The 114,715-nt window shown below is 63.0% G+C and carries 110 protein-coding genes and 5 pseudogenes (1 of these 115 cut by a window edge); 50 read left to right on the top strand and 65 right to left on the bottom strand.

Annotation, left to right across the window (positions count from 1 at the left end; genetic code table 11):
• From SB822_RS26760 to SB822_RS26745, 4 genes are all read left to right on the top strand, one after another.
• Positions 1-120, top strand: the end of a protein-coding gene (locus SB822_RS26760) for an anti-sigma factor (RefSeq protein WP_114223348.1). 804 nt of this gene lie to the left of the window's left edge; 120 of the gene's 924 nt are visible here — the last part of the coding sequence; the start codon falls outside the window, past its left edge; it ends in the stop codon at positions 118-120.
• Positions 121-276: 156 nt separating this feature from the next.
• Positions 277-1,251, top strand: coding sequence for an anti-sigma factor (locus SB822_RS26755; RefSeq protein WP_410856031.1), 975 nt, complete (start codon positions 277-279; stop codon positions 1,249-1,251).
• A gap of 42 nt (positions 1,252-1,293) precedes the next feature.
• Positions 1,294-2,346, top strand: a complete 1,053-nt coding sequence (locus SB822_RS26750) for a catalase family peroxidase (protein ID WP_410856030.1) — start codon at positions 1,294-1,296, stop codon at positions 2,344-2,346.
• 332 nt (positions 2,347-2,678) lie between these two features.
• Positions 2,679-3,398 carry a response regulator transcription factor gene (locus tag SB822_RS26745; protein WP_410856029.1) on the top strand — a complete coding sequence of 240 codons (720 nt, stop codon included), beginning with the start codon at positions 2,679-2,681 and terminating at the stop codon, positions 3,396-3,398.
• A gap of 180 nt (positions 3,399-3,578) precedes the next feature.
• On the opposite strand, the gene SB822_RS26740 is transcribed toward SB822_RS26745, so the two are convergent.
• Together SB822_RS26740 and SB822_RS26735 are read right to left on the bottom strand one after the other, a co-directional pair.
• A complete protein-coding gene (locus tag SB822_RS26740) occupies positions 3,579-5,483 on the bottom strand; it encodes a hypothetical protein (RefSeq protein ID WP_410856028.1) in 1,905 nt (634 codons plus the stop codon).
• A 48-nt stretch (positions 5,484-5,531) separates the two neighbouring features.
• Positions 5,532-6,536, bottom strand: coding sequence for a phage tail tip lysozyme (locus SB822_RS26735; RefSeq protein ID WP_410856027.1), 1,005 nt, complete (start codon positions 6,534-6,536; stop codon positions 5,532-5,534).
• Between the two features lie 378 nt (positions 6,537-6,914).
• On the opposite strand from SB822_RS26735, the gene SB822_RS26730 reads away from it, so the two are divergent.
• Together SB822_RS26730 and SB822_RS26725 are read left to right on the top strand one after the other, a co-directional pair.
• Positions 6,915-7,133 carry a hypothetical protein gene (locus tag SB822_RS26730; protein ID WP_131542622.1) on the top strand — a complete coding sequence of 73 codons (219 nt, stop codon included), beginning with the start codon at positions 6,915-6,917 and terminating at the stop codon, positions 7,131-7,133.
• Positions 7,130-7,636, top strand: coding sequence for a lytic transglycosylase domain-containing protein (locus tag SB822_RS26725; RefSeq protein WP_410856026.1), 507 nt, complete (start codon positions 7,130-7,132; stop codon positions 7,634-7,636). The genes SB822_RS26730 and SB822_RS26725 overlap by 4 nt, the downstream gene beginning before the upstream one ends.
• 70 nt (positions 7,637-7,706) lie before the next feature.
• Here the strand turns inward: SB822_RS26725 and SB822_RS26720 are convergent, their stop codons facing one another.
• The gene (locus SB822_RS26720; protein WP_410856025.1) at positions 7,707-8,420 is read right to left on the bottom strand and encodes a hypothetical protein; all 714 of its coding nucleotides are present in this window, start codon (positions 8,418-8,420) and stop codon (positions 7,707-7,709) included.
• Between the two features lie 312 nt (positions 8,421-8,732).
• On the opposite strand from SB822_RS26720, the gene SB822_RS26715 reads away from it, so the two are divergent.
• A complete protein-coding gene (locus tag SB822_RS26715) occupies positions 8,733-9,191 on the top strand; it encodes an HrpB1 family type III secretion system apparatus protein (RefSeq protein ID WP_410856024.1) in 459 nt (152 codons plus the stop codon).
• Between the two features lie 247 nt (positions 9,192-9,438).
• Here SB822_RS26715 and SB822_RS26710 read toward each other — a convergent pair whose 3' ends face one another.
• From SB822_RS26710 to SB822_RS26700, 3 genes are all read right to left on the bottom strand, one after another.
• A complete protein-coding gene (locus SB822_RS26710; RefSeq protein WP_410856023.1) occupies positions 9,439-11,736 on the bottom strand; it encodes an NADP-dependent malic enzyme in 2,298 nt (765 codons plus the stop codon).
• A 35-nt stretch (positions 11,737-11,771) separates the two neighbouring features.
• Complete coding sequence (gene dctA, locus SB822_RS26705; protein ID WP_079502822.1) at positions 11,772-13,127, bottom strand: C4-dicarboxylate transporter DctA; 1,356 nt, start codon at positions 13,125-13,127, stop codon at positions 11,772-11,774.
• Positions 13,128-13,320: 193 nt separating this feature from the next.
• Positions 13,321-14,487, bottom strand: coding sequence for a mandelate racemase/muconate lactonizing enzyme family protein (locus SB822_RS26700; protein WP_079502821.1), 1,167 nt, complete (start codon positions 14,485-14,487; stop codon positions 13,321-13,323).
• Positions 14,488-14,618: 131 nt separating this feature from the next.
• Between SB822_RS26700 and SB822_RS26695 the strand changes: the two genes are divergently transcribed.
• From SB822_RS26695 to SB822_RS26675, 5 genes are all read left to right on the top strand, one after another.
• Positions 14,619-15,578 carry a LysR family transcriptional regulator gene (locus tag SB822_RS26695; protein ID WP_007736591.1) on the top strand — a complete coding sequence of 320 codons (960 nt, stop codon included), beginning with the start codon at positions 14,619-14,621 and terminating at the stop codon, positions 15,576-15,578.
• A 346-nt stretch (positions 15,579-15,924) separates the two neighbouring features.
• On the top strand, positions 15,925-16,494 hold the full coding sequence (locus tag SB822_RS26690; RefSeq protein ID WP_079493413.1) for a hypothetical protein: 570 nt from the start codon (positions 15,925-15,927) through the stop codon (positions 16,492-16,494).
• Between the two features lie 354 nt (positions 16,495-16,848).
• Positions 16,849-17,463 (top strand): hypothetical protein, encoded by a 615-nt coding sequence (locus SB822_RS26685; protein WP_410856022.1) that lies wholly within the window; start codon positions 16,849-16,851, stop codon positions 17,461-17,463.
• 209 nt (positions 17,464-17,672) lie between these two features.
• On the top strand, positions 17,673-17,831 hold the full coding sequence (locus SB822_RS26680; RefSeq protein ID WP_410856021.1) for a hypothetical protein: 159 nt from the start codon (positions 17,673-17,675) through the stop codon (positions 17,829-17,831).
• A 117-nt stretch (positions 17,832-17,948) separates the two neighbouring features.
• On the top strand, positions 17,949-18,875 hold the full coding sequence (locus tag SB822_RS26675) for a DUF4231 domain-containing protein (RefSeq protein WP_410856020.1): 927 nt from the start codon (positions 17,949-17,951) through the stop codon (positions 18,873-18,875).
• 206 nt (positions 18,876-19,081) lie between these two features.
• On the opposite strand, the gene SB822_RS26670 is transcribed toward SB822_RS26675, so the two are convergent.
• The 3 genes from SB822_RS26670 to SB822_RS26660 all read right to left on the bottom strand — a co-directional run bounded on the left by SB822_RS26670 (position 19,082) and on the right by SB822_RS26660 (position 21,945).
• Positions 19,082-19,927 (bottom strand): hypothetical protein, encoded by an 846-nt coding sequence (locus tag SB822_RS26670; protein ID WP_410856019.1) that lies wholly within the window; start codon positions 19,925-19,927, stop codon positions 19,082-19,084.
• Positions 19,928-20,005: 78 nt separating this feature from the next.
• Complete coding sequence (locus SB822_RS26665; RefSeq protein WP_007583767.1) at positions 20,006-20,635, bottom strand: glycoside hydrolase family 19 protein; 630 nt, start codon at positions 20,633-20,635, stop codon at positions 20,006-20,008.
• Between the two features lie 311 nt (positions 20,636-20,946).
• On the bottom strand, positions 20,947-21,945 hold the full coding sequence (locus tag SB822_RS26660) for an NAD(P)H-quinone oxidoreductase (protein ID WP_410856053.1): 999 nt from the start codon (positions 21,943-21,945) through the stop codon (positions 20,947-20,949).
• Positions 21,946-22,133: 188 nt separating this feature from the next.
• Here SB822_RS26660 and SB822_RS26655 point away from each other — a divergent pair, with 188 nt between their 5' ends.
• Positions 22,134-23,000 (top strand): LysR family transcriptional regulator, encoded by an 867-nt coding sequence (locus SB822_RS26655; protein ID WP_410856018.1) that lies wholly within the window; start codon positions 22,134-22,136, stop codon positions 22,998-23,000.
• A 32-nt stretch (positions 23,001-23,032) separates the two neighbouring features.
• Here SB822_RS26655 and SB822_RS26650 read toward each other — a convergent pair whose 3' ends face one another.
• A complete protein-coding gene (locus tag SB822_RS26650; RefSeq protein WP_114223362.1) occupies positions 23,033-23,782 on the bottom strand; it encodes a glutathione S-transferase family protein in 750 nt (249 codons plus the stop codon).
• Positions 23,783-24,113: 331 nt separating this feature from the next.
• On the opposite strand from SB822_RS26650, the gene SB822_RS26645 reads away from it, so the two are divergent.
• The gene (locus SB822_RS26645; protein ID WP_007736576.1) at positions 24,114-24,581 is read left to right on the top strand and encodes a CBS domain-containing protein; all 468 of its coding nucleotides are present in this window, start codon (positions 24,114-24,116) and stop codon (positions 24,579-24,581) included.
• Between the two features lie 78 nt (positions 24,582-24,659).
• Here SB822_RS26645 and SB822_RS26640 read toward each other — a convergent pair whose 3' ends face one another.
• The gene (locus tag SB822_RS26640; RefSeq protein ID WP_079482384.1) at positions 24,660-25,715 is read right to left on the bottom strand and encodes an acyltransferase family protein; all 1,056 of its coding nucleotides are present in this window, start codon (positions 25,713-25,715) and stop codon (positions 24,660-24,662) included.
• A gap of 835 nt (positions 25,716-26,550) precedes the next feature.
• Here SB822_RS26640 and SB822_RS26635 point away from each other — a divergent pair.
• Complete coding sequence (locus SB822_RS26635; RefSeq protein ID WP_410856017.1) at positions 26,551-27,795, top strand: NAD(P)/FAD-dependent oxidoreductase; 1,245 nt, start codon at positions 26,551-26,553, stop codon at positions 27,793-27,795.
• Positions 27,796-27,803: 8 nt separating this feature from the next.
• Here SB822_RS26635 and sctC read toward each other — a convergent pair whose 3' ends face one another.
• The 10 genes from sctC to SB822_RS26585 all read right to left on the bottom strand — a co-directional run bounded on the left by sctC (position 27,804) and on the right by SB822_RS26585 (position 37,383).
• Positions 27,804-29,582 carry a type III secretion system outer membrane ring subunit SctC gene (gene sctC / locus SB822_RS26630; RefSeq protein ID WP_410856016.1) on the bottom strand — a complete coding sequence of 593 codons (1,779 nt, stop codon included), beginning with the start codon at positions 29,580-29,582 and terminating at the stop codon, positions 27,804-27,806.
• A gap of 51 nt (positions 29,583-29,633) precedes the next feature.
• Entirely contained in the window at positions 29,634-31,088 is a 1,455-nt protein-coding gene (locus SB822_RS26625) for a helix-turn-helix transcriptional regulator (protein ID WP_410856015.1), read from the bottom strand.
• Between the two features lie 250 nt (positions 31,089-31,338).
• Entirely contained in the window at positions 31,339-32,196 is an 858-nt protein-coding gene (sctT, locus tag SB822_RS26620) for a type III secretion system export apparatus subunit SctT (RefSeq protein WP_007579496.1), read from the bottom strand.
• Positions 32,193-32,690, bottom strand: a complete 498-nt coding sequence (locus tag SB822_RS26615) for a type III secretion protein (protein ID WP_007579494.1) — start codon at positions 32,688-32,690, stop codon at positions 32,193-32,195. Before SB822_RS26615 ends, sctT begins: the two co-directional genes overlap by 4 nt.
• A complete protein-coding gene (sctN, locus tag SB822_RS26610) occupies positions 32,687-34,084 on the bottom strand; it encodes a type III secretion system ATPase SctN (protein WP_410856014.1) in 1,398 nt (465 codons plus the stop codon). Before sctN ends, SB822_RS26615 begins: the two co-directional genes overlap by 4 nt.
• Positions 34,084-34,848 (bottom strand): type III secretion system stator protein SctL, encoded by a 765-nt coding sequence (sctL, locus tag SB822_RS26605; protein WP_410856013.1) that lies wholly within the window; start codon positions 34,846-34,848, stop codon positions 34,084-34,086. Before sctL ends, sctN begins: the two co-directional genes overlap by 1 nt.
• Positions 34,833-35,561 (bottom strand): type III secretion protein HrpB4, encoded by a 729-nt coding sequence (locus SB822_RS26600; RefSeq protein WP_410856012.1) that lies wholly within the window; start codon positions 35,559-35,561, stop codon positions 34,833-34,835. The genes sctL and SB822_RS26600 overlap by 16 nt, the downstream gene beginning before the upstream one ends.
• Positions 35,562-35,569: 8 nt before the next feature.
• Positions 35,570-36,364, bottom strand: coding sequence for a type III secretion system inner membrane ring lipoprotein SctJ (sctJ, locus tag SB822_RS26595; protein WP_410856052.1), 795 nt, complete (start codon positions 36,362-36,364; stop codon positions 35,570-35,572).
• A gap of 5 nt (positions 36,365-36,369) precedes the next feature.
• Positions 36,370-36,762, bottom strand: coding sequence for a hypothetical protein (locus tag SB822_RS26590; protein ID WP_007579487.1), 393 nt, complete (start codon positions 36,760-36,762; stop codon positions 36,370-36,372).
• A 15-nt stretch (positions 36,763-36,777) separates the two neighbouring features.
• Complete coding sequence (locus SB822_RS26585) at positions 36,778-37,383, bottom strand: HrpB1 family type III secretion system apparatus protein (protein ID WP_063717325.1); 606 nt, start codon at positions 37,381-37,383, stop codon at positions 36,778-36,780.
• Between the two features lie 232 nt (positions 37,384-37,615).
• On the opposite strand from SB822_RS26585, the gene sctU reads away from it, so the two are divergent.
• The 17 genes from sctU to SB822_RS26500 all read left to right on the top strand — a co-directional run bounded on the left by sctU (position 37,616) and on the right by SB822_RS26500 (position 53,827).
• The gene (sctU, locus tag SB822_RS26580) at positions 37,616-38,689 is read left to right on the top strand and encodes a type III secretion system export apparatus subunit SctU (protein ID WP_410856011.1); all 1,074 of its coding nucleotides are present in this window, start codon (positions 37,616-37,618) and stop codon (positions 38,687-38,689) included.
• Between the two features lie 44 nt (positions 38,690-38,733).
• Positions 38,734-40,818 (top strand): type III secretion system export apparatus subunit SctV, encoded by a 2,085-nt coding sequence (sctV, locus tag SB822_RS26575; RefSeq protein WP_079493463.1) that lies wholly within the window; start codon positions 38,734-38,736, stop codon positions 40,816-40,818.
• 8 nt (positions 40,819-40,826) lie between these two features.
• A complete protein-coding gene (sctP, locus tag SB822_RS26570; RefSeq protein ID WP_079493466.1) occupies positions 40,827-41,387 on the top strand; it encodes a type III secretion system protein SctP in 561 nt (186 codons plus the stop codon).
• A gap of 18 nt (positions 41,388-41,405) precedes the next feature.
• Entirely contained in the window at positions 41,406-42,590 is a 1,185-nt protein-coding gene (gene sctQ, locus SB822_RS26565; RefSeq protein ID WP_410856010.1) for a type III secretion system cytoplasmic ring protein SctQ, read from the top strand.
• A complete protein-coding gene (gene sctR / locus SB822_RS26560) occupies positions 42,568-43,224 on the top strand; it encodes a type III secretion system export apparatus subunit SctR (RefSeq protein ID WP_007579477.1) in 657 nt (218 codons plus the stop codon). The genes sctQ and sctR overlap by 23 nt, the downstream gene beginning before the upstream one ends.
• A 30-nt stretch (positions 43,225-43,254) precedes the next feature.
• Positions 43,255-43,518, top strand: a complete 264-nt coding sequence (sctS, locus tag SB822_RS26555) for a type III secretion system export apparatus subunit SctS (RefSeq protein WP_007579472.1) — start codon at positions 43,255-43,257, stop codon at positions 43,516-43,518.
• Positions 43,515-44,465 (top strand): hypothetical protein, encoded by a 951-nt coding sequence (locus SB822_RS26550; protein WP_410856009.1) that lies wholly within the window; start codon positions 43,515-43,517, stop codon positions 44,463-44,465. Before sctS ends, SB822_RS26550 begins: the two co-directional genes overlap by 4 nt.
• Positions 44,466-44,614: 149 nt before the next feature.
• Positions 44,615-45,865, top strand: a complete 1,251-nt coding sequence (locus SB822_RS26545) for a type III secretion protein (RefSeq protein WP_410856008.1) — start codon at positions 44,615-44,617, stop codon at positions 45,863-45,865.
• A 2-nt stretch (positions 45,866-45,867) separates the two neighbouring features.
• Positions 45,868-46,110 (top strand): type III secretion protein, encoded by a 243-nt coding sequence (locus SB822_RS26540; protein WP_007579466.1) that lies wholly within the window; start codon positions 45,868-45,870, stop codon positions 46,108-46,110.
• Positions 46,111-46,189: 79 nt separating this feature from the next.
• Positions 46,190-46,411, top strand: coding sequence for a hypothetical protein (locus SB822_RS26535; RefSeq protein WP_007579464.1), 222 nt, complete (start codon positions 46,190-46,192; stop codon positions 46,409-46,411).
• A gap of 83 nt (positions 46,412-46,494) precedes the next feature.
• Positions 46,495-46,950: a CesT family type III secretion system chaperone gene (locus tag SB822_RS26530; RefSeq protein ID WP_079502799.1), complete on the top strand. Its 456-nt coding sequence runs from the start codon at positions 46,495-46,497 to the stop codon at positions 46,948-46,950.
• Positions 46,951-47,014: 64 nt separating this feature from the next.
• Positions 47,015-47,476: an MEKHLA domain-containing protein gene (locus SB822_RS26525; RefSeq protein WP_086914730.1), complete on the top strand. Its 462-nt coding sequence runs from the start codon at positions 47,015-47,017 to the stop codon at positions 47,474-47,476.
• Positions 47,477-47,710: 234 nt separating this feature from the next.
• On the top strand, positions 47,711-49,501 hold the full coding sequence (locus tag SB822_RS26520; RefSeq protein WP_114223374.1) for a nitrite/sulfite reductase: 1,791 nt from the start codon (positions 47,711-47,713) through the stop codon (positions 49,499-49,501).
• Positions 49,498-49,893 carry a DUF934 domain-containing protein gene (locus SB822_RS26515; protein ID WP_086914732.1) on the top strand — a complete coding sequence of 132 codons (396 nt, stop codon included), beginning with the start codon at positions 49,498-49,500 and terminating at the stop codon, positions 49,891-49,893. The genes SB822_RS26520 and SB822_RS26515 overlap by 4 nt, the downstream gene beginning before the upstream one ends.
• Positions 49,894-50,400: 507 nt before the next feature.
• Positions 50,401-51,363 (top strand): 3-hydroxyacyl-CoA dehydrogenase NAD-binding domain-containing protein, encoded by a 963-nt coding sequence (locus SB822_RS26510; protein WP_410856007.1) that lies wholly within the window; start codon positions 50,401-50,403, stop codon positions 51,361-51,363.
• A gap of 18 nt (positions 51,364-51,381) precedes the next feature.
• The gene (locus tag SB822_RS26505; protein ID WP_410856006.1) at positions 51,382-52,281 is read left to right on the top strand and encodes a hypothetical protein; all 900 of its coding nucleotides are present in this window, start codon (positions 51,382-51,384) and stop codon (positions 52,279-52,281) included.
• Between the two features lie 28 nt (positions 52,282-52,309).
• Positions 52,310-53,827 carry a CoA transferase gene (locus SB822_RS26500; RefSeq protein WP_410856005.1) on the top strand — a complete coding sequence of 506 codons (1,518 nt, stop codon included), beginning with the start codon at positions 52,310-52,312 and terminating at the stop codon, positions 53,825-53,827.
• Between the two features lie 92 nt (positions 53,828-53,919).
• Here SB822_RS26500 and cyoD read toward each other — a convergent pair whose 3' ends face one another.
• Genes cyoD through cyoA form a run of 4 tightly spaced genes read right to left on the bottom strand, consistent with a single transcriptional unit; the run spans position 53,920 to position 57,795 of the window.
• Positions 53,920-54,303, bottom strand: coding sequence for a cytochrome o ubiquinol oxidase subunit IV (gene cyoD / locus SB822_RS26495; protein WP_410856004.1), 384 nt, complete (start codon positions 54,301-54,303; stop codon positions 53,920-53,922).
• Positions 54,300-54,923, bottom strand: coding sequence for a cytochrome o ubiquinol oxidase subunit III (gene cyoC, locus SB822_RS26490; protein WP_007579453.1), 624 nt, complete (start codon positions 54,921-54,923; stop codon positions 54,300-54,302). The genes cyoD and cyoC overlap by 4 nt, the downstream gene beginning before the upstream one ends.
• A gap of 2 nt (positions 54,924-54,925) precedes the next feature.
• Positions 54,926-56,929, bottom strand: coding sequence for a cytochrome o ubiquinol oxidase subunit I (gene cyoB / locus SB822_RS26485; RefSeq protein WP_086914735.1), 2,004 nt, complete (start codon positions 56,927-56,929; stop codon positions 54,926-54,928).
• 5 nt (positions 56,930-56,934) lie between these two features.
• Positions 56,935-57,795, bottom strand: coding sequence for a ubiquinol oxidase subunit II (cyoA, locus tag SB822_RS26480; RefSeq protein WP_097218690.1), 861 nt, complete (start codon positions 57,793-57,795; stop codon positions 56,935-56,937).
• A 307-nt stretch (positions 57,796-58,102) separates the two neighbouring features.
• On the opposite strand from cyoA, the gene SB822_RS26475 reads away from it, so the two are divergent.
• On the top strand, positions 58,103-59,506 hold the full coding sequence (locus SB822_RS26475) for a PLP-dependent aminotransferase family protein (RefSeq protein WP_410856003.1): 1,404 nt from the start codon (positions 58,103-58,105) through the stop codon (positions 59,504-59,506).
• A gap of 331 nt (positions 59,507-59,837) precedes the next feature.
• Here the strand turns inward: SB822_RS26475 and SB822_RS26470 are convergent, their stop codons facing one another.
• Together SB822_RS26470 and SB822_RS26465 are read right to left on the bottom strand one after the other, a co-directional pair.
• Positions 59,838-60,815, bottom strand: coding sequence for a 2-keto-3-deoxygluconate permease (locus SB822_RS26470; protein ID WP_079493508.1), 978 nt, complete (start codon positions 60,813-60,815; stop codon positions 59,838-59,840).
• Positions 60,816-60,951: 136 nt separating this feature from the next.
• Positions 60,952-62,478, bottom strand: a complete 1,527-nt coding sequence (locus tag SB822_RS26465) for a UxaA family hydrolase (RefSeq protein ID WP_007579445.1) — start codon at positions 62,476-62,478, stop codon at positions 60,952-60,954.
• Between the two features lie 178 nt (positions 62,479-62,656).
• Between SB822_RS26465 and SB822_RS26460 the strand changes: the two genes are divergently transcribed.
• On the top strand, positions 62,657-63,370 hold the full coding sequence (locus SB822_RS26460) for a FadR/GntR family transcriptional regulator (RefSeq protein ID WP_007731599.1): 714 nt from the start codon (positions 62,657-62,659) through the stop codon (positions 63,368-63,370).
• A gap of 142 nt (positions 63,371-63,512) precedes the next feature.
• Positions 63,513-63,869 (top strand): hypothetical protein, encoded by a 357-nt coding sequence (locus SB822_RS26455; protein ID WP_410856002.1) that lies wholly within the window; start codon positions 63,513-63,515, stop codon positions 63,867-63,869.
• 126 nt (positions 63,870-63,995) lie between these two features.
• Here SB822_RS26455 and scpA read toward each other — a convergent pair whose 3' ends face one another.
• Genes scpA through SB822_RS26405 form a run of 10 tightly spaced genes read right to left on the bottom strand, consistent with a single transcriptional unit; the run spans position 63,996 to position 73,859 of the window.
• The gene (gene scpA, locus SB822_RS26450) at positions 63,996-66,077 is read right to left on the bottom strand and encodes a methylmalonyl-CoA mutase (protein WP_410856001.1); all 2,082 of its coding nucleotides are present in this window, start codon (positions 66,075-66,077) and stop codon (positions 63,996-63,998) included.
• On the bottom strand, positions 66,074-66,889 hold the full coding sequence (locus SB822_RS26445; RefSeq protein ID WP_410856051.1) for a Pnap_2097 family protein: 816 nt from the start codon (positions 66,887-66,889) through the stop codon (positions 66,074-66,076). Before SB822_RS26445 ends, scpA begins: the two co-directional genes overlap by 4 nt.
• Positions 66,890-66,891: 2 nt before the next feature.
• Positions 66,892-68,184 carry an MSMEG_0569 family flavin-dependent oxidoreductase gene (locus tag SB822_RS26440; protein WP_410856000.1) on the bottom strand — a complete coding sequence of 431 codons (1,293 nt, stop codon included), beginning with the start codon at positions 68,182-68,184 and terminating at the stop codon, positions 66,892-66,894.
• Between the two features lie 20 nt (positions 68,185-68,204).
• A complete protein-coding gene (locus SB822_RS26435; RefSeq protein ID WP_007731610.1) occupies positions 68,205-68,489 on the bottom strand; it encodes an MSMEG_0570 family nitrogen starvation response protein in 285 nt (94 codons plus the stop codon).
• A 23-nt stretch (positions 68,490-68,512) separates the two neighbouring features.
• On the bottom strand, positions 68,513-69,685 hold the full coding sequence (locus SB822_RS26430) for an MSMEG_0565 family glycosyltransferase (protein ID WP_410855999.1): 1,173 nt from the start codon (positions 69,683-69,685) through the stop codon (positions 68,513-68,515).
• Complete coding sequence (locus SB822_RS26425) at positions 69,682-70,668, bottom strand: sll0787 family AIR synthase-like protein (protein ID WP_410855998.1); 987 nt, start codon at positions 70,666-70,668, stop codon at positions 69,682-69,684. Before SB822_RS26425 ends, SB822_RS26430 begins: the two co-directional genes overlap by 4 nt.
• Positions 70,665-71,228, bottom strand: coding sequence for an MSMEG_0567/Sll0786 family nitrogen starvation N-acetyltransferase (locus tag SB822_RS26420; RefSeq protein WP_410855997.1), 564 nt, complete (start codon positions 71,226-71,228; stop codon positions 70,665-70,667). The genes SB822_RS26425 and SB822_RS26420 overlap by 4 nt, the downstream gene beginning before the upstream one ends.
• A gap of 2 nt (positions 71,229-71,230) precedes the next feature.
• Positions 71,231-72,364, bottom strand: coding sequence for an MSMEG_0568 family radical SAM protein (locus SB822_RS26415; protein ID WP_410855996.1), 1,134 nt, complete (start codon positions 72,362-72,364; stop codon positions 71,231-71,233).
• Positions 72,333-73,358 carry a Nit6803 family nitrilase gene (locus SB822_RS26410; RefSeq protein WP_410855995.1) on the bottom strand — a complete coding sequence of 342 codons (1,026 nt, stop codon included), beginning with the start codon at positions 73,356-73,358 and terminating at the stop codon, positions 72,333-72,335. The genes SB822_RS26415 and SB822_RS26410 overlap by 32 nt, the downstream gene beginning before the upstream one ends.
• A gap of 18 nt (positions 73,359-73,376) precedes the next feature.
• On the bottom strand, positions 73,377-73,859 hold the full coding sequence (locus SB822_RS26405; protein WP_007579428.1) for an MSMEG_0572/Sll0783 family nitrogen starvation response protein: 483 nt from the start codon (positions 73,857-73,859) through the stop codon (positions 73,377-73,379).
• Between the two features lie 394 nt (positions 73,860-74,253).
• Between SB822_RS26405 and SB822_RS26400 the strand changes: the two genes are divergently transcribed.
• Positions 74,254-75,645: a PLP-dependent aminotransferase family protein gene (locus SB822_RS26400; RefSeq protein ID WP_410855994.1), complete on the top strand. Its 1,392-nt coding sequence runs from the start codon at positions 74,254-74,256 to the stop codon at positions 75,643-75,645.
• Positions 75,646-75,663: 18 nt separating this feature from the next.
• Here SB822_RS26400 and SB822_RS26395 read toward each other — a convergent pair whose 3' ends face one another.
• Positions 75,664-76,410 (bottom strand): glucose 1-dehydrogenase, encoded by a 747-nt coding sequence (locus SB822_RS26395; protein WP_042308615.1) that lies wholly within the window; start codon positions 76,408-76,410, stop codon positions 75,664-75,666.
• Positions 76,411-76,692: 282 nt separating this feature from the next.
• On the bottom strand, positions 76,693-77,388 hold the full coding sequence (locus SB822_RS26390; protein ID WP_079493532.1) for a CBS domain-containing protein: 696 nt from the start codon (positions 77,386-77,388) through the stop codon (positions 76,693-76,695).
• 154 nt (positions 77,389-77,542) lie between these two features.
• Here SB822_RS26390 and SB822_RS26385 point away from each other — a divergent pair, with 154 nt between their 5' ends.
• Positions 77,543-78,241, top strand: a complete 699-nt coding sequence (locus SB822_RS26385; protein WP_051058154.1) for a SagB/ThcOx family dehydrogenase — start codon at positions 77,543-77,545, stop codon at positions 78,239-78,241.
• A gap of 66 nt (positions 78,242-78,307) precedes the next feature.
• Here the strand turns inward: SB822_RS26385 and SB822_RS26380 are convergent.
• Positions 78,308-78,780 (bottom strand): annotated as a pseudogene (locus SB822_RS26380) (universal stress protein).
• A 69-nt stretch (positions 78,781-78,849) separates the two neighbouring features.
• On the bottom strand, positions 78,850-79,890 hold the full coding sequence (locus SB822_RS26375) for a zinc-dependent alcohol dehydrogenase family protein (RefSeq protein WP_410855993.1): 1,041 nt from the start codon (positions 79,888-79,890) through the stop codon (positions 78,850-78,852).
• A 234-nt stretch (positions 79,891-80,124) separates the two neighbouring features.
• On the opposite strand from SB822_RS26375, the gene SB822_RS26370 reads away from it, so the two are divergent.
• The 8 genes and pseudogenes from SB822_RS26370 to SB822_RS26335 all read left to right on the top strand — a co-directional run bounded on the left by SB822_RS26370 (position 80,125) and on the right by SB822_RS26335 (position 86,937).
• Complete coding sequence (locus SB822_RS26370; protein WP_410855992.1) at positions 80,125-80,964, top strand: universal stress protein; 840 nt, start codon at positions 80,125-80,127, stop codon at positions 80,962-80,964.
• Positions 80,965-80,989: 25 nt separating this feature from the next.
• Entirely contained in the window at positions 80,990-81,823 is an 834-nt protein-coding gene (locus tag SB822_RS26365; RefSeq protein ID WP_007579417.1) for a universal stress protein, read from the top strand.
• Positions 81,824-82,197: 374 nt separating this feature from the next.
• Positions 82,198-83,412 (top strand): annotated as a pseudogene (locus SB822_RS26360) (PAS domain S-box protein); the annotation flags it as partial.
• Positions 83,409-84,056: a response regulator transcription factor gene (locus SB822_RS26355; RefSeq protein ID WP_007732661.1), complete on the top strand. Its 648-nt coding sequence runs from the start codon at positions 83,409-83,411 to the stop codon at positions 84,054-84,056. The pseudogene SB822_RS26360 and the gene SB822_RS26355, both read left to right, overlap by 4 nt.
• Before the next feature lie 123 nt (positions 84,057-84,179).
• Entirely contained in the window at positions 84,180-84,584 is a 405-nt protein-coding gene (locus tag SB822_RS26350; protein WP_007732659.1) for a response regulator, read from the top strand.
• Positions 84,585-84,601: 17 nt separating this feature from the next.
• Positions 84,602-85,402, top strand: a complete 801-nt coding sequence (fnr, locus tag SB822_RS26345) for a fumarate/nitrate reduction transcriptional regulator Fnr (RefSeq protein ID WP_410855991.1) — start codon at positions 84,602-84,604, stop codon at positions 85,400-85,402.
• A 15-nt stretch (positions 85,403-85,417) separates the two neighbouring features.
• Positions 85,418-86,449 carry an Acg family FMN-binding oxidoreductase gene (locus SB822_RS26340; RefSeq protein ID WP_114223392.1) on the top strand — a complete coding sequence of 344 codons (1,032 nt, stop codon included), beginning with the start codon at positions 85,418-85,420 and terminating at the stop codon, positions 86,447-86,449.
• A gap of 119 nt (positions 86,450-86,568) precedes the next feature.
• The gene (locus SB822_RS26335; RefSeq protein ID WP_410855990.1) at positions 86,569-86,937 is read left to right on the top strand and encodes a DUF3564 domain-containing protein; all 369 of its coding nucleotides are present in this window, start codon (positions 86,569-86,571) and stop codon (positions 86,935-86,937) included.
• Positions 86,938-86,963: 26 nt separating this feature from the next.
• Here the strand turns inward: SB822_RS26335 and SB822_RS26330 are convergent, their stop codons facing one another.
• A complete protein-coding gene (locus SB822_RS26330; RefSeq protein ID WP_039900119.1) occupies positions 86,964-87,281 on the bottom strand; it encodes a hypothetical protein in 318 nt (105 codons plus the stop codon).
• A 224-nt stretch (positions 87,282-87,505) separates the two neighbouring features.
• Between SB822_RS26330 and SB822_RS26325 the strand changes: the two genes are divergently transcribed.
• On the top strand, positions 87,506-88,618 hold the full coding sequence (locus SB822_RS26325; protein ID WP_410855989.1) for a PAS domain S-box protein: 1,113 nt from the start codon (positions 87,506-87,508) through the stop codon (positions 88,616-88,618).
• A 16-nt stretch (positions 88,619-88,634) separates the two neighbouring features.
• On the opposite strand, the gene SB822_RS26320 is transcribed toward SB822_RS26325, so the two are convergent.
• Together SB822_RS26320 and SB822_RS26315 are read right to left on the bottom strand one after the other, a co-directional pair.
• Complete coding sequence (locus SB822_RS26320; RefSeq protein WP_007579401.1) at positions 88,635-90,422, bottom strand: SulP family inorganic anion transporter; 1,788 nt, start codon at positions 90,420-90,422, stop codon at positions 88,635-88,637.
• Between the two features lie 129 nt (positions 90,423-90,551).
• A complete protein-coding gene (locus SB822_RS26315) occupies positions 90,552-92,210 on the bottom strand; it encodes an AMP-binding protein (RefSeq protein WP_410855988.1) in 1,659 nt (552 codons plus the stop codon).
• Here SB822_RS26315 and SB822_RS26310 point away from each other — a divergent pair.
• The 3 genes from SB822_RS26310 to SB822_RS26300 all read left to right on the top strand — a co-directional run bounded on the left by SB822_RS26310 (position 92,209) and on the right by SB822_RS26300 (position 94,704).
• The gene (locus SB822_RS26310; protein WP_114223395.1) at positions 92,209-92,415 is read left to right on the top strand and encodes a hypothetical protein; all 207 of its coding nucleotides are present in this window, start codon (positions 92,209-92,211) and stop codon (positions 92,413-92,415) included. The two genes, SB822_RS26315 and SB822_RS26310, sit on opposite strands and share 2 nt — an antisense overlap.
• Positions 92,416-92,503: 88 nt before the next feature.
• Positions 92,504-93,601, top strand: a complete 1,098-nt coding sequence (locus tag SB822_RS26305; protein ID WP_079493564.1) for an AraC family transcriptional regulator — start codon at positions 92,504-92,506, stop codon at positions 93,599-93,601.
• Between the two features lie 167 nt (positions 93,602-93,768).
• Positions 93,769-94,704 (top strand): histone deacetylase family protein, encoded by a 936-nt coding sequence (locus SB822_RS26300; protein ID WP_086914755.1) that lies wholly within the window; start codon positions 93,769-93,771, stop codon positions 94,702-94,704.
• A 70-nt stretch (positions 94,705-94,774) separates the two neighbouring features.
• Here the strand turns inward: SB822_RS26300 and SB822_RS26295 are convergent, their stop codons facing one another.
• The 20 genes and pseudogenes from SB822_RS26295 to SB822_RS26200 form a co-directional block, all read right to left on the bottom strand.
• Positions 94,775-95,170, bottom strand: a complete 396-nt coding sequence (locus SB822_RS26295) for a 2-oxoglutarate dehydrogenase (protein WP_079493570.1) — start codon at positions 95,168-95,170, stop codon at positions 94,775-94,777.
• Between the two features lie 75 nt (positions 95,171-95,245).
• The gene (locus SB822_RS26290) at positions 95,246-97,069 is read right to left on the bottom strand and encodes a S10 family serine carboxypeptidase-like protein (RefSeq protein WP_410855987.1); all 1,824 of its coding nucleotides are present in this window, start codon (positions 97,067-97,069) and stop codon (positions 95,246-95,248) included.
• A gap of 499 nt (positions 97,070-97,568) precedes the next feature.
• Positions 97,569-98,240, bottom strand: a complete 672-nt coding sequence (locus SB822_RS26285; protein ID WP_410855986.1) for an ankyrin repeat domain-containing protein — start codon at positions 98,238-98,240, stop codon at positions 97,569-97,571.
• A 16-nt stretch (positions 98,241-98,256) separates the two neighbouring features.
• A complete protein-coding gene (locus SB822_RS26280; protein WP_410855985.1) occupies positions 98,257-98,796 on the bottom strand; it encodes a c-type cytochrome in 540 nt (179 codons plus the stop codon).
• A gap of 104 nt (positions 98,797-98,900) precedes the next feature.
• Positions 98,901-99,851: pseudogene (locus tag SB822_RS26275) on the bottom strand (PQQ-binding-like beta-propeller repeat protein); the annotation flags it as partial.
• 599 nt (positions 99,852-100,450) lie between these two features.
• Positions 100,451-101,131 carry a GntR family transcriptional regulator gene (locus tag SB822_RS26270; protein ID WP_007579388.1) on the bottom strand — a complete coding sequence of 227 codons (681 nt, stop codon included), beginning with the start codon at positions 101,129-101,131 and terminating at the stop codon, positions 100,451-100,453.
• Positions 101,132-101,268: 137 nt separating this feature from the next.
• Positions 101,269-101,472, bottom strand: coding sequence for a hypothetical protein (locus SB822_RS26265; RefSeq protein WP_007579386.1), 204 nt, complete (start codon positions 101,470-101,472; stop codon positions 101,269-101,271).
• Positions 101,465-102,256, bottom strand: a complete 792-nt coding sequence (locus SB822_RS26260; RefSeq protein ID WP_410855984.1) for a carboxymuconolactone decarboxylase family protein — start codon at positions 102,254-102,256, stop codon at positions 101,465-101,467. The genes SB822_RS26265 and SB822_RS26260 overlap by 8 nt, the downstream gene beginning before the upstream one ends.
• Before the next feature lie 46 nt (positions 102,257-102,302).
• The gene (locus tag SB822_RS26255; RefSeq protein ID WP_007579381.1) at positions 102,303-102,698 is read right to left on the bottom strand and encodes a cupin domain-containing protein; all 396 of its coding nucleotides are present in this window, start codon (positions 102,696-102,698) and stop codon (positions 102,303-102,305) included.
• Entirely contained in the window at positions 102,695-103,624 is a 930-nt protein-coding gene (locus SB822_RS26250; RefSeq protein ID WP_256211295.1) for an NAD(P)-dependent oxidoreductase, read from the bottom strand. Before SB822_RS26250 ends, SB822_RS26255 begins: the two co-directional genes overlap by 4 nt.
• A gap of 22 nt (positions 103,625-103,646) precedes the next feature.
• Complete coding sequence (locus SB822_RS26245; protein ID WP_410855983.1) at positions 103,647-104,996, bottom strand: MFS transporter; 1,350 nt, start codon at positions 104,994-104,996, stop codon at positions 103,647-103,649.
• Positions 104,997-105,049: 53 nt separating this feature from the next.
• A complete protein-coding gene (locus tag SB822_RS26240) occupies positions 105,050-105,445 on the bottom strand; it encodes a carboxymuconolactone decarboxylase family protein (protein ID WP_007579377.1) in 396 nt (131 codons plus the stop codon).
• A gap of 124 nt (positions 105,446-105,569) precedes the next feature.
• Positions 105,570-106,997 carry an aldehyde dehydrogenase family protein gene (locus SB822_RS26235; protein WP_410855982.1) on the bottom strand — a complete coding sequence of 476 codons (1,428 nt, stop codon included), beginning with the start codon at positions 106,995-106,997 and terminating at the stop codon, positions 105,570-105,572.
• Positions 106,998-107,016: 19 nt separating this feature from the next.
• Positions 107,017-107,904, bottom strand: a complete 888-nt coding sequence (locus SB822_RS26230) for an NAD(P)-dependent oxidoreductase (protein ID WP_410855981.1) — start codon at positions 107,902-107,904, stop codon at positions 107,017-107,019.
• 12 nt (positions 107,905-107,916) lie between these two features.
• A complete protein-coding gene (locus SB822_RS26225) occupies positions 107,917-108,243 on the bottom strand; it encodes an NIPSNAP family protein (RefSeq protein ID WP_079502765.1) in 327 nt (108 codons plus the stop codon).
• Positions 108,244-108,287: 44 nt separating this feature from the next.
• Positions 108,288-109,211 (bottom strand): NAD(P)-dependent oxidoreductase, encoded by a 924-nt coding sequence (locus SB822_RS26220; RefSeq protein WP_410855980.1) that lies wholly within the window; start codon positions 109,209-109,211, stop codon positions 108,288-108,290.
• A gap of 30 nt (positions 109,212-109,241) precedes the next feature.
• Complete coding sequence (locus SB822_RS26215; protein WP_410855979.1) at positions 109,242-110,627, bottom strand: MmgE/PrpD family protein; 1,386 nt, start codon at positions 110,625-110,627, stop codon at positions 109,242-109,244.
• Positions 110,617-111,402 (bottom strand): SDR family oxidoreductase, encoded by a 786-nt coding sequence (locus SB822_RS26210; protein ID WP_410855978.1) that lies wholly within the window; start codon positions 111,400-111,402, stop codon positions 110,617-110,619. Before SB822_RS26210 ends, SB822_RS26215 begins: the two co-directional genes overlap by 11 nt.
• Before the next feature lie 14 nt (positions 111,403-111,416).
• Entirely contained in the window at positions 111,417-112,217 is an 801-nt protein-coding gene (locus tag SB822_RS26205) for an N-acyl homoserine lactonase family protein (RefSeq protein WP_007579368.1), read from the bottom strand.
• A 56-nt stretch (positions 112,218-112,273) separates the two neighbouring features.
• Positions 112,274-113,677, bottom strand: a complete 1,404-nt coding sequence (locus SB822_RS26200) for an MFS transporter (protein ID WP_079502761.1) — start codon at positions 113,675-113,677, stop codon at positions 112,274-112,276.
• A gap of 513 nt (positions 113,678-114,190) precedes the next feature.
• Between SB822_RS26200 and SB822_RS26195 the strand changes: the two are divergent.
• Positions 114,191-114,541 (top strand): annotated as a pseudogene (locus SB822_RS26195) (porin); the annotation flags it as partial.
• A 54-nt stretch (positions 114,542-114,595) separates the two neighbouring features.
• On the opposite strand, the pseudogene SB822_RS26190 reads toward SB822_RS26195, so the two are convergent.
• A pseudogene (locus tag SB822_RS26190) lies at positions 114,596-114,715 on the bottom strand (IS5/IS1182 family transposase); the annotation flags it as partial.

Genomic DNA, 114,715 nt, shown 5'->3' with positions numbered 1-114,715 from the left:
GCGCTGATCGGCACGGCCGGCCAGGTCGATCTCGACAAGCTCGGCAAGCTGATCGCGAAGCGCGATGTCGATGCGATGTTCAGCCTGGCGCCGTTGCCCGTGCGGCCCGTAGAAAGTTGACAGCGCATGCAAGGTTCTTCGCGCGGAAGCACGTCAAATCGGAGCATTGCCCGCATGCGCGGACAGGACGTTATACTTAAGAGTCAGATAGCTGTGACAGCGCTGTGACATGAATGATTTCGAGTGTTGCGGCACTCCCGACCAAGGCCCGAGCGTATGAAAGTCGACGATACCGTGCTGATGGCGTATGTCGACGACGAACTATCGCCGCAGGAACGCCAGCAGATCGAAGACGAACTTCGCGCACACGCGGAGCTCGCGGATAAGGTCGCCCTTTTCCAGGCGTCGCGCCTGCCGTATCGCGAAGCGTTCGCCGCGCAGACACTGCCGCCCGTTCCGGCGAGCCTTGTCAAGCGGGTCGACGATCTGATCCGCGCGCATACGGAAGCCGCGAAGCTGAGCGCCGCCGCGCAAGCCCAGCAGGCCGAACAGTCAGTGGCACCCGCCGCTGCGCAAGGCGACAACGCGCAAAGCGCGAACGACCCCGCGATCGAACACGACGCGCACATGCCGCCCTCCGCGCCCGTGCGCTCGCGCCTGCGCATCGCGCCGGCATGGCTTGCCGTCGCGTTCGTCGGCGGCGCGTTCTGCTGCGGAGTCGTGTTGCGGCTCGCGCCCGGCGTCGGCTTTGGCGAGTCGGGCAAGCCGTCCGGCAGCACCGCTACAGTCGCGGCCGCGACGATGGGTTCGCTGCCGTGGGTACAGGTCGCAGCCAGCTATCAGCAACTCTATTCGCGCGACACCGTCGCGCATTTGTGGCCCGATTCATCGGACGCGCAAAGCACCGTCAACGAGATCCGCAGCGAGGACGGCATTGCGCTGAACGTGCCCGATCTCAGCAAGGCGGGCTTGCGCTTCATCCGCGTGCAGCGCCTGAAGTTCCATGGGCGCCCTCTCGTGCAGATCATCTATCTGCCGCAGAAAGGCGATCCCGTCGCGCTGTGCGTGATCAAGGAAAACAAGGCGAATCAGTCCGTCGCGTCGCAACGCATCGACACGATGAACGTCGTCACGTGGCGTGAATCCAATCTCGGCTATGCGCTGATCGGCGCAACCAGCAATGGCGATCTTGCGCCAATTGGCAAAGAGATCGCTGAACGCCATTTCGATCCACTGTTTGGTTCCGTTTGATGCCGCGCGCGCAGTGGCGCGTGTTGCACCCGCTGTCGATTCATGTCCAGACTTTCTTTTCGCATTGTCGCGGGCGGCGCGCTCACCGTCGTCACGCTTGGCTCGATAGCTGGCGCTTATGCGTACTCGCATGGCCTCGGCAGCCTGCTCGGCGCGCAGCCTTCGGCGAACCAGATCGTCGACGGCTTCGAAGCCGTATCCGGCAAGCACCCGGGCTTTCGGCGCAATCACGCTAAAGGCGTGTGCGTGACCGGCTATTTCGACAGCAACGGCAATGCCGCGCCGCTCTCGCGCGCAGGCGTGTTCGCGGCCGGCAAGTCGCAAGTAGTGGGACGCCTGTCGATCGGCGGCGGCAATCCCGCGCAGGCCGATGGCGCGTCGAACGTGCGCAGCCTCGCGCTGCGCATCGTGACGCCTGGCGGCGGCGAATGGCGCACCGCGATGAACTCCGCGCCGATCTTCCCCGTGCGCAGCCCCGAAGCGTTGGTCGAGATGCTCGCGGCCTCGCGGCAAGCGCACGACGCAACCACGTACGGCGACAACCCCGGCATGGATGCGTTCATGAAGACGCATCCCGAAACCGCGCGCTTCGATCAATGGCTGCGCGATCATCCACCTTCATCGGGCTTCGATAATGCCGCGTACTACAGCGTTTCGGCGTTCCGGCTGATCGACCGCGACGGGCATGCGCAGGATGTGCGCTGGCGCGTCGAACCCGACGATACCTATACGCCGCTCGCCGATGCACAAACGCATGACACCGATTTCCTGGAGCGCGGTCTTGCCGAGCGCCTGCGGCAAGGTCCCGTGCGGTGGCACATGGTCATCACGCTCGCGCAACCCGGCGACGTCACCAACGATTCGACACGCCAATGGCCCGCGAACCGCACGCAGATCGACGTGGGTACGCTCGTCGTGCAGCGTGAAGAGCCGCAGATCGACGGCCCATGCCGCGACATCAGCTTCGATCCGCTGAAGCTGCCCGATGGCATCGCGCCGTCCGACGATCCGTTGCTCAAGGCACGTTCCGCCGCGTATGCGGAATCGCACGAACGTCGCGTGCATGAAGAGCAACGCTACGCGGCAGGCAAGTAAGCACGCGGCTCACCCAGATAGTGGGCGCGTACGCGATGAAGCTTCGTTGCTGCTTCGCTTGATCGAACGGTTCTTCGCTGCGTTGAAGCACAAAAATTTTTTTACGCGGCGTCTTTCGATGCAGCGCATGTGGCGCTGCAAACCTTTGTCCCACAAGCATTTTTCGCGTGTTCATTCGCATTCCCAGCCGATTGAGAAACGGATGGAATAGCCCCTTGCTATCAGGTGTTCTGTATGACAAGAGCGCTGCAAAAACATAGACGGCGCCTCAGACCAGAACGACGGGGGATATCGGCGCGCCTGGGTCGCGCCGCGATGGTAATGGAGTACACATGCGAATTGCCTTTTTCACTTTCAGCGACGTGCTGTTCAAACAGATCAGTGAAGCGTTCGAACAGAACGGCACATCCTGCACGCGTTTCACCGACGAGCTTTCGCTGATCCGCTTCCTGCAACGCAATTCGGCGGCGCTCGTCATCTTCGATGCGACGCAGAGCCAGATTCCCGCGCTCGCGACGCTCAAGTGGCGCACCTGCCATTTCCGCACCGATCTGCCCGTGATGATGATCGGCCGTTCGTGGGACAGCGAAGCCGTGATCGAGGCGCTCGATGCGGGCGTCGATGAAGTCGTGATCGGCACCGCGAGCGTCGACGAGATCATGGCGCGCGCACGGCGCTCGATTGCGCGCTGCCGCGGCTCGCGCGTGGTCGACCGGCTGACGGTGGCGGGCTATACGGTGGACCGGACGGCGCGCACGGTGAGCTTCGGCGAGCGTTGCGTGGCGCTGACCGCGCGCGAGCTGAGCCTGGCATGGCTGCTGTTGATGAACGCAGGCTCGCTGATGAGCCGCGAGCAGCTCGCGAACGCCGTGTGGGGCAAGGACGCCGACCTCGCGGGACGCTCGCTCGAACAACATATCTACAAGCTGCGCTCGAAGCTCGCGCTCGATGGCCGCGATGGGTCGCAACTGAAAACGGTCTACTCGCTCGGCTATGTGTTCATCGCGCGGCATGGCGAGGCGGCCGACAGTCGACAGCCGCTGGCCGCGTGAGCGGGCTTTCGAGCACCACCGCGTCGATTGAGAAGATGCAAAAGTACTGGACGAATGCGGCCCGCGCGGCACACGATGCACGCGCCCAACGATGCGGCAACCCGCCCGCAACCGATGCCCTTTCGCCGTGCTCTTTGTCACGCGCCCGTTCACGCATGCGAGCCACCCTTCGCGCATGCGTCAACGGCGTGCGAACGCTGACGTCAAACGGCTCGTCGTCGCCTTTTGCGCGGCGTCGTCCTTCGCGAAGTCGGCATTGCCGCCGAACGCGGCCATCTCCGGGTCTTTCGCCAGCTTCGATTCGATCGACATCTCGACCATCCGCTGCATCGTGTAGATCGATTCGCTGCGCCCCATGCCCGTATCGCGCAACAGCTGATACGCGTTCTTCATGCCGGGATCGGCGTCGATCAGCGTGGCGAACTGACGCGAGCGCGTCTGCCGCGTGCCGCCACTTTGCATGATCGTGTTCCACTGGTTCGCGAGCGTCTTCTGTTTAGCCGGATCACCAAGTCCCATCTGATACTCGACAACGGCATGCGCATGCTTGCCCACGAGATCGCGCGTTTCCTTCTTCGCGGCGGTCGACTTCCGCTCGTCAATCATCGTGCCGGGGAATATCTTGCCGTAGCGCTCCTGCCCGGCCTGCGTATGCGCCTGCTGGCGGAACGCGAGGTGTGTGTCCTTGATGAGCTTGCCGCGCGCATCGCCGAGATCGTCGAAGGCCTGCTTCATCTGCGGGTCCGCGCCTTCGCCGACAACGGAATCGGCGAACGCCTTGCGCTTGTGCAACTCGTAGCTGCCCGCCACTTCCGCCTTCTCGTCGCGCATGCGCTGCTTGAGCCCGCGGATGCCCTTGCCGACGTCGAGCGCGCCGGCGCCCGCGAGCGCGCTGCCCGCGATGCGTTCGCTCGCTGCTGTCGCCGCCGCATGCGAGCCCGCAGCCGCCACCGACGCGCCATGCGTGCCCACGGCCGTCGCCGTCGCTGCGCCGATCGCGACCGTGTTGCGGATGAATTCGTAGGCCGCGCGGTTGCCCTGTTTGGCGGCGACGTCGTCCTTGAGGAAGGCGGTGAGCAGCACGTTCTTCGCGTGCGCGGCTTCCTGCTTCAGTTCGGGATCGTCCGATCCGGCTAGCTTGCGTACCGCGTCCATGTCGTAATCGAGTTCGGCGTTGGGCTTCGTCTTCGCTCCTGCATTTGCTTGTGCATTCTGCGGCGCCTTCCCTGCCGCGTTGCTCGCCGGCTTCGTGAAGAGGTCGCTGGTTTTCTGAATGCCGTTCTTGCGCTTGAGAATCATCGTCTCGGGCCGTAACGGCACGCCGTTGTCGATGTCGCTTTGGAATTTCTTCAGATCGTCCTGCAGCATGCTGTCGAGTTGTTCGCCATAGCGCTGCTTGCGCTCCCGCGCGGCGAAGAACGCGTGGCCGTTGACGAGCGCGCCGACGGCTTCGTGCGCGGCAGTCAGACTGCCGCCGACCACGGCGCCCGTCGCCGCGCCCGCTGTCGTGTGCGTGCCGATGCCGATCGCACCCGCCACCGACGCCTCGGGACGCAGCTTGTTGGTCTCCAGAAGCGAGAAGCCGGGCTTGTCGCGATAGACGGGCTGGCCTAAACGCTGCGAACGTGCGGGCAGTCTGAAGCCGGGATCTTGCGGGGAATCGTTGGGCGCGGTGTCGGTGGCCTCCGCGATGGATGGCGTGCGTGACGGCGGTTGCGAAGGAGCGTTTATCTTTGATGCACCCGATGACGACGCCGCATGCAACGGCCCCGCTTCGTCCGATGAGGGCGGCAACGCGTGCAACGGCTTGTCGGGTGCTTTTGCCGCAATGCGTGGCCGCTGCTCATCGTGTGCGCTGGCCGTGCTGGCTGAGAACGTCGCGCCATTGCGGCCCACGCGCGCGTCGCCGTTTGCCGACGAAGACGCGTGCGATCTCAGCTGCGCGAGCGGCGCGGGCATCGGACGCGGACCCGCTGGCGGCGGAGGCGAGTTCGCGGTTCGCTGTCGCGGACGTGTGCTATCGGCGGCAGTATCCGTCGTGGTGCGGGTCGTGACATGCGGGGAGAGGTTCGTCGTTTTCAGCATGGCAAAGCTCGTCGGCAATGGATTTGAACGCGAACGCGGCGTGAAGCCTTACGCAAGAATCTGGTTCAGATACCCAAGACGCGATGCCATCTGCGGATCGGACGGCTGCTCGAAGGCGTTGCAGAACGCTTGCGTCGCGGCCTGTGCGCTATTCGTGCCCTTCACGGCCGCGATTGCGCCCGCCTGCGAGGTCTGCAATTCCTGTTTCAGATAGCCGTAGTTAGCGGCTTCGCTCGACGGATCGAGGTTGTGCTGGCGCGCGTAGTCGAGCAGACCTTGCTTGCGCGTGCCGCCCCATTGCGCGATGCCGTAGCCGTTCGCGTTGTCGTCGGCCATGTTCGAACTCGGCGCGCCGATCTTGCCGCCCTGGTTGATGCCAGAGTTCATGCCGCCGCTCTCGTGCCACAGGTTCGCGACGATGCCCGCCGCCTGATCCTTCGTGAGCCCGAAGTCCTTTTGCAGATTGCTGACGTAGGCGTCGGCGGTTTGCTTGCTCTGCGCAGGCGACAAGGCTTGTGTTTGCGGCGCGGTGCTGAGTCTTTCGGGTGCTGCGCCGAAGGATGCGCTTGGCGTTGAAGATGGCGAGGACACGGAAGCGGCTGCGCCGTTAGTGCTCGCGCCATTGCCTGCGGCGTTATTGATTGCGCCACTATTGCCGACGCCAGCCGCTCCACCGCCACCGCCTGCGCCATAGCCGCCGACAGGCGTCCCGCTGCCGGGCATCGCTGCAAAATTATCGTAACCGCCAGACGGCGCGCCCGCCGGCGCACCACCCGCGCCGCCTTGCGCACCCGTGCCGTCCGGGTCGCGCAGCATGGCGGCGAGATCGGCGAAGAACTGCGACAGACCGTTATTGCTGCCCGCCGATGCACCCGCGGTTCCCGCGCTCTGCCCCGTGCCTTGTGCGGCCCCGCCGCCGTCGATCAGCTTCGCAATATCGCTCAGCAGATTCGCAACCGACGCGTCCTGAGACGAGCCATTGCCCTGCACGCCCGCGACGGGCGACGGCCCCGACACACCGCCTACGCCGTTGAGAAGTGAAAGAGTGTTCATCCGAGTCCTCTGAGGAGAAGGCCGACGATGCGCCGTATCGATTGCGTCGACCTGGTGCCGTCAGGATAAAAGCCGTCCAGCCGTCGCACCGCGTGGCGCGCGAAGCCAGATGCGCAAACACGAAAGCGCAGCGTGCCGCCGTGTGCTTCGTTTGTCCGTATCGATACTTCGCGTCGCGCGGGCGTTGCATGCGGCGTGGCTCGTATCCTCGTTCGCATCGCATCCCGCCCGCTTATTTCGCACGCTCATTGCACACAATCAAGGAGCAAGTCAATGCGCCTCTCTGGACGCGCCGCTATTGCGTTATCCATGTCGCTAGCAGTCGCGTTCTGCGCTCACGCGTCCGCTCAGAACGCACAGCGCGACGGATTGCTTCACGTGAACGCTGACGACGACAGGATCGAAGCGCGACATCTGGAAGCAGCGCGCGCGGAGCAAAGGCGCCTCGACGCACATCGCGAGGAAGCGCATCGCGAAGACGCGCGTCTCGAACAGGAACGGCTCGCTGAAGCACGCCGCGAAGCGCGCATCGATGCGTACAACGCATGGCTCGCGCACTGGCACGAAATGCGGTCGCGCGATGGAATGACGCCATGAGCCCAGGCCGCCGCACGAACTGCCGCGCGTTGCGCATCGCCGGCACGCTGCTGTGCGCGTCGACTGCGCTTGTGACGTCCGCGGCCCACGCCGACTGCTTCGACGATGCCGCCGCATGGCAACGTCTGAATCCGCTGATCCTGCGCGCGATCGCGTGGCAGGAATCGCACAACAACGCCGACGCGACGCATGCGAACGCCAACGGTTCGACCGACTACGGCGTGATGCAGATCAACTCGATCCATCTGCCGGAACTCGAGCGATACGGCATCCGGCGCGACGCGCTGATGGTGCCGTGCAAGAACGTCTATATCGCCGCGTGGCATCTGCGCAAACAGGTGGTCCGCTACGGCAACACGTGGACAGCCGTGGGCGCCTATCATTCGTCGACGCCTGCGCTGCGCGACGATTACGCGCGCCGCATCGCCGCGATCATCGAACGCTGGCGGCGCGACCCTGCACATGCGATACCGGTGACGGCTGCATCGCTGGCCGCGCGTTGAGCGTACTGCGAAGTCGTTAGTCAAACAGCGGCGCGTCCGACGAATCTCGCGCGCCGCATCCCGACCTCGATCAGACGTCGTTCTTCTGATTCAGATCGCCCGACGACACCGACACCTGCGACGAATCGAACACCTTGTTGCCGCCATCGCCCGTTTCCGGATTCGTCAGGCCGTTGCCCGCGAACCCGAACCTCTGCGCCATGTCCATCTTGCCGTTCGAATGACCCGTTTCGAGAATCGCGGCTTCCTTCGTCGCGCCCGAGTTCAGCGTGACCGAGCCGTCCGCGCCCATATGGCCGACGTTGTTGCCGCTCGCGTTGTACAGGTTGCCCTGCGAGTCTTCCTGCAGATGCAGCGCGTCGCCGCCCGCCTTGCTGTTGATCTTGATGTTGTGCATGCCCTGGCCGGCCGTGCCCAGGCCGTTGCTGGCCGACGCGCCCGTCGGCGAACCCGTCGCCGAACCAGCGGGCGTTCCCGTGGCCGAGCCCATCGGCGGCATCGAGCCGGGTTGGCCGCCCATCGGCGAAGCGGGATTCTGCGCACCCTGTGCACCTTGCGCGCCTTGCTGACCGCCGAGCACGCCCGCCAGATCCTGCAGGAACTGGCTGACGTTGTTTCCGCCGCCCGCGTTGTTCTGCTGGCCGTCGATGAGTTGTGACAGATCCTGCAGCAGCTTGCCGACGTCGCCGCCCTGACCCGGCACGGCTTGCGACGCGCCGCCCGTCATGCCGCCGACGGGCGTGTAGTTCACGGGGTTGAGAAAGGATTGGGTAATGGAGTTCATCGAATTCTCTCTGGTTAAAAAGAAGACGAACCGGCGATCTTTGCCCGATCCCGATTCAGCCTCGACGATAGATTCATGCGGGCACTCCACACCCATGCGGCGCGAAGCCGCGTGACGCGTCGCGAATGACGCATGCCGTTGGCTCGCTGCAGCGTGCTGAAACGTTGTCCACTCTTCACACGCGTCGAGGATGCGCTTCGGCACGCGGCACGACGCTTCGCGCACGCGGAAGATCGAAAGCGGCGGCGCACACAGAATGCAGTGTCGGGCGAGTGCCCGCTTTCGATCGTCAACCGTTCATGCGAGACCGCCATGTCGAATCTTCAATGCAGTCCATCCGTGCTCAACGCGATGATGTCGGTGTTTTCAGGCGGCATGCGCATCGGCGCCATGCCGGAGTTGCATGACGTGCTCGGCGCGTTGCGCGCGTGGCAGCCGGACAGCCCGCTTGCCGACGTGTGCGAGGCCCGTTTGCTGATCAACCAGACGGAATGGCGAGAAGCGGCGAGCCTGCTGCGCCACGTGACGAGCCGTCACGCGAATCTGCCCGTCGTGTCGGCGCTGTATGCGTTGTGCCTTTTCATGCAGCACGACGACGAGTGGCGCCGCGCCGCGACGGACGCCGTCGATACGAACAACGACACGGCTATCGCGATCGTCGCGCGGTTCCTGAATGTGCCCAATGACGAGGCGGCGAGCGTTCATGGTCCGGAACTGTCGATGCGCGTGCTTGCTGCAATCGAGACGAATCGCGCGCTGGAGCATAGTTGATGGCGATGGCAGCGTTGCGCGTGGCAGCGAGTGTTAGTGCGAACGCGTCGACCTTGGCGGGCACGGGTTGCGCGTCTGCTGCAGAGGAACAGAATTCGTGAGACTGGGGCGCTTGTCGTGAGGCTGGAAAGACGGAAATTGCCAGACTTCCCCTCAGGCGGAAGGGGAACATCGCCCTTCTCTTTCTGCCAACAGGGAGATTGGCAGAAAGCATATAAAAAGCGATTCTGGTGTTTGAACGTCGCGGCTAGTTCTGCGCAATCACATCCGCCACCAGCACCGCCGTCATATTGACGATGCGGCGCACCGTCGCCGATGCGGGCAACACATGGACCGGCTGCGCTGCGCCCAACAGAATCGAGCCAATCGCGACGTTGTTCCCCGCCGCCGTCTTCAGCAGGTTGTACGAGATATTGGCTGCGTCGATGTTCGGCAACACCAGCAGATTCGCGTCGCCTTCGAGCGTCGAATCCGGCATCGCTTCGCTGCGCAGCGTGTGGTCGAGCGCGAGGCTGCCATGCATTTCCCCGTCCACCTGCAAGTGTGGCGCGCGTTGACGCAGGATCGCCAGCACATCGCGCATCTTCTGCGCAGAAGGCGCGTTGCTCGTGCCGAAGTTCGAATGCGACAGCAGCGCGATCTTCGGCTCGATGCCGAAGCGCAGCACTTCCTGGGCCGCCATGATCGTGATGTCGGCGAGTTCTTCTGCTGTCGGATCGACGTTCACGTGCGTATCAACGAGGAAAATCTGCCGGCCCGGCAGCACCAGCGCATTCATTGCTGCGTAGACGTTGCAGCCTTTCTTCTTGCCGATCACCTGATCGATGAAGTGCAGATGCCGGTGCGTCGTGCTCACCATGCCACAGATCATGCCGTCCGCCTCACCGCGCTTCACCAGCATCGCGCCGATCAGCGTGGTGCGGCGGCGCATTTCGAGCTTCGCCATCTGCTCGGTAAAGCCCTTGCGCGACATCATCTTGTGATAGGTCTGCCAGAAGTCGCGGTAGCGCTCGTCGTGATCGGTGTCGACGATCATGTAGTCCTGGCCGTTCACCAGACGCAGGCCGTACTTCGCAATACGTTGCTCGATCACAGCCGGACGACCGATCAGGATGGGCTTCGCCAGCCTTTCGTCGACGGCGATCTGCACCGCGCGCAGCACGCGCTCTTCCTCGCCTTCCGCGAACACGATGCGCTTCTTCTCCGGCTCGACGCGACGCGCCAGCTGAAAGATCGGCTTCATCGTCGTGCCGCTTTGATAGACGAACTGCTGCAGATGCTGCCTGTACGCCTCCATGTCCTCGATCGGACGCGTGGCGACGCCCGAATCCATCGCGGCCTGCGCGACAGCGGGCGCGAGCTTGACGATCAGACGCGGATCGAACGGCTTCGGAATCAGATAGTCAGGACCAAACGACAGATCACGAATGCCGTAAGCCGTTGCGACGATGTCGCTCTGTTCCTGACGCGCCAGTTCAGCAAGCGCATGGACAGCCGCAATTTCCATCTCGCGCGTGACCGTCGTCGCGCCCGCATCCAGTGCGCCGCGGAACAGGAACGGGAACACCAGCACGTTGTTGACCTGGTTCGGAAAGTCAGCTCTGCCCGTCGCCAGAATGGCATCCGGCCGTGCTTCGAGGGCGAGTTCCGGCAGAATCTCCGGCGTCGGATTGGCGAGCGCAAGAATCAGCGGCTTCGCGGCCATCTGCCTGACCATGTCCTGCTTGAGCACGCCCCCGGCCGAGAGGCCGAGAAACACGTCCGCATCGCCGATCGCTTCGGCGAGCGTGCGCGCGTTCGTTTCGCGCGCAAAACGCGCCTTGTCCAGATCCATCAGTTCGACACGGCCCTTGTAGACCACACCCGCCAGATCCGTGACCAAAATGTTTTCGAGTGGCAAACCCAGATCGACAAGCAGATCGAGACACGCAAGCGCTGCGGCTCCCGCGCCCGATGCCACCAGCTTCACCTCCTTGATGTGCTTGCCCACCACTTTCAGACCGTTGATGACCGCGGCCGCGACGACGATTGCCGTGCCGTGCTGGTCGTCGTGGAAGACGGGAATCTTCATCCGCTTGCGGCATTCCCGTTCGACGACGAAACAGTCCGGCGCCTTGATGTCTTCGAGGTTGATACCGCCGAAAGTCGGTTCGAGTGCCGCGATCACGTCCACCAGCTTGTGCGGGTCTGACTCGTTCAACTCGATATCGAACACGTCGATACCCGCGAACTTCTTGAACAGCACCGCCTTGCCTTCCATCACCGGCTTCGATGCAAGCGGCCCGATGTTGCCCAGGCCGAGCACTGCCGTGCCGTTCGTCACGACACCGACCAGGTTGCTGCGCGCGGTGAAGCGCGCGGCGTTCATCGGGTTCTCGACGATTGCCTCGCACGCGAACGCAACCCCGGGTGAGTAGGCCAGCGAGAGGTCGCGCTGGTTGATCATCTGCTTCGTCGGTGCGATGGTCAGCTTGCCCGGCGTTGGGAACTCGTGATAGTCGAGGGCTGCCTGGCGGAAGCTGGTTGTCTCGGATGGTTTTGTCATGGCGGCGGTGCTCAGGATAGGGTTGGCTCGACAGCTCAGTGCGTGTGGGACCGAATAATGGTGTCGTTCGGATGCGGCAGGTCCATCGATGCGTCTTCGACCGACTCCAGGGCTTCGAGGCTCGTGTCAGAACGGTTGAGCATCGCGCGGGCCTGGTTCATGTCGAGCGCGCCCTCCCAGCGAGCAACCACAATGGTCGCCACCCCGTTACCGATCAGATTCGTCACCGCACGCGCCTCGTTGAGGAAACGGTCGACGCCAAGCAGCAGCACCAGCCCGGATACAGGAATTTTGTGCATGGTGGCGAGCGTGGCCGCCAGTGCCACGAATCCCGCTCCGGCGACACCCGCCGACCCTTTGGACGTCAGCAACAGCACGCCAAGCAACAACAACTGATCCCAGATCGTCAGGTGGATGTTCATCGCCTGCGCAACGAACATCGAGGCCATCGTCAGATAGATCGCCGTGCCATCGGCATTGAACGTATAGCCCGTTGGCAACACCATCCCGACCACGGGACGTGAGCACCCCAGCTTTTCCATCTTGATGAGCATTTGCGGGAGGACCGCTTCAGTCGAGGCTGTCCCGAGCGTGATGAAAATCTCGTCCTTGATGTAGCGGAGGTACTTCCACAACGACAGTCCACTCACGCGCATGACGAGGCCGAGCACGACGACCACGAAGAAGATCGAGGTCAGGTACAGACACAGCATCAGCTGACCAAACGAAGCCAGCGTGCCAATCCCGTACTTCGCGATGGTGAATGCCATGCCGCCAAACGCACCGACAGGCGCGACATACATCACGATTCGTACGACCCCGAACATGCCCTGAAGGAACATATCGAGCATGTCGACAAACGGTGCGGTGCGGGGACCGAGCTTCGCGAGCGCGATGGCGAGCAGCAACGAGAAAAAGATGATGGGCAGGATCTCTCCATTCGCAAACGCTCCAACAATGCTGTTGGGAACGATGCTCATGAAGAACTCGAGCATGCCGTGCTGTTGTGCCGCGTGGGTGTAGGTGGTAATTGCCGAGCTGTCGATATGCGCGGGGTCGATGTTCATGCCGCTGCCCGGCTTGATGACGTTCACCACCACGAGGCCGACCGCAAGCGCGATCGTCGACGCAATTTCGAAGTAGACGACCGCCTTGACGCCAACCCGACCGGCTTCATGAAGGTCATTCATGCGGGCAATACCCACCACGACGGATGCAAAAATGATCGGAGCGAGCAGCATCCGGATCAATTTGATGAACAGGTCACCGAGGGGTTTGAGTTGAGACCCGATATCAGGGTAAAAATGTCCGACGAGGACACCGGCAACAATGCCAATCAAAACCTGGACGTAAAGCTTCGAAAGTGATTTTCCGATCTTTGAAACCCGCATGACTGTCTCCTATGCGTGGCATCTTTTAATGAAAGTAAGGCTGAGCACCGCAGCGGCATTTAGCGCTGCGGCGAGCACGGCCTCATTTCGCCTGCGTTCCGTTTATCTGTTTTTATGAACGCTGCGCCGACGCGCTTTTCGGCGCGCTTGTCGGCTTGTCGGTACATTTGCCGCGAGTGTGTTGATCAGCGGCTTATGCGGAGAGCTTTTGCATCTCGGCGAAGAGATCGGCTTTTCCTTCGAAGCCGATGCCGGGCAGATCGGGCATGGTGATATAGCCGCCGTCCACCTTCACGCCATCGGGGAAGCCGCCATACGGCTGGAACAGGTCCGGATAGGATTCGTTGCCACCGAGACCAAGGCCCGCCGCGATGTTCAACGACATCTGATGCCCGCCGTGCGGAATGCAGCGGCTCGGCGACCAGCCGTGCTGATGCAGCATGTCGAGCGTACGCAGGTATTCGACGAGGCCATAGCTGAGCGCGCAGTCGAACTGCAGCCAGTCACGATCGGGCCGCATGCCGCCGTAACGGATCAGGTTGCGGGCGTCCTGCATCGAGAACAGGTCTTCGCCCGTCGCCATCGGCTTGTCGTAGTAGTTGCGCAGCGTGGCTTGCAATTCGAAGTCGAGCGGATCGCCGGGTTCTTCGTACCAGAACAGGTCGTATTGCGACAGCGCCTTCGCGTACTGGATAGCGGTGTCGAGATCGAAGCGGCCGTTGGCATCGACGGCGAGTTTCTGGCCGTCCTGCAGCACGCTCAGGATCGAGTCGATGCGGCGCAAATCTTCATCGAGCGAAGCGCCACCGATCTTCTTCTTCACGACCGTATAACCCCGGTCGATGTAGCTGCGCATTTCGTCTTTCAGCTTCCCGTGGTCCTGGCCCGGGTAGTAGTAACCGCCCGCGGCGTACACGAAGATCTTGCGATTGGGCTGGCCATTACCATAACGGTCTGCCAGCAACTGGAACAACGGCTTGCCTTCGATCTTGGCCACCGCATCCCAGATCGCCATGTCGATCGTGCCGATGGCCACCGAGCGCTCGCCGTGGCCGCCCGGCTTTTCGTTCGTGAACATCGTCGCCCAGATCTTGTGCGGATCGAGGTTGTCGCCGGCATCGTTGACGAGCGTGGCGGGATCGGCTTCGAGGATGCGCGGAATGAACCGCTCGCGCATCAGCTTGCCCTGACCGTAGCGACCATTGGAATTGAAGCCGTAACCCACAACCGGCTTTCCGTCCCGGATGACATCCGTCACCACGGCGACGAGACTCAGCGTCATCTTGCTGAAGTCAATGTAGGCATTCCGGATCGGGGAGCTGATCGGAACGGTCTTTTCGCGGATTTCAACGATTCTCATGATGGCGTCTCCTGAGTTTTGGGCACGTTTTGCATGCGTCTGGCTGCAATGGAAACTAGCTTATCCGCGGAATGAGGCGTTAGAATTCACCTGGATTCATTTCATTTTTTACTTTTGGTGAACAAACCGAAGTGACGACCGACTCTGCATCCGATTTCGAGTTTTTCATCCTCATCGCCAGGCTGAAAAGCCTGTCGGGAGCGGCGCGTGCGCTCGATCTCACCCCGCCGGCGGCGACCAAGCGGCTGGGGCTGATCGAGCAGAGACTGGGGGCGCGCCTGGTCAACAGGACGACACGGAGTGTCAGCCTCACGCCGGAAGGCGAGACCTATCTGCGCTATGCGACGCAGATCGTCGGGCAAGTCCGGCAGATGGAAGACGAGATATCCGGGTCCAGGTCCGATCCGCATGGGCTATTACGGATCAATGCGACGCTCGGCTTCGGGCGCACGACCATCGCGCCGCTCGTGTCTGACTTCGCGAAACGGTTTCCTAACGTCGAAATCCAGTTTGAGGTGACCGACCGGCCCATCGATCTGGTCGAGGAGGCATTCGACATGGCGATCCGTTTTGGCGAGCTTCCCGACAGCCGGCTTAGCGCACGGCGCATCATGAGCAATCGCCGGTTTCTCTGTGCCTCACCCAAATACCTCGAGCGTTTCGGGACACCGGAGCGCGTGGAGGACCTGGTTCGGCACCGTTGCATCATTCATCGCCAGAACGATGATGCGTATGGCGTCTGGCGGTACATGCAGGGCGATCACACGGAAGCGCTGAAAGTCAAAGGCGCGCTTTCAAGCAATGACGGCGATATCGTGCTGCGGTGGGCGCTCGACGGACATGGGATATTGATTCGTTCCGAATGGGATCTGGCGAAGTACGTTCAGAGCGGCAGGTTGAAACTGGTCCTGCCGGATACGGTACTACCGTCGGCCGATCTGTTTGTCTACTATCCCAGCCAGCGGAACCAGACGGCGCGCGCACGGACATTTATCGATTTTCTGATCGATCATTTTCAGGCACCGTTCATTCCGGTCGAAACGGGGGCTGCGATTTATGCTCAGAAGAAGAGAGGCGGACGGAAGGCTTGAGGCTTGCGTCCTGGGCACGTTGACCTCTATGTGCAGAGCTTGCGGCCTTTCGCGTCGTATTCTCGAAAAACGCTTTGTGGTGGAGTCAGGGCTGATCCGATGGGTATGTACCGGCCCCTCAACGGCCCTTCCGCTCTACCGGGAGGAAACGTTTAACCTCGCGTGCTGGACGTACTCAGACTCACGATCCAAGCAGCAATGACGCCCTTCCCGGCCTCATTCTGACCAGCGGAGTGACCCACACGCGCTAGTCGTTCACGGTCGGTCATTTGACCGATGCCACGTAGGCAAGCCCAGTGCGATCCTTCCCTTCGGCACGTTCATTAAAATCCGTTAGGGAGTTGCAATGGTTGATCGCCATGAAGATATTACTCGAGCTCAGGACGAACGCTGGCTCACGCGCTACTATTTTGTCCGTACCGCGTTTTCCGCTGTCTGGGTCGTACTAGCTTTCTCCGTCGGCCAGCACTTCCCGGCCAGCGCAGTTGCACTGCTGGTCGTGTATCCCGCATGGGATGCGCTGGCCAATTACATCGACGCGTCGCATAGCGGCGGATTGGCTGAAAATCCTACCCAGGCCATCAACGTCATCATCAGTGCCATTACTACGGTTGCTGTGATTGTCGCATTGAGATCGGACTGGGTGCTGGGCGTATTCGGCGTTTGGGCCATACTTTCCGGACTGCTTCAGCTCGCCACCGCCGTCCGTCGTTGGAGGCGCCTGGGCGCGCAATGGGCGATGGTCTTGAGTGGCGGACAGTCGGCATTGGCAGGGGCATTTTTTCTGATGCAAAGCCGCGCGCCAATCCATCCCGCAATTGGCAAAGTGGCCGGCTACGCGGCGGTAGGCGCTGTCTACTTTCTCGTTTCTTCGGTGTGGCTATCGGTCGGCCAGTTGCGCCGCAAGGCTGTCTGAACGCCTTGAAGCATCGGCGCAATTGATTCCGGCGCAGTCTCGACGGGCAGAACGGAACATAAAACTGCTGCGGTTTTGGAGCAAGGGCATCCGCGGCGCGGTGCGGAACTTGCCGATCAACGCGGTTTCGAGGCCGATGCGGGAAAAGTTACTGGATTCACCGTGGGCCGCCAGCAAGCTTCACGTGCAGGCGTATGCAGTTCCTGTCCCAGTCGCGTTGCCACTTGTCGAAGCGGATGGACCAGAATGTAGTCCATCCGGTCGGACCAGGATGGCGGAGCGGCAAGATCTCCCATCGGCACCGACGACAAAACTGAGCCAATACCCAGGATCCCAGTCCACGAGCGATAACACATGACTGATCATAGCGAAACACACATCCATCACATGAGCGATATCGACGAAGCCCTGTGTGAGATCCGAGGTCTGAATCGCCGGGTCGTGACGTTTTCGGGTTTTTCTTCGGCAGGCTACGAGGACCAACATGCCGTCGAGCAAATGTTGTCGGGCTGGCTCGACACACTGGACCCGCTCGCCGACATCGTCTGCTCCGGCGCGACGCCGATGGGTATCGGCGCCTCGTACGCGCTTGCATCGTCACGCGGATTCCAGACTATCGGTATCGTGTCCTCGAACGCGGTGAAGGAGCAGGTGAGGTTTGCGGAAGACGTCAAGACCGTATTCGTCATTGAAGACGATCGCTGGGGCGGTTACATCGAAAATACCCATACGCCTTCACCGACCTCGAGAGTGATGGTCGAAGCCTCGGACGTATTGATCTTTATCGGAGGCGGAGACATCGCGCGGGACGAATACGATTACGCGAAACGGCTCGGCAAACAGTTGCACTTCGAGGCCGCCGACATGAATCACAACTTGTCGATGGACAAGGCGCGACGCAAGGGAGAACCCGCGCCATCGAACTTCAAAGGCTCGCTGTACCAGTATCTGGAAGCACGCAAAAAATGACTCAGGTGTTTTCGGCTTGGCCTTCGCGCAGGCGACGACACTCGACGCGCCGTTGTAGTCCGACGCAAGAAGCGCCAGTGATGCGTTACTGCGCCGGGCCCCTTGCAACCACGTTGGTCATGCTGTTTCACTTCGAATAAAGTACCGGTTCCTGCTGCCAGACGAATCGCCATGTGACTTAAGAGTAGAAAGACCACGTATTTGCACGTTTGTCGACATTGCCTGATGCGAAACGCGTGACACTGCTCGCGATGTGGGATGGAATGGACACGGGCGAGTCGTCCGCCGGCACGGCGTACATGGTGAAACTGGCGCGGGATTCGGGCGTATTCGCTTTGGAGTCCATCGACACGAAACAGTTGATCTGAGAGCCGGTGGGGTCTCGCACCCTTGCGTCTCTTCGAGTGATCCACTAAACGTAGTTGCCATGGTGCCGCCGCGGACTGTGCACATTCCTGTCCGGGCAACGACTTCAGGAGTATGAGATGGACGACGCAGCCCTCGAACTGGTTTGGAGCAAATACCGTGGCTGGGCTTCACGTGCGCGGGCCATCCGGATTCAGCTTGACCGGTGGAGATTGTACGCACTGGCGTTTACCGTGACGGGCGCCGTGCTGGCGACGCTGGCCGCACAGCTTCCCAACTGGTTTGCGGATCTCACTATCGTCACGCGCATCCTGAGCGCCGCGAGTGCGGTCGCCATGGCACTCGCTGCCTGGACTGCCCGCTCGATGCTCGACTCGACGTACGAGAAAGACTGGATTCGCACACGTGCGCTCGCCGAGCGGGCCAAGTCAGAAGGATATCGCTATGCCACGCGCGTGCCGCCGTACGACAGTGGCGACAAGAGTGAGAAGCTGCTCGAAAAGATAAAGGAACTCATGACCGAGGGCGAAGACTTGCCCCCATTGGAGGTCAAGGCCGAAGACGCCAGCAAGGGTTGCCCTGGGCATCCGCTGACCGTGCAGGAGTATGCAACGGTGCGAATCGGCGACCAGGTCAAGTTCTACTCCGATAAGGCCGATGCGAATGAAAGAAACGCGCACCGCTGCACGCTGGCAATACAAGTGCTGAGCGGCATTGCGGCCGCGCTGGCCGCTCTGGGTGCCATCTATGCGGGAGCGCAAATCGAAGCCTGGGTGGCCACGCTCAGTGCGATTACCACTGCGATAGGTGCTTATGCGATGGCTCAGCGCTACCAGCGGCTTGCTGCGACTTATCGTCTCGCCGCTGACAGACTGAAATTGCGCCTTGCGATGTGGAAGATCACCACGCAGGCACGGCCCGATCCGGAAGCGGATAACGCACTGATACTCGACGCAGAAGGAATCATGAACGGCGAAAACGACGCATGGGTCACAGATTTCCTGAAGCGCCCGGCGACATCGTCGACGGAGACACTGAACTCCTGAGCTCATACGGAAGTGTTTGTCGCAACGAAAACGTCTCGGAGATTGGGCGACCAACTATTCGGGATTAGTTAAACAGAAATCACGCAAAGAAAAGATCCGGCCTCGCAGCGCACGGTCAACCGGAATGTTGCTCGTGCGCCGTGAGGTGCGGCTCCGTAGCGCTCGCCTTCTCCAATCGGACTGACTGGCCGAATCACCGGACGCGCTCAGCCCGCAACACCGACGGAACAATAAGAGCCGAGATGGCTGGCGACAGCACGCTCCTTCGCCGAGTAGCTCGACGGCTCAGAATACAGCGGCGACTCAATACCGAACACTGTCGCGCAAGCCTTCAGCTGGATCATCAAATAGCGGTCGAGCGCTGCGTCCGACACCACTTCCCGTCGTTCCGCGAGGCGCCGCGGCAGGCACCACCTGTCCCAGAACACCGCCCTTCCCTGTTCCAGCAGCGCCTTTGACTTTAAAAAGGCATGTTTCGTCCCGTCGCAAATGCGGTAGCTCACGAAACTCAAAGGACGCCTGGCAAGCTTCTTCTCCCATGCGATAAGGGGCGCTGCGGACTCCAGTTCTCGCATGGACTGAAGGTAGTGACCAATCCGATGCCCAAGCTCTTCATGCGGCCACAGTGGCGTGCTGGTCCGCCCCTGTGCGCTGAGAGTACGAAGGTCTGCGAGAACAGACCTCGCATCGGCGAGCGGCAACCATACCGAGCGCGAGCTTGCCTCGAAACGGATTTCTTTAGCGTCGCCGTCTCTTTCGATATGACGCACGCACAGGCGTGCATCAATGCCAGGCGGCAGCCGTCCCCACGGGGAATCCAGCTGACTCACTATCCAGATCACATCTCCTTTGCGCACTCTCGTAGCGGCACCCGTCTGCGAGCGCGTCTTGTGGAATACGGGTCTTCGGAAACCTGCGGACGCATGTTGCGCATCAGCGAACCATAGTGCGCGAGGGTCACGAGGAAAATGCACGACCACCCGCCGCGGAACGTAGTGGATAAAGTGCCGTGGTTCTTTCACGTTCGATTCCCCAACGTACATGCGTTGCATGTCGACACGCCGCCTTTCTCTCCGAGATGCAAGAACAAAGAAAAGCAAAAGGCCGGAATGGGACCAAAAGTCATTCCCTTAATGAAGCACAGAGAGAACTTGCTTGAACAACGCAAATCTATCATTGAGCCCGATGATGCCCCCGTTGATGCGACGGGTAATTTCCGTGAAATCTTCGAGGTCGTTGTCGTCGGTGCGATCGTCCGCGAGTTCATTCAGACCGCGACTTTGCCAATACCAGGCGGCTGCCGCGCACGCATTTTCCGGCTTCATGAGCAAGTCGGGTTGCTTATCGAGTTCCACGGCAATGGCTTTTCCGGCCGCCGCGTAGTTGCTGCGCCCGGTAAGCTGGATAATGCCTCGTCCGCGAAAAAGATAACCGTCTCCGCTTTGAACATTGCCGTTGCCCATGCGGTTGGCGTAGACGAAGTTCGCGAGTTTAATCGGATTCCCCGCATAGAGCGCTGCGGTAGCTTCATCAGGAAACCGTTTTGGCCAGACCTTCATGAGACGCGCGGCCGTATAGCCGAGTGCCTCCTCGAGTCTGTTGAACTGTCCCGATTCGTAGCCCGTTTGCGCAAGAAAACTTGCAATGCGATCCGGCGTATCGATGCCGAACTTCGGCAGTGAAGCATTCAGGCCGGCCGCCCAGCCAGCAGGATCGCCGCAGCGCGGGAAGGCACGCTTGAGGGAATTGGCATCCAACATGATTCCTCCGATACGCAAATGATTGCACGGTGAGTGCCGGTGAGTGCTTCAGTTAAGGAAGCGTCATTGCCGGCAATGCAGAGTCCCACCTTTCATTGTGAAATCGAAGATAGTTTGTGAGTCAATTGAAAGCAAGAATGGTTGTGTGCGACCTCTAACATATGAACGCAGAAGTCAGCGGCTCAATGCGGGTTCCCGGCTGCCGGGGCGACTTATCTGTTCAGTGTGGAGCATACGCGGGCTGGGATGACCGTTATCGCCTGGACGCTGACCTAGCGTGCAGCGCGCCGATTGCGCGCCGCCGCCGCGTATCAGACCGGACTTGCCGCCCGCGTCATCAGCACGATCTTCCCGATATGCACCCCCGAGTCCATCAGCGCATGCGCCCCGCGCGCATCGTCGAGATCGAAGGTTTGATAGATCACGGGCTTCACCGCGCCGCTTCGAATCTGCGGCCACACCTTTCGCTCGAGATCCTCGATCAACGCCGCTTTTTCCTCATGCGTGCGCGAGCGCAGCGTCGAGCCGATGTGCGTAAGGCGTTTCGCCAGCATCGGGAACAGGTCGAGTGCTGGCGCCGGGCCCTTGATGATGCCGATTTGCACGATGCGGCCGTTCATCGCGGACGCCGCGTAGTTCCGCGCGACGTAGTCGCCAGCAATGATATCGACGACCACGTCCACGCCGCGCCCGCCCGTCTCGCGCATGACGGCCTCGACGAAATCCTCGTTCCGGTAATCAACCGCGACATCGGCGCCGAGCGCCATGCTCGCGTCACGCTGCGCGTCCGAGCTGACCGTCGTGATGATCTTCGATGCGCCGAATGCCTTCGCGAGCATCGTCGCGGTGGTGCCGATGCCGGATGCGCCGCCGTGGATCAGCACGCTTTCGCCCGCCGCGAAATTGCCGCGCTGGAACAGGTTCAGCCATACCGTCAGAAAGGTCTCGGGCATCGCCGCCGCTTCGATCACCGAGAGACCGTAGGGAATCGCCAGTGTGTTGCTCTCGTGCGCGGCCGCATACTCCGCATAGCCGCCGCCCGGGACCAGCGCGCAGACGAGATCGCCGACCGCGAACCGCGTCACGGAGCGCCCGACGGACACGACCTCGCCCGCGACTTCGAGCCCGGGAATGTCCGACGCGCCCGGCGGCGGATCGTACAAGCCCTTGCGCTGCATCACGTCAGGACCGTTTACGCCGGCGGCATGAACGCGGATCAGCACCTCGTCGTCGGCGGGTGCGGGAACCGGCCGCTCGACGGGCACGAGCACATCCGGGCCGCCCGGTTGCGTAATGTCGATCGCGGTCATCGCCGCGGGAATCGCTTTGGTTTCGTGTGACACGACTTCATCCTTTTCAAAATGCCAGATGCGCCGCGGATTCGGTCAACCTGCTGAATCGCTGCATCGGTTGAAAAAAGTGTAGCGGCGCAGCCGGGTTTTGACCCGCAGCGAATTGCCGATCGTATGATGCAAATTTGCATCACGCCGGAGGCGATATGAACTGGGACGACGCGCGCATCTTCGTCGCGCTCCATCGGGAAAGGACCTTGCGCGCCGCCGCCCGCGCGCTCGACATCGATCAGGCAACGGTGGGCCGCAGACTTGCCGCGCTCGAGCACACGCTCGGCGCGACGCTATTCCTGCGCACGTCGAACGGCTATGAGCTCACGCCCGTCGGCAAGATCGCGATCCGCGCCGCCGAGGCGATGGAACAGTCCGCGCACGACCTCGTCCGCCACACACAAGGCGTGGACAAGCGCCTTGCCGGCGAGGTGAAGCTCTCGACGACGGATGCGCTTGCCCAGGAGTTCGTCATGCCGGCGATCGAGCGCCTGCATATGAAGCATCCGGATGTATCGGTGATGCTCGACACGACGACCCAGGTGCTCAATCTCGCGAAGCGCGAAGCCGACATCGCGATCCGGACCGTCAAGCCGCGCAATCCGGATCTGCTTGCCCGCCGCGTGGCGAGTTGGGAAGTGGGGCTGTTTGCGTCGCCCGACTATCTGCGGCGCCATGGCGAACCGGTGCCGGGTGAGCGATTCGCGGGGCACGATCTGGTGGTCTACCAGCCGTATTTTGCCAAGGCGCGCGTGCCGGAATTCCTCGGGGAACCACTGACGGACGGCCGGATCGTCGCGCGCCTGAACACGAACCTGACGCTGCGCGCGGCGCTCAGGGCCGGGCTCGGCATCAGCCCTCTACCCATGCCGATGGCCGAACGCGACGGCCTCGTGCGAATCTGGCCGAACCGCTCGAACGACGCGCCGTATGAAATCTGGCTCGTCACGCATCATGATCTGCGACACACCGCGCGCATCCGCGTGACGATCGACGAAATCGTCTCAGCGTTCGATCGATAGCAGCGAATGCGCTGCACGTGTCACCCATTACCTCAGCTTGCAGACCCCGACGCCCATTCGCTGAAGCCGGGCCCCTCATGAATGGTTTTATGTCTTGCCCATTCCACCTCGGCGGCAGTGGCATACGTCACGCCGGGCTCCCACCAAAGTGCGGGTTCCTGCTGGAAAGAGGGGCGTCTTTGCATTCGAGCGACCAGCGACGCGAGCCCGGGTCGGCCAGCAGCACGCCAGGACAATCGCAACGGGCGCGTTTCAATGAACTGACAGATGCAGGTGAGCAAGATGTCCTGAGCCGACATCACGCCGGGGACGAAAGCGCCGTCAGCGCCGACAAGCTGAGTCTCGAACCAGTCGAGAAGATACTGGTTGCGCATGGCACATCGCGCCGCGTGAACATTTTCTTCATGCCTGACCCCAGACCATTGCAGTTGCGACACCATCGTCGTCGACACGCCGAACGTCTGTAACGTCGCGAGAACGAGTTTGTCGTGCCAGCTTTGCGTGGCGCGCACATAGTCGCTTGCCAGCGGATCCATCCCCTCCGGCGCAGGCACGCCTGGATAGCTGGACATAAGGTAGTCGATGATCACCGAGGAATCCCAAAGCGTCAGGTCACCGTCTACCAGGGTAGGAACCTGAAGGGTCGGCGCGACCTTCGCCCGCTCTTCGACGCTGGGCGTCGTAAAGGTCTCCTCACGCTCGAAATCGAGTCCCTTCTCGACCAGCACGATACGGACGGCACGAGCGAAAGGCGATCCTGTCGTGAAGAACAGCTTGCGCATCCTGGCCCCCTTGATTGACGGACCGCGTTGACCGATATGGACGGATGTTTTTGCTTGTCCAGACGTGCAGCGCCGACCAATTAGCCTTTCAGGCCGTTCAGAACCATCATCAGTCTGAACCTCGCGACAACGTCGCATCAGCGGCAATTTACGTAGACTGGACAGAAAACGAACGGTTGAAGAACGCGAACGAGTCGCCCGAACCGCACCGAATCCGCGCGCCCACGAAGCGGACTACACTTCAATCAACCATAGTTGAAAAATGGGCAGGCACGTAAGCAGATTGATGGCACCGGCGTGCGCAAATGTCCGTCCTCTAGTGGAGACGATCATGAAAAAGGAGAGAAAGACCGCTCGGCAAATTCTGTCCGAAAACCCTCGGAACGTGATTTCGGTCGGCCCAGCGGATGCCGTGCTAACGGCGCTGCATCTGATGGCCGACGAGGATGTCACCACCGTGCTGGTGTTGCAGGGCAGCAATCTTGTCGGCATCCTGTCGCAGCGCGACTACGCCCGCAAGGTCGAACTGGCCGGCCGCAGTGCCGCCGGGACAACCGTGGCCGACATCATGACTACCCAGGTGTATTACGTCACCCCCGAGCACACCTGTGAACAGTGTCTGGCGTTGATGCATATAAGAAGGATCCGGCATCTGCCCGTGATCGATTCCGGAAAGGTCATCGGCGTGCTATCCAACAGTGACGTGCTCGAGGAACTGATTCAGGAAGACGAACATTTCATCAGCATTCTCGAACATGACATGCTCTACCTGACCGTCGATACGGGCGGTGCCTATTAAGCATCCGCGTGCGACCAGGGATGGGCGTGGTGTCTCGACAGGGACAACCAACCCACGCTCACCCCGCACGCCTCCCCCTCAAGTCACACGACAAGACGCGTCCTCACCCGCAGGCGTGCTGACGACACGCTTGACTTTCATCAGGCGCCCGATCGCGCGGTGCAAGGGCTTGTCAATGTAGCGATAGACGACGCAACCCACCACTGAAGCCACCACGACCGCGAGAATCACCCCAGCTGGCGAGCGCACATCGAAACCATGCACGACTTTTGGAACGAGCTTGCGCATCGCCTCGATGACGAACGGGTGGCTGAGATAGGTCGCATAGCTCGCATCGCCGAGATACAGCAATCCGCGCGTGAGCGCGCTGTCTACCACGAGGCCTTCGAGACTCAGCGTGCTGATCAGCAGCAGACAGGTCGGCACGCCATTTCCCACAACCGGGGAGACGTCCGGCCATACCCGTTCGATACAGGTCATCAGCGCATACATCGCGATGGCCACGAACGCAGCCAGCGCGACCGGAATTCGTAGCCCTTTCCTCCATACGAACCATACGGCGATGCCTAACGGGAATTCGAGCAACCGGTCGTAGGCGAGGAATTCGACGATCGCCCGGTTCGAATGCGCGAGGCTCGCAATCAGGAACGCCGCTGCGAGCATCAGCGTGATCGCCGCGAATACCAACGAGGCATTCCGCCGGAACCGCCACAGCGCAAGCGCCGACGTCGCGTAGAACAGCATCTCGTAGTTCAGCGTCCAGCCGACGAACAGCATCGGGAACATGTGGCCGCTCTCTTTCCTGTATGGAATGAAAAAGAGCGACTTCAGCAGCTCAGGGACATTGGCGGTCGTCGAATTGAAGAGATCGGGCCTAAGCAGCGCGCCGAAGAACACCAGCAACGTCGCGAGCCAATAGAGCGGCACGATCCGCACGAGGCGGCTTGCGATGAAGTCGCGCACGCTGGTCGTGCCGGCTTCGAGCGCGAGTGCGATCACAAAGCCACTCAGTACGAAGAATACGTCAACGCGGAATTCACCGAACACCCGACCGTCCTGTATCAAGACGTGGTGCACGACGACAGTTGTCGCTGTCACTGCGCGAAGGATTCTTATTGAATTCAGCCTGCGCATCGCTCACCCATTGATGAGTAAACCATACCTGGCTGTGCTCCAGGCGTGAGGAGGCAGGCGATACGTCGCAGCGGTCACAAGATCGCCAGGGGTATCGTGCCTTTGCCGGTGTTCTTTACGAAGTCGTGCATCGTCAAATCGTGCATCGCCGCCTCCGCGTATCTCCGTCGAGAGAAACATCTGCGCAAAACGAAACGCTCGCGCGATCCGGATGCGCGATCGTTTCATCGCTTGAACAGGAGTTTGTAAATGAAGACGGCGGTATTCCACCCGAAGCGTCGAATTCTGTCTTGCGATCGCGGTACCAACGAACCCGAACATGGAGCGTATCGAAGTCGAATCAGCGCGAGGTCCAACACATAATGCGGCAAACGGGCCGCAAATAATGGTGCGCGACCGTCCACTCCCAGCGATGGTAATGTTTGCGCGAAGACACTACTGTTAGGCGCCGCACAGAAGCTCGACGGGAAACGCAAAAATTACCGGATGCCGGAGCTCGCAGGCAGATAGATTCATACGCAACCAATGACATCATTGTCCGACGACGCGACGGAAAGATCGGTTGGGAGTGTCCGTTACCTGGATAACGCGGACGATTCGATTGCGGATTCAACCGGTCGCGTGCGCGCATACGATTGATGGACTCGCGCCAGCCGAGGCTTACGATCGGAAAGGCGCGAGCCTCACCGTGTTTCGCGAGCTATCTGAGCTGTCGGCGTGCCGACGCAACCAGCACCATCCACAAGAAAATTCCAGCGGCCATCCCCCGAGCCAACTACACTCGAATTCGCGCCACCTTACAACGTCTCATCCTAATCCAAGGAGCACGCCCGACATGGATACGGACACGAAGCGGATCGTAGTGATCGGCGCCGGCTTTGCCGGGCTGTGGAGCGCGCTGGGCGCGGCGCGCAAGCTCGACGAACTGCACGTGCCAACGGATCAGGTCGAGGTCGTGGTGATCAACGGCACGCCGTATCACAGCATTCGCGTGCGCAACTACGAGCAGCCGCTCGACGACACGCTCGTGCCGCTCGCCGACGTGCTCGATCCAGCAGGCGTCCGACGGATTCAGGGCATAGTCCGCTCGATCGATCTGCCAAACCATCGCGTCGGATTCGAATCCGGCGATTCATCTACTCAATGGATCGGCTACGACCGCCTGATCCTGGCGGCGGGAAGCGAGTTGGCGCGTCCGGCAATTCCCGGGCTACACGAGTTCACATTCGACGTCGATACGTTCGAAGGCGCCGCGAAGCTCCACGCACATCTGCTCGCCTTGCCGGAAAGGCCCGAAACGCCGGGACGCTACACCGTGGTCGTAGTTGGTGCAGGCCTGACGGGCGTCGAACTCGCCGCCGAATTACCCGCGCGGCTGCGCGGCATCGTCGGCGACAACGCAAGCGCCGAGGCGCGCGTGATTCTCGCCGACCGCTCTGCGAAGATCGGTCAGGCGATGGGCGGCGCGCAACCGGTCATCGAAGAAGCGCTACGCGCGCAAGGCGTCGAGCTTAGGCCGGGCGTGTCGCTCGAAACCGTCACACGCGACGGCGTGCAACTGACGGGCGGCGAGCACATCGACGCCGCGACCGTGGTCTGGTGCGGCGGCATGCGCGCCAGTCCGCTGACCGCGCAATTCCCCGTGTCGCTCGACGCATTCGGACGCATTCCCGTCGATTCGTTCCTGCGCGTCACCGACGTGCCCGGCGTGTTTGCAGCGGGCGATTGCGCGCGCATCCTGATCGACGGCGAACGGCCCTCCGTGATGTCCTGCCAGCACAGCCGCCCGATGGGGCGCCACGGGGGCCACAATGTCGTCTGCGACCTGCTGGGCCTCGCGATGCTGCCGCTTTGCATCGACTGGTACACGACCATCCTCGATCTCGGCCCGTGGGGCGCCGTCTACACGGAAGGCTGGGAGCGCCGCCTCGCGTCGCAAGGCGAAGCCGCAAAACAGACCAAGCGCACGATCAACTGCGAGCGCATCTATCCGCCCAGCACGAAGCTGCGCGAAGACATCCTGCAAGCCGCGGCGCCCGTCGTGCAGGCGCCGCCCTACACCGTCCGTGGCGCGGACTGAACCCACGCTTAGAATTCGATCACGCGCGGCGTCAGCAACACGAGCCGTTCCATATGGCTGCTCTGATGCGTGCGCGAGCGGAACAGCGCGCCGAGTACGGGAATCTTCGACAGCACGGGCACGCCCGTATTCAGATTCGAGTCGCTGTCGATCCGGTAACCGGCGATCAGCAGACTCTGCCCTTCGGCGACGACGGCTTCCGTATCGATCTCGCTGGTGCGGATTTCGGGAATATCTTTCACGCTGGCGCCCGTTGGCTGGCCGTCTTCGACGTGCACCTGCAGCTTGATCTGCTGCGTGCCGTTCGTATCGACCACCATCGGCAGCACGCGCAGCGTATTGCCGACCTGCACGCTGAACAGGTTGCTCGACGTAAAGCCCGAGACGGGAATGAAGAACTGCGTCTTGTTGTTCATCACGGCTTCGACGTTGTCGAGCGTCGCAACCTTCGGGCTCGCATCGATGCGCGCAAGATTGTTTTGCTCCAGCGCATCGATGCGCGTCAGCAGATAACGGCTCGCGTCGCCGATCACGGCCGTGAGCGACCCGCCCGTCGGCGTCGCCGTGGCGACGAGATTGCCGGCTGTGTCGAGCGAAGAAAACGTCGGGCTCACATTGCCGTTGAAGTTGTTCGCGTTGGCACTGCCGCTGCCCGTCTGGAAATCGACGTGACTCGAATGCGCGTGCCAGTCGACGCCCAGTTGCTTCAACGCGCCGTCGTCGATCTCGATGATGTGCGCTTCGATCTCGACCATCCGGCGCTTCACGTCGAGCCGGTCGATCAGTTGCTGATACTGGCCGACGCGGTCGGGCAGATCGCGGATCAACACCGAGTTGGTCCGCGCGTCGGCCTGGATGACGGGCAGCGAGCCCGCGCCGTCCGGCACGGCCGCCGTCGCCGCGCGTCCCGCACTCTGCGGCCCGCTGCCCGATGCGCCGCCCGCGCCGGGCATCCCAACCGGCCCGCCGCCCGCCGCCGCCACGCCCGCGAACACATCGGGCAGCGGCGGATTCACGCCGCCGTTGTTGTACGGCGAGCCGCCATTGGTGCCGCCCTGCACGTCCGCATACGGGCTGACCTGTTGCAGGTTCGCGGTGCCGTCGGCGGATGCGCGCGACGTGCCTTGCTGATCGCTGTCCCGATCCGGGTGATAGAGACTGGCGATCACATGCGCGACGCCGGGCACGACCTGGGTCTTGCCGTTCACGGTGATCGTATGATCCGCCGCCCAGCCGTAGCGCAGCGGGAACTCGCGCACTTCGCTGCCCGTGCGGCGGTTCGCGTTCTGGTCCAGGCGCGCGGCCACCTCGTCGACGAGCTGGATCAGCCGGTGCGGCCCGGTGATCAGCGCGACGCCCTGCTCCGGGTCGTAGACGATCGGGAAGCGGTCGGTGTCGAGCCCGATCTGCTTGAGCGTCGAACGCAGGCTCTGCGTGCCGGCGAAGTCGAGCTTGATGACCTTGGTCGTCACGTCGTCGGCGGTGCTGATGGACAGCACGCTGCCGTCGTAAAACCACACGAAGCCGAATGTCGCCGCCATCGTGTCGATGAACTTGCGCGGCGGCAGATCGAAGCGTCCCGACACGGTGCCCTGCACGTTCGGCGCAATCGTCGCGATGATGCCCTGGCTCGCCGCGAAGTCGCGCAGCACGTCCTTCAGGTCGCGGCTTTCCACCGAAATATGCACTTCGCCGGGCCGCCACGTGATCGGTGCGGCGTGGCCCGCGTTCAAGCCTATCATCAGCAGGGCGGCCGCGATCGCGCGGTGACGGAATGTGAGTTTCATGATCGACGCTCGGTATAGGTGTGGTTTTGGCGGAATTGTCTCGAAAGGATCTCAGCGGTTCAGCGTGTCCGAAGGCGATTCGTTGAATTCGCGGCGGTAGCTGTTGACGAGCGTCGAGCGGTTGCTGACGCCCCACTTGACGGCTGTCGCGAGAATGCCTTGCTCGTGCGCGCTGTCGTCGGCTTCGAGTTCCGCGCGGATGCGCTCCATGCGCAGGCGGCGGATGATCTCGGTCGGTGTGGAGCCGAGGCTCGTCTTGAACGCGCTTTGCAACGCACGGTCCGTCACGCCGACTTGCGCGGCGATTTCGCGGATCGACAGGTCCTTGCGCTCCAGGTTGTCGAGCAGATAGCGATAGGCGCGCCGATAACGCGCAGGCAGCCGCGTGCCGATGTCGTCGAGCTGTTCCGGCGCGCGCGCGATGCGCTGGCCGTAGCGCGCGAGCGCGCCGGCTTCGTCGCGGATGCAATTGACGGCGGCCAGCGCATAGCGCGTGTACACCTCCAGCGACTCGCCGCTGCGCCCCTGCAGATGGCGCAGCTTCGCGAGGCAATACAGATACTCCAGTTGCCGATGGCTCTGCGGCATACGCACCTCGGCCGTCAGCAACACGAGCACCGACTCGGCCAGCGACGACACGCCGCCAGCGAGACTCGCGAGCACGATCTCGATACGCACCGCGCTCTGATAGTTCTGGATGCCCTGCTTGCCCGCCCACTCCGCATGCGCAACGATCTGCTGCTGCGCGTCGCGCTCGCCGCCCGCCAGTCGCGCCAGCCCATCGAGGAATTCGACGCGCCCACGCAGCAACTGGTCTTCGATCACGCCCGTCAACAGTCGCAGCGCGGCGGGCCGTTGCGGCGCGACGCGCGGCGCGGCGTCGCCCGTCAAGCCGACTTGCCAGTAGATGTGATCGGACAGCGCGGAACGCGAGCGCAGCGTGCTCTGCGCTTCGACGTCGAACCGCACGGTGCTCAAGAGACGCTGCCAGCCGTCTGCATGATGAAACGCGCCATTCGATGTCACTTCGTCGAGCAGGTCTTCGAGCGTATCGAGCACGGCATCCGCATCGCGCAGACGGCCCACGCTGAACAGCACGCCGAACGCGCCGAACAGCGCGTCGAGCCGCAGCGCGACGCTCGCCAGCGGATGATCGGCGATCTGCATGAAGCACGACATCGCGGTGCCGTAGCGGTAACGGAACAGCGCTTGCCAGCCCGCGTTGCGGCACGACGCGAAGCGCATGCCGTCCTTGTCGTCGCGCATGCGCTTTTGCGCTTCGCGGTACGAGTCGTCGGCATCGACCTCCATGCCGAGCGACAGTTGCAGATCGCCCTGCAATTGCAGCAGCGCGGCAGGCGGCGCATCGTCGTGGCTATCGACGAGCCGCTGCACGTTTGCCGCCGCGGCATGCACATGGCCGTTGCGAATCAGTTCGACGACGCTGGAAGGCACCGACGCTGCGTTGAGCATCGACACGTACGGGAAGTAGTAGGTAACGAGCATGGCTGTGGCTGATTCCGTCGTAAGGCTCGCGCAGGCGTCGGGCCGATGCTGCGTGAGCGCGTTGAAACGATTGCGACGTTTTTGCTACGGACGTCGCGGTGACGGAATGCACTGTAGCCAGGCAGAAATGTGAAAAGCTCAATAATCAGAGGAAACAGTTGAGGCTTGAGTAAAGTTGAGATTTGACGCGCGCGGCAGACAAGAACCCTCAACAAAGCTCACTTCTTTGCTTGTACGCGGACCGCTGACATCACGGCGACACATCGTTGCGAAGCGGCTGCGCGCCCGGCTTCAGATCGGTGTCGCGGTCGCTCATCTGCGCGATCGCGCGAACCTGCTCCTTGAAGAGCCGCAAGTCGAGCTGGTCCTGCACCTGGTGCACGAAAAGACCCGCGAAGACGGCCAGCATCAGCACCGTCACTGCGCCCTTGATCGGTTGACTCAACGCGCTCAGATCGAGTTTCTGCGCGGCCTTCGACGCGAGATTCGCACCGAGGTCGATCAGCAGCAACACGAGCAGCATCGGCGCGGCGAGCTTCGCGATGGTCTGCATCAGCGTGTCCGTCTGATGCATCGCGAACACGGCGAGGAAATCCGTCGACATCGGCTTCGTCGATGCGACCGGCCACCATCGATACGACTCGTACAGCGCCTCCAGCAAAAACTGCATGCCTCCCAGCGACCAGAACGCAACGGTCGCGATCTGGCCGAGCAGCGTCGCGGACGGTGTGGATTGTTGCGACAGCATCGGGTTGCTCAACTGCGCGTTGTTGTAGCCCGTCAGATTATCCAGATAGATGCCCGCGCCTTCCGCGACCCAGAACACCGTCGCCGCCGCGAACCCCATCACGACGCCGATCAGCGTTTCACGCAAGCTTGTGATCACCAGCGCGAAGCCCGTCAGCGAATCGGCGAACGACTCCGGCTGCGCAAGCGCGACGAACAGCGAGAAGCTCAACGCGACGCCATTGCGCAAGCGGCCTTGCAGCACGCCGTCGGCGGTGGGCGGAAACAGCGTCATGATCGCGTAGAGCCGCAGCGAGCAGACGCCGAGCACGGCAAGGTGCTTGAGCAGCCAGGGGCCGTAAAATTGCAGAAGCTCGTTCATCCGCGTGCAAGGCGCGCGAGCGCCGTCTCCTCGATGTCCTCGTCTTCCGCGTCGGCAGCGATGCCATCGAGCACGCGCTGCAATATGCCGATGCGCTTTTCGCACAAGTCGATGCGTCCACGGTTCTTCGCGATCTCGCGGCGCGTGTTTGCGATTCCGGCGTCGTGCTCGATGAGCGCGTGTTGCGCGGCTTTCACGGCTTCACATGCCGTCGCGTGGTGCCGGTTGACTTCTTCCGCGTACAGGCGGATCGCCGTCAACGTATCGATCGAAAATGGCTCCGCGCCCGCCATCATCGCGCTGATGCGCTGGCGGTACGAACGCGCCTGCGCTTCGAGTTCCGCTGCATGCCCACGCGCCTGCGCTTCGTTTTCGACCAATGGCAAGCGCGCCGCAACGAATTGCGCGAGCCTCGCGCGCAAGTCCTGCTCGGAGCGCTGACGGCGCGATACGGCGCGCGACAACGCAGCAATCTGCCGTTTCGGCGCGCTCATTGCGCGTTGCCCTGCGCAAGCTCGTGCAACGCGGCCTCGGTTTCAGCCGGGTCCGCGTAGGCATCCGTCGGCTGTGACAGGAAAGCCTTGAGCGCGTCGATCTTCGCGATCGCTTCGTCCGCCAGCGCATTGGTGCCCGGCTGGTATTCGCCGATCTGCAGCAGCATGTCCACCTCACGATGCTTCGCGAGCAGCTTGCGCAGCCGCGCGGACGACGCCATGAACTCGCGCGGCATCACCTGCGACATCACGCGCGACAGGCTGCCGAGCACGTCGATGGCCGGATAGCGGTTTTGTGCGGCGATTTCGCGCGATAGGATCAGGTGACCGTCGAGCACGCCGCGCACTTCTTCGGCAATCGGATCGCTGCCCGATTCGTCTTCGGCGAGTACCGTGTAGAGGGCCGTGATCGAGCCGCGCTCGCCCATCCCCGCGCGTTCCAGCAGACGCGGCAACTCCGCGAACACCGAAGGCGGAAAGCCGCGCCGAGCGGGCGGCTCGCCCGCTGCAAGCCCAATCTCGCGGCCCGCGCGCGCGAAGCGCGTCAGCGAATCCATCATCAGCAGCACGCGTTTGCCTTCGTCGCGGAAGTGCTCGGCAATCGCGGTGGCGACGTAGGCCGCTTTCGCGCGCTCGCTCGACGAGCGGTCCGACGTCGCGCACACGACGACGGAGCGCGCCATGCCCTGCTCGCCGAGGATCAGCTCGACGAATTCGCGCACTTCGCGCCCGCGTTCTCCGATCAGCGCGATCACGTTGATGTCGCATTGCGCGCCGCGCGCCAGCATGCCGAGCAAGGTGCTCTTGCCGACGCCCGCTGGCGCGAAGATGCCCATGCGCTGGCCTTCCGCGAGCGTCGTCATGGCGTCGATCACGCGCACACCCGTCACCATCGGATGCTCGATCATGCGGCGTGTCATCGGGTTCGGCGGGTCGGCGAAAATGGGCCGGCTATCATCCGCTTCGATCGGGCCGCGGCCGTCCATCGGCTGGCCGAGTGCATCGATCACGCGGCCAAGCAGCGCGTCGCCGACAGGCACAGACAAGGGCCGCTGCAAGCCGATCACATGCGTCGCGCGCGACACTTCGGTTAACTGCGCGAACGGCGACACGACGGCATGCTCGCGCGTGAAGCCGATCACTTCGCCGTGCTGCAACAGCTTGCCTTGCGGAGTGCGCAGCTCGCACAACTCTCCGAGCTTCAGGTCGATGCCCGCCACCTTGATCAGCGTGCCGACCACTTCGGCGATCTTGCCCGTCTGACGCACGGGCAACAGTGCGCGGATCTCGCGTTCGATCGCGCCGCCCAGTTCGCGCAGGCCGTGCTCGTGCAGGCCGAATACATCGGCCTGCACCGGGTCTTGCAGTTGATTCTTCGAGGCCGTGGTGCTCATCAGTGTGTCTCTGCTTGCGCGCTGTGCGTTTTCAGCGAAGTGTTGAGCGCCCGCACGATTGCCGCGCGCATCGAATCGAGTTGTGTCGACAGGCTTGCGTCGACGATGCCAAGGTCGGACTCGCACACGCACGCGCCCGGTTCCAGACGAGGGTCTGCTGTTACGGCAAGCGGCACGGGCCGCCCCAGCATGCGCAGACGCGCGTCGAATTCGCCGAATGCGGCGCGCGCCGCGTCGAGATCGGCGGGATGCACGCTCACGCGCAAGTTCGCCGAGCCTTCGACGATGCGGTCGATCGTGTCCGTCGCCCGCGCGAACAACGCCTGTGCGCTTTCGGCGCGCACCAGTTGCTCGACGGCGAGCATCACGAGTTCGGCCATCCGGTTGCGCATGCCTTTTTGCAGGCGCTGCGCATCGGCGCTCAACGCGGCAACGCGTTCGATCCACTGCGCCTCGCCACGCGCGACGCCTTCCGCGTAGCCCTGTTCCGACGCCGCTTCACGCTCGCGCGCCGCCGATGCGACGAGGGCCTTTACTTCATCCCTCGCGGCTCGAAGAATCTGCTCGCGCTCGATCTGCGCGGCGGCGAGAATCGCCTGGCGTTCGGCCTCGACGCGGCCGTAGACATCGTCGATCGTCGCGAGCATGCCGAAGGTTTCGCGCGGTACGATATCGCCCACGAGGCCGACGCGCGGTTCGTTCTTGTCCTTTCGCGTGTTGCTGGTCGCGTGCGCTTCGCGTGGACGGCTCAGCCAGATAACCATGCATACTCCGGCAAAAGAGGGCCGATGCGCTCGCGCAGCAATGCGAACGCGTCTTCGCATTCGTCGTCTGAAGGCTTTGCGTTCGTCGCGTCCTGCTCGTCGTCTTCACGTGGCAGCGAGAGTCGCAGCATCATTGGGTGCGTGTCCATAAGCGGCAGCAGTGCCAACCCTTCGAGCGCGAGCGCATCGGCATCGAGCGAACCGAGCGCGCGTGTTCCGGCGCGCTCGCGCTTCGCATCGGCAAGCGACGGCGCTTCAGGCACTGTCTTGCCGAGCAGATCGTCAAGCGGGCAGCCAATCCACTCCGCGAGGCGTTTGCGCGTGGTTCGATCGACCAGACGCCGCACTTCCGCGCGACGCGCCAGCAGCGCCTGCATCCGCAACACGCGCAAACCGGTCTCGACAGGCAGCGCGTCGAGCCGCGTGGCGGGCGTGGCGCTGAATGCTTCGAGCGTCGGCGGCGCGGGCAGCAGCACGCGCAACACGGCGAGCGAGCATGCTTCGTCGCACCGTTCGCGCAACGCGGCTAGCGCTTCTTCGCTGCTTGGCCCTGGATCGATGCCCAGTGCAAGCGCGAGCCAGTCCCGATGCAGCCACGTCAAAGTGCTGCGCGCATTGCGTTGCCAGCCGAGCAGAATCTGCGTGGCGTCGGCGGGTGTGAGACGCGGCTCGTTCGTCGACCGTTGCCGTGGCATCGCGGCGGATACAGCCATCGCCATGCTCATGCCGACTTCTGCCTGCGACCCGGCAGGCGCTGCGCGAGCGACGCGACGCCCGCCTTGAGCGGCGCGACGATTCCGCCCAGCCGCACGCGATACGCATAGCCCACGCCAATGCCCGCCACCATCAACGCGAACAGTCCGCTCAGCACGAACGGCCAGACAGGCGCATGCGCGGGCACGCGGCTATCGATATCCAACTGATCCGCCGCCACGCCCGTCACGCTGACCTGGTCGTACGACAGCCCTTCGACGCTATGCACGACGAGGTTCTTGATCTGCGGCACGAGCGCATCGAGTTCGAGTCCCGGCCGGTACTTGATGAACACGGCGGCGGACGACGGCTTGATGGTCTGCGCAAGCGGGTCATTGTTCGGAATCACGATCTGCACGCGCGCGACCAGCACGCCATCAATATGCGACAGCGTGCCCGACAGTTCCTGCGATAGCCCGTAAATGAAGCGCACGCGCTCTTCCGTTGGCGTCGAGACGAGACCGTCCTTCTTGAACAGGCTGCCGAGATCGTCGAACTTGCTGTGCGGCAGGCCTTTTTCGCGCAGCACCTGCATCGCGCGCACCATGTCGCCGTCGTCGACCTGAAGCGTATAGGTCTTGCCGCCGTCCGGCGAGCTCTTGTCGGCGGATACACCGCGCTCCAGCAACGCGACCGTCATCTCGTTGACGTCCTCTTCGGCAAGGCCCGTGTAGAGCTCTTTCTTGCAGCCCGCGAGCAGCGCGCATGCCACCAGCAGGCTGCCCATCAGCATGCGTTTGGTGAGCGGAGACAGGGTTCTCATGCTCATCACTGATTCTTCATCAGCGTTTCCGCCGACGACTTCGACGCCGACACCACGGCCATCTTGGTCTGGAAATCGAACTGCGCGAGCGACAGGTTCAGCGACACCTGCGCTGCCGCCCCGATCTGCTGCGTCGGCGTGAGCACCCCGGCGTTCGCGCTCAGTGTTTCGACCTGTTCGAGCGCGGCCTCCATCTGGCCGTCCTGCTTGCGGATCGCGTCGACAAAATGACTACCCGCGTGCTGCGTCGCGTCGTTGCCGGGCACGGCGAGCGGCTGTTGCATCAGGTCTTCGAAACGGCTGACGGATTCGGGCGCAGGCATCTGCGGCAAGGGTTCGGGTCTCGCGGCATCGGCGGCGGCGTGCACGGCGGTTTCGGCAATCGTTGAGATCGACATGAACGGCTCCTCTTATCAGGCGCGCAAGAAAGCGTGCGACGCGAACGCGGGCGCATCGCCCGACGGCAGCCGCGCGGCCTTCGTCTGGGCGTTCTCCTGCTCTTCGGCGAGATCGCGATACGACTCCGGCAACACGAACTCGCCGCCGCGATGGTTCGTGCGCGCGGCTTCGAGATCGGCACGCACGGTGAGCGCACGGACCAGCGCGCGCGTCTCCAGGCCCGCCTCGCCTTCGAGCGCTTGGTCGGCCCATTGACGCCAGCCGGCGTCCTTCTGCGCGGCGAGGCAGTACGCGTACATCGCCTTTGCATAGGCAAACGAAGGCGCTGCGTCGATCACGTCGCGCAGCGTGCGCGACGCCTCTTCCCAGCGGCCGTTGACGATGTGCAGCACGCCCGCCAGCGTGTCGATCTCGGCCACCTTCGGACGGAACGCGCGCAACGCGTCGAGCACCAGCTCGATGTCGGTCGTGTCGGCGCTGGCTTGCGGGAAATGCCGGAACAGACCCGCCGATGCAATCTCGATCAGCGCGTTCAAGGTTGCATCGCCGCATTGCAGATAGTTCGGCGCTGCGTGAGAGGAAGCAGGTTGTGACCCAGGTTGTGATGATTTCGCGAGCATGGCGTGGACCCTCTTGATGAAAACAGGACGCGGGGCGTCATCGCTTCGCAAGGTATCAAGCAGGTGCCGCAATGCTCGCACTGCAACCGAAGCAAGTCGTGCGAAAGCGAACCTGGCGGCGCATCACGCGTGCTGTTTTGCCCTGCTTCGCGTTCGAGCCCGGGGCTTCGCCTCGCCTGGACGGCCGCTATGAGGAGCGCCCTACACTGCGCCAGCACGTAAAGGAGCGCCCATGAGCGACGACAAAACCGAACAGCCAACCGAGAAACGCCTGCGCAAGGCGCGCGAGGACGGCGAGGTCGCGAAGAGCACGGACCTCGTCGACGGCGCGCTGCTGGCCGTGGGCGTCGGCATGCTGATGGCGACGGGCGACAAGATGGTCGATGGCTTGCGCTCGTGCATTTCGATTGCGCTGAAGTTCGTCGCCGGGCCGCACGACATGACGACGACGCTGCTCGCGGTGAACCAGATCGGCTCGCGCATGGCAGGCTCACTCCTGCCGATGATCGGCGCCGCGATTCTCGCCGCCGTCGCCGCGCTCGCCGGACAGACGGGCATCATGATTTCGATGAAGGCAGTCAGCCTGAAGTTCGAGAACATCAGCCCGATGGCGGGCATCAAGCGCATCTTCTCGCTCAAGTCGCTGCTCGAACTCGCGAAGATGGCCATCAAAGGCGTCGTGCTCGCCATCGTGATGTGGAAGACGATCACGGGGCTGCTGCCGCTCGTCACGGGCTCGATGTTTCAGTCGCTGCCCGAGCTGTCGAAGCTCGCGAGCTTCGTCGTGATCCGGCTGCTCGCGGTCGCGGCCGCGCTGTATGTCGTGTTCGGCGGCGTCGATTTCAAGCTGCAGAAATACCTCTTCATTCGCGGCAAGAAAATGAGCAAGGACGAGATCAAACGCGAATTCAAGCAGGACGAGGGCGATCCCATCATCAAGGGCGAGCGGCGGCGGCTCGCGCGCGAGCTTGCGACATCCGTGCCGCGAAAGATCGCGACCGCGAGCATGGTGGTCGTGAACCCGACGCACTACGCGGTGGCCGTGCGCTACGCGCCCGATGAATATCCACTGCCAGTGGTGATCGCTAAGGGCATGGACGAAGCAGCGCTGCAGATGCGCCGCGACGCGCAGTTCGCGGGCGTGCCGATCGTCGGCCATCCGCCCGTCGCGCGCGCGCTCTACAAGGTCGAACTCGACGAGCCGATTCCGGACGAACTGTTCGAGGCCGTCGCCGCGATTTTGCGCTGGGTCGATTCGCTGGCCCTGTCGCGTGAACCCGATGCGGCGCCCCCGCTGTCCGGCTGAACGCACGCCCTACTCCACACTCCCGCATCGCTCCACACACGCTCATGCTCAAGACACTCAAACTACCCGCTGGCGGCGAGATCGGCATCCTCGTGATGATCGTCGCGATCGTCTCGCTGATGATCCTGCCGCTGCCGTTCTTCATGATCGACATACTCGTCGGCCTGAACATCGCCGCAGCCGTCACGCTGCTGATGATCACGCTCTATGTGCCGAGCGTCGTCTCGCTGTCCGCATTCCCGTCGATCCTGTTGTTCACCACGCTCTACCGTCTGTCGCTCAGCATCGCGTCGACCAAGTCGATCCTGCTGCATGCGGAAGCGGGCGACATCATCGACAGCTTCGGCAAGCTCGTGGTGGGCGGCAATCTGGTGGTCGGCATGGTGGTGTTCATCATCATCACACTGGTGCAGTTCATCGTGATCGCGAAAGGCTCCGAGCGGGTCGCCGAAGTCGGCGCGCGCTTCACGCTTGACGCAATGCCCGGCAAGCAGATGAGCATCGACGCGGACCTGCGCGCCAATCTGCTGACCGCCGACGAAGCGCGCCACAAGCGCGCGACCCTCGCGCTCGAAAGCGCGCTGCACGGCGGCATGGACGGCGCGATGAAGTTCGTCAAGGGCGATGCCGTCGCGGGCCTCATCATCACGATGATCAACATCGTTGCGGGCCTTGCCGTCGGCGTGCTGTATCACGGCATGACGGCGGGCGAAGCGGCGAACCGTTTCTCGATCCTCTCGGTCGGCGACGCGATGGTCGCGCAATTGCCCGCGTTGCTCTTGTCCGTTGCGGCAGGCGTGATGATCACGCGGGTCGCCGACGATCGTGACGAGAAGCCGCGCTCGCTCGGCGCGGAGATCGGCAAGCAACTGATGGGCAGCGCGCCCGCGCTCGGCTTCGCGGCGCTGCTGCTGGTTGCGTTCGCCGCCGTGCCTGGCTTTCCGTGGCCGCTCTTTCTGGTGTTGAGCGGCATCCTCGGCTTCACCGCATGGAAGCTGAAAAAGCGCGGTTCATCGCGCGCATTCGAAGACCTCGAAGCCGTGCGCTCGATGCAGCGCGCGGGCGCGAAGAGCGAAACACCCGCTATTTCCAGCGTGCCGCCCGCGTTTTCCTGCCCGCTCGGCGTACGCCTTGCGCCCGACTTGCGGGGACGGCTCGCCGTCGACCGGCTCAATCACGCATTCGAAATCGAGCGCACTTCACTGCAAGAAGAACTCGGTTTGCCGTTTCCCGGCATTCACATGTGGATCAGCGAGAAGCTCGCGCCGTCCACCTGCGAGTTCCTGATGCACGACGTGCCGTCGTTCACACTCGAATTGCCGCAAGGCAAGGTCCTGCTCGCCGACCTGTCGCAACGGCTCGCAACACAGCCCGACGACATGCAGGCGCAGGCGCTCGCCGAACGCTGCGACCAACGCGAACCGATCGACGGCACAACGCAGCCGAGCTACTGGCACGACGAGGCCACGCTAGCCGACAAGACCTCCGGCTGGCGCGCCGAACAGGTGATCGCGCATGTGTGCGTGCAGTTGCTCCGGCGTAATGCGTCGCTCTTTCTCGGCGTCAACGAAGTGCAGTGGATTCAGGAACAGCTTGGCATCGAGTATCCGGGTCTGCTCGCCGAAGTGCAAAAAGTGCTGCCGCCGCAGCGCATCGCCGACGTGCTGCGGCGTCTTCTCGAAGAACAGATCCCCATCCGCAATATCCGCAACATCATGGAAAGCCTGATCGCGTGGGGACCGAAAGAGAAAGACGTGCTGATGCTGACCGAGTACGTGCGCGGCGATCTCGCGCGCTTTCTCGCGCATCGGGCCGCACTCGGCGCGCGCATCCTGCCCGCGATCCTGCTCGACGCGCCCGTCGAACAGCATATCCGCCAGGCGATCAAGCAGACGCCGACGGGCAATTACCTCGCGCTGCCGCCGGATCAGATCAACTTTCTGGTCGACAGCATTGAGTCGTTCGCGGGGCTTGCGCCGCGTCCCGGCATCGCGCTCGTCACGTCGATGGATATCCGGCGCTACGTGCGACGTATGATCGAAGGACGGCTCGGCTGGCTCTCCGTCTATTCGTATCAGGAACTGGGCGGGCATCTGGAACTGCAGCCGATCGGCCACGTGACGGCCTGAGGCAACGCATGTCGAGAACCACATCGCGTCCCGTGCGCGTGATCGCGGCGCCCACGCAGACGTCGCCCGCTTCGGCGGGCGCGCGCATGCGGCGCGCACGGCACGCGGATTTCGCCGCGCTCTTGCGACGCGACGACAAGCCGTCGCCCGACGATCTTCTCGCCGCATCGCTCGATGACGAGGCTCCGCAGGAACATCATGCGGAAGAGTCGCTTGCGCAACGCATCGGCAGCGCGAGTCAGCGCGTGGTCGCGGCTGTGCTGCGCCGCGAGCAACAAATGCTCGAACTCGCGCACGTGCTCGCGCGGCATGTCGTCGAGTTCGCGTCGAACCCCGCGATCCGCCAGGCAGGACATTGGGAAGTGACTTTGCGTATCGATCCGCAGCGGCTGCCCGGCACGCAATTGCATCTGACGCTTTCGCCCGCGGTTCTCTTGCTTCGCTTCGACGTCGAGTCCGCCGACACGCGCGAACTACTCTTGCATCATGCCGGCCTGCTCGAACGCGAGCTGCGCCAGTTGCTCGCGTCGCAAGGCGAAGCGCGCACGCTCGAACTGACTATCCACTAGCTCACGCCTTTGTCCACTGTGTCCACCGAACGTCCGTATGCAGATAAGCTGCGCCGCGTCACACCCGATGCAGCGCGAGCCGCCCGCATTCTGTGCGATGCGCGTCATCTCGATGCATTGCCCCAGCTTGGCGCAATCGATGCGCTTGAAATCGCGCCGACTGTCACGGCCGATACGGCTTTCGACGAAGCGGGCCGCATCGTGCTCGCGCATCTCGAAGGCACGCTCGATATCGATCTCGATCTCGCGCGCTATCCCGCGTTGCAGATCGTCGCGGCCAGCGCGGGTGACCGCGCACGGCACGCATTGCGCAGCACGCTCGTCAACGCGCTGCTCGCGCCGCTCGTGCAGCGCTTTCAGGCAGCGGGCCTTGGGCGCTGGCGTGTGGCGTCGGTGGAACGCGGGTCCGCTGGCACTACCAGTGGCGAACGCTTCGACGTCGCGTTGCTGCATGAAGGCGTCGTGCATCGGCTGTCGATCGGCGCATCCGGCGCGACGCTCGATGTGCTGCATAAACGGCTCGCCGCATTGCCGTCGCGTCATGCAACGGAAACGTTCGCTTCAGCATCGGCGATCTGCATTGCGGGATCGATCGCGCTCGGCGCGAGGCGGGTACCGCTTGCCGCATTGCAGTCGCTGCGTCCCGGCGACGTCGTGCTGCGCGCTTTCGCGCCTTCCGTCGCGCAAGCGCTGAACAGCGGCGCCGCGTTCACCGCGTACGCATCGTGGGGCGCGACGGCAACGGGCTTGCGGCGCATTCATGCGCGTGTCGTGATCGACGGCACGCAGGTCACTGTAGAAGAGAAACCCATCATGAACGAAGAACCCTTGCAGGCCGAATGGCCCGATACGCTGCCAGGAGACGGTGAAGCGCTGCACGAAACTGAAGCGGCGACACTCGACGAAACGGCCGAAACCGACGCGCACAGCAACTGGCAGCACGACACAGAAGACGCACCACTCGATATCGGCCTGCTCGATCTGCCCGTGCAATTCGAAATCGACAGCGTGGCGCTGCCGCTCGCGCAGCTCGCCGCGCTGCGCCCCGGCTACGTAATCGAACTGGCCGCGCCCGTGCTCGATACGCCCGTGCGTCTCGTCACACATGGGCAAACGGTCGGCTATGGCGAGATCGTCTGTGTCGGCGAACATCTGGGCGTACGAATCACGAGGATGGCATATGCCGGCGATTCAGACAGGTGACATCACCGGGCTGCTGATCGTCGTGCTGGCGATCAGCGTGATCCCGTTCATCGCGATGGTGGTCACGTCGTACATGAAGATCGTCGTCGTGCTCGGGCTGCTGCGCAACGCGCTGGGCGTCCAGCAGGTGCCGCCGAACATGGTGCTCAACGGCATCGCGATCATCGTCTCGGTGTACATCATGGCGCCCGTCGCGTTCTCCGCGATGCAGGGCATGCAGGCCAACCAGGCGCCCGGCAACGTGACGCAGAACGTCACGGCGGGCATCGCCGCCGCGCGCGAGCCGTTCCGCACCTTCCTCGAAGCGCATGCGCAATCTCGCGAGCGGCAGTTCTTCCTGCGTTCGGCGACGGCCTTGTGGCCCGCGCAGCAGGCGAAGGCGCTGAAGGACACCGACCTGATCGTGCTCGCGCCCGCGTTCACGCTGACGGAACTCACGGACGCCTTCAAAATCGGCTTTCTGCTTTACATCGGCTTTATCGTCGTCGATCTCGTGATCGCGAACGTGCTGATGGCGATGGGTCTGAACCAGGTGCAGCCGACCAACGTCGCGATTCCTTTCAAGCTGCTGCTGTTCGTCGCGATGGACGGCTGGTCCACGCTGATGCATGGCCTCATTCTCGGCTACCGGTAGGCGCCGCGCCTTTTCAACTACGGACTTGCCATGACTCTCGATACGCTCGTCGGCCTCGCGACGCAAGGGCTGCTGCTGTGCCTGTACGTGTCACTGCCCGTCGTCGTCGTCGCGGCCGGCGTCGGCCTGCTGGTGTCGTTCCTGCAGGCGATCACGTCACTGCAGGATCAGACACTGTCGTTCGGCATCAAACTGATTGCCGTGGTGGTGGCGCTCATCGTGGTTGCGCCGCTCGGTGCGTCGGCGATCCTGCGCTTTGCGAACCAGTTGCTACTGACGGCTGTGCAGCGATGAACCCACTTCACGCTCGCCCGGCCACGGGGACTTCAGGTACGTCGGCCACCCAGGAGGCCGCGCAGACGCAACGAGGCGTGACCGAACCGGCGCGACAACACACGCGCGCGCGCTTTGCGACGTCGCTGCGCAATAACGTGCGCTTCGCCCACGCGCATCACGCGCATTTGCAGGGACAGGCGCGCTCGGCGAATGCGCGGCGTCTTGCGAAAGCGCTTTTAAAGAAGCGCCAGGGCAAGGCGGCCGCGACGCGCTTTGCCGCGACACGCCGGCCGACGACGGGGCGCTCCGGCACCAACACGAGAGCGGCTCAGAATGCGAGAAACACCGACCGTCAGCGAAACGCCGCACTGCGCGTGTCCCGCGACGGCGGCAACGGAGGCTCGCGCGGCGGTGGGCAGCAGCAAGACGAACAGCAACAGCAACGGCAGCAGCATCAACACGGCAAGCACGATGGCGATCTCATGCTCGATGGCGCGGACGGTACGAAGCGCGCAGCAGGCGTCGTGCCCGAATTTGCCGCGCATGCGTTGACACTTGCCGGTTCATCGCGCCGTGAAGCGCTGGCGAGTGCCTGGTGCGACGCGTTGCTAATGCCCGGGCGCTCGCTGCACGATGCGCTATCGCAATTGCGCGCGCTGCGGCGGCAGGAAGGCGCGTTGCCGCTCGCATCGCTCGCCCAAGTCCGCCAGTCGCTGATGGACGCCACGGCGCGTGCCGCCGCGCGTCGGCAGGCGGGCGAAGCGTTGCCGAAGACGCCAGCCACGGCAACCCGTACGAATACGTCGAAAGAGGGCTCGCAACGTCCTTGCGCCGCTGCTCGCGCTCATCGCAGGCGGCCCAATGTCGCCAGGCCGCGAAGGACGCGCATCGAGCGCGAACGCCGCGCTCGACGGCATTGCACGCGCGCGCAGCACGCGTCCAGCCGATGCCACCGGTCCCGCTAAATCCGCTAGCTGAAGTCACTTCGCGTGCGCGCGAGTGCCTTCGCAAACGACGCGTATCGCCGCCCATGCGTCCATTAATCTGCGACTCATCGAAGGAAGCGGAACAGCGTGATAGCTGCCCCCGCTTCTCCGCCTGACCGACCGAACTCATGAAACAACTGCGCATCCTGACGGGTATTCATGCTGGCGCGACCGCACCGCTCGGCCCCGGTCTTTACCGGATCGACGCGGATGACGACGCCGACATTCGCATCACCGACTGGACGGGGCCGTCCGCGATCGTCGAAGTCGGCGAAAGCGACGTCGTGACCGTACGGCGGCTCGCTGCGCAAGACGCTGGCGTTGACGCAAGCAATGAAGCGGCGCACGACGAAACCGACAGGCAAGACGTAAAGGCCGAACGCGTCGAAGACACCGCGCCCGTCTTCATGCTCGACTTTCTGCCGATGCAATTCGACCAGAGCGTAATCTGCATCGGGCCTGACGATATCGAATGGCCAAGCGATCTCGCGCTGCTGTCGACGCTATTAAAGCCCGGCCAGCCCGAGGACGACCAACGCGGCCAGCAACGCTCGCGACGCCGCACGTTCGTCGCGCTCGGCGCGGCATGTGTGGCGTTGGTTGTGATCGCGAGTGTCAGCGCCTTGTCGATGACGACGCGCGCGAAGGCATCGATGCTGCCCAACGACGTCGCCGCGATGGAAAACGTAAACCGCGAGTTCGCGGCTGCGCATCTGAACGAACTGCGCGCATCGCTGGATGGTCACGGCGGCGTGCTCGTGCGTGGGCTCGTCGCGAACGAATCGGAGAATCTCGCCGCGCGGCGCCTGCTTGCCGCGATTACGTCGCCGCGCGTGCAGGCGCAGTACGGCATCGCCGAAGTGATCCGGCGCAGCATCGGCGAGAGCTTGCCCGTTTCAGGCATCAGCGTGCACTACGACGGCGGCGGCGTGTTTGCGATCGCGGGCAAGGACGTCGACATGGACGCGTTACAGCAAGGCGTGAAGCGCATCCGTCCCGACCTGCCGACCAACGTGAAAGATATCCGCATCGACGCAACGGGCGCCGAGCAGGCTGACGCACCGGCGGGCGCGAGCTATATCGCGATCGTGTCGTCGGATACGGTGCGCTATGCACAAACGCCCGATGGCGTGAAGCACATCTTCATCCTCGACAACGACGCGAATGCAAGCGCACCCGCCGCGGCCAGCGACGCCGCAGCGCCCGCCGCAGCCGACACCCAGCAACCCGCAAGCGATGCCGCGCCGCCCGCTTCAAAAGCCGCAAACGAACCGCCCTCACCGCTTGCAAAACAGCTCGCCGGGCCTGCCGCCTCGCGGCATGTGCTCGACCCACCCCAGACGTCCGTCGCGCAGACGGCCGACACGTTACGGAGATGACCATGTACGAAGCCATTGAACGCCACGCGCAACACTTCATGGCGTTGCAGAACGTCGTCACAGCCACCGACGCCGATGCGCGCGTCGCCGAGCTGCGCAAGGCGCTCGAAGAGAGCGCCGAGCAGCTCAATCACGCCGCCGATGGCACGGCCGCCGACCGCGATGCGCGCGCCCGCATCTATCGCGGCCTCGTCGCCGCAAGCCGCATCGTAGGCCAGTTGCGCGAGGACGCGTTGCGCGGCTGACGCGTCGAACGTCATTGATTCGCTTTTTTCAACCACCGGTTGGACATACCGTCTGCCGGAACTTTCCAGGAGAGCCAACATGCCCGGTATTGCAACGGCAGCAACATCCGCACTGAGCACTGTCACGAACGGCATCAATTCGAGCAGCGCGACGCAAAGCGCGGAAAACACCATCAACAGCAACGCTCAACAGCAGCTCGAAATCGCGCAAGCGCAATCGAATGCGAGCCTGCTGCAAGCGCTCGGCGAAGCCATGAAGTCGGGTGCGTCGAGCATCCAGAAGGCCGCGCAGGCATCGTAAAGCAGGCTGGCTGGCCGTTCGCGCAGCGGCCAGCCGTTTTGTGCCTGACAGGATTCTCCCTTGTTTGAACGGGTATTCGCACCGTGAATGAAGATCGTTATGCAGAACTCGTCGCATCGCTGTGCGAGGCAGTCGGCTTGCCCGACGTCGAGCACGTGTTGCAGACACATTCGATCGAAGTGGGCGGGCTCGATGTGCGGCTCGACTGCTTCGACGAAGACCCGGACGCGATCTACCTGAGTTTCGACTTCGGCGCGGTGACGGCGGGACGCATCACGACCGTCTACCGGCTCATGCTCGAAGCCAATCTGCTCGTGTATGCGCAAGACCAGGCGCAACTCGGGCTCGATTCCGACTACGGCAATGTCGTGCTGCTGGTGCGCGTGCCATTCGCCGATGCACCGACGGGCGAAACGCTTGCCGATCTCCTCGCCCACTATTCGGAGCATGGCGCGTACTGGAAACAGAGCATTCTCGAAGCCAGCGACGAGCGTTTCGAAGCGATCGTCTCGGGTAACTTCTCATGGATCCGGGCATGACAACTACGCGAAAAACAGCATCACGCTAGAATGTCTTTCGACACGGCCCGGACATGGACAAGCAATGGATTTACGCACCGACCTGAATTTCTTCAATCTGCTCACAGGCAGCTATGCGCGTCTGCTGGGCACCGAACTCGTTCCAAAGCATGAGCGCGCCGAAGATGCCGTCGCGTGGCTGTATCACGATGCGCCCTTCGGGCTGCTCGCGCACAATACGGCTGAAGACCCTGTGTTCGTCTACGGAAACCGCCGCGTGCAGACGCTGTTCGGCTACGACTGGGATGAAATCACTGCGCTCCCGTCACGCCTTTCCGCCGAAGCGCCGGAGCGCAGCGAACGCCAGGCGTTTCTCGACCAGGTGACGCGCGACGGCTTCGTCACGGGCTATCGCGGCGTACGCATTGCGAAGACGGGCCGCCGCTTCTGGATCGAGCGCGCAACCGTGTGGCAACTCATCGACGAGCACGGCAAACTGCATGGCCAGGCCGCGATGATTCCGCATACCACAGCGCTGCCTGAATAAGTCCGCACCCAAAGCAAGCCCCAACTCCCCTCTTCTCTCTAACCGGGCAGCCCGCGTCCTGGCGCGCGCTGCCCGGTTTTCTCATCTGCTGCGGTCATTTTCGCGTCATCTGCGTCTTGTCGGCGGATGCGTGCGCCAGTAGATTCAAGTGAACATGCCGATGGTATCGGCCGTCGTTCCGCGTCCCCAGGCGAAAGCTGGAAATGCATGCTTTCGCCGCCCTCCAGGTTAGCCATGTATCAGTACAACGAGTTTGACAAAGCCTTTCTGCTCAATCGCGCCGCGCAGTTCCGCGACCAGATCGAACGCTGGCAGGACGGCAGATTGAGCGAAGACGCCTTTCGTCCGCTGCGCCTGCAAAACGGCTGGTATGTGCAACGGCATGCGCCAATGCTGCGCGTCGCGGTGCCGTATGGCGAGCTGTCGAGCGCGCAGCTTCGCGTGCTCGCGTGCGTGGCGCGGGAATACGACGCGCCCGAAGCGGATGTCTATCGGCAGGCGCTGGATGCGCAGCGCAAGCTCGGCACCGTTCGGCTGCCGACGCATCACGCGCACTTCACGACGCGCACCAACGTGCAGTTCAACTGGATTCCGCTCGCGAAGGCTGCCGATGTAATGGACCTGCTGGCGACCGTCAACATGCACGGCATCCAGACGAGCGGCAACTGCATCCGCAACATTTCCTGCGACGAGCGCGCGGGCGTGGCGCCCGACGAAATCGCGGACCCTCGCCCGTTCGCTGAAATCATGCGCCAGTGGACCACGCTGCATCCCGAGTTCGCGTTTTTGCCGCGCAAGTTCAAGATCGCGATCACAGGTGCTCACGACGACCGCGCGGCAACCGACTGGCACGATGTCGGCCTGCGGCTGCGTTACGGCGAGAACGGCGAACTCGGGTTTCGCGTGACGGTCGGTGGCGGCATGGGACGCACGCCTGTCATCGGCACGGTGCTGCGCGAGTTCTTGCCATGGCAGCACATCATGAACTACATCGAGGCCGTGGTCCGCGTGTACAACCAGTACGGGCGGCGCGACAACAAGTACAAGGCGCGCATCAAGATACTCGTGAAGGCGGAAGGCCAGAAGTACATCGACGAGGTGGAAGAAGAGTTTCGCCAGATCGTCGAGCATGACGGTGGGCCGCATACGATTCCGCGTGCCGAGCTTGAGCGCGTCAGCGCGTACTTCGTGCAGCCTTCAAACGGCTCTGTCGATAAGCCATCGGACGCGGGCGCACGCAAGGCCATTCACGATGCGTCCGCGAGCACTCCGCAATTCGCTCGCTGGCTTGAGCGCAACGTCGCGCAGCACAGGAATCCGTCGCTGCGCATCGTGACGTTGTCGTTCAAGCGCCTGTTGCAGGCACCGGGCGACGCCTCCGCCGATCAGCTCGATCAGGTCGCCAATCTCGTCGACCGCTTCTCGGCCGGCGAAGCGCGTGTCACGCATACGCAGAATATCGTGCTGCCCTGGGTGCATGAAAACGATCTGCTCGCGCTGTGGGAAACCGCGCGCAGCGTGGGACTCGCGAGCGCCAACGTGCATCTCCTGACGGACATGATCGCGTGCCCCGGCGGCGACTTCTGCGCGCTGGCGAATGCGCGCTCGCTGCCTGTCGCAGAAGCGATCACCGAGCGCTATCAGGACATGGACGAGCTGGAAGACATCGGCGAAGTCGATCTGCACATCAGCGGCTGCATCAATTCGTGCGGGCATCACCATAGCGGACATATCGGTATTCTCGGCGTCGACAAGGATGGCGCCGAGTGGTATCAGGTCACGCTCGGCGGCTCCGATGGATCGCATGCAAGTGGCGCTGCGCAGCCGGGCAAGGTGATCGGGCCGTCGTTCTCCGCGCACGAAGTGCCCGATGTGATCGAGGCCGTGCTGCGAGCGTATGTCGAACAGAGAACGGACGCGGGGCCGCGCCGCGAGAGCTTCATCGAAACGGTGCGGCGTATCGGGCTCGATCCGTTCAAGGCGGCCGCCAATACCGCCCGCGCACCGATGGAGGTTTCGGCATGAAATCGCGTATCCGCATTCTTGCTGCGCCCGACCATCTCGCCGATGCGGTCGCGCATGTTGTCGCGCTCGATAACGACGCCGATCCGTTTGTCTATAGCGAGGCTATCGCTCAAGCGGAACGTATCGAGCTTCATTTTCCGAACTTCACCGATGGCCGGGCGTTCAGCCAGGCGTATCTGATTCGTCGCCGGCTCGGCTTCAACGGCGATCTGCGCGCAACGGGCGACGTGCTCGCAGATCAATTGATCCAGATGGAACGCACGGGGTTTTCGAGCGCGGTGCTGGCCGAAGGTGTCGATCCCGCCGATGCGCAGCGGCAACTGGATCGCTTCGCCGCGTTCTATCAGGGCGACGTGGCGCGCGATGCGCCATTCAGACAGCGAGATAGGTGAACTCAGAGAACAGCGCGGGTTCGACAGGCTGACCCGGGTGTTCCGTCGGTGCGTGACGGCGCCGAATCGCTGCATTTTTTCCTCCGGCTGGGCGTCGCCCAGCCGCACCGGCGTCCGTTCGGGACCCAACGCCGCACCGTCAAGGCGGGTGCCACGATTGCCCGGCTGCTGGCACGCCGCGCTATCGGCTGACGTCTCCATCAGACATTCCACTCTGCTCCTGGATAGTTGAACACGACCTCAATTCCGGGAACCTGACGCACATTCCATGGTTGTCCGTCAGCGACTGCCCCGTTCAGTCGCGGATGATCCAAACCGCATGTGGATTTTTGGAGAAAATTGTTTCGAAGCGAAATGATCTTTCCATTCGGGTGCTAAGCTTTAATTCAATTAATCCAATCAATTAGCGATACGAAATATCAATTATAAGGCCCGATTTTTGATTTTTTAGATCAGTTTCGTCGCGCTTCATATCAATACTTTTACTACACAACAAAAAAACCAATCATGGATACCTCAAAAATCAAACATCCGCTCGACCAAAAAAAGGTCGTAGTGATTGGCGGCGGCGTGATCGGTGCATCGTGGGCCGCGCTCTTTCTCGCCAACGACATGCGCGTGGTCATCAACGACCCGCAGCCCGGCATCGAATCAAAAGTTCGCGTCTATGTGATGCGGGCCATGCTGGCGCTACAGGCGCTCGGCCACGGCGTCAACGCCGCGCTCGAGCGTCTGTCGTTCGAACCCGATCTCGCCAAAGCCGTTGCCGATGCAGATTTCGTTCAGGAAAACGGCCCCGAACGCGCCGATTTCAAGACCGCTCTCTGGGCAACCATCGAACAGGCCGCGCCCGCGCACTGCCTGTTCTTTTCGTCCAGCTCCGGCATCCCCGCTTCGATTCAGGCCACGCAGATGCAATCGCCCGGCCGTCTCGTCATCGGGCATCCGTTCAATCCGCCTCATCTGCTGCCGCTCGTCGAAGTGGTGCCCAATCCGCAGACGAGCCGCGCACTGATCGACGCTTCGCTCGACTTCTATCGCGCGCTCGGCAAGTGTCCGCTGGAGATTCGCAAGGAAATCGACGGATTCGTCGCGAATCGCCTTCAATCGGCGATTTTCCGCGAGTGCGTCTATCTGGTCAGCCAGGGCGTGATCACGGCCGCCGACCTCGACAGCGTCGTGACCCACTCACTCGGTATCCGCTGGGCGACCAACGGACCGTTCCTGTCGTTCCATCTCGGCGGCGGCGATGGCGGCTTCCCGCATTTCGTCGACCATCTCGCGCCCGGCATGGAAACGCGCTGGCGCGAACAGCTTGAATCGACCGTGCATTTCGACGAGGCCACGAAGAAGCTGCTCGTCGAGCAAATCGAAAGCGGCTATGGCGACCGGTCGATCGCGCAACTGGCCGAAGCACGCGACGAAAGAGAAATCGCCATCATCAACAGTGGTCGCAAAACGGCTCAATAACGTCAGGTCATGGAACTCATGAACGCAGAGTCATCCACCATGCAAACGCTGCTTGCGTTGTGTATCAGCCCGCCTTCGATCGTTGCGCTCGACTGCGAAGGCAATCACGCCCGCGTGTTGCTCTCCGATCTGGGCGGCACGCCCGACGGTATCCAGATCGACACGGCGCAAGGCCTCGTGTACTGGACCAACATGGGCGCCGATTTTCACAAGAACGACGGCACGGTCGAAGTCGCACGGCTGGATGGCAGTGGGCGGCGCCTGCTGGTCGGCAACGGTGCAATCCGAACGCCCAAACAACTGTATCTGGACCGCGCAGCCGCGCTGTTGTACTGGTGCGACCGCGAAGGCGCCGCAATCTGGCGCAGCGGCACGGACGGCGGCGCGCTGACCCAACTCGTCGACCGCTCGGTACAAGCCGGCGGCAAGGACGAGGTGCTGAACCAGTGCGTCGGCATCGCCGTCGATCACAAGCGCGGTGCCCTCCTGTGGACGCAGAAAGGCCCTGCGAAGGGCGGCGAGGGACGCATCTTCCGTGCGCCCCTGCAGATGGCCACGGGCGAGACGGCCGCCACGCGCACCGACGTCGAACTGCTGCTAGATGGCCTGCCCGAGCCGATCGACCTCGAAATCGATGCCGCCACCGACACGCTCTACTGGACCGATCGCGGCGCCGCACCCGACGGCAATTCGCTGAACAGCGCAAAGCTCACAACGGCCGGCCTCACAGACTACAAGGTGATCTGTACCGGCTTCGCCGAAGCTATCGGCCTCGCACTCGACGTGCCGCGCAACCGTGCTTTCGTGGCCGACCTGGACGGCAACATCGTCGAGGTGAACCTGCGCACAGGCGAGAAGCAGACGCTCCTCACGCATGGGCGGATCACGGGCATTGCGCTTTATCAGGCAACCCGCTGACGCAATCTTCAACCCCAATTCAATCTGTATGCAAGTCGATAAATATCAGCTTGAAGCAAAAATTCGCCAGCATCTTGCGAGCCGTACCGTCAGCGACGCGTTCGACATCCACGGTGAAACCGAAACGGTCCTGAACTCGATCGGCGCGTCCTTGAGCGAGTTCGGCGGTGAACTCAGCTTTTACGGCAAGGACCCCATCGTGCCGAGCGTGCTGCGCTTCGGCACTTTCTCCGCCATCGGGCTCGCCGTCAAGGCCGCGCAGATCGCGTCGATCTGGCGCATGAAAACCGGGCAAACCCAGAACATTCACGTCGACGTACGCAAGGCGCTGCGCCGCTTCGCCACGTTTCACGAGGGCACGCTCGAACTCGTGAACGGCCTGCCCGGCAATATGGGCTCCGACGAGAACACGGGCGTCACGGCCAACTTCCATCAATGCAAGGATGGGCGTTGGGTGTTTTTCATCTGCAATTACCCGAAAATGCGCAATACCGCGCTGCAACTGTTGCAGTGCCCGCCGGGACACGAGTCGGTTGCAAAGGCGGTCGCGCGGTGGAATGCAGCCGAACTGGAAGAAGCCGGCGGCAAGGCCGGCATTCCGCTCTACATGGTGCGTTCACCGCAGGAGTTCCTTGAACTCGACGTATTCCAGAGCGTACTCAAGAGCCAGCCGCTGATCTCCATCGAAAAAATCGCCGATAGCGATCCCATTCCGTTCCAGCAAGGCGGCGATGTGCTCGGCGGCATTCGCGCGCTCGGCCTCGGCCATGTGATCGCGGGTGCGGGCCTCGGCCGCGCGCTGGCGCTGCACGGCGCGGATGTGCTGAACATCTGGCGCAAGTCGGACTATGAACACAGCCTGTTCCACTACACGTCGAACGTCGGCTTGCGCTCATCGCGGCTCGATCTCGACGATGCAACGGCGCGCGGGCGCTTCGACCAGTTGCTGGAAGGCGCCGATATCTTCTTCTCGAATCGCCGTTCGGGATTTCTCGACCGCTACGGGCTTGCCCCGGACGAGTTGTGCAGAAAGCATCCCGGACTGATCAGCGCGACCGTGTACTTCGCCGGCCGCGGGGGCGCATGGTCGGAGCGCACGGGTTTCGATGTATCGACGGGTGCCTATGCCGGGCCGTACTGGCTGGAAAGCCTCGGCGGCACGGACACGCCGACGCTCACGCCACACACCACACCGCAGATTTCCATCATCAGCGACTACGTGGTTGCGTGGCTCGGCACGGCTGGCGTGCTCCAGGCGTTGAAGCGCCGCGCCACGGAAGGCGGCAGCTACACGGTATCGGTGTCGCTTTCGCGCGCCGTCGCGTGGCTCATGTCGATGGGCATCTTCGATCAGAAATACGCACGTACGATGGCTGGATCGAATGACGAACACGCCTACGTCGATCCCGATCCGCTGCTGGCAGAGACACCCATGGGGTTTTATAAGGGCGTCGCGGAGCAGGTATACATGTCGCGCACGCCCGGCCACTACCAATATCCGCTGTTGCCGCTTGGCGCTTGCGCGTCGGAATGGCTGCAGCGATGAGCCGGATCGCCTGATGCCTGTTCGCTTCACCCGGGAAGGCGTGAAGCGAACGGCAGAGAAAGCGCCCGGTAACACCGGGCGCAAAGCACTTGTCAATCGCGTGCCAGCGCGCGCTCGATCGAAATCTGCGTCGGCATCATATTGACGTTCGCGTTGTGAATAACCCACAGCGAACCCGCGACGATGATCGCGATCAGCAACCCCGTACACACGAAAATCCCAGTGTTCGAGCGCTGATCCGCGGATGAACCCAGATGCAGGAAGTACCGCAGCTGCACCACGAGCTGCACGACGCACAGCACGACCACGGCTGTCAGCCCCATCGAGCGCGGCACGATGTGCGTCATCACCACGCCGAACGACGCGAACGTCAGCACCAGCGACAGCAGCATGCCGACCACGTAGCTCTTCACGCTGCCATGCGACGCATCATGAACGTGATCATGCGTCACATTCGATCCAGATGTTTTGCTCATAGAAATTCACGCAGATAGACAAGACTGAACACACAGATCCACACGAGATCGAGGAAGTGCCAGAAGAGGCTCAGGCACGCAATGCGCCGCCGCGTCACGGGCGTCAGGCCGAAGCGGCTGATCTGATGCATCATCACGACGATCCATAGCAGACCCGTCGTCACGTGCAAGCCGTGCGTGCCAACGAGCGTGAAATAGCCCGACAGGAACGCGCTCGTCGACGGGCCGGCGCCGTCGCTGATCAGATGAGCGAACTCATAGATTTCCATGCCGATGAAGGCCGCACCCAGCACGAAGGTCGCGGCCAGCCAGCCGACCACCTTGCCGCGCTGGTTCGCATTCATGCTCAGCACGCCCATGCCGAACGTGAAGCTGCTGGCGAGCAGCAGCAACGTTTCGCCCAGCACATACGGCAACTCGAACAGTTGCTTGCCCGTCGGCCCGCCCGCCGTCGCATTGACGAGCACGCCGAAAGTCGCGAACAGCGTCGCGAAGATCAGGCAGTCGCTCATCAGGTAAATCCAGAACCCGAGCGTGGTGCGGGTTCCGCTGTCATGGTCATGGTCGTGGCCGTGCGCGTCGTGATGCTCGCCGGCCCGATAGGTCGATACGCTTGTCATGGTCAGGCCATCTCCGCAAATTCTTCGTCACGCTCGTCTTCGATCTTTCTGTAGCGCGCGTTCTCGATCCGCTCCACTTCGGCAGCAGGAACGTAGTAGTCGACATCCTGATCGTAAGAGCGCGCGATAAACGTGCCGATCATGCCGATCAGCGCGACGATCGCGAACACCCACATGTGCCACACCATCGCGAAGCCGAACAGCAGGCTGAACGCAGAGATGATGAAGCCCGCCGCCGTGTTGCGCGGCATATGAATGTCCTCGTACTTTTTCGTGGGCCTGGCGTAAGCGCTGCCCGACTGCTTGTTGTCCCAATGCTGCTCGAGCGACGTGATGACGGGAACATGCGCGAAGTTATAGAACGGCGCAGGCGAAGCCGTCGACCATTCGAGGCTACGCGCATCCCACGGATCGCCCGTCAGATCGCGATACTGCTCGCGCTTGCGGATGCTCACAGCGAACTGGATCAGCAACGCGAGAATGCCCATGCCGATGATCACGGCACCTACGAGTGCAACGATCAGCCACGGATGCCACTCGGCCACCGAGTAGTGATTCATGCGGCGCGTCATGCCCTGGAAACCGAGGATATACAGCGGCGTGAACGCGAGCCAGTAACCCACCAGCCAGCACCAGAACGCGACCTTGCCCCAGAACTCGTCGAGCGTGAAGCCGAACACTTTCGGGAACCAGTAGCTGATGCCCGCGAGACAGCCGAACACCACGCCGCCGATAATCACGTTGTGAAAGTGCGCGACGAGGAACAGGCTGTTGTGCAGCACGAAGTCCGCGCCCGGCACGGCAAGCAGCACACCCGTCATGCCGCCGACGGCAAACGTCACCATGAAGCCGATCGTCCAGAGCGTGGACGTGTGGTAGCGGATGCGGCCGCGATACATCGTGAAGAGCCAGTTGAACAGCTTCACGCCCGTCGGCACCGAAATGATCGACGTCATGATGCCGAAGAACGCATTGACGTTGGCGCCCGAGCCCATCGTGAAGAAGTGATGCAACCACACGAAGAACGACAGCACGCCAATCGACGACGTCGCATACACCATCGACTTGTAGCCGAACAGCGGCTTGCCGGAGAACGTGGAGATGATCTCCGAGAATGCGCCGAACGCGGGCAGAATCAGGATGTACACCTCGGGGTGGCCCCACACCCAGATCAGGTTGATGTACATCATCGCGTTGCCGCCCAGCTCGTTCGTGAAGAAATGCATGTCGAGATAGCGGTCCATCGTCAGCAGCGCGAGCGTGCCCGTCAGCACGGGGAACACCGCGACGATCAGGATGTTCGTGATCAGCGCCGTCCAGCAGAACACGGGCATCTTCATCAGGTTCAGACCCGGCGCGCGCATGCGCAGAATCGTCACGATGAAGTTGATGCCGCTCAGCGTCGTGCCTAAACCGGACACCTGTAGCGACCATATGTAATAGTCGACGCCCGTGGTTGGACTGTAGCCAAGCTCGGAGAGCGGCGGATACGCAACCCAGCCCGTCGCCGCAAAGTCGCCGACGAACATCGAGATCATCACCAGCACCGCGCCGACAGCCGACAGCCAGAAGCCCAGCGAATTGACGAACGGATACGCGACATCACGCGCGCCGATCTGCAACGGCACGACCACGTTCATCAGGCCGAGAATCAGCGGCGTCGCCACGAAGAAGATCATGATCACGCCGTGCGCGGTGAAGATCTGGTCGTAGTGATGCGGCGGCAGGTAGCCGGCTGAGTCACCGAATGCGACGGCCTGCTGCGCGCGCATCATGATCGCGTCGGCGAAACCGCGCAGCAGCATGATGAGCGCGAGAATGATGTACATCACGCCGATCCGCTTGTGATCGACGGACGTGATCCACTCTTTCCACAGATACGACCACTTGCCCACATACGTGATCGCTCCGAGCAACGCGAGGCCGCCCAGTATCACGACGCCGAGCGTGCCCATGATGATGGGCTCGTGATACGGAATCGCATCGAGCGTAAGTTTTCCAAACATATCCACTACTCCGATACCAAAGCTGCGTGTGAAGGCAAGCGAGCCGGCTTGATATACATGTCAGCGTTGGCCGTCGTGCAGATTGGGCGGCCTGCCGCGTCACGCATGTACTGATAGACGATGCCGTCGAACAGTCCCGGCGCCACGTTGCTGTACAGCGTCACGGGGTTCTTTTTGCTCGGTTGCTGCAAGCTGTCGTAGGCCGTCACGTCGAGCGCCTGCGGCGACGTTTTTGCTCGCGCGACCCATGCATCGAATTCCCCGCGGCTCGTCACGACTGTGTCGAAGTTCATGTCCGAGAAACCCGGCCCGCTGAACGCCGACGAACGGCCCGCATACGTGCCCGCGCTGTTCGCGATCAGATGCAGCTGCGTCTGCATGCCGGACATCGCGTAGACCTGGCTGCCAAGTTGCGGAATGAAGAACGAATTCATCAGCGATTCCGCCGTCAGACGGAAATCGACGGGCGTATCGACGGGCAGCGCAAGCTGGTTGACGGAGGCCACACCGTAGTCCGGGTAGATGAACAGCCACTTCCAGTTCAGCGCGACCACTTCGACGCGAACGGGCTTCACGTTCGATTCGATCGGCTTGTATGGATCGAGGCTATGTGTTGTCTTCCAGATCAGCACCGCAAGCGTCGCGACGATGATGCACGGAATGGTCCACACGATGACTTCGATGGTGGTCGAATGCGCCCACGTCGGCGCGTACTTCGCCTTCGTGTTCGACGCACGGTAGCGCCACGCGAAATACAGCGTGAGCGCGATCACGGGAATCACGACCAGCAGCATCAACCCGAGCGCGATCAGGATCAGGTTTTTCTCCTGCTCGCCGATGTCGCCTTTCGGATTGAAGAGCACCATGCTGCAGCCGCCGAGCAGGCTCAGCGCGCCAGTGGCGGCGACGCGGCCTGCGCGTACGAGTTGCCTTCGAAATGGAGGGGAGCGGAACCATCGTCCCGCTGATTGGGGGGAACCCCCGTGTGTAGGTGGGTTGCGCATGCTTTCAGGTTGGTTGCCGGGTTACATAGCCCCATGCATCTATCCCCCAACCGTCGTACACGCGCGAGCTTCCGCTATGGCTATGACCTTGCGGCGGATACATACATAGGCTATGGCGGCGCATGCTAGAGTAAGACATACACCATACATGCGCGACAAGTTGCCACACATGACTTCACCTTCAAGAAAGCGCCCTGCGCGGCGGCCGGACTGGATCACTGACTTCGCCGACAACGGCAAGGCGCGCTATCTGCAGATCGTCGATCTGATCGAGCGCGCCGTTGCAAACGGCAAGCTGAATCCCGGCGACCGGCTGCCGCCGCAACGCAAACTTGCGGAGATGATCGGCGTCGATCTGACCACCGTGACGCGCGGTTTTGCCGAGGCGCACCGGCGCAACCTGATCGAATCGCGCGGCCCGCTGGGCACGTTCATCGCGCCGCCGATAGCGACGTTCATGCAGCAAGTCGATCTGAGCATGAACATTCCACCGCCTCCTGCCGACCTCGATCTCGCCGTGTTGCTCAGGCGCGGACTGTCGCAGGTGCTGGTGCGCAGCGACATCGATCTGTTGATGACGTATCAACTGGGCGGCGGCAGCGATACCGACCGGCAGGCGGGCGCCGCGTGGCTCAAGCCGATACTCGGGCGCGTGGACCCGTCGCGCGTCGTCGTGACGCCGGGCGCGCATTCGGCACTCGCCGCGCTGATACTGGCGCTCACGAAGCAGAACGCGCCCATTTTCACCGAACAGTTGATCTATCCGGGCCTGCCGCTGATCGCGCGGCAGCTAGGCCGCACGCTCGATACGATCGCATCCGACGAGCACGGCATGCGGCCCGACGCGCTCGAAGCCGCTTGCTCGCGCACCGAGGGTGGGCTGATCTATCTGAACCCGACCATCCGCAACCCAACCGCGCAGACGATGCCCGAGCGTCGTCGCAAGGAGATCCTGGCCGTCGCGGCGCGTCGCAATGTGCCTGTCGTTGAAGACGATCCGTATTGGCTCTTTGCCGACGATCCGCCCGCGCCGCTCGCGAGTCTCGCGCCGCAGCAGGTGTATTACCTGTCGACGTTATCCAAATGCATCTCGCCGGGCTTGCGCGCCGCGTTTCTTGTGTTGCCTGCCGCCGCAGCGCAGGAAGCGTTTCTGAAGGCGCTGCGCTCGCTGTCGCTGATGTCGCCGCCGCTCACCAACGCATTGGTCACGCAATGGATACTGGACGGCACGGCATCGGACGTACTGGCGGGGATACTGAAGGAATCGGGAGAACGCCTGCTTGCGGCAAACCAGATACTGTCGACCGTGAGCATGCCCGCGTCCAGCGGCGCGATTCATGTGTGGCAGCCTCTGCCCGCGCACTGGGCCGCGCAAAGCCTTGCGGCAGCGGCGAGCACGGAAGGCCTCGTCGTCGCGCCGTCTTCCGCGTTTTGCCAGACCGGCGACGTGCCGAACGCGATCCGTATTTCGCTAGGCGGTTGCACGCGGCGCACGGAGTTGACGTCGGCCTTGCGCAAGCTCGCAGCGCTCGTCGAACGCAAGCCTTCCGCCGATGACCGCTTGCTGGTTTAGCACCGCGCGTCCACTCATTGCATCTGCTGCGCTGAAATCTTCGCCAACTGCTGCTGTACGAAACACGGCTACACACGAATAATTCGCTCAACGCGCTTCGAGCATTTCCTCCTCCTTTTAACGAAGCGCGTTGGGATCACTGCGCGAGTGCCCAGGGCCTCGGCCTTCAACCCGCAGAGCCTGCAGCAACGATGTATCGAGCGTGGCAAGCACTAGACCCCGGCGCCCACAGGCGTCGGGGTTTTTTCATTGAGCCTTGATGCGGCAACAGAGACTGAAGCCGCAAAGCATCAGCGCATGGGAAACCCTGCGTGGCACACGCCGGCCGTCTTCACGCGTCGGCGTGCGCGACGACTGCTACGTCATCCGCAACCTTTGCCGGCCGGCGCATGCGCCAGCGTGCATACGCGGCCGTCAGCAGTGGCGCGAGCAGCGAGGTAACGATCGTGGAAGCGGCGATCTGAGGCGTTGCCACTGCGACCAGTGCGCCGAGATGAGGATCGACGGCTGCAATCGCAGTCGGCGTCGCAACCGCGTTGCCCGCCGTCGTCGCCGACGCTACGCCGCCCACACCCGAACCACCGGACAGACGTGATGCGAGTACGTTGAACACCGCGCCTACCGCAAGCGTAATCAGACCGAGGACGATCCCTGACAAGCCCGCGCCGAGAATGGCGTGCAGATTGATTTGCGCGCCGAGACCGAACGCAAAGAACGGGATCAGCAAATCGCCGCCTGACTTGAGGAACTTGCGCATGTCGGGGTCGATATTTCCCAGCACCATGCCGATGACGATCGGCAGCACGGTTGCAACGAGATCGAGAACCGGGATCTTCGCCAACCCGGACAATCCCAGCGCGAGCATGGTCACGAACGGTCCTTCCAGGATCGACAGGACGGCAAGCGCGCCCCGATCGACCTCGTCGCCGAACTGCCGGGTCAACGCTGCGTACAGTCCCATGTTCGCGTTCGTCACGGCGGCGATGATCGCCATGCCGGAGAGACCGAGAAACCCGTTCGCCCCGAATACTTTGCTGACGAGCAAACCAATGAGCACGCCGCTCGCGAGCTTGGCGAGGGTGATGGCGGCCCCGTTCTTCAGCGCACGGGGCGCTGTGCGCAGTTGAATCTCGGCGCCCATGCAGACGAAGAACACAGCGAGGATCGGCAGCGCGCCATGCGCGAGCTGGGTCGAAAAACTGCCGATACCCAACACCTTTGGTGCGAAGGTGTTGAGCAAGCTACCCCAGAGCAAAGGAATGACCATCATGCCGCCCGGAAAGCGTTCGATGGCCTGTTTGATTTTCATGTCGAGTCTCCTTGATCCTGGCGGGGGTTCGACATGGCCCGACCAGCATTTATCTTACGGCGTGCGGCGCGCCAGAAACCGGAGGCTCCAGCTACACCGCACGGATGCGCATCGCGCGCCCGGACGCGCGCGGCTTTTACATCTGCGCGCCAATCATCCAGGGCACGAATTCCTCGTTGCCAACGCCAAGCGCTTCGCTCTTGCTCTTGTGGCCCGACGCAACGTCGAGGATCATCCGGAAAATTTCTTCGCCCTTCTGCTCCACGCTTACGGTGCCGTCCATGATGTCGCCGCAGTTGATGTCCATGTCATCGGCCATCCGCTTGTACATGGTCGAGTTCGTAGCGAGCTTGATTGACGGCGCAGGTTTGGCGCCGAAACAGGAGCCGCGCCCCGTCGTGAACACGACGAGATTCGCGCCGCTCGCGATCTGTCCGGTAGCGCCCATCGGGTCATAGCCCGGCGCGTCCATGAAGACGAGTCCGTGTGTATCGATCGGCTCGGCGTAGCGGTACACGCCCATCAGCGGCGAGGAGCCGCTCTTGGCAACCGCACCAAGCGATTTCTCAAGAATCGTCGTGAGGCCGCCCGCCTTGTTGCCGGGCGTCGGGTTGTTGTCGATGCTGCCCTTTTCGCGCTTCGCGTAGTCTTCCCACCAGTGAATCCGCTCGACGATCTTCTCGCCCACTTCTTTGCTCACCGCACGACGTGTCAGCAGATGTTCTGCGCCGTAGATTTCCGGCGTTTCCGACAGGATTGCCGTACCGCCGTGCCGCACCAGCAGATCGACAGCCGCACCCAATGCCGGATTCGCCGTGATGCCCGAATAGCCGTCGGAGCCGCCACACTGCAGCGCGATATTGATGTGCGAAACGGGAACCGGCTCACGCGCGGCCTGGTTGGCGACGGGCAACATGTTTTTGACTGCGGCGATGGCGGCATCGACGGTCTTTTGCGTGCCGCCTTCTTCCTGCATCACGAGCGGCACCAGTAGCGGCCCCGGCTCGACGCCCTCGGCGATGAACATTGCACCCATCTGGTTCGCTTCGCAGCCAAGCCCGATGATCACGATGCCAGCGAAGTTCGGATGCTTCACATACCCGCCAACCGTGCGACGCAGTTGCTGGATGCCCTCGCCATGATGGTCGATACAGCAGCCGAAGCTGTGCGTGATCGGCACGATGCCGTCGACGTTCGGAAACGCGTCGAGCGCGCCCGGTTGCGCGAAGTGCTGCGCGACCAGCTTGGTGACGGTGGCCGAGCAGTTCACGGTGCTGACTACACCGATGTAGTTGCGGGTTGCGACGCGGCCGTCTGCTCGCCGGAAGCCGTTGAACGTGAGCGGCACTGTAGCGGCATCGACCTGCTTCATGTCTTCGCCGAACGCGTAGTCGCGCGCGAAGTCGCCCATCGACACGTTGTGAACGTGCACGTGATCGCCTGCGCGAATCGGCTGCGTCGCGAAGCCGATGATCTGGCCGTAGCGCCGCACGGGCGCACCTTGTGCAACGTCGCGGCAGGCGATCTTGTGTGCCGCAGGAATGTCAGCCGATGCAACGAGATTGTCGAAATCAGCGAGAATAGTGCCGGCGGTGAGCGCGCCGCGCGCAATGAGTACATCGTCGATGTCGTGCAGTTTGATCGCGAGTGTGGCCTGGCTCATCATGGTCCTCCTGTTTCGGATTGTGGGTTAGGGCAGGCGACGCTCTCTGCTGAAGTGCGGAGCGTTTGCCGGCGCGGACTCATATTGCGGTCGGCCCGGTAAGACACGCAAACTGGTCAGGCCACTTTTAATGGGGTTGAAAACAGGCCCTCCCCGTGTGGCTGATGAAGGATGAAATGTGGAAAGTCGTTTGAAAGCAACGGGCGCATTGGCGCAGACAATCCGCCACATCGAGTCAGGCATTCAGGCAGGTCGCTGGCAGCCTGACGAACGCTTGCCGTCGGAACGCACGCTCGCGGAGTCGTTGGGTGTGTCGCGCGCGACGGTACGTGAAGCGATTGGACGCCTCGCAACCCGAGGTCTTCTGGAAACGCGACGCGGTAGCGGCGTCTATCTGCTGCGTAGCAAACCAGCGGCACTGGCGGCGCCGTGGCTTCAGCTCATCGCCGATACCCCGCCGCTGCGTTCGGAAACGCTTGAATTCCGACTGGTGTTCGAGTGCGCCGCCGCGCGTTTCGCCGCGCAACGTGCGTCCCACCGGGAACTCGAACGTTTCGAGGCTGTGCTCGAACGCATGCGCGACGCGGTTGCAGGCAAGGACGTCGATGAAGAAGCCGCAACCGATGGTGAATTCCATACGGCGCTGGTTGCAGCGTCGCAAAACCGGCTGCTCGATCAGTTCTATGCGAGCGTGATTGGCATGCTGCGCGAACACATTGCGAGCAACACGTACGACGCCACCGTCAACAACGCGAATGCAGCCGAGCAGGCACGTAGCCGCTTGCGCCAGCACGAATCGATCTACTACGCGATTCGTGAAGGTAATCCGGACGCGGCGCAACAGGCCATGTACATGCACATCGACTATGTCGGACGACAGTTCAACGTCTGAGCGAACCGCTGCAGTCGTTCGCAGCCACATGCGAATTTGTAAGTGCTGAAATGTGCGGTTACCAACTGCATAAGTTATTTCATCGAGTGCTGATTAAGATGATCTCCATGAACCCGTTAAACGGAAAGCGGAGAATCAAATCATGAAACGCGCAGCGCTTGTCTTGTTGATGATCGGTAGCTTGTCGGCGGCCCAGCAGGCATCGGCGCACGGGCGCGGCGGCTGGGGCGGTGGCGGCGGCGTCGATGGCGGCGCCATCGTGGGGGCGCTGATCGGAGGCGCAGTGCTCGGTGCGCTCGTGACGTCGGTTGCAAATGCGCAACCCGCGTACGCGCAACCTGTGTATCAGCAACCTGTGTATCAGCAACCTGTCTATCAGCAACCTGTCTATCAGCAACCCGTGTACGCACAACCGGCTTATTCGCAACCGCAGTCGGCCACTTGCTACGACAGCTATCAACGCGCCTATGTGCCTTGTCAGGGCGGCTACGGATATTGATCGAGGATCAAGCTCGCGGGCGGTAATCGATGAATAGCTCGCATCGCCCGAAGCCGATGTACTCTCGCGTCTTCGGCTTACCGGGCTAGAACATCCCACGTGCGAGCGCCATGGCGTGTCGTTTCGCTATGACGCCGCTGCGAAATCGATCTCGCAGACGTGCGCCGCCAGTTCCGTGACGACTGTCTGGATGCTCGCGCCTGTCGGAAAGCATCTGGCGACGCCCCGCTCCTGCAGCGCATGCCAACTCGCAGCGTCGATGTTTCCGCCGATCACGACAGGAATACGTGCGCGCCGCTTGCGCAATGCGTCGAGCAGACCCGACACCAGTTCGACATGCGCGCCTGCAAGCGACGACACGCCGATCATATCGACGTCATGCTTCAGCGCCAGTTCGCTGACTTCCTCTGCCGACGCGAACATCGCGCCCGTTGTCACTTCGAAGCCTGCGTCCGTCAATGCGGCAGCAACGACACGCGCGCCACGGTCGTGGCCATCCTGTCCGAGCTTTGCCAGCAAGATGCGCGGCGCACGCCCCAGCTGCTTCGTTACACGTTCCACGGCTGCCCGGGCCGTCATCCATTCGGCGTCGGACGACTGCATCTCGCCATACATCCGCGCCGATATCGGCAAATCCACGACATGCCGCGGCCACCCGGTCTCCAGTGCCTGCGTGCATTCGCCGACCGTCGCGCGCGCACGCATACATTCGATGGTCAGTTCCAGCAGGTTGCCTTCGCCATCGCGTGCCGCCCGTTGCAACGCGGCGAGCGTGTCGCGCACATGCGTTGCATCGCGAGAGCGCTTCACCTGCGCGATGCGGCGGGCCTGTAGCGTGCGAGTCTGTGCAGCATCCAGCGCTTGCGTAACAGGTGGCTCCTCGTCGTCATCCGTCGCGAAGCGGTTCACGCCCACAATCACACGTTGCCCGCTTTCGATGTCAGCCTGCACGCGCAGCGCCGATTCGTGAATGCGCGTGCGTACCCAGCCCGAACGTATCGCCTCGACGACGCCACCGCTCGCGTCGATCTCATCGAGCATGGTTCGCGCACGGCTCGCAATATCCGCCGTCAGCGCTTCCATCATGTACGACCCTGCCCACGGATCGACCACATCGCAAACGCCCGTCTCGTGCTGCAGTACCAGTTGCGTATCGCGCGCGAGCCGCGAAGACTCCGCGCAAGGCAGCGCCAGTGCCTCGTCGTACGCGTTAGTGTGCAACGACTGCGTGCCGCCGAACACCGCCGCGAGCGCCTCGACTGTCGTCCGCACGACGTTGTTCATCGGCTTCTGCGCAGTCAGCGACCACCCCGAAGTCTGGCAATGCATGCGCAGCGCGCGACCCTTGTCCGACGTTGCGCCGCTTTGCGCCGCAATCTCCGACCACAACAGCCGCGCCGCTCTCAGCTTCGCGACCTCGACATAGAAATCCGTGCCGACGCCGAAGAAGAAACTCATGCGCTCGCACGCATCGTTTGCGTGCATGCCGCGTGCGACGAGCGTGTCGACGTACGTGCGCGCATTGGCCATCGTCAGCGCGAGTTCGAGCACAGCGTCCGCGCCCGCCTCCTGGAAGTGATAGCCCGATACCGACAGCGCATTGAAGCGCGGCACCTGTTGCGCGAGATACGCCGCCACATCGGCGGCGATGCGCAGCGATGGTTCGGGCGCGAAGATCCCCGTGTTGCGCACCATGAACTCTTTCAGTATGTCGTTCTGGATCGTGCCTCGCAGTTGCGATGCGTGCACACCGCTTTCGTCCGCTGCGACGATGAACGCGCCGAGCACGGGCAACACGGCCCCGTTCATCGTCATCGATACCGACACGCGCGCGAGCGGAATGTCTTCGAAGAGGCGTGCCATGTCTTCGACTGTATCGATCGCGACACCCGTCATGCCGACATCGGCGCTGACGGCGGGATCGTCCGAGTCGTAACCGCGCTGGGTCGGCAGATCGAATGCGACGGACAAACCTTGCGCGCCTTCGGCCAATGCTGTGCGGAACGCAAGGTTCGTATCCGCGGCCTGCGCGTAGCCTGCGTATTGGCGTATCGTCCACGGCTTTTCGGTGTACATCGAAGCGAACGGCCCACGCACGAACGGCGCTTCGCCCGGCATGCTGTCGAGATGCGCGATGCCTTCGATATCGGCACGCGTATAGACGCGCTTGAGCGGCACGGCGCGGCGGCGTGCACGGGTTGTGCTCATCGGCGCCTCCAGTGCTTTTCCGTCGTGACATCGGCGATCTTCATGCCGTCGCTCTTGCGGCGCACTTCCGTCCAGTGCCGGATGCCCTGTTCGTCTTCGGCGCTGCCGACCACGCGCACGCTCAACGTATCGCCCACATCGACATTGCCGTAGTAGAACAGCGACCGGCTCGCGACGACAGGCGGCTCGTCGAAGCGTCGCCATTGCCATTCGGCGCGATCTACAAAAGCCTGAAAGCTCGCGAAATAGAGAAAGTCCGCGCCGTTGAAATCGCTATTCGGGCACGGCAGGAATTCGATCGGCTCGTCCGTCGCAGGCGCGAGGTCCGGCATTGCGCTGCAGTCCGCAGCACGCAGGCGCTTGCTCATCTGCATCATCTGCAATGCACGTTCGGGCATCGGCTCGACTTCACCTGGCAGTGCCGCAAGCGCCGCGCGCGCAACGCAACGGTTGCTGCGCTGCTCGCCGCGCGAGACGAATGCCGATGACATCGACAGTTCCGCGATCTCCGTGTCGCCTTGCATGATGCGATGCGTGCTGAAATGGCGCACAGGACCCGTTCTGCAAAGTGTGCTGCGAATGTCGAACGTGTCGTTTTCGCTGATCGAGTCGAGGCCGCTTGTGTGCAAGCGTATCGCTGTAAACGCCGCGTACGAACGGCCGCCGTTGTCGTCGTGAAAGTCCGTTTGCTCGCGGCCCGCGTGCGTTGCGAGCGCCTCCCAATGGCGATGCCCGCACTCCTTGAGCAACCAGTTTTCCGACAGCCCCGTATAGCTCAGTTGCGGCATGCCCGCGCGATAGCGTTGGATCATGCTCACGCCGCAAGACTCGTCGACGTTGCGTCGATCGCGGAACGGATCGTGTCGACCACGTGCCCGGCGTCGCGCGCGATACCGGAGAAGCGGCCCGATCCCCATGTATGCAGCCACGGCAGCCCGATGAAATACAACCCCGCTTGCGGCGTGATACCGCGAACGTGCGCGGGATAGCCGCGTCCGTTGAAAACAGGCGCATCGATCCAGCTGAAATCCGGCCTGAAACCGATGCACCAGACGATTGACGTGATACCGCTTTCTCCAAGATCGAGCGACGTGCGTTCGCCCTCGGGTTGCCATACGGGTTCATAAGGCGCACCGACTGGCGCTTCGATACCATGCTTGTCGATGAAGCCGTCGATGCTCATGTTGATCCGGTTATACGTGTCGTCCGCGCTATCGAGGGCGTCGATCAGATTCGGCGCGAATTGCAGGCAACCATCGCGCAGATCGTCGAGCCTGCCATACAGTTCCATGCCTTCGAGCGCGAAGCGCCGCAGATCGATATCGCGTCCGCCATCGCGGCCCGTGACATAGTGGTTCGTGTTGTCGCGCACGCCTTCGCGCAGCGGATGCTGATCGACGGGCATGTCGTAGTAGCGCATGTCCGCAAGCCAGTCGACCACATCGCGGCCGCGATAGAAGCGCGCGCAACGCGGCGCTTCACCCACGGCCAGATACACCTTGCGGCCCGCAAGATGCAGGTCTTCCGCAATCTGCGCGCCCGATTGCCCCGAACCGACGACGAGCACCGCGCCCTCAGGCAGCGTCTGCGGATTGCGGTAATGCGACGACTGCAACTGCACGATATCGTTAGGCAAACGTTCGGCCATGCGCGGCACGATGGGCGTGTGATAGCCGCCTGAGGCCACCACGACCTGATCGGCGGTAAAGTCGCCATTCGAAGTCGACACAAAATAGCCGCCCGAAGCGAGGCGCTTGATCTTGCGGACTTCCGTATGTTCGAGCACGGGCGCATCGACCATCGCGATGAAACCGTCCAGATACGCGATGATCTCGTCCTTCTTCATGAAGCCATGCGGATCGTCGCCGCGATACGGGTACCCCGGCAGCGCGCATTGCCAGTTCGGCGTGACGAGGCAGAACGCATCCCAGCGCTGCGAGCGCCATGTGTGCGTGACCGTGTGCTTTTCGAGCACGAGATGATCGATGCCCGCCTCTTTCAAGTAGTAGCTGATCGACAGTCCCGCCTGTCCGCCGCCTACGACGATCACCGTATGGTGCGCCGCCGCGTTCGTTGTATCGGGAGCGATGATGTTTGCGTTCGACATGATTCTTTCCTGCGTTCGGTTCACAAAAGTTCGACGACCTGGACTTCCGCTTGCGGATCGGTGGCGAAGCGCTGCGCCTGCGCTTCGATCTGCGCAAGCTGATCCATCGCAGCGGAGCAAGCGAAGCCGTACTTCTCGCGCACGCGTTCGGAGCCGATATGCAGCGCCTCGCGCGCTCGCTCGACGAAATCGCCAAGCGCGTAACGCTGCCCGGCGATGAAGAATTCGCCGACTACGGTCGAAGGCGAATAACAGTTGGCCTCGCTGCCGTCCGGCCACTGGACCTTGAAGTGCATGACTGGCATCACGTTTCCTTTGATTGAGAGATTCAGGCGCCGAGCGGTTGCATGATGTGCTGCGCGTAATTCGCATACAGCGCGATATGACGGCGCGCACTTTCGTGCCAACTGAAGCGTGCAAGAAGCTCGGGTACTGCATGTTCGAAGTCGATGCCGCCGCGACCATGCAGCGCCCGGCGCAGTGCATCCGCGATGCTGGCGGCGTCATCGGGTTGGGCCCAGCAGCAGACGCGTTCGTCGAGGTAACCGGTGAATGGCTCGATCTGCGACACGACGACGGGCGCGCCCGCCGCCAAAGCTTCGAGCGTGACGAGACCAAAACCCTCGCGCAAAGACACCATCGAAACGACATCGGCACGTCGCATCAGTGCGGGGAAGGCTGCGTCATCGAGCGGGCCTGTGACCACGATCGGTTCGCCTTGCCCAATGCGCAGACCCCGTTGCGCCGCGCGCGCGATGAAGCGGCGCGTATAGGCATCGTGATCGAGCAGGCTTGCGCCGCCAGCTATCACCAACTGTGCATTCGGGTGCGTTTGCCTGAGCAATGCAAACGCCTCCAGCAGTTGCAGCGTGTTCTTGCGTTCCTCGATGCCGCCCACGGCCAGTACAACCGGCTTGCCGATAACGCCGAGCTTCATGCAAGCGTCTGGGTCGCCCGAGGAACGGAAGCGCATGACGTCGACCCCGTTATTGACTACAGAAGCCGTGACGCCATACTCGTCGCGCATCTTGCACGTCCATGCGTCGCTCACACAGAACACCGCGTCGGCGTCCGCGAACGCGCGTCGCTGCCACTCGCATAGTCGCGGATCGTCGAACGTATCGAGATGATGAACCGTACGCACGAAGCCACGAATCGCGCCCGCTTCGCGCAACTCCGCAAGCGCGTTGCCACTGATGCTGTCCTGCGCATGAAGCACGTCGAAGCCGGACGCGCCATCTTCGATCAACGCGGTTTTCAAAGCGTCGATCCGCGTCCGCACCATCGACACCGTATCGTTGCCATGCGCCGCGACAGGTGCGAGCACGACACGGCAAGGCGACGCACGGAACATCGGCGCGCCGCCGACGGATGGCGCGAAGATCGTCACATCCTGCCCCGCTTCATGTAACGCGCGACCCAGTTCGAGCGTATGCACCACGCCGCCGCGCGGATTGACGGAATGCGTGAACAGCGCAATGCGCATCGCGGTGCCGTTCATGCTTGCGCTCCCACAGGCGCGCCGATGAAGGCACTGTCCTTGAAGCTCCACAGCAACGCCGAATCGCCCTGCTGCGTGAGCACCACTTCGCGCGACGCATCCACGGCACCAATCGTCGCGCATGCGAGGCCGCGCTGCGCGAAGCGCGCGAGCACTTCATCCACATGCTCTTCTCGCACGGAAAGTACGAATCCATAACTCGGAAACGCGCTGAGCCAGCGTTCGAAATCGACATGCTCCGGGCGAGGGATCGCATCGAGATCGATGCGCGCGCCGACGCCCGAGCATTCGAGCAGCATCAGAGACGTGCCCAGCACACCCGCCATGCTGATGTCCTTCGCCGCGTCGCACAAACCGCTTTCCGCGAGTTGCGGCAACAGTTCGAGATCATCGCGCAGGCGCTGGGGGGGCGCGCCCACCGACGCATTCCAGAACGGATACGGATCTTCGAAACGGCCGCGCAGATCGACGGCCATCACGAGACGGTCACCCGGTCGCGCGTTGAAGCTCGACAGTAACGCGTTCGCGCGACCGAGAATCGACACGGCAAGCTGCGGCTCCGCGCTGCGCGTGTTGCTATGCCCGCCGACAACGGGCACACCATACGCATTCGATGCCGCCGCGATACCCGCCAGGATCTCCCCAGCCGCATCGAGCCCGTCGCTCCACAACGCATCGACAACGGCAAGCGGCCGACCGCCCATCGCATACACGTCGCTGATGTTGACCATCACGCTGCTGTAGCCCGCGAACCACGGCATCGTCTCGACGAAGTCGCTGACCAGCCCTTCGATCGCGAACAGCAGATAGCCGTCGCCATCGGCAAGCGCCGCGCAGTCGTCGCCCACGGCAACGGCTTGTGCGAGATCGCGCGTGCCGTTCGGTAGACGCGACGCCAGCGACGCCACCACGCCCGCTATATCCGTCTTGTGTCGAAAGCCGCGGCTTGCGCGCATCCGGTCAACCAGCGCTTGCAGACTCATGAGCGGCCTCGCGACGACGTGACGAAGCCGCTTTCCGGCGTGAAGCACGGCGGATAGTGCGCGAGGTCCGCCTCCATCAAATCGTGAGGCCGGCCAAACAGCGTTTCCTCCGCGACCGTCTGCCAGTGCAGCCGCCTGAACAGCGGCACGTTCTGGCGCTGCACATGCGCGAGAAACGTATCGCATCCCAGCGCGTGCGCACTGCTGACGGCGAGACGGATCAGCGTCGAGCCGAGCTTGCCGTGCGAACGGAACGCCGCATGCACGGCAAGGCGCGAACCGAGCCACGTGCGCGGCTGCGTTTCGTGTATCCGCACCGTGCCGACCACCTCCTCCGGCATGCCCGCGATGCAGCTGAGCGCGACCAGCAGCTTCGCGTGACGGTCGATCTCGTCGCGGTCGTCGCCGACGAAGATGCCCTGCTCGACGCAGAACACCGCGCGCCGCAGCGCGTACGCTTCGTTGCTTTCCCACGGCAGCGTCGCCCATTTCACGCGATATTCGGCGGGCGTGAAGTCGAGCGGCAACGCATCCAGTTCGTCGAATGTCTCGCAGAACATGATCAGTCCTCGTACGATGCGAGCGACGAGCACGCGCCGCATTTTCCGCAGCCCGCCTTGATATCGGCGGAACGCATCTGCGCGTCGCGCAGCATCGCGCCGAGCGGCGCCAGAATCGACTTCATGAACTCGGGCGAAGGCGCGGGATGGTCTTCGAGCGGCGTGCCACTGATCGGCACGAAGGGCACGACGAACGGATATACGCCGATCTCGATCAGTTCACGCGAGATCGACAGAATGGCTTCCGCCGTATCGCCGAGGCCCGCGAGAATGTACGTGCTGACCTGCCCTTTGCCGAACACCGCGACGGCCGCCCTGAACGCTTCCATATAGCGCGAGATCGGCACGCTCGCCTTGCCCGGCATCACGCGCGCACGCACGTCCGGCGTCACCACTTCGAGATGCATGCCGAGCGTGTCGATGCCGCTCGCCTTCATGCGTTCGAACCACGCATCGTTATCAGGTGGCTCGCACTGCGCCTGAATGGGAAGATCGACGGCCGCCTTGATCGCAAACGCGCTTTCGCACAGAATCTGCGCGCCGCGATCCGGCGCCGGCGGCGTGCCCGTGGTCAGCACCATGTGCTTCACGCCATCGAGCAGCACGGCCGCGCGCGCCACTTCCGCAAGCTGTTCCGGCGTCTTGCGCGCAATCGTGCGACCCGCCGCGAGCGACTGGCCGATCGCGCAGAACTTGCAGGTCTTCTTGCGGCTCTCGTAGCGGATGCAGGTTTGCAGCACCGTCGTGGCGAGCACGTCGGTGCCGTGCAATGTCGCGATATGCGAGTACGGCACGCCGTCGAGCGTTTGCAGTTGCGTGAAGCGCGGCGCCTTCGGAAAGCTGATGCTGGCAATGGGGATCGTGCCGCGCATCAACGCGCTCGCGCCCGCTTCATCCGGCGAACCCGCGACGAACGGCGAATTCCACGCGGAGCTGGTATGCACGGGCACCATGATCGTCACGCCATCGACGGTCACGGCCTTGTGGTCCGACGGACCCGCGCCGCCGCGCCGGCTCGCGGCGCCCGCGTTCGGATCGACGAGACGCAGCCCCGCCGACTGCAGTTCCGTGCGCAGTTCCACCAACTGGCGCTGCGTGCGCGGCTCAACCGGCGACAGGTTCACGCTGGCATTCATCCTGACCTCCACTCGTGGTTTCGTCGGGCGCGGCGTCCGCACCCGCGCGTTCGAACGACATCGACATCGGCGCAACGGGCAGCGCCGGACGATCGTTGATGGCAAGACTCAGCAACTCGGGCCGCGCGTAGTGGCCGACCGAGTCCATCATCCGTTTGCGCTTCGTGATCAGCGACATGTCGAGATCCGCGATGACCATGCCTTCGCCTTCGCGCAGCGGCTCGGCGAGATGCTGGCCTTCGGGCGACACGATCGCCGTCATGCAGCCACCGCGCAGCGCCTTTTGCAGTTTCGAATCCGTCGTCACGGATTCGATCTGCGCTTCGCTGAGCCAGCCCGTCGAATTGACGACGAAGCAGCCCGATTCGAGCGCATGATGACGGATCGTGACCTCGATCTGCTCCGCAAAAATCGGCCCGACCAGCGAGCCCGGAAACTGGCCGCAATGGATCTCTTCGTGCTGCGTCATCAACGCATAGCGCGCGAGAGGGTTGTAGTGCTCCCAGCACGCGAGCGCGCCGACTCGCGCAATGCCCGTATGCGCGACCTTGAGCCCCGCCGCATCGCCTTGGCCCCAGATCATCCGTTCATGAAACGTCGGCGTGATCTTGCGGCGCTTGAGCACGAGACGTCCGTCGACGTCGAACACGAGTTGCGTGTTGTACAGGCTGCCGTGATCGCGCTCGTTCACGCCGAGCACGACCACCATCGAATGACGGTGCGCGCGCTCGCTCACGGCCTGCGTGACAGGGCCCGGCACGACGACGGCCTGCTCGTAGAGCCGCATATGCTCGGCGCCCGACGCGACAGGCGGACGCACGAACGAAAAGTACGGGTAGTACGGCACGAACGTCTCGGGAAAGACGATCAGTTGCACGCCCTTTGATGCGGCTTCGTCGATTGCGGCGCATACCCTGTCGAGCGTGCCGCCGGGACGCTCGAAATCCGGCGCAATCTGCACCGCCGCTGCACGGATGATTCGCTGCTCGGACATGATCGGCACCCGGCGAGCTCAGACAGTCCACGTATGGATGATCAGCGCGTTCTCCTTGCGATGGAGAAGCTGCAGGTCGAGCACGTCGAGCGGATTGACCGGCCGGATGCCTTCGATCAGCGACGCTTCGCCATGACCGTAGAGCGCCTGCAATGCGAAGCGGCATGCGTAGACCTTGCCGCCCTCTTCCATGAACTTGACGAGCTGCTTGTTGAAGTTCAGATGGCCGGGAAAGGCTTCGTCGCCAAGCGTCGGAAAGCCGCGTTGCAGGCCGAGCGTGACGCCGGGGCCGTACAGCAGCACCGACGTATCGAAGCCCTTGCGTTGCAGGCGCGTGGCCTGCAACAGGTTGACGAAGCCGATCGAGCCTTCGAATGCGACCGTATGAAAGGTGACGAGTGCTTTCTCGCCGGGTTCGGCCTTGACGTCGGGAAATACCTTTTCTTCGTAGTCGACCAGGTAATCGCCTTTCTGATGCAGCGGTTTGTTGACGGCAGGCATATCGCTCTCCAATAAGTCGCGTAATTGATCGGATTGCTCAACGGGAAATGTCCCGATTGGCGAATCACTTAACGCAACGGATATGCCAATTTCCGGCCCGGTTCATGCAATCAACTTCCAATCAATCAAATCGCAATTGTTCGAGCGACCCGAAAATTTCTTTGCGAGTCTTGTCTGATGGGGGGTTTTCGGGTCTCGGCGGCCGATGCGCGCGCACCGGTTTCGCACACCGGCGCAGCGCCTTTTGCGTGCGGATGGTGCGCGATACCCCGCAAGCGTGCATTCATCCAATCAATGCGATCAAGTTTCGAATTGAATGGAAACCGATTTATTTTTCGCGGAATTCGCGTGTTACCTTGAATGACGCTTTTAAGTCCGCATCGGGAATAACAGCATGGACAGTCTCGCGCATCACTGGCTCAAGCGGCTGACGGAAAGCCGCAAACCGGCGTATCTCGTGATACCGGATCTGATCGAGGAAGATCTCGCCAGCGGTCGTCTGCGTCCGCGCGACCGGCTGCCCGGCTTGCGCGATCTGGCGGGTGCATTGCAGTTGAACTACACCACCGTCGCGCGCGCTTATGCGGAGGCGCGCAAACGCGGCTTGCTCGATGCGCGCGCGGGCAGCGGCACGTTCGTGCGCGGACGCACGCAGACCTTGCCGCTCGCGGGCGGCAGCAGCGTCGAGATGTCGATGAACATGCCGCCGGAGCCGCCCGAGTTAGCGACACGTTTGAGAGAATCGTCGGCGCATCTGCTTGCGCAAACCGATCCTTACCGGCTGCTGCGCTATCAGGATTTCGGCGGCACGCCCGATGACCGCGCAGCAGGACGCGCGTGGCTGAAGGACCGCTTGCCCGACTGCGAAGACGATACCGTGCTGGTGTGCCCCGGCATTCACAGCGCACTCGTCGCGCTCGTGTCGCAACTCGCGAGACCGGGCGAAACCATTTGTCTCGACACGCTCGCGTATCCCGGCATCAAGGCAATCGCGTCGCAGCTCGGCGTGCGCTTGCAGCCGCTGCCGCGCGATGAAGAAGGACCGTTGCCGCACGCATTCGAAGCGCTGTGCAAGACCGAAAAGCCCGGCGCGTTCTACTGCAACCCGACCTTGCAGAACCCGAGCACGCTGACGCTTTCGGCACAGCGGCGCGAAGCGCTCGCCGATGTCGCGTTGCGCTACAGCGTCCCCATCATCGAAGACGATGCGTATGGCTGGCTGCCGGCGAACAAGCCCGTTGCGCTAGCCTCGCTCGCGCCGGAACTGACCTGGTATGTGACGGGTTTTTCGAAGACGTTCGGCGCGGGGCTGCGCGTCGCTTATTTGCGCGCGCCGACAGCAAGGCAGACGCAGCGCGTCGCGGGCGCGTTGCGCGCGACGACCGTGATGCCAAGTCCGTTCACGGTGCTACTGGCAACGCAATGGGTCAACGACGGCACCGCGCACGAGATGCTGGACGCGATCCGCAAGGAAGCGAACGCGCGCCAGGCGATTGCGTCACAGGAACTGGCCGACTGGCATTACGAAGCGCAGTCCGATGGCTTTCATTTGTGGTTGCCGATTCCGCCCCAGTGCGACTGGAGCGCGCCCGAGCTTGCGCTGCAATTACGCAATCAGGGCGTGGGAGCGGTGGCGGGCGCGGCGTTTTCAACCGATGGGAACCCGCCCAATACGATCCGCGTTTGCCTGGGCGGTCCGCAGGACAGAAACGATTGCCGCGACGCGTTGCAGCGCGTCGCGGAAACCTTGAGCGATCCACATCATCTGCATATGCCGATGATGTGATCGCGTGTTGAAGGTGAATCAGCGCAATCCGCCGCTTGTGACGACGTGTTCGCCCGTCAACCAGCCGGAATCGTCGGATGCGAGGAACACGGCAACCGCTGCGATATCGCGCGGCTGACCGGCACGGCCAAGCGGCGTCTGGCTTACCGCGTTCGTTTCGAAGTCGGAGCCGGCAATCCCTGCTTCGTGCGTGCCTTCCGTGATGACGAAGCCAGGATTGATCGCATTGACGCGAATCTTCTTCGGCCCCAGTTCGCGCGCGAGCACGCCCGTGATCGCATCGACGGCGCCTTTCGTGCCGCTGTAGATCGCGCTGGTCGGCGGCGTGAGGCTCGTCACGACCGAGCTGATGTTGATGATGCTCGCGCCTTCGCCCAGATGCTTGACGGCCGCCTGCGTGGTCAGCAGCAGGCCGAGCACGTTGATATTGAACTGCTTGTGGAACTGGTCTTCGGTGAACTCTTCAATAGGTGCGAACTCATAGACGCCTGAATTGTTCACGAGGATGTCGAGACGGCCGTAGGTTTCGACAGCGGCGTTGATGATGCCTTGCGCGTCCGCTGCCTTCGACACGTCGCCGCCGACTGCGATCGCCTTGCCGCTCGCTGCGTTGATGTCGGCGACGACTGCATCAGCTGCAGCTTTGCTGCTGGAGTAGTTGACGACCACAGATGCGCCTTCCGCTGCAAGCGCCTTGGCGATGGCCGCGCCGATTCCTTTCGACGCGCCTGTGACGACAGCGACCTTACCTGCAAGCTTGCTCATGACTGTTTCCTCAATCGTTTCGATACCGTTTGACGGGGCCGGCGGCTTGTCGAACCAGCCGGCCTGCGATGGAGAGAATGTAGACAGATGATTCGCCGCGATAAAGCGGCTCAAGGCGAATTGACTTGAGGGATCTGGCGAACAATCGAAAACGGATTGGATACTGAGAGCCGCTCGCTGTGAATTCTAGCCCTTGAAACGGAAAACGCGCGACGAAGGGCCCGAAACGCTTACGGACCTTTCGCCGCGCGAATCGCGGCCGATTGCAATGTCATGCAATCGTCACATCAAAGGCATGATGGTCGGATAGCTCAGATGCGCGCGCGCTTCCTTCACGCCCTTCACTTCGAGCGCGGCGATGCAAAGCGCGCGCTCCTCTGCTTCGGATTCGATCACGCCCCACAGATGCGCGACGCCATCCTTGACGATCACGTTTCCCTTCGACAAGGCCCAGCGTTTGTCGCTCAGCGCAGCGACGATGGCATCGGCGATTTCGCGGTCGTCCGCAGACGGCGTGTCCTGCGCCTGCGCCGGCGCTGCCGTACTCGCCAGCGCGCGAATCAGGTTGCCGCGCGTAATGATGCCGACCAGCGCGCCGTCACGCATCACCGGCACGCGTTTGATACGGCGTGTCTCCATCAGTTCAGCAATGTCGGCGACAGGCGTCGTCTCGTCGACGGTGACCACGGTCGTAGTCATTACGTCGGCGACCATGCGCCCGTGCTCCTTCACAAAGGTGCTGGCCAGATCGCGCGTCGAAGAAAAGAGTTCGAGCCAGCGCGAACGCCGTTTCTCCGTTCCCGTCTCGACCCTGTGCAGCAGGTCGCCTTCACTCAGGATTCCCGCCAGCACGCCGTTTGCGTCGACGACAGGCATGCCGCTGATCCTGTTTTCGACCAGACATTTCGCGGCTTCCTGCACCGTCATTTCCGGTTTCGCGCAGATGACGGACGGTGTCATGACATCAATAGCTAACATGGTTTTCTCCTTGGCACACTGACCATTTTGTGCCTCTCGAAGCGGAAGCGCTTGACCTGCATCAACCGGCGCGATCCGAAGCGTGGGACGATGGATTCACGTTCTTTCGGAGGTCCGCATGCGGAAGTCGCCTTCCATGCGCGGACGGCACGCCATGACCAAACCTCTCTTCCGCATCGGTTCCGCACTGCTCAACACGCCCGCGCCGCGGCCCGTGGAAGGCACACCTGCCCCGTATATCGGCTTCGCGCCCCCGCAACGCACAGGCGGTATGCCGTTGCTCGACGCACTCGCCGCACGGCAAACGTCGCGCGAGTTCGCCGACACGCCACTCGATCACGGCACGCTCGGCGATCTGCTGTGGGCCGCCGACGGCATCAACCGCGCCCGCGGTAACGGTCGCACCGCGCCGTCGGCGTTGGGCGGCTACGAGATCGACATTTACGTGCTGCTCGCAAGCGGCGCGTATCGCTACGACCCTGTCGCGCATGCGCTTACCCTCGTCGCCGCCGCCGACCTGCGCGCGATGACGGGCTATCAGGAGTTTCTCGGCCACGCGCCCGTCAATCTAGTGTATGTCGCCGACCTGACACGCATGCAGGACGTTCCGCATGCACAGCGCGAAGCCTTTGCGTCGGCGAGCGCGGGCGCGATCCTGCAGAACGTGTATCTGTTCTGCGCGTCGACGGGGCTCGCGGCTGCCGCGCGCGGCTGGATGAACCGCACGGCGCTTGCCGCCAGCCTGAAGCTGCCCGTCGGATCGGTCGCGTTGCTCGCGCAGACGATCGGGCATTTCGCGGCGGGGCACGAAGGTCGCCCGTCCGATGAGGACTTCGCGACGACCTTTTTCTGATCATGCAAGCGCGCCGCTCGCGCTGACGCGAACGGCGCATTCTTCATTCATCTATCGCGGTAGGCTCTACTGCCCGGCTTCGTCTTTCTCGTCGCTGCCGCGCACCAGCAGCACGGGACACGTCGCAATCCGCACGAAGTGTTCCGCGACGCTGCCCAGCACGATCCGTTTCATGCCGCGGCGCCCGTGCGTGCCGAGCACCACGAGTTCCGCGCCCAGGCGCTCCGCGCAACGTTGCAGCGTCTGCGCGATATCGTCGTTGAGCGGCTCAGTCTCCACCAGCTCGTTCGCGCACGCGACGCCCGACTGCGCCTGCACGTGGCCTCGACGTTTTCCAGCGCGTTGCGCCCGTCGCTGCGCAATGCGTCCGTCAGAACGGTTGGGTCGAAGTAACCGGCGTAGTTGAAGATGGGCGATTTATCGACGACGTAGACGGCGTGCACCGTCCCGCTCGTGAGCGACGCCATCTTCACGGCCTCCTGCACGGCCAGCTTCGATGTGTGGCTGCCGTCCACTGCGACGAGGATCTTCTTGTACATGTTGACTCTCCTTGGAATGCTCGAAAGGCTGGAACGCGAGGCCGCTTGTTAATAAAAGGCGCGCACGCGTCAAGATACTTCGATCAGCACCTTGAGCGCATGCGTGCTCCCCGCATGTGAGAACGTCTCGTACGCGGCGAGCATGTCATCGAGCACGAACCGGTGCGTGATCAGCTGCTTCGGATCGAGGCGGCCCGAGCGCACGGTTTTCATCAGCATCGGCGTGCTGACGGTGTCGACCAGACGCGTCGTGATCGAAATGTTGCGATCCCACAGCTTTTCCAGATGCAGATCGCACTTCACGCCATGCACGCCGACGTTCGCAATCGTGCCGCCGGGCGCGATCAGCGCTTCGCAGAGTTCGAAGGTCGCGGGCACGCCGACGGCTTCGATCGCGCAATCCACGCCCGTCGACTCCGTCAGCGCCATGACCTGCGCGACGGCATCCGCGTGGCTGTTGTCGATGCAGGCCGTCGCGCCGAAACGTTGCGCCACTTCGAGCCGGTTCGCGTCCGGGTCGATCATGATGATCTGGGCGGGCGAGTAGAACTGCGCGGTCAACAGCGACGCGAGCCCGATCGGCCCCGCGCCAACGATAGCCACCGTGCTGCCCGGCTGAACCTTGCCGTTGAGCACGCCGCATTCGAAGCCCGTCGGCAGGATATCGGAGAGCATCACCAGCGCCTCTTCGTCGAGGCCGGCGGGAATCCGGTAAAGACTGGTCTCCGCGTGCGGAATTCGCACGTATTCGGCCTGTGTGCCGTCGATGCGATGGCCGAGAATCCAGCCGCCCGTCGTGCAATGCGAGTACATGCCGCGCCGGCAATAGTCGCACCGCCCGCACGACGAAATGCACGACACCAGCACGTGATCGCCGACCGCGAGGCCGCTCACCGCGCTGCCCACGCTATGCACAATGCCCACGCCTTCGTGGCCAAGGATGCGGCCCGGCTCGCAGGTCGGCACGTCGCCCTTGAGGATGTGCAGATCGGTGCCGCAGATGGTCGTGCGCGTCATCCTGACGAGGGCATCCGTTGGCGCCGCGAGTTCGGGCATCGGGCGTTCGTCGAGCGATTTCTCATTGGGACCGTGATAAACGAGTGCTTTCATGACAGAGTCCTCCATTGAAGGAATGAAGCAATTCACACAGACCAATCTAGACGCATGCGCGCCGTCGCGCTTGACGTCGATCAATACGCCCATCAATCGCCCCGCAAACAGCTGCCCGATCCGCGATGCGACACCGCTTGATCTGCATCAATCGCAATGGCGATGCGCCCCGTAGACTCGTTTGCATCGCGGGCTGACGCCCGCCCCACGTCTCTCTGTTCTGGAGTAACGGCGATGAGTTACAAGAGCATCCTCGTGCAACTCGACACGGGCGTTCACGCGCATCCGCGCCTCGAACTCGCGCTACGTGTCGCCCATCAGTTTCATGCGAGGCTGACGGGCCTCTTCACGACTTACCTGCCCGATCCGCACGCGCTATTCGTGATGGGGGGCACGGCTTTCTACTACGCGGAGCATGAGCGTCAACGTCACGAACGGTGTGCCGCGCTCGACCGTCTGTTCCATGCGGAGGCCGCGCGCGCGAAAGTGGACGGACGCTGGATCGCGGCAACGGGCTATGCGAACGACGTCGTGCCGCCCTACGCGCGTCTCGCCGATCTCGTGATCGCCGGACAGACCGATCCGCAAGACCCCGAATCGTTCATCGCCGACCAGTTCGTCGAGCATCTGCTGATGTCGGCGGGCCGCCCGGTGCTGCTGGTGCCGTCGACGGGCGCCCGCGCGACGCTCGGCCAGCGCGTGCTGGTCGCGTGGGACGGCAGCCGTGAAGCCACGCGCGCGATTCACGACGCGATGCCGTTCCTGTCGCACGCCGCTGACGTCACGCTGCTCACCGTCAACGCGACACGCGACGAACCGCCGTTGTGGCGCATTCCGGGCACCGACATCGCACTGACCATCGCGCGTCACGGCGTCAACGTGAACGTGCGCGAAGTGTCCGCCAGCGGCGACACGCCGATCGGCGACGTGCTGCTGTCGCAGGCGGCGGAATCGGGCTGCGACCTGATCGTGATGGGCGCCTACGCGCATTCCCGGTTGCACGAGCTGGTGCTGGGCGGCGCGACGCGCACCGTGCTCCAGTCGATGACCGTGCCCGTGCTGCTGTCGCATTGAGCGTCTCGCTGAAAAAGGAACTGACATGAGCTACAAGACCTTGCTCGTCCATATCGACGATAGCCGCCGCAGCGACACGCGCATCGCGCTGTCGCTCGAACTCGCGCAGCGCTGGGATGCGCATCTGATCGGCCTGTATGTGGTCTGCCAGGACCTCTTCCGGCCCATCTTCCGGCAGGACAAGACGCTGTCGTTCGGGCAGCTCGAAGCGCACGCAGACGAGCGCCGCGAGAAAGCGCAGAACGCCTTTCTCGCCGCCGCCGAACGCGCCGGCCGCAGCGCCGAATGGCGCGCGCCGCCCGGACCCGCGCTTGACGTCGCGATGCTTCACGCGCGGCACGCGGATCTGCTGGTGCTCGGCCAGCAAGATCCGAACGATCCCGCTTCGTTCGTCGCGCCGCACTTCGTCGGCGATCTGGTGCTGGGAGCGGGCCGCCCCGCGCTCGTCGTTCCGTATGCGGGCGACGTGCGGACGCTCGGCGAAAACGTGCTGGTCGCGTGGGACGGCAGCCGCGAAGCAGCGCGCGCCGCCGCCGACGCGATGCCCTTGCTGCAACGCGCGCGCCATGTCGGTGTCGAGATCGTGCGGCATCGCGCGCAGCATGACGGGGACGCGCCCGAAGGCATCGACGTCGCCGCGTGGCTCGACGCACATGGCGTGCAAGCGTCGTTCTCGACGACGCCGCATCATATCGGCGTCGGCACGGGCGCGACGCTGCTTAACCGCGCATCCGATTTGCACGCGGACCTGCTGGTGATGGGCGTGTATGGACACGCACGCGCGCGCGAACGCGTATTCGGCGGCGTCACGCGGACGATGCTGGAATCGATGGCGGTGCCCGTGCTGATGTCGCATTGACGAGCGCATGAAGATGGCGTCGCGGGCGGGACGCCATGCGGCGGACAAGCGCGGCAGCGCGCAGGCTGAGCGCGCCGCGCGCAGGCTGAGCGCGCCGCGCGCAGGCTGAGCGCGCCGCGCGCGAACGGATGCAACCATGCACAAACGGCGCACAATGTCAGCGCCACGCAAGCGCGCTTCGCATGACGCCGGCATTCGTCGCGAAGCGTCGCGCGCCGTCCGTCTTTATCGCGAGGCAGGCACGGATGAAAGTCGACCTCGACATTACCAGCAAGTCTCTCGCGCATCGACGCGTTGCCCAGGCGCAACTTGCCGCGCTCGTCTGCGGCCTGGCCGCAGTCGTCGTGCTTGCCGTCGTCGCGTCGAACGGCACGGCAACGATCGCGCTAATCACGGCGCTGTGCGCGTTGTCCCTTGTTGCGGCCGTGGTCAGCGTGATCGCCGCCGCGCGCACGCAGGCGCTTTCCACACGCAACGCGAGCCGCGACGAATCGCGCATGATGGGCATCATCCGCTCGTCGATGGAAGCGATCATCACGATCGACGAAGCGCAGAACATCGTGATCTTCAATCCGACCGCGGAACGCATCTTCGGCGTACCCGCCGCGCAGGCGCTCGGCACGCCGCTCTCGCGCTTCATCCCGCAGCGGTTTCGCGACAGCCATGCGCAGCACGTCGCGCAATTCGACGCGACAGGCATCTCCGAGCGAATGATGGGACGGCAGCCGGTTCTGTTCGGCTTGCGCGCGGACGGCGAAGAATTTCCGCTGGAGGCATCGATTTCGCAGATACGCGAAGACAGCGGCAAGCTGTACACGGTGATGTTGCGCGACGTCACCGAACGCGTGAAGTCGGAAAACGCGCTGAAGCAGTCGCGCGAAGAGCTGCGGCGGCTGTCGGCCAATCTGCAGAGCGTGCGCGAAGAGGAAAAGACACGCATCGCCCGCGAGTTGCACGACGATCTGGGCCAGCAGCTCACCGCGCTGAAAATGGAGCTTTCGGTGCTCGAAACCGAGCTGACTTCGCGTTCGGGCACACGCGAGCAGATCGACGCCATTGCGCGTCTGCACGGCATGGCTCGTACGATCGACGCGACGGTGGCTTCATTGCGCCGCATCGCCGCCGACTTGCGGCCCGTGATGCTCGACGATCTCGGCCTCGCGCCCGCCATCGAATGGCTCGCGAACGACTTCACCAGCCGCTATGGCATCGCGGTCGAACGCAGCATCGAGGCGGGCGACGCGGTCTTCACGAAAGACGCGGCGACGGCCCTGTTCCGCATCGTCCAGGAAGCGCTGACCAATGTCGCGCGTCACGCCGATGCGAGCGCCGTCGATCTGTCGCTGCACGCGAGCAGTCAACACTATGTGCTGCGCATCGCGGATAATGGCCGTGGCGCCGAACCTGACGCGAGCATCGGCACGGGGGAGCAAGCGGACCTGGACAGGCCGTTTGGCCTGATCGGCGTGCGCGAACGGGCCCATACGCTGGGCGGCTCGGTTCGGATCGACACGACGAGGAACCAGGGCTTTGCGTTGACGGTGACCTTTCCCTTGCAAACCGTGCAACAGGAACATACGCATCCATGATCAAGGTATTGCTGGCCGACGACCACACACTCGTGCGCGACGGGTTGCGCCATATTCTGCAATCCGCGAGCGGCTTCGAGGTGGCGGGCGAGGCATCGGACAGCGGCACGACCATCGCGCTGATCCGCGCCACGGAAGCCCACGTGCTGGTGCTCGACCTGTCGATGCCCGGCCGTAACGGTGTCGATCTCATCAAACAGATCAAGGATGAAAAACCCGCGCTGCGCATCCTCGTGCTGACCATGCACGCGGAGCAGCAATACGCGGTGCGCGCCTTCAAGGCCGGCGCATCCGGCTACATGACGAAGGAAAGCGCCAGCGCCGAACTGGTCGGCGCCGTGACGAAAGTGGCGTCGGGCGGCGTCTATGTGAGCCTCGCGATGGCCGAGCGCTTCGCGCAGCATCTGAACGAACCCGCCGAAGCGCTGCCGCATCACCGGCTGTCCGACCGCGAGTACGACGTGTTCCGGCGCATCGTCTCCGGTCAGAGCATCACCGAAATCGCGCACGAACTGTGCGTGAGCGTCAAAACCATCAGCACGCACAAGACCCGCATCCTCGAAAAAATGCAGATGCCCAATGAAAACGGGCTGGTGCGCTATGCGATCCGCCACAAGCTGATCGACGACGGGGCCGACATCTAGTCGCGAATCTTAAGACTCCGCCGCTGTCAGTAGGAATATTCCTATAACGCCTACCTAAACTCCTAGGGTCGGTTCCATCGTGTCCTATACATTTTTGAGATAGGGCCGTCGATACTGTTGGACATGGATACCGCCTTGCCAGCCCTCGCCGCGAAGGTCTATCTCGTCGACGCCGCCGTCGAAGTGAGGCGCCGCCTTGCGTGTCTGCTGGGCGCCATTGCGGGCGTGGAAATCGCCGGCGAGGCTGAAGACGGGGACTCGGCGCTGGAAGGCATCCGTGCCTGCGACGCGAATATCGTCGTGCTCGACCTGCGCCTTGCCGACGGCAACAGCCTCGCACTGATCGAGACGCTGTCCCGGCAGCACCCGGCCATCGTCAAGATCGTGCTGACGAACCACATCGCGCGCGCTTTCCGCGACGCATGCAACGCGGCGGGCGCCGATTTCTTCTTCGACAAGACGTCTGAATTCGATGCGGCCTGCCGAACCATCGCAGGCATTGCCCGGACGCAACGCGCGTCCCCGTAAGCGAACTGGAGCCGACCATGCTTGCCGCAACTGTCACCGCAACTGCAACCGCCCTCAGCAGCGACCGTCCTACAATCCGCGCGGCGCAAGTCGTGCCGATTCATCCCGTCTCGCGGGCCGAGCCGCCGGCGCGTCGCGCGCCCCGCTGCTCCGCGTGCGCGATGCGCGCGCTCTGCATGCCCGCCGACCTGAACGCCGACGAACTGGCAAGACTCGACGCCATCATCTGCTCGACGCGTTCCGTCAAGCGTGGCGACACGCTCTATCGCGCGGGCGACGCGTTTCAGAGCATTTACGCGGTGCGCGCGGGATCGTTCAAGACGGTCGTAATGCATCGCGACGGCCGCGAGCATGTAACGGGCTTCCAGATTGCCGGCGAGGCGCTGGGGCTCGACGGCGTCGGCGCAAGTCAGCACAACTGCGATGCCGTCGCGCTCGAAGACAGCGTCGTCTGCATCATTCCGTTTGCGCAGCTCGAAGCGATGTGCCGCGAGCTGAAGCCGATGCAGCATCACATCTATCAGATGATGAGCAGCGAGATCGTCCGCGAGTCCAGCCAGATGATGCTGCTCGGTACGATGACAGCCGAGCAGCGCGTGGCGACCTTCCTGCTGAACCTGTCGCGGCGCTTCAAGGCGCGCGGCTTCTCCGGCGCGGAGTTTCATCTGCGCATGACGCGTGAGGAAATCGGCTGCTATCTCGGGATGAAACTCGAAACCGTGAGCCGCATGTTCTCGAAGTTCCAGCGCGAGCGGCTCGTGGATGCGAACGGCAAGACGATCCGCATCATCGATCACGAGGGGCTCGCGCGGGTCTAGCGCGAGGACACCCAGATGATTCAAGCCAATCCGCGTTCGGCATGGGAAATCGACGAAACCCAGTTCGATCCTGCTGCGCCGCTCGACGCGCAACTGCGCTTTGCACTGCAATACGCGGTGCTCGCGCCGTCCAATCACAACACGCAGCCGTGGCACTTCATGATCGACGGCAGCACCGTGCAGGTTTGCGTGGACAGGCTGCGGGCGCTGCCCGTCGTCGATCCGTTCGATCGCGGGCTGATCATCAGTTGCGGCGCCGCGCTCTTCAATCTGCGCGTGGCGCTGAGCCACTTCGGGTTCGCCTATGCGATCACACTGTTTCCTTCGGATGCGGACCCCGACGTCGTCGCGCTGGTGCGGGTGTCGCGTCACGGTCAAGGCGACGCCGCCGTGGCGTCGCTCTTCGATGCGATCACGCGGCGCGTCACGACGCGGACGCCCTTTGCCGACGACCCCGTTCCCGCCGACGTCCAACAGAAGCTGATCGACGCCTGCGACGCGGAAGGCGCGCTGGCGGGCTGCCTGCATGAGCGCGCCGATCGCCAGACGATCGCGTACCTCGTCGCCGAAGCCGACCATACCCAATTCGCCGACCCGCGCTTTCGGCGCGAGCTTGCCGTCTGGACCCATCCGCGCCGCCGCGACGACGGCATGCCGGCGTACGGAACTGCCGTGAGCGGGCTGCTCGATTTCGCGGTGCCGCTCGTCTCCGCGGTGGTCCGCGTGTTCGACGCGGGCGCGGGGACGCCTGCCACGCACCGGCATCTGGTCGACGGTTCGCCGCTGATCGTCGGCATTGCGACGTTGCGCAACGACCGCGAGGCATGGGTCGCCGCCGGCCAGGCGCTGGAACGCATGCTGCTGGTCGCCGTCTCCGAAGGATTAACGGCGTCCTACCTCAACCAGCCGATCGAGGTGACCACGCTGCGCGTGCAGATTAGCGGCCTGCTGCACCTCGACGCGACGCCGCAACTGCTGCTGCGCGTCGGACGCAGCCCGCAGGCTGCACACTCGCCGCGACGCCCTCTCGCCGACGTCGTCTCCTGACTTCAGGGCAGCAGCACTTTGCCGCATGTGCATGTCGGCGGCCATTGACGTGCCTCAATTTCCAGCGTCGTACACGCGGTAGATTGAATGCGTGCGCCACCCCGAAAAAGGAGCCGTCGATGAGAATCACCCTTCACCTCGATACGTTCGAGTGCATCGAGCCGTCCGTCTATGCCATTCTCTGGCTCGACCGCGACGCCCGCAAATGGTCGCGCGAAGGACACGCCGTGATCGATCTGCCTGAATGGGGAACGCTGGCGCTTTCGAACGATGCCACGCGCATTCTGGACGCGGCGGGCGATCGCGTCTGCTGCGAGTTGTCGGGCCTCGATCTGCTCACGCTGGATGGGCCGTTCGAAGGCGAATCCGGGCAGGCGCTCTGGTATCGCGATGCAGGTCGCGCGCCTATTGCCGGGCAATGGCATGTGCAGTGGATCGACGGGACCGATGCGGAGCCGGAGCACGGCGTTTTCGCCGACGAAGTCTGAAAGCGCGACGCGCTAACAGCGCGCGCTCAACGACGTGGCGCGGACGCAGAGGCCTCTGTCCGCAACGTGCGCTCCGCGGCGTCGAACGCGCGGCGCACGGCCTCTTCCGCGCTCTCGGCCGCATGGCGGCCAATCGGCTTCAGTTCGTGCGTCGCGGTGACGAGGTCGAGGCGCACATCGTAGAGCGGCTTGCCCGAACGCAGCCGCAGCGCTTCGATGGCCAGATGGCAGTCCGACAGGGACGCGCCGAACGGTTGCAGGCGCATCAGTTGCATCGCCGCCTCCGCTTCGAGCGCAGCCGTCGCGCTGCAGCCCAGATAGACAATCTGCATGCCGATGCCCACCATCGCCTCCCATTGATGCCCGCTTCATTGGATGCGTAGAGCAAGTCTTGCGCAGATCCGTGCCCTCAGCGTACCGGCCGCGCGCGCCGACGCGATTGACCCATATCAACGCGGCAGAGCTTCGGCCGCCAGACACGCCCGATGCACGATCGCCCGGCAAACTGGTACAACCGTTCGTGAACTGATATAACTCAACCGTCCTTTCACAAACGCCGGGAATCACGATGACCGCGTCGGGCAACGAGCCGTCCCGCAGCGAGAAAGCGGCGTCCGCATCGGATGTGCCGCTCGAGGACCGTTATTTCCTGTTGATCGAAGCGGTTCAGGACTACGCGATCTTCATGCTCGATCCGGCCGGCAATGTCTCCAGCTGGAATCCGGGCGCGCAGCGCATCAAAGGCTATTCACACGACGAGATCATCGGCCATCATTTTTCGGCGTTCTATACGGACGAGGACATCGCCGCCGGCAAGCCGGCACGCGAACTGGCAATCGCCGCCGCCGAAGGGCGCGTCGAGGACGAAGGCTGGCGCGTGCGGCGCGACGGCTCGCGGTTCTGGGCCAACGTCACCATTTCCGCGGTGCGCGACGCCAGCGGCACGCTGCTCGGCTTCGCCAAGGTCACGCGCGACATGACCGACCGCATGCGCCTTGCGGAACTCGAACGGGCGAGCGAGGTATCGGCGCAGGTGCAGATCACGCGCGAGAACGAGCAAAAGCGTATCGCGCGCGAACTGCACGACGACCTCGGACAGCAATTGACCGCGCTGAAAATGAGTGTCGCGCTGATGGAAGCGACGCTTGCCGCGAAGGCCGAGACCGCGCCACTCGTGCCGCAAACGCGGGCGGTGCAAAAGGAGATCGACGCGATGGCGATGTCGCTGCGCCGGATCGCCTCCGATCTTCGCCCGCCGCTGCTCGACGATCTGGGGCTCACCGCCGCGCTCGAATGGCTCGCCGAAGACTTCACCAAGCGCTACGGTGTCGCCGCGACGGTTCACATCGAAGCCGATGAGCCGCAGTTCAACGCGCAGTTCAATGAGTTCGCGTCGACCAACCTGTTTCGCATCGTGCAGGAAGCGCTGACCAACGTCGCGCGTCACGCGAACGCGAGCCGCGTGCGCATCGAGCTGGCGTGCGTCGGCGATCGCGTCTCGCTCGACATCGAGGACAACGGCGTGGGCGCGACGCTCACTCTGCCGCCTGTCAGCACATCGTTCGGGCTGCTTGGCATTCGCGAGCGCGTCAGGCAGCTACAGGGCACGGTGTCATTCGCCAGTTCGCCGGGCACGGGTTTTCACATTTCGATTCGCGTGCCTGTTGCAGCCGTGCAGTAAGCGCTGCTTTCGCCCGTCACGGCTTGCCTTTTTGCTGCGCGTCGGCGTCGTCTTCCCAGTCGCGCCATTCGACATCGTGCTGCTCCAGATACGCATCCACGGCCACACCCGTCGTCGGGAAGAAATGCTGCTCGCCCATTGTGTCGAACAGGCCGTAGCGCCGCAGCATGTCCTTCACCGGCCCCTTCATCTCGGCAAAACACAGTTCGATACGCCGCTCGCGCAGACTCGCATGAAACTCGCGCAGAATTTCGCTGGCCGTGACGTCGACGTCCGTGATCGGCTCGGCTGCGACGACGACCCAGTTGGCGGGCGTGGCCGCCGTTTCGATCGCGCGTTGCACATGGTCGCGAAAGATCTCGGCATTCGCGAAGAAGAGCGGCGCATCCCAGCGGTACAGCACCAGCCCCGGAATGGTCCGCGCTGCGGGATGCCGCGAAATATCGTGGTAGCCCTTGCGTCCATCGACGCGGCCGAGCACGGCATCGTAAGGCCGCCACGCGCGCCAGACGAAGGCCATCAGCGCCAGTCCCACGGCAATGAAGATGCCCTGGATCGGACCGATCAAAGCGACGCAAGCAAAGCACGCCATCGATTGCGTGAACTCGCTGCGACGCAGGCGCAACGTGCGGACCACGTCCCTCACTTCGAACAGCCCCAGGCCCGCCGCGACGACCACGGCGCCGAGCGCGGCGACCGGCAGCGAGCGCAGCAGCGTCGGCGCGAAGATCAGCAAGGCGGCTACGCACAGCGCGGCGACGATCCCCGTAAGCTGCGTTTTCGCGCCCGCCGATTCGGCGACGGGCGTGCGCGACGCACTGCTCGTCACGGGGAAGCCCTGGAACAGTCCCGCGGCGATGTTGGCCGCGCCGAGCGCGACCAGTTCCTGATCGCGGTCGACGCGTTCGCCGCTGCGTTCCGCAAACACGCGCGACAGCACGCTGATATCCGCGAGCGAAATCAGCCCGATGGCGATCGCGCCGGGCACCAGCGCGACGATCTGATCGAATGAAACGGAGGGGAACGACGGCACGGGCAAACCCTGCGGCACGTCGCCGACCACGGCCACGCCCGCTCGCGCGTCCAGGTCGAGCAACGCGACGGCAAGCGTCGCGCCGACGACGGCGACGAGTATCCCCGGCACCACGGGCATCCAGCGCTTGCACGCGAGAATCACCAGCAGGCACGCGGCGCCGATCACGCACGTCACCTCGTTCAGCTTGCCGTCCACTACGCCGCGCACCAGACCGGCCGCTTCCTGCAACAGGTTGCTGCCCTTGACGTCGAAGCCGAGCAGCTTCGGCGCCTGGCTGATGATGACCGTCAGCGCGACGCCGTTCAGATAGCCCTGGCGGATCGGCTTCGACAGCAGGTCGGTGAGAAAGCCGAGACGGCACACGCCGACCGCGATGCAGAACACGCCCGACAGGATCGCCAGCATGCCCGCCAGCGCGAGCACCTGCTCCGGGCGCGCACCTGCCATCGGCAGCACGATCGACGCGATCAGCGCCGCCAGCGCCGAGTCGGGTCCGAGCACGAGAACGCGGCTCGGGCCGAACGCCGCATACGCGACGATCGCCGCGATCGTCGCGTATAGCCCCGTGATGGCCGGCAAGCGCGCTGCTTCCGCGTAGCCGAGCCCGGCGGGCACGAGCACCGTGGTGAGCACGATGCCCGCGATCAGATCGTGCGAGAGCCACGTGCGCCGATACGTGCGCAGCGTCGCGATGCCCGGCACGCGGCGCAGCAACGGATGAGGGCGGCGGGAGTCGGCATGCTCGGGACCGCTGGTCGCTCGGCTCATCGCCCGCCCTCTCGAGTAAAGAAGCGCTTCACGTTGAATATGCGGCCGCGAGGCGCCTGTCGCCCTGCGGCTACCGCATGTCACATGAACCAGCTTATGCCCGCAGATGGGGTCGGTGCAATCCGCGCGTCATTCGACGCGGCGCAACTCGCGACGAAGTATCTTGCCGACCGTCGACTTCGGCAATGCATCGACGAAGTGAATGGCCTTGGGCACCTTGTACGCCGCCATGCTCGCGCGGCAATGCGCGATCAGCGCCTGCTGGGTCACGTCGGCGCCCGGCGCGGTGACGACGAACAGCTTGACTGCCTCGCCCGTCTTTTCATCGGGCACGCCGATACACGCGCATTCGGCGACGCCCGGATACGCAGTCGCTACCGCTTCCACTTCGTTCGGGTAAACGTTGAAGCCGGAGACGATCACCATGTCCTTCTTGCGATCGACGATCTTCAGAAAGCCCTTGTCGTCGAATACGCCGACGTCGCCGGTGCGGAAGTAGCCATCCGCTGTGAAAGCACGCTCGTTGGCCTCGGGCTGCTGCCAGTAGCCGCACATCACCTGCGGGCCTTTGACGCAGATTTCGCCCGCCTCGCCGACGCCCGCTTCGCGGTTGTCGTCGTCGAGCAGCTTGACGTCGGTGGAAGGCACGGGCAGGCCCGTGTTGCCCGTGAAGCCGTCGATGAACTGCGGGTTGAACGACACCACGGGCGAGGTCTCCGACAACCCATAGCCCTCGCGGATGAAGCTGCCCGTCACGGACTTCCAGCGCTCGGACACGATATCGATCACGGCCGCCCCGCCGCCCGCGGACAGCCTGAGCCGCGACCAGTCCACTTCCGCGAGACGCGGATGCGCCGCCAGCCCCGCATACAGCGTGTTGACGCCGACGAAGATGGTCGGACGGGCGGCCTTCAGCACGTCGATGAACGGCTCGACTTCGCGCGGGTTCACCACGAGCCAGTTCTCCGCGCCGACGGAGAAGTACGTGAGGAAGTTCACCGTCAGCGCGAAGATGTGATAAAGCGGGATCGCCGTGACGACGACCTCAACGCCAGGGCGCAGCGAATCGGGCATGAATGCTTTGAACTGCTCGATGTTCGCAACCAGATTGCGATGCGACAGCGCGGCGCCTTTCGATAGCCCCGTCGTGCCGCCCGTGTATTGCAGAAAGAGCAGATCGCTGCCGTTGACGTCGACGGGATCGGCGGCAAGCCGCTCGCCTTGCGCGAGCGCTTGCGGCAGCGTGAGCGCGTTGTGCAACGTCACGTCGGCGGCGGGTCCGGGAAGCGTGGCGCCGCTGCCGTCGCCGGCGCCTGCCGTGATCACCGTCCTGATCTTCGTGCGGTTGACGACTTCAGCCAGCGTGCGCGTCGAGCCGTCGAACACGACGATCGTTTCGACGCCCGCGTCGTTCAGTTGGTGCTCCAGTTCGCGCGCCGTGTAGAGCGGATTGACGTTGACCTGCACCGCGCCGATCCGCGCGATGGCGATGAACGCGATGGGAAACGCCAGCAGGTTCGGCAGCATCACGGCCACGCGGTCGCCCTTGCCGACGCCCGCCACCTTCTGCAAGTACGCGGCGAATGCCGACGACAAGCGGTCGATGTCCGCATAAGTCAACGTGTGGCCGAACGCGCGGAACGCGGGCCTGGCCGCAAACTGACGCATTGCGCCTTCCAGCATTGCGTTGATGGACGGATAGCGGTCGGCATCGATCTCGGCAGGGATCGAGCCGTACGATGCGATCCAGTGTCGTTTGCTGGCGTGGCTTTCCACGGACGGTTTCATGCAATGGCGGGTGCTGATGTGGCTGTCGTCCACGCTGTCTCCTGATCGATCTTTTATGCAGGTTGAACTATCGCGCGCGGACGGCCGGATGCAAATGATCGGCGAGGCCGAAATGGTGATCGCAACGGACAAGCTGCTTCGCCCCCGGCAGAGACGCTATCCGCCATTCATGCGTGTTTGCGCATGGCATCAGCAAGATGAATAAGGGTGAACCCTATGGCGAGCCGATGCGTTCGGGCGCAGAATTCCGGGCACGTCATCGGTATCTTTTCGGACACAGGACTCACTCACGTATGCAGCAACGCGCGCCCGCGCAAGCGGCGGCAACCCATCAGCACGCGCCATCCGTCATCGGATGGCGTGAAAAGCGCTTTGCGCCGTCCAAGCTCGTCGCGCTGCTCGACGTGACCTCGGAAGCCGGCATCGACGCGAATGCCGTGCTGGCAGGCACGGAGCTCGACGCCGGGGCTGTCGCCAACCCTTTCACGCTGACTTCGTCGCTGCAATTTCTGACGGCCGCCGGCAATGCTGTTCGTCTGTGCGAGCGACCTGATCTCGGCGTGCGTGTCGGCTGCCGTTTGCATGCATCGAGCTATGGCATGTACGGCTATGCGTTGCTGTGCTCGGAAGCGCTCGCACAGACCTTCGATACCGCAGTCAAATACCATCAGCTCGCCAACGGCATGCTCGACATCCGCTGGTTCGAGCACGACGACGCGGCATCGTGGGTCTTCCCGAATCGCGACGAAGTACGTATGCCCGACATCGGCGAGCCACTGTATCGCTTCCTGATCGACCTGCAGTTTGCTGTGCACGTGACGGTCATCAAGGACGTGATGGGCGCATGGTGTGTGCCGGCGCGCGCGCTGTTCACGCAGGCGCAACCGCCGCATGCGGCGATGCTCTCGGACGTGCTGGAATGCCCGCTCGCCTTCGACCAGCCGCAGAACCTGTTGAGTTACCCCGCCGCGTGGCTATCACGCGCGCCGCAACTCGCCAATCCGATCACGGCTGCGCAAGTCTCGACGCAATGCGCGCGGCTGGTGGAGCAATTCCGCTGGCAGGCAGGCGTCACACGGCGCGTCTATCAGGAACTCACGCGCACGCCCGGCAAATTCCCGGACATCGAACAGATCGCGGAGAGTCTGTGCATGACGTCGCGCACGCTTCGCCGCAAGCTCGAAGCGGAAGGCGCGTCGTATAGCGAGCTATTGACGGGCGTGCGCAAGGCACTCGCCGTCGACTATCTGAGCACGACCACGCTCAGCATCGAAGACATCGCCGTGACGCTGGGTTTCAGCGACGCCGTGAGCTTTCGCCACGCGTTCAAGCGCTGGACGGGCAAGACGCCGAACGACGTCCGGCGCGATCGCGGCGCGGCGCTTCCATAAACGAACGTCTATGGCCTGCCAAAGTTTGTTTTATTGTTCGACGCGAAAGCCGCGACCTTACACTTGACGAATACTCCGGAGCCGCTAGCGCTACACAGCGCCTTCTCCTCATTCGAAAACATCCACACCAAGGAGACGATGCCCGGCCTTCCGGGCATCAGCACCCGATGCCGCCCACCCTCGTCTACACGCACGCCGCCTGTCTGAATCATCAGCCCGGCCCGCATCATCCCGAATCGCCGGAACGGCTGAAGACCGTGCTGCAAACGCTGCGCTCGCCCGAGTTCGCCGCGCTCGAATGGCGCGACGCGCCGATGGGCACGCTCGAACAGGTGCAGCTCATTCACAGCCAGGACTTCATCGACGAAGTGGTGGACATCGCGCCCAAGCACGGCTATATGCCGCTCGACGGCGGCGATACCGTCATGTCGCCGGGTTCGTGGGAAGCCGTCATGCGCTGCGTCGGCGCGGCGTGCGCGGGGGTCGATGCCGTGCTCAACAAGGACGCGCGCAACGTGTTCTGCGCGACGCGTCCATGCGGGCACCATGCGGAGCCAGGCAAGGCGATGGGTTTTTGCATCTTCAATCAGGCGGCCATCGCGGCTGCGTATGCCTATGACGTGCATAAACTGGAGCGCGTGGCCGTCGTCGATTTCGACGTCCATCACGGCAACGGCACGCAGGCCGCGTTTTATGACCGGCCGGAACTCTTCTATGCATCGAGTCATCAATCGCCGCTCTATCCCGGCACGGGCAAGTCGGCCGAAACAGGCGTGAGCCACAACATCCTCAACGTGCCGCTGCCGCCGGGTTGCGATTCGGATCTGTTCCGTTCGCGCATCGAGGCCGATATGCTGCCCGCCGTGCGCGAGTTTCGTCCTGAACTGATCATTATTTCAGCGGGCTTCGACGCGCATCGGCTCGATCCGCTCGCCGCGTTGCGTCTCGACGATGACGACTTCCACTGGATCACGCGCGAACTGGTACGCATCGCCGACGAGACCTGCGAGGGGCGCGTGGTGTCGATACTCGAAGGCGGATACAGCATGGAGGGGCTGTCGGGCGGTACGCGCGCGCATGTGCGCGCGTTGATGGGGACTTGAGCCGCGACGCTGCGTCTGGAATGTGCAAGGACAGCCCGCGCATCGACATCAGCCGATGCGCGGGCTTTTTTCATTGCCCCTGTTGCTGCTGCAAATACTGCTTGACGTCATTCAACGACACCCGCCCCGAATGCGCGGTGTCGATCTGATCGAAGTGCTTTGCGATAAAACCAAGACCGCTGCTCTGCGCCTGCGCTTTCGTGATCGAAGCACCATTGCCCAGCACTGAATTGGCGCCCATGCGCGCGTCGATGCGCTGTTGCGCCTGCTGTTGTAATTGCGTCCCTGTGGAGGGCGTAACAGCGGCTACGCGGTTGGTCGGGAAGAACGGACCGTCGACGCCATGGCCGCCCTTTGGCAGCGTAACAGGCGCAACGGCCTGCGTCGCTGCATGCGCGCTACCCATCGCGGCGCCGAGAACGACGATGATGGGAAGAATGCGCGACAACCTATCGATTGAAGACATGATCACTCGCCCTGAATAAATGAGGTGGGAGTCCCCGCACGGAACAGTGCCGGACGGGGACCTGTTCCATTGACCCTACTGCGTCGCCGCAGCCTGTGCGGTGGAGGTCGGCGTCCCCGCCGGGTTTTCGTCGCGCCACGGCGCCGGCAACGTCCACAGCGACAGCGCGAGCGGAATCGGCTGGCCGCTGTAGTAGTCCACCAGATCGCTCTTCATCTTCGGACGCGCCACGTCGTCCAGATAAATCATATGCCCGCCCTGGAAGAAGTTCACTTGCAGATCCGGATTCAGGCCGCGCACCGTTTGCAGACGCGCCAGGTCCTTTTCCGTCTTGAAGAACGGCGTGGCGAGATCGTGAAAGCCGTTCTCGGCGAGCACCTTGAGCTTCGGATTGAGCGTAATCGCGCCGAGCAGATCAGGCAGCGTGTCGGGCAGCGCCTGGCCGTCGTGCGAGAAGTCCCATACCTCGATGATCTCGTCGTTCAGCGGCATATACGTCGCGTTCGGCGCCGTGTAGCCGAGATAGTCCGGCATTTGCGTCGCGAGCGCCGTCGTGAACGGCTGCGAGATCAGGATGTCCGACGGGTCGCCATCCGTCTGCAGACGCGGGTCCGAATTGGGCAGCGACACGCGCCCATCGTAGCGGCCGATCGTGGAGCCCGGAACCAGCGCCAGGTTAAACGAGTTGGGATCGAAGTAAGCCTGCAGCGCATGCAGCGTGAGGCTCGACGGCCACTCCCATGATTGCAGCGTGCGCGTCGCCGGATACACGGGCGGATCGAAGTAACCGGGAAGTCCGAACTGGCTCAGCACCCATGTCTCCGCGTACTGCCTGAAATGGTTGTACTGGCCCGTCGCGAAGATCTCCGATTGCAGCGCAAACAGCCCTTGGTTGAGCAGCGGCGGCGACACCTGATGGAAGTAAGCCGCGACCTCCGCATAGCCGGGGTAGTAACCGGCGAGCGTATCGGTGTCGAGTTGCAGTCCTTCCTTGGTGCCAAAGATCGCCACGGCCTCGATTGCGTCGGCGAAGTAGTTGAGAATCGCAGACTGCAGCACGATACCCGTCAGCGGCACGCCTGCCGTTTCGAGCGCCAGTGCAAGCATGTCGGTGCGCGGCGTGCCGTACGATTCGCCGTAGAGATAGATCGGCGAATCGCCGCGATTGTTCGCCGCCAGATAGCGGATGATGAAATCGCGCATGATGTTGACGTCAGAATCAACGCCCCAGAACTGCTTGTTCGTATAAGGCAGGACCGCTTCCGATAGACCCGTGCCGGGCGGATCGATGAACACCATGTCGGTGGTGTCGATCAGGCTCTCCGCATTGTCGACGAGCGGGTAGTTCGGCCAGTTGGTGAGAAGCGGGTCGGGCGTCGCGACACGCGTGGGCGCGAACGAACCGAGCCGTAGCCAGATCGACGACGAACCCGGACCGCCGTTATAGACGAAGGTCACTGGGCGCGCGTTGCCTTTCGTACCCGGCGCCGTATAGGCAACGTACGACATCGTGGCTTCCGGATTGCCGTTTGCATCGGCTGCTGTCAGGTGGCCTGTCGTCGTCGTGTAGTTGACCGTCGTCTTGCCCGACTTCCACTGGTAGTGCATCACGGCCGCTTTCTCCGCGACCTGCGATGCGGCCAGGCCGTCGTTCGCGTGCGGCGAATAGGGAATCGGATCGGTGTACGGCTTGTTGGCCGCTTGCGGCTGCGCCTGCTGTTGCGCGAGCGCTTGCGGATTCGCGGCCGCCTGGCTCAACGCGCTCGTCGCCGACGAAGCGGGACTGCTGTCGCCTCCTCCACATCCCGCGAGAACCAGCAACCCGAGAATCATCGCGCCTGAAGCGGCTAGCCGCCCCAGACGCGGGCGGCTGCCGCTAATGCTACGGTCTGGTTTCATTTCTGTCCCTGTGATAGGTAAGTTACCGCTACACAAAGGCCGCCTTCGCCGGTGAGGCGCATAGGAAACAGACAGCGGTGCAGAACTCGTCGGCACTCACAGCGGCTGACATTAAACTTTCTTATTTCTAACAGCATTAATACAGGTTGCTGAATATTCTAATAATTCGGATCGCTAATTACGCAACGTGAAACCATGCCGGTAAGTTGTACTGGTTCTTTAATGCTTTCCGCTTTGGAAAGATTTGGTAATGAAGGGTGGCAGAGGAAAAATAGGAGGTCGCGCGGGGCTTTGTCAAGGCCCGTTTTTACAGGCTATGCGCGGTGAATAGGATCGAAACTTGCGTTCGCATCCATTGTTTCTGGTCGAGAAAATCGCGTCGAAATCATTCTCGTAATGTTTTATCGCGCAATCGATAAACCGGATTGGCGAATTACGCTTTTTCGTGTAAATCGGAATGTATTTCGATGAACCATATAAAGAACCGCTTTCGCCGCAATTAATGCGCCGACAACAGACTCGCCACCTGATTCGATTGCGTCTGCGCCGCGATATCCTTCGCCGTCATGCCGCGATTGTCTTTCAGCGATTCGTCAGCACCGCGTGCGAGCAACAGCTTCACGGTATCGGCGCGATCGTAGCCCGCGGCCCACATCAACGCAGTCAGATCATTCTTGTAGCGGCGGTTCACGTCGATGCCCGTATCGAGCAACTGCTTCACCACTTGCGTTTGCCCCTGTCCCGCCGCGTATTCCATCGCGGTCTTGCCGACGCGATCCGTCGCCAGCGGATCGGCGCCGCGCGCGAGCAGCAACGCGGCGATGCCGTCGTAGCCGCCATACGCGGCCGCCATCAGCGGCGTGACGCCGGACGCATTCGCGTGCTTCACGTTCGCGCCATGATCAACCATCACGCGCGCTATCTCGGCGTCGCCCTTCTTGCATGCCGTGAGCAACGCGGTGTCGCCGATTCTCGTCATCGCATCGACGGCCGCGCCCCGATCGAGCGCCGCGATCACGCTGGCGCGGTCGCTGTCTTTCGCGGCAGCGAGCAGCGTGCGATTCACCTCGCCCGCTTCTTCGGCTGCTGCAGGCAGCGCAGCGCCCGACGCGGCCCAAAGCGCGCAGGCCATCAACAACGCGGTCACCCCATACCGCACGACGTGATACATGTTCGTCTCCCCGAGGCTACTGCAGATTCGCGACGTAACTGGCGAGGTTGCGGATATCGTCGTCAGTCAGATTGCGCGCGACGCTGCCCATGTTTCCCGCATCGTTGGTGCGCGTGCGGGAACGGAAGTCCTGCAGCTGCTTCACGATGTACTGATAGTGCTGCCCGGCCACGCGCGGAATTTCGTTCTGTCCGGTGAAGTTGCCGAGGTGGCACATCGTGCAAAGCTCCGCAGCCGACTTCTTGCGCCCAGCTTCGACGGCGACGCCGTCCGCCTTGAAATCGACGGGCACGGGTTTCTGCGCGGCGAAATAGTCGGCGAGATCCTGCATGTCATCTTTCGACAGTTTCGCCGCCATCGGCGACATGCGCGGGTCCTTGCGGCGGCCTTCCTTGAAGTCCTTCAACTGAAGGTATGTGTAACGCGCGGTCTGCCCAGCAAGCACGGGATACTGCGGATCGGTTGAATTGCCCATCGGACCGTGACAGGCCACGCAGGTCTGCGCCTTCGTCTTGCCCGCTTCCGCGTCGGCGCGTGCGTCGGCAAGCGGCCACATGATGCCGCCCACACAAAGAACCACTGCGAAAAACACCGCGCAAACGCGCGCGACCCTACGCGCTGCGCGCTGCGCGGTGAGCGATGACGTCCCCGTTCGCGTCATCACGGCAACGCGAAGACCAGCACCGTGTTGCCGCGTTTGAAGTCCAGTTGCGTGTTGCCGCCCGCCGCGACGGCCACATACTGCTTGCCGCGCACGCTATACGACACGGCCGGCGCGTTCACGCCCGCACCGCATTGGAACTCCCAGAGCTTCTTGCCCGTCGCTGCATCGAACGCGCGGAACAGCCCATTGCCTTCGCCGTTGAACACGAGGCCGCCCCCTGTTACGAGCACGCCGCCGATCAACGGCTGCGCCGTCTTGAAGTCCCACGCAACCTTGCCCGTGTCGACGTTGACAGCCGACAGCTTGCCCCATTGCTCTTCGGACGCAATCACCTTGAACGCACCGCCTAGCCACAGCTTGCTGCCGCCGGGATACGGCGCATCCGTGACCTGATAGGTCATCGGTTGATGCAGGTTGGCCGCGTAGGCCAGGCGCGTCTTCGGATCGAACGCCATCGGCGACCATTCGACACCGCCGTTCGCACCCGGCAGCATCCGCGCACCCTCGGCGGTCGGCAGCGTCCACATGTTCTCCTGCGGAATCATCGCCTGCGAGAAACGGATCAGGCGACCTGTTGCGCGATCATGCACGTAGATATGCCCCGTCTTGCCACCGTGGATCACGCCGGGAATCATCTTGCCGTTCGTGTCGCGCACGTCGATCAGGATCGGCGGGCTGACGGCGTCGAGGTCCCACACGTCGTGCGGCACGTACTGGTAATGCCATTTGTACTTGCCCGTGTCGAGATCGATGGCGACGAGCGAGTCCGTATAGAGGTTATCGCCCGGTCGGATCGCGCCATACAGATCCGGCGACGGATTGCCGACCACGAAAAACACCGTATGCGTCTTGCGGTCGATGGCGGGCGTCATCCACACGCCGCCGCCAAGCGTCTTGTAGAAGTCGCCGCCTTTATCCGCGAGTTGCTTCTTTTCGGCGGCGCTGTCGAGCTGCGCCTGACTGACGGGCCCAAACGTCGACGGCATCGGCGCCGAGGTGGTGGTGGGCGTGTTCTGCACCTCGTCGGCGGCTCGCGAGGTGGGCGATGCGAGCGCGGCGAACAGCAGGGGAATCAAGACGGCGAGGTACCGCGGGGATGGGGCCATGAGCGTCTTCTCGGCTTTTTATCGTTCGAGCTTGCGAGCGCGGGAGTGCGGCGGCTGTCCGCGCGTAGACAACGCGTGGACGGGCACAGTCGCGCAACCCCTCTCAAACAACAAAAGCTTTGAAATTGGAACCGTTTGATTGCTTCGTCGGGACGGGTCGGCTGCGCAGATTCCGCGAGTACAGCTTCACTCTCGCCCTCAAGTCTGGCTCAATTAAGCGTAGACGAAGCAATGCCGATTTACCAGGCACGCGGCAGCGCATTGGCGCCTCATTACCGCGCAACTGAAGGTTGGTTCACGTATGAGGATTGATGGCCGCTCGCGCCGCGTTGACGAACGGACCGGCGTAGTGCCGGTTTTATAACGTGCTTGTGGACGCACGCATTGTGCATTGCATCGAAGAGATGCGAAGCCGGCGTCCGGCTTCGCATCCGGAAGGCTCAGGCCTGCGCGTCGTCGCTCTCGCCGAGCATGCGCATCGCGGCTTTCTCCGCGTTCGCCACGTGCAGGCGCGCGAGTGCCTGGGCTTCGTCGGCATCGCGTGCCTTGAGCGCCTTGTAGAGCTTGTCGATTTCGCGCAGGCTGCTCGGCAGCCGGTCAGGATGCATCAGCGACGTGGCGCGCAGCAGATTCACCCGCGAATAGAGGCTATTGAGAACCTCCTTAACCAGCGCATTGCCGCAGTTGTCGAGCAGCACCTCGTAGAGCGCGGTCTTGGCCTTGAGCACGCCCGCCTGGTCCTGCGCCGTCGCCTGCGTGCGCAGTTCCTTCGCGGCCTCGCCGAACTGCGCAATCGCGGCGTCGCTGGCGAGCCTTGCGAACTCGTGCGCCGCGAAGCCTTCCAGCAGCCCGCGCAACGCGTACAGTTCGCTCGCCTCCTGCGGCGAGATCACGGCGACGATCGGGCCTTTGTGCGGCACGCTGCGCACGAGCTTTTCCGCTTCGAGCTTGCGCAGCGCTTCGCGTACCGAGGTACGGCTCACGCCGAGCGACTCGCACAGTTCGCGCTCGATCAGACGCGCGCCCGGCGCGAAGCGCCCGCTCATGATGGCCTGCCGCAGCACGTTTTCGACCTGATGACGCAGCGTCTCAGGTCGGACCAACCCGATATCAGTCGACATTATTGTCTTCCCGTCCGACAAAGTTACAGTCGCTATGATACTTCACCGCCAGCCGTTTTCCGTCCTTCATTGCGCATAAAACGCGTTCATTGTTGCGTGATGTTGTTGCCCCCGCGTTGTTGCCCGAGGACGGCGCGTCAGTTGTAGCCAAGAATCGCCACCGCCCGCACATGCGCGTGGTCGGTGCCGTTCGCTGCGAGCCGCGCGAGCGGCAACACCTGCAACGCGCGGAACGTCGAATGAGAATCGCGGACGCGCGCATCGGGGTTTTGAGGCGACCGCGCAGCACGTGTGACGTGCTCATTCCACGCGTTGGGAGTCAGCATCGTGAGGTCATGCATCGACGGCCACTCGGTGCTTTGCCAGTGCCGCTTCGAGCAGCGGCGCGCCGAGTTCGGCGCCGTGAATGCCCGTCGTGCTGACGATCTCCAGCAGTTCCATCAGTTCGTCCGCCGTCGCGCCGTAGCGCAGCGCGTTGCGCATATGCAGCTTGAGGCCGGGCACATACAGATGCGTCGACGAAGCATCGAACGCGCAATACATGAACTCCTTGATCTTCGGACTCAACACGCCCGTGCGCCAGGGCACCGAAGAAAACTCGACATACGCTTCGAACAGATCGGGATCGAGTTCGAGCAGCCCTTCCCACGTCGGATGCCAGTAGCCGCGATTCTTCTCGAAGGCCTCCTTCAGCGCGCGGCGGCGTTCGTCGAGCGGCGCAGGTCCCGCGCGCAAGCCTTCTTCTTCGAGCACTTCGAGCAGCACGGGCACGCCGACATTGCTCGTGTGAATGCCGATCGTGCTGATCAGCTCCAGCACTTCCATCAGCTCTTCGCGCGTCGCGCCGAACCCGAGCGCGCGCTCGATATGATGCGCGACGCCCGGCCCGTACAACTGCGTCGCGCACGCATCGGCGGCGAGCGCGATGAACGCGCGCGTCTTGTCATCGAGATGGTTTCTGCGCTGCGGCACTGCGGAGAACTGCACGTACGCATCGACAAAACCCGCATCGAGACGAAGCATACTGTCCCATGCGGCATTCCAGACGCCGTGCACGCGCACGAAGTCGTCCTTGATCTGCTGCGGCTCGCGATGCGCGCGCGCCGGCTGCTCTCCCTGCTTCATTCGCTTGCTCCTTCCGATGACGATGATGCGTTGCGCGCGCGCCACGTCAGCCCGCGACCAGCCCTTGCGGATAATCCGCTTCGGCCACTTCTTCCTGCCACGTCGCCTTGCCGATCGACGTCGCGATATGCACCATGTAGCTGCCGTCGCTCGCGCCGTGCCAGTGCCGCTCGTTCGGCCCGATGAACACGATGTCGCCCTGGCGGATTTCCTGCGGCGCTTCGCCCTCCTTGCAAATCCAGCCCTTGCCCGCCGTCACCTGCAGCACCTGGCCCTGCTCGTGCGTATGCCAGTACGTGCGGCCGCGCGGCGCGAAGAACACCGTGTTGATGGTGACGCCATCCGTCGACGGCATCACGGGGTCGGCCCACACCGTGCCCGAAAACGTCTCGCCGCGCAGTTCCGACATCTTCCCTTCTGCCCTGCCGTGAAATACCTTCATGCCTGCTTCTCCTCTTTGCGAATCTTCCCGTCGTACAGACGCACGCCGCCCGACACATCGCCAATCGCATCGACGACGCGATTGCTGATCACATCGCCATATCCGAGCGCCGTACCAAGACCAAAGCTGGCGAGCGGCCCCGCGGCATTCAGCGACACCACGCCCAGTTCGCGCGCGCGATCGACGTACAGCACGACATCCTTCGTCATCAGCTTGCCCGTCAGCCCGCCTTCCAGATAATCGCCGTCGACGATCTTCGGAAAGCGGTTCAGCGTTGCGAAGTTCACGCCGCTGCTGCTGTTGAGCACGTCGAGCAGCAGATGCAGATCGAGCCCGGCCTTCTTGCCCGCCACCATCACTTCCGCGCTCGCCGCGAGGCTCACCGCGTTGAGGAAGTTGTTCAGCAGCTTGGTGGTGTGGCCCGCGCCGCTCTCGCCCATGTGCGCGACCTTCGAGCTGATCGGCGCGAATGCCCATTCGAGCGCTTCGACCGCGCTCGCGTCGCCGCCGACCATCAGCGTCAACGTGCCTTTCTCCGCTGCTGCCGCGCCGCCTGAAATGCCCGCATCGACATACTGCACGCCGCATTGCGTGAAGCGCCGCGCGAGCCGTATCGTCGAGCTTGCCGCCGCCGTGCTCAGATCGACCACGATCTGTCCCGCACGGCAATGCGCGAGCACACCACCTTCGCCTTCGACCACGGCCTCGACGACCTTGCTGTCCGGCAACGACATCATCACGACGTCGGCGAACTTCATCACGTCCGCGACCGAAGCCGCGGCCTGCGCGCCCGCTGCCTTCACGCGCTCAGGCGCGGTGTCGTAACCGAGCACCGCAATGCCCGCATCGACGAGACGCCGCGCCATGCGGCCGCCCATGTTGCCGAGACCGATGAATCCGATCCGTTCCTTGTTCATTTCCGCTATTCCCTTGCAGTCAGTTGATTCGTCAGAAGTCGACGTCTTTCGTTTCCGGTCCCATCATCGCGCCGACCGCACCGATCAGTCCGCCGATGCACAACAGCACTACGGAAGTCATCCGCAACGGCATGAACGCGCCGAGCCAGTTCATATAGAACGCGTAGAACGACGGGATGATCACCGAGAGGCTGAAGCCGACGCCGAAGCCCGTCGCGCGCACATCGGTGACGAAGCGTTCGTTGATGTACGTGACGATCACGCCCCACGGCGACGTGACGAGCACGGCGAGCACGCAGACCAGTGCGATGATGGCCGGCAGCGACAATCCGTCGACGTTCGCGAGCACATACAGCAGCCCTGCGCCGACCGTCGCGATCAGCGGGCCGACGATCACGAAGAAGCGCCGCCGCCCGATCGACTGCGCAATCAGCCCCGAGCCGATGTAACTGAAGAACAGCACGAAGTACGTGATCATCAGCGTGGACGTCATCTGGAAGCCCGTCAGATGCAGCGTCTTCACGAGCAGGCCCGTCGGCAGGTAGATCGTGATGATGTTCTGAGTGAGCCAGAAGCCCGTCATCATGACCAGCACCTGAAGCAGGTTGCGTCCGCTCTTGCCGCGCAGCAGGTCGGAGAGCGGCAGCTTTTCCGGCTGATTGCCCTTGTCGGCGGCTTCGCTCTTCCAGATCTCCGATTCGGCGACCTTGTGCACGTAGTACAGCGCGAGAATACCCGCGAGCACGGCACCCAGCACGAACGGAATGCGCCAGCCCCATTGCGCGTACGGCGAGTTCATGCCGTTGAGCGGAAAGAGCGCGAACATCAGCATCGCGATGAGATTGATCGACACGTATGCGGCAGGAAAGCCCGCGATGATGAAACCGCCGACAAACCCGCGCTGCGCTTTCTTCGAATACTCGATGGCAAGCGGCATCGCGCCCGTGTAGCCGCCGCCCAGAAAGATCCCGTCGACGAAGCGCAGCAGCACCAGCGCCCAGTACGACACGATGCCGATGCTCTCGTAGCCCGGCAGCAGCGCGATTAGCAGTGTGACCACGCCGAAGCCCGACACCGACCAGATCGACGCCTTGCGGCGCCCGATACGGTCCGCGATCATGCCGAACAGCAGCGCGCCGATAGGACGCCCGAGCAGCGTCGTGATGAACACCAGCGACGCGAGTATCGTCTCCATGCCGCTCGACAGATGCGGCGGCTGGAAGAACGCGAGCACCGGCGACAGCACAACGACGGGCAGGTAAATATCGAACATGTCGATGTACTCGGAGAAGAACGCGCCTTTGATGGCATTGCGTCTTTTCGTTTCTATCGATTGCTCGCCTTCGGACTGTGCGATGTCGGTCGCAGTGAGGGTTTTCATCGTAGTCTCCAATTCTTTGTCGGCACCGCGTGGTGCGTGGTTTATCTGCTGCGTCAAGCCGCCGAAGTCTCCGCTTCATACGCCTTGATCGCTTCCGTCGCGACGCGGAACGCAGCCAGCGCCAGCGGCGCGCCGCAGTACACGGCTGCCTGCATCAGCACCGCGCGGATTTCGTCCTTCGTCACGCCGTTGCGCAGCGCGCCCTTCACGTGCACGGCGAGTTCGTGATGCTGGCTCATTGCCGTCAGCATGCCGAGGTTCAGCATGCTGCGCGTCTTGAACGACAGTGTCCTGTCGCCCCAGATATCGCCCCAGCAGCTCTCGGTGACGAACTTCTGCATCGGCCGGTTGAAGTCGTCGGCATTGGCCCATGACTTCTCCACATGCCCTGCGCCAAGCACTTCCTTGCGGTTTTCAAAGCCTTTTTCGAAACGTTCGTTGCTTTCCATCTTGAGGTCCTCTCTGTTGCTTCAACCCGTTCAGTTGCTTCGCACGTTACGACTGCCTGACGCGATGATTGTCAGACAATCTAAACGTGCAAAATTTTTTGGCCGCTTTGGCCGCCTTGGCTCACTACGTGCCGTAACCAACCATCGCCTTCGTTTCCAGATACTCGCGCAAACCCGCTTCGCCCCACTCGCGGCCATTGCCCGAACGCTTGTAGCCACCGAACGGCGCATGGAAATCGGCAGGCGGATAGTTCAGATGCACGCCGCCCGCACGCAACGCACGACCCACCTTGCGGGCGCGCGCGATATCCGCCGATTGCACGTAGGCTGCGAGACCATAGTCCGTGCCGTTGGCAATCGCGATGGCGTCCGCTTCGCTGTCGTACGGGATCATCGACAGCACCGGCCCGAAGATTTCTTCACGCGCGATCGTCATGTCGGGCGTGACGTCCGCGAAGACGGTCGGCTTTGCGTAATAGCCTTTGTCGATGCCTTCGGGCAAGCCCGCGCCGCCTGTCACAAGCCGCGCACCTTCGTCGATGCCCGTCTGGATCAACGCCTGCACGCGCTCGAACTGGTTGCGGTTGACGAGCGGGCCGAGTTGCGTCGAAGCATCGTCGGTCGGACCGACGCGATACGTTTCCGCTGCGCGCTTCGCGATCTGCGCGGCGTCGTTCATCAGATGACGCGGCACCAGCATGCGCGTCGGAATCGAGCACGACTGGCCCGAGTTCACGAAGCACGCAGCCACGCCGCGCTTGACGGCCTCTTCGAGATCGACGTCGTCGAGCAGAATGTTCGCGGACTTGCCGCCCAGTTCCTGCGCGACGCGCTTGACCGTCGGCGCGGCTGACTGCGCGACCAGCACGCCCGCGCGCGTCGAGCCCGTGAACGACACCATGTCAATATCCGGATGGCTCGCGATTGCCTCGCCGACACCCGGACCATCGCCATTGACGAGATTGAACACGCCGGCGGGCACTTGCGCTTCGTCCAGCACTTCCGCGAAAAGCAGCGCGCTCAGCGGCGAATACTCGCTCGGCTTGAGCACCATCGTGCAACCGGCCGCGAGCGCGGGCGCGATCTTCACGACGATCTGGTTGACGGGCCAGTTCCACGGCGTAATCAACCCGCACACGCCGATCGCTTCGAGCACGACGCGCGTGCTGCCGCGCTGTTCTTCGAATTCGAAGCGTTCCAGCACGTCGATCAGCGCATTCAGATGCGCGGGACCACGCGCCGCCTGGCCGTTGCGCGCAAACGTGACGGGCGCGCCCATCTCGCGGCGCATCGCTTCCGCGAACTCGTCGTAGCGGCGTTCGTAGATCTGCAGCACGCGCCGCAACAACGCGACACGTTCCGCGACGCTCGTCGTGGACCACGCGGGAAACGCGCGACGCGCGGCAGCGACCGCGCGGTCGACATCTTGCGCATTGCCGAGCGCGAGCCGCTCGAACGGTGCTTCAGTGGCTGGATCGACGATATCGAACCAGCGGGCGGATGCGGGTTCGACCCAGCGTCCGTCGATATAAAACTGCGCTGCATGTGACATGGCAGGTTCCTGTCCAGAATCAAAGCGCATCGCGATCCAGCAGGCGATACATTTCGGTGTGGTCGGTGGCGGGCGTCGAACGTTGCGCGGCTTCGCCCCACACTGCCGCGACGGTGTCGCCGAGCGTCATCGGATAACCGACCGACTGCGCGAGCGCATGGGCGATCTTCAGATCCTTGTTCATCAATTGCAGTGCGAAGCCGGACGCGAACGTGCCGCTCAGCATGAACTGCTTGACCTTGTTTTCCGATGTATTGCTACGGCCCGACGAAGCGTTCAGCACATCCGTCATCACGTCCGGCTCGATGCCGAAACGTTGCGCGACGAGCAGCGCTTCGACGGTCGCCGCGAGTCCCGCCGCCGACACGTAGTTGTTCAGCGCCTTCGCTGCATGACCCGAGCCCGCGCCGCCGATATGCAAAATGCTCTTGCCCATCGCTTCGAGCACAGGCATGCACTGCGTGAGCACTTCCGAACGACCGCCGACGAGAATCGCCAGCGTGCCTTCCTTCGCTTTCTTCACGCCACCGGATACGGGCGCGTCCAGATACGCGAGGCCGCGTTCTTCGAGCATCGAGCCGAGCTTGCGCGAACGTTCCGGTTCCGATGAACTCATGTCGATCACGACGGCGCCCTTCGCGAGCCGGCTCGCCCAACCCTCTGCGCCGCCGCCGAGCAAAACGCTTTCGACGATGGCCGAGTTTGGCAACATCGTGATCAATGCTTCGAGCGACGCGGCGTTATCGCGAGTCAAACGCTGTGTGCCTGTTTGCGTGGCGAGCGTGTCAGCGCGCGCTGAATCCGCGTCTTCGATGTAAAGCTCGAAGCCCGCGTTGACGAGGCATTGCACCATCGGTGCGCCCATCATGCCGAGCCCGATGAAACCGATGCGCTTCTTCTGTGTCATGGCATCCGTCTCCTAGCGCAGCGCGGAGAACGAGGTCGGGCTCAGGAAGTGATTCTCGATGCGCTCGACGATCGGCCGCTGCGCTTCCGTCGCGGCGCGCGTCGCGATCCAGTCGGCGTCGGCCTGAAACGCGTTCCACTTCTGCTCGCGCTCGGCAAGGCTTTCCCATTGGATCATGTAGGTGAGCGCGTGATTGCTCGGGCCGATCAGCGTGGTCCAGAAACCGATCTGCTGGATGCCGTACTTCTCGAAGAAACCGAGCGTGTGCGTCGTGAAGCGGTCGAGCAAGGCCGGCAGGCGCGTCGGCGCGCAGTGATAGATGCGCATTTCAACGATCATGGAGTTCTCCGTGTTTCGTGTTGTGTGTTCGATTCGGTACTGCTTCAATCTTCAAGGCCGTCGACCGACGACCAGCGTTCGACGTATTTGACGAGTTCCGTCATATCGCGCGCGGCGCCGTCCTGCATCGCGGCGTAATTCCACATCTGGCGCGCGACGCTGCCCACCCACATCGGTACACCGAGCGCCTGGCATTCGTCGACGGCAAGGCCGATGTCCTTGCAGACGCTGCCGACAGGAAAGCCGAAATCGAATGTGCCGGGCAGCACGTGCTTCGGAAACTTGTCGAGCGTCGCACCGTTCTTGCCGCTACCCGCATTGATCACCGACATCATCACTTCCGGGTCCAGCCCGCCGCGCATGCCGGCGACGAACGCCTCGGACGTGATCGCGAACGCCGTCGACGACAACATATTGTTCAGCAGCTTCAGCAATTGCCCTTGCCCCGCCTTGTCGCCGACGACGAACACCTTGCCGAGCACTTCGAACAGGCCGCGCACTTCTTCGAGCGCGACGGGATTGCCCGCCGCCATGATCGCGAGCGTGCCCTTCGTCGCGCCCGCTGCGCCGCCGCTCACGGGTGCGTCGACGGTTTCGATTCCTTTTGCGAGCAGCCCTTCGGCCACTTCCTTTTCGATGCGCGAGCCGACCGTCGACAGATCGACCAGCACCTTGATCGCGCTGCCGTCGATCAGGCCGCCGTCGCCGAGCGCGACCTGTTTGAAGATCGCGGGCGTGGGCAGGCTCGTGAACACGATGCGCGCGCTGTTGGCCACTTCGCGCACCGACGCGGCAACTTGCGCGCCCGCCGCCTTGAGTTCCGAAACCGCTGCTTCATCGCGGTCGTACACGATCACCGCGTGACCTGCTTCGATCAGCCGCCGCGCCATCGGCCGGCCCATCGTGCCGACGCCGACGAAACCGAGCGATGGCCCGCGTTGCTGACTTGATGCCTGACTACTCGACATGACAATCCTCGTGAATGAAAAAATTCCGATTCAATTCGAACCGCGAGCACGCGCGAGACGCATTACTGCCGCCGCGTCCTGCTCGGTCTCGAACTTCCATAATCTATCGATCAACGTTTGCGCATCGACGCCCGAGCGTGAATACGCGGCCAGTTGATGCAGCTTGTCGGCCAGCTCGACGTTGGCGAGCGGCGCGGCGAGACTGCCGCGCGCGGCATGCACGCGATGCGCGACGCGTTCGCCCGAACGCAGAATGATCGTCACCTGCGCGGATTCGACGGGCCACGACGCGTTATCGATGAAACGCAGGCGGCTTCCGACCGCGCGGAGTGAAGGATCTGCGACCGCGGCATCGCTGAACTCATCGAGGCTAGCCTTGCCGCGCGACAACACCACGGCCACCGCATGCTGCGCGCTGACCTGCGATTCGCGCCCAGTGCGCACGCCAGGCCGGTCGGTGCGCTCGCGCAGCAGCGGATGGCCCGTCAGTTCGATCTGTTCGATATCGTCGAGCGACCAGCGCGCGTCGCGCCGCAGATCGAGGCATGCTTCGATCACCGGGTTCAACACGACGCCGCACGGATACGGCTTGTAGGTGTTCTTCAGCAGTTCCCACTCATGCCCAAGATCGTGCGTGAGCGCGCTCCAGTCCGGTTGCGACGCCGTCACGCGCAGAAAGCCGCGCTCGCCTTCGAGCGGCGCGTCGGGGCCCGAAAAGCCGTCTTCTGCAAGAAGCGCGGACAGCAACCCATTGCGCGCCGCATTGCCGACGCTGATGCTCTTCGACATCGTGCCGAGCGTTTCGACCAGTCCGCCCGTTTGCACCGATGCATTGCCGAGCGCCCACGCAATGTTTTGTTCACCGAGATCAAGCGCCTTCGCCACGGCTGCAGCCGCGCCGAACACACCGCATGTCGACGTGATGTGCCAGCCGCGCTGATAGTGCTCCGGCGACACCGCGTTGCCGATCCGGCATTCCACTTCTACGCCCAGCACGAACGCGAGCAGCAGCGCTTCGCCGCTCATTGACTGCGACTCGGCAAGCGCGAACAACGCCGCCGCGACGGGTGCCGTCGGATGAATGATGGTTGGAATATGCGTGTCGTCGAAGTCGTAGACGTTCGCGCTCATCGCGTTGAGCGCGGCTGCGTTCAGCATGTCCGTGCGCTCGCTGCGTCCGACGATGCTCGCGTTTTCATCCGCGCGAAAACGCTGATAGACGTTGACGGCTTTGTCGAGCGTCGGGTCATGCGAGCCTGCCAGCGCGACCGCGAAGTAATTGACGAGCGAGCGCTTCGCTTCGTTGCGCACGTTGGCGGGCAAGTCGCGCCACTGCGTGCCGGCGACGAAGCGTGCAAGGGAGCGAGTTAATACGCCGCTGCGCAATGCGTTGGCGTCGATGGAATCAGCCTGCAAGCCAGCCTCCTTCTATCGGCATCATCGCGCCCGTGATCTGGCTCGCCGCGGGGCCGCACAGAAACACGACCATCTCGCCGACATGCGCCGCTTCGACGAGTTCGCCCGTCGGTTGCTTGCCTTTGAGGAACTCGCGCACTGCATCGCTGCGATTCAGTCCGCTCTCGTCCATCAACGCGTTGATGCGTCCGTCGATGTTCGGCGTCAGTACCGAGCCTGGGCAGATCGCGTTGCATGTGATGCCGTGATTCAGCGTCTCGATCGCCACCGAGCGCGTGAGCCCGAGGAGCGCAGTCTTCGTCGTCACGTAATCGACGCGGTTCGCGACAGCGCGCGCGCCGTACACCGACGTCATATTGAAGATGCGTCCCCAGCCGCGCTCGCGCATGCCGGGCAAGGTCAGTTGAATCGCGCGAAATGCGGCCGTCAGATTCACCGCGAGCGCGTTGTTCCAGTGCTCGATTGGGAACGATTCGATATCCGCAAAATGACGTACAACGGCGTTGTTGATCAGTACGTCGAGCGTTTTCACGCGTTCAAGCGCGGTGCCGATCAGCGCATCGACGCCTGCTGGCGTCGCGAGATCCGCTTGCACGTACGCGACGTTCACGTCGAACGCGGATGCCAGCTCGTCCGTGGTCTGTGTCATCTGCTGCGGCGCTTCGAGTCCGTGCAATACGATGTCGCAGCCTGCGCCCGCGAGCGCACGCGCCATCGCGAGACCCAGGCCGTTCGACGAACCTGTCACTAAAGCGCCTTTGCCTTTCAGCATCATAAGTGCCGCCCCGCTCAGCGCGCTTGTGCGTCGAGACGCACGATCCAGCCTTCCGTCTCGCGATCATGCGACGGATAACGCGTCAGCACAGCAGGATCGTGGCCCGGAATCACATGCTCGGGCGAACTGGCCAGCCGATGCGCAGCCTCATAGCCTTCGAGCATGTCGCCGACGTTGTAGACAACAGGGAACGGCCGATGCTCCTGCATGTTCGCGTAGAAATGCGACGCATCCGACGCGAGCACGACCCAGCCGCGCTCCGTATGCACACGCACGACCTGCAAGCCGTTCGTATGTCCGCCGACCCAATGCACGCTCAGTCCAGGCGTGATCTCCGAAGCGCCGTCATGAAACTGCACGCGCCCATCGAACAGACGGCCCACCATCGACTTCACGTCTTCCGGCTCGAACGGATGACTCAACGCGTGATGACACATGCAGCGCCCCGTGCAATACGCCATCTCGCGATCCTGAAGGTGATAACGCGCGCGCGGAAACAGGGAGCTATTGCCCGCATGGTCATAGTGCATGTGCGTGATGATCACGTCTTCGACGTCATCCGCGCGAATGCCGATCTGCTTCAGGCCGCGCTCCACTGTGTTCGTGATCGTGCGACCTCGCTTGTCGGCCATTGCCTGGTCGAAGCCCGTGTCGACGATGAACGTGCGCGATTCGCCCACCACGGCCCACACGAAGTAATCGAGCGGCATCGGCACATCATGCGAATCGCCGCCGATGAAGTTGTCGCGCGAACGGCGCTCGAAATGCGCGTACTTGACTGCATAGATACGGTAGTTCTCAGTGGGCGATGACATGTCTCGAGTGTCCTATGTTTGTACAGTGATCCGTCGCGGCGTATGCAGCGCGGCGGTTATTTCATGGCCGCCGTCGCGCCGCCTTCGATGGTTTCCGCGCCCGTGACACCGGCGTCGGCGGCGATCGATTCGAGCGAACGTTGCTTCGTTTCCGGGCCGAGCACGCCGACGATCAGCGCCTGGATCAGCAGCGTGCAGACGATCAGCGTCAGCACGCCCGCAATGCCGAAGCTCATGAACGCGCTCGCCACCGCATACGGCACGACGATGCTGACCGCGCGGCCCACCGTGTTCGCGAGGCCCGAGCCGCGCAGGCGCAGCTCCGTCGGGAACAGTTCGGGCACATACGTCGCGACGCTGAACGACGACAACACATAGATGCAGCAGGTGATGGCAAACCCAAGCGCCGTGATCGCAACCGCCGACTGCGCAAACGGATAGGCAACGCCGAAGGCCACGCACACGAGCGAAAACAATACGATGCCCCACTTCCGGCCGAGGTGCTCGGCGAGTGCAAAAGCGATCAGCGAGCCGATCGGGCCACCCGCAAACATCACGGCTGTCAGACCGAGCGAACTGGAAACGCTGTGTCCCTGCTTGACGAGGAACGTCGGTATCCAGCTGACGAATGCATAGTTGACCGTGAACAGCGCGACGAGAACCGTGATGGCCGTGATCGTGCGCGTGAGCAGCCGGCGCGAGAACAGATCGCCGAGACGGCCCGTGTCGTTCGAATAGAACTCGCGGGTTGAAGGTTCAGGTGCATTGACCGGATAACTGACTGCGTTACCGCACGCCGTCTCGATGCGTTCGACGATCTCCCGCGCTTCGTCGCCTCGTCCGCGCGACGCGAGCCAGCGCGGTGACTCCGGCATCGACTTGCGCAGGAACCACACGAACAGCGCGCCGCATCCCGCGATTGCGAACATCCAGCGCCAGCCGTATTGCGGCACGATCAGCCAGCCAAGGAAGGTCGAAAGGAACAGCGACGTGTTGATGATCAGATTGAGGATGGTGCCGAAGCGGCCGCGCCAGTCGGCGGGAATGAACTCGCTCAGCGTGCCATAGCCGACGACGATCTCCGCGCCCATGCCGACGCCCATCACCAGACGGAAGAAGATCAGCCAGTAGATCGACGGCGCGAGCGCCGCGGCAATCGACGCGAAGCCGTAGATGCCGAGATTGAACTGATAGCAGAAGCGGCGTCCGAAACGGTCGCCGAGCAATCCGGAAAGCCACGCGCCCGTCATCATGCCGACGAAGGTGACGGAGACGAACGTCGCGTTGAGGCTCAGCGTGGATTCGCCGCTGTGGATCATCGCGGCGAGGACCGTGCCGGCGATATAGATGTCGAACGAATCGAAGTACATGCCGGCCGCGATCAGGCCCAGCAGACGCCAATGGAAGCCGGACAGAGGAAGTCTGTCCAGGCGCGCTCCGATACTGGCATCCATCTGCATGAGGCTGTCTCCGTGACGTTAGCGTTTTTTGTGCGCCCGCTTTTGCATTCCGTGTTGCGCTTCGCTTCGGAACGCAGGCGGCCGGTCGATGGGTTGGATTATATTCCTGTCATACAATCCGTCAAGAAGACGATTCAAATTCGTTCACTGATCCGCCCATGACGTTTTGTGGACAAAAGACTACAACTCACCTCACAAACGTTTACTGTCCGCTGACATCTCGTTATATTCCTCGGATTACAACGGTACTGCCGGACCCCGGTCCAGCGGTGCTTCAAGCAGTCCGTCCGCTCCACGAAAACTGGAAGACAGGACGTCAGCAACACACGCGGCTGTCGCATAGCACGCCGCGCCAGCAGGATTACACCGGCATCGAAACGCGAAATCGTGCGCCCACGCATGAGGCCCCTGCTCGATTTGACATTTCGTGCCGCCTTTAGCAGGACGTTTTCAGACCATGCCGCGCGCTCGCCGCCAACGGGCGCGCAGGCATTCACTACAAGAAGGAAGAGAATGAAAAAGACCATCCTGGCCGCAGCGGCTCTCGGGAGTTTCAGCATCGTTGCGCAGGCACAAAGCAGCGTCACGTTATACGGCCTGCTCGATGCCGGTATTACGTACGCAAACAAGGTGGCGACTTCGACGGGACATGACAGTCTCGTCAAATACGGCGACGGCGTCGCATCGGGCAGCCGTTGGGGCCTGCGCGGCACGGAAGACCTCGGTGGCGGACTGAAGGCGATCTTCGTGCTCGAAAGCGGCTTCAGCACGGGCGACGGCACGTCGGGCCAGGGCGGCGCGCTGTTCGGCCGTCAGGCATTCGTGGGTCTGGCGAAGGACGGCATCGGCTCGGTGACCTTCGGCGGCGTTGTTGCATAAATCGGGTTTGAAGACAAAGGCGGTCTTGTGATCTTGAATTCAGGCAATGCGAGCGGATTGCGGACGTGCGAGCGCCGTCATGCGGTTGAGCACGCCGACGCGAACCGCCACTTCGGTCGCCTGGGAGCCGATCGTGCGCGCCCACAGACAATTGCCGGT

This window comes from Paraburkholderia sp. SIMBA_054 (assembly GCF_046534875.1).
GTDB classification, from domain to species: Bacteria; Pseudomonadota; Gammaproteobacteria; order Burkholderiales; family Burkholderiaceae; genus Paraburkholderia; species Paraburkholderia hospita.
The sequence above is the reverse complement of the archived record's forward strand: the minus strand, read 5'-3'. Positions and strand labels throughout refer to the sequence as shown.

Coding starts and splice junctions, on each gene's coding strand:
- SB822_RS26755 (WP_410856031.1), top strand. CDS start 277: ATGAAAGTCGACGATACCGTGCTGATGGCGTATGTCGACGACGAACTA.
- SB822_RS26750 (WP_410856030.1), top strand. CDS start 1,294: ATGTCCAGACTTTCTTTTCGCATTGTCGCGGGCGGCGCGCTCACCGTC.
- SB822_RS26745 (WP_410856029.1), top strand. CDS start 2,679: ATGCGAATTGCCTTTTTCACTTTCAGCGACGTGCTGTTCAAACAGATC.
- SB822_RS26740 (WP_410856028.1), bottom strand. CDS start 5,483: ATGCTGAAAACGACGAACCTCTCCCCGCATGTCACGACCCGCACCACG.
- SB822_RS26735 (WP_410856027.1), bottom strand. CDS start 6,536: ATGAACACTCTTTCACTTCTCAACGGCGTAGGCGGTGTGTCGGGGCCG.
- SB822_RS26725 (WP_410856026.1), top strand. CDS start 7,130: ATGAGCCCAGGCCGCCGCACGAACTGCCGCGCGTTGCGCATCGCCGGC.
- SB822_RS26720 (WP_410856025.1), bottom strand. CDS start 8,420: ATGAACTCCATTACCCAATCCTTTCTCAACCCCGTGAACTACACGCCC.
- SB822_RS26715 (WP_410856024.1), top strand. CDS start 8,733: ATGTCGAATCTTCAATGCAGTCCATCCGTGCTCAACGCGATGATGTCG.
- SB822_RS26710 (WP_410856023.1), bottom strand. CDS start 11,736: ATGACAAAACCATCCGAGACAACCAGCTTCCGCCAGGCAGCCCTCGAC.
- dctA (WP_079502822.1), bottom strand. CDS start 13,127: ATGCGGGTTTCAAAGATCGGAAAATCACTTTCGAAGCTTTACGTCCAG.
- SB822_RS26700 (WP_079502821.1), bottom strand. CDS start 14,487: ATGAGAATCGTTGAAATCCGCGAAAAGACCGTTCCGATCAGCTCCCCG.
- SB822_RS26690 (WP_079493413.1), top strand. CDS start 15,925: ATGGTTGATCGCCATGAAGATATTACTCGAGCTCAGGACGAACGCTGG.
- SB822_RS26685 (WP_410856022.1), top strand. CDS start 16,849: ATGACTGATCATAGCGAAACACACATCCATCACATGAGCGATATCGAC.
- SB822_RS26675 (WP_410856020.1), top strand. CDS start 17,949: ATGGACGACGCAGCCCTCGAACTGGTTTGGAGCAAATACCGTGGCTGG.
- SB822_RS26670 (WP_410856019.1), bottom strand. CDS start 19,927: ATGCAACGCATGTACGTTGGGGAATCGAACGTGAAAGAACCACGGCAC.
- SB822_RS26665 (WP_007583767.1), bottom strand. CDS start 20,635: ATGTTGGATGCCAATTCCCTCAAGCGTGCCTTCCCGCGCTGCGGCGAT.
- SB822_RS26660 (WP_410856053.1), bottom strand. CDS start 21,945: ATGACCGCGATCGACATTACGCAACCGGGCGGCCCGGATGTGCTCGTG.
- SB822_RS26655 (WP_410856018.1), top strand. CDS start 22,134: ATGAACTGGGACGACGCGCGCATCTTCGTCGCGCTCCATCGGGAAAGG.
- SB822_RS26650 (WP_114223362.1), bottom strand. CDS start 23,782: ATGCGCAAGCTGTTCTTCACGACAGGATCGCCTTTCGCTCGTGCCGTC.
- SB822_RS26645 (WP_007736576.1), top strand. CDS start 24,114: ATGAAAAAGGAGAGAAAGACCGCTCGGCAAATTCTGTCCGAAAACCCT.
- SB822_RS26640 (WP_079482384.1), bottom strand. CDS start 25,715: ATGCGCAGGCTGAATTCAATAAGAATCCTTCGCGCAGTGACAGCGACA.
- SB822_RS26635 (WP_410856017.1), top strand. CDS start 26,551: ATGGATACGGACACGAAGCGGATCGTAGTGATCGGCGCCGGCTTTGCC.
- sctC (WP_410856016.1), bottom strand. CDS start 29,582: ATGAAACTCACATTCCGTCACCGCGCGATCGCGGCCGCCCTGCTGATG.
- SB822_RS26625 (WP_410856015.1), bottom strand. CDS start 31,088: ATGCTCGTTACCTACTACTTCCCGTACGTGTCGATGCTCAACGCAGCG.
- sctT (WP_007579496.1), bottom strand. CDS start 32,196: ATGAACGAGCTTCTGCAATTTTACGGCCCCTGGCTGCTCAAGCACCTT.
- SB822_RS26615 (WP_007579494.1), bottom strand. CDS start 32,690: ATGAGCGCGCCGAAACGGCAGATTGCTGCGTTGTCGCGCGCCGTATCG.
- sctN (WP_410856014.1), bottom strand. CDS start 34,084: ATGAGCACCACGGCCTCGAAGAATCAACTGCAAGACCCGGTGCAGGCC.
- sctL (WP_410856013.1), bottom strand. CDS start 34,848: ATGGTTATCTGGCTGAGCCGTCCACGCGAAGCGCACGCGACCAGCAAC.
- SB822_RS26600 (WP_410856012.1), bottom strand. CDS start 35,561: ATGGCTGTATCCGCCGCGATGCCACGGCAACGGTCGACGAACGAGCCG.
- sctJ (WP_410856052.1), bottom strand. CDS start 36,364: ATGAGAACCCTGTCTCCGCTCACCAAACGCATGCTGATGGGCAGCCTG.
- SB822_RS26590 (WP_007579487.1), bottom strand. CDS start 36,762: ATGTCGATCTCAACGATTGCCGAAACCGCCGTGCACGCCGCCGCCGAT.
- SB822_RS26585 (WP_063717325.1), bottom strand. CDS start 37,383: ATGCTCGCGAAATCATCACAACCTGGGTCACAACCTGCTTCCTCTCAC.
- sctU (WP_410856011.1), top strand. CDS start 37,616: ATGAGCGACGACAAAACCGAACAGCCAACCGAGAAACGCCTGCGCAAG.
- sctV (WP_079493463.1), top strand. CDS start 38,734: ATGCTCAAGACACTCAAACTACCCGCTGGCGGCGAGATCGGCATCCTC.
- sctP (WP_079493466.1), top strand. CDS start 40,827: ATGTCGAGAACCACATCGCGTCCCGTGCGCGTGATCGCGGCGCCCACG.
- sctR (WP_007579477.1), top strand. CDS start 42,568: ATGCCGGCGATTCAGACAGGTGACATCACCGGGCTGCTGATCGTCGTG.
- sctS (WP_007579472.1), top strand. CDS start 43,255: ATGACTCTCGATACGCTCGTCGGCCTCGCGACGCAAGGGCTGCTGCTG.
- SB822_RS26550 (WP_410856009.1), top strand. CDS start 43,515: ATGAACCCACTTCACGCTCGCCCGGCCACGGGGACTTCAGGTACGTCG.
- SB822_RS26545 (WP_410856008.1), top strand. CDS start 44,615: ATGAAACAACTGCGCATCCTGACGGGTATTCATGCTGGCGCGACCGCA.
- SB822_RS26540 (WP_007579466.1), top strand. CDS start 45,868: ATGTACGAAGCCATTGAACGCCACGCGCAACACTTCATGGCGTTGCAG.
- SB822_RS26535 (WP_007579464.1), top strand. CDS start 46,190: ATGCCCGGTATTGCAACGGCAGCAACATCCGCACTGAGCACTGTCACG.
- SB822_RS26525 (WP_086914730.1), top strand. CDS start 47,015: ATGGATTTACGCACCGACCTGAATTTCTTCAATCTGCTCACAGGCAGC.
- SB822_RS26520 (WP_114223374.1), top strand. CDS start 47,711: ATGTATCAGTACAACGAGTTTGACAAAGCCTTTCTGCTCAATCGCGCC.
- SB822_RS26515 (WP_086914732.1), top strand. CDS start 49,498: ATGAAATCGCGTATCCGCATTCTTGCTGCGCCCGACCATCTCGCCGAT.
- SB822_RS26510 (WP_410856007.1), top strand. CDS start 50,401: ATGGATACCTCAAAAATCAAACATCCGCTCGACCAAAAAAAGGTCGTA.
- SB822_RS26505 (WP_410856006.1), top strand. CDS start 51,382: ATGAACGCAGAGTCATCCACCATGCAAACGCTGCTTGCGTTGTGTATC.
- SB822_RS26500 (WP_410856005.1), top strand. CDS start 52,310: ATGCAAGTCGATAAATATCAGCTTGAAGCAAAAATTCGCCAGCATCTT.
- cyoD (WP_410856004.1), bottom strand. CDS start 54,303: ATGAGCAAAACATCTGGATCGAATGTGACGCATGATCACGTTCATGAT.
- cyoC (WP_007579453.1), bottom strand. CDS start 54,923: ATGACAAGCGTATCGACCTATCGGGCCGGCGAGCATCACGACGCGCAC.
- cyoB (WP_086914735.1), bottom strand. CDS start 56,929: ATGTTTGGAAAACTTACGCTCGATGCGATTCCGTATCACGAGCCCATC.
- cyoA (WP_097218690.1), bottom strand. CDS start 57,795: ATGGTGCTCTTCAATCCGAAAGGCGACATCGGCGAGCAGGAGAAAAAC.
- SB822_RS26475 (WP_410856003.1), top strand. CDS start 58,103: ATGACTTCACCTTCAAGAAAGCGCCCTGCGCGGCGGCCGGACTGGATC.
- SB822_RS26470 (WP_079493508.1), bottom strand. CDS start 60,815: ATGAAAATCAAACAGGCCATCGAACGCTTTCCGGGCGGCATGATGGTC.
- SB822_RS26465 (WP_007579445.1), bottom strand. CDS start 62,478: ATGAGCCAGGCCACACTCGCGATCAAACTGCACGACATCGACGATGTA.
- SB822_RS26455 (WP_410856002.1), top strand. CDS start 63,513: ATGAAACGCGCAGCGCTTGTCTTGTTGATGATCGGTAGCTTGTCGGCG.
- scpA (WP_410856001.1), bottom strand. CDS start 66,077: ATGAGCACAACCCGTGCACGCCGCCGCGCCGTGCCGCTCAAGCGCGTC.
- SB822_RS26445 (WP_410856051.1), bottom strand. CDS start 66,889: ATGATCCAACGCTATCGCGCGGGCATGCCGCAACTGAGCTATACGGGG.
- SB822_RS26440 (WP_410856000.1), bottom strand. CDS start 68,184: ATGTCGAACGCAAACATCATCGCTCCCGATACAACGAACGCGGCGGCG.
- SB822_RS26435 (WP_007731610.1), bottom strand. CDS start 68,489: ATGCCAGTCATGCACTTCAAGGTCCAGTGGCCGGACGGCAGCGAGGCC.
- SB822_RS26430 (WP_410855999.1), bottom strand. CDS start 69,685: ATGAACGGCACCGCGATGCGCATTGCGCTGTTCACGCATTCCGTCAAT.
- SB822_RS26425 (WP_410855998.1), bottom strand. CDS start 70,668: ATGAGTCTGCAAGCGCTGGTTGACCGGATGCGCGCAAGCCGCGGCTTT.
- SB822_RS26420 (WP_410855997.1), bottom strand. CDS start 71,228: ATGTTCTGCGAGACATTCGACGAACTGGATGCGTTGCCGCTCGACTTC.
- SB822_RS26415 (WP_410855996.1), bottom strand. CDS start 72,364: ATGAATGCCAGCGTGAACCTGTCGCCGGTTGAGCCGCGCACGCAGCGC.
- SB822_RS26410 (WP_410855995.1), bottom strand. CDS start 73,358: ATGTCCGAGCAGCGAATCATCCGTGCAGCGGCGGTGCAGATTGCGCCG.
- SB822_RS26405 (WP_007579428.1), bottom strand. CDS start 73,859: ATGCCTGCCGTCAACAAACCGCTGCATCAGAAAGGCGATTACCTGGTC.
- SB822_RS26400 (WP_410855994.1), top strand. CDS start 74,254: ATGGACAGTCTCGCGCATCACTGGCTCAAGCGGCTGACGGAAAGCCGC.
- SB822_RS26395 (WP_042308615.1), bottom strand. CDS start 76,410: ATGAGCAAGCTTGCAGGTAAGGTCGCTGTCGTCACAGGCGCGTCGAAA.
- SB822_RS26390 (WP_079493532.1), bottom strand. CDS start 77,388: ATGTTAGCTATTGATGTCATGACACCGTCCGTCATCTGCGCGAAACCG.
- SB822_RS26385 (WP_051058154.1), top strand. CDS start 77,543: ATGACCAAACCTCTCTTCCGCATCGGTTCCGCACTGCTCAACACGCCC.
- SB822_RS26375 (WP_410855993.1), bottom strand. CDS start 79,890: ATGAAAGCACTCGTTTATCACGGTCCCAATGAGAAATCGCTCGACGAA.
- SB822_RS26370 (WP_410855992.1), top strand. CDS start 80,125: ATGAGTTACAAGAGCATCCTCGTGCAACTCGACACGGGCGTTCACGCG.
- SB822_RS26365 (WP_007579417.1), top strand. CDS start 80,990: ATGAGCTACAAGACCTTGCTCGTCCATATCGACGATAGCCGCCGCAGC.
- SB822_RS26355 (WP_007732661.1), top strand. CDS start 83,409: ATGATCAAGGTATTGCTGGCCGACGACCACACACTCGTGCGCGACGGG.
- SB822_RS26350 (WP_007732659.1), top strand. CDS start 84,180: ATGGATACCGCCTTGCCAGCCCTCGCCGCGAAGGTCTATCTCGTCGAC.
- fnr (WP_410855991.1), top strand. CDS start 84,602: ATGCTTGCCGCAACTGTCACCGCAACTGCAACCGCCCTCAGCAGCGAC.
- SB822_RS26340 (WP_114223392.1), top strand. CDS start 85,418: ATGATTCAAGCCAATCCGCGTTCGGCATGGGAAATCGACGAAACCCAG.
- SB822_RS26335 (WP_410855990.1), top strand. CDS start 86,569: ATGAGAATCACCCTTCACCTCGATACGTTCGAGTGCATCGAGCCGTCC.
- SB822_RS26325 (WP_410855989.1), top strand. CDS start 87,506: ATGACCGCGTCGGGCAACGAGCCGTCCCGCAGCGAGAAAGCGGCGTCC.
- SB822_RS26320 (WP_007579401.1), bottom strand. CDS start 90,422: ATGAGCCGAGCGACCAGCGGTCCCGAGCATGCCGACTCCCGCCGCCCT.
- SB822_RS26310 (WP_114223395.1), top strand. CDS start 92,209: ATGCAATGGCGGGTGCTGATGTGGCTGTCGTCCACGCTGTCTCCTGAT.
- SB822_RS26315 (WP_410855988.1), bottom strand. CDS start 92,210: ATGAAACCGTCCGTGGAAAGCCACGCCAGCAAACGACACTGGATCGCA.
- SB822_RS26305 (WP_079493564.1), top strand. CDS start 92,504: ATGCAGCAACGCGCGCCCGCGCAAGCGGCGGCAACCCATCAGCACGCG.
- SB822_RS26300 (WP_086914755.1), top strand. CDS start 93,769: ATGCCGCCCACCCTCGTCTACACGCACGCCGCCTGTCTGAATCATCAG.
- SB822_RS26295 (WP_079493570.1), bottom strand. CDS start 95,170: ATGTCTTCAATCGATAGGTTGTCGCGCATTCTTCCCATCATCGTCGTT.
- SB822_RS26290 (WP_410855987.1), bottom strand. CDS start 97,069: ATGAAACCAGACCGTAGCATTAGCGGCAGCCGCCCGCGTCTGGGGCGG.
- SB822_RS26285 (WP_410855986.1), bottom strand. CDS start 98,240: ATGTATCACGTCGTGCGGTATGGGGTGACCGCGTTGTTGATGGCCTGC.
- SB822_RS26280 (WP_410855985.1), bottom strand. CDS start 98,796: ATGTGGCCGCTTGCCGACGCACGCGCCGACGCGGAAGCGGGCAAGACG.
- SB822_RS26270 (WP_007579388.1), bottom strand. CDS start 101,131: ATGTCGACTGATATCGGGTTGGTCCGACCTGAGACGCTGCGTCATCAG.
- SB822_RS26265 (WP_007579386.1), bottom strand. CDS start 101,472: ATGCATGACCTCACGATGCTGACTCCCAACGCGTGGAATGAGCACGTC.
- SB822_RS26260 (WP_410855984.1), bottom strand. CDS start 102,256: ATGAAGCAGGGAGAGCAGCCGGCGCGCGCGCATCGCGAGCCGCAGCAG.
- SB822_RS26255 (WP_007579381.1), bottom strand. CDS start 102,698: ATGAAGGTATTTCACGGCAGGGCAGAAGGGAAGATGTCGGAACTGCGC.
- SB822_RS26245 (WP_410855983.1), bottom strand. CDS start 104,996: ATGAAAACCCTCACTGCGACCGACATCGCACAGTCCGAAGGCGAGCAA.
- SB822_RS26240 (WP_007579377.1), bottom strand. CDS start 105,445: ATGGAAAGCAACGAACGTTTCGAAAAAGGCTTTGAAAACCGCAAGGAA.
- SB822_RS26235 (WP_410855982.1), bottom strand. CDS start 106,997: ATGTCACATGCAGCGCAGTTTTATATCGACGGACGCTGGGTCGAACCC.
- SB822_RS26230 (WP_410855981.1), bottom strand. CDS start 107,904: ATGACACAGAAGAAGCGCATCGGTTTCATCGGGCTCGGCATGATGGGC.
- SB822_RS26225 (WP_079502765.1), bottom strand. CDS start 108,243: ATGATCGTTGAAATGCGCATCTATCACTGCGCGCCGACGCGCCTGCCG.
- SB822_RS26220 (WP_410855980.1), bottom strand. CDS start 109,211: ATGTCGAGTAGTCAGGCATCAAGTCAGCAACGCGGGCCATCGCTCGGT.
- SB822_RS26210 (WP_410855978.1), bottom strand. CDS start 111,402: ATGATGCTGAAAGGCAAAGGCGCTTTAGTGACAGGTTCGTCGAACGGC.
- SB822_RS26205 (WP_007579368.1), bottom strand. CDS start 112,217: ATGTCATCGCCCACTGAGAACTACCGTATCTATGCAGTCAAGTACGCG.
- SB822_RS26200 (WP_079502761.1), bottom strand. CDS start 113,677: ATGCAGATGGATGCCAGTATCGGAGCGCGCCTGGACAGACTTCCTCTG.